Source organism: Cellulosimicrobium sp. CUA-896 (genome assembly GCF_001942335.1).
In the GTDB taxonomy this organism is placed as follows: Bacteria; Actinomycetota; Actinomycetes; order Actinomycetales; family Cellulomonadaceae; genus Cellulosimicrobium.
The window spans coordinates 57,672-173,014 of record NZ_MKKH01000022.1 but is presented as its reverse complement, the minus strand read 5'-3'; the positions used below and the strand labels follow the sequence as shown (position 1 = coordinate 173,014).

Genomic DNA, 115,343 nt, shown 5'->3' with positions numbered 1-115,343 from the left:
GAGTCCTCGGTCGTGGGACGATAGGCGACGATGAGACTCACCCTGCGCAAGAGCACGCCGCCCCCGCCCGGCCCCGACACGCTCGGGCCGGTGAAGGTCGACACGCGCACCAAGGCGCTGACCAAGCGCCTCCAGCCGGGGGACGTCGCGGTCATCGACCACGTCGACATCGACCGCGTGGCCGCCGACGCGCTCGTCGCCGCCCGGCCGGCCGCCGTGCTCAACGCCGCACGGTCGGTCTCGGGCCGCTACCCGAACCTGGGCCCGGAGATCCTCGTCGAGGCCGGCATCGTGCTCGTCGACGACCTCGGCCCGGGGATCATGGCGGTCCCGGACGGCAGCGTGCTGCGCCTGGAGGGCGGGGCGGTGCTCCTCGGCGACGACGTCGTCGCGGAGGGCGTCGTGCAGACCCCGGCGACCGTCGCGCGCAGCCTCGAGGAGGCGCGCGCCAACCTGTCGGTCGAGATCGAGTCCTTCGCCGAGAACACGATGGACTACCTGCGGCGCGAGCGCGACCTGCTGCTCGACGGTGTCGGCGTCCCGGACATCAGCACGCCCATCGAGGGCAAGCAGGTGCTCATCGTCGTGCGGGGCTACCACTACCGCGAGGACCTCGCGACGCTGCGCCCGTACATCACGGAGTACCGCCCGGTGCTCATCGGCGTCGACGGCGGCGCGGACGCCATCATCGACGCCGGCTGGAAGCCCGACATGATCGTCGGCGACATGGACTCCGTGTCGGACCGGGCGCTGAGCAGCGGCGCGGAGATCGTCGTGCACGCGTACCGCGACGGCAAGGCGCCGGGGCTGGAGCGGGTGCGTGAGCTCGGGGTGGACCCGGTGGTGTTCCCGGCGACGGGCACGAGCGAGGACATCGCCATGCTCCTCGCGGACGACAAGGGCGCGGAGGTGATCGTGGCGGTGGGCACGCACGCGACGCTCGTCGAGTTCCTCGACAAGGGCCGGGCCGGCATGGCGAGCACGTTCCTCACGCGGCTGCGGGTCGGCGGCAAGCTCGTCGACGCGAAGGGCGTCTCGCGCCTGTACCGGCAACGGATCTCCAACCTGCAGCTCGCGCTGCTGTCGCTCGCCGGGCTCTTCGCCGTCGTGATGGCCCTGTGGTCGACGTCCGCGGGTCAGACGTTCTTCGGCCTCGTCGGGGCGCGGGTGGACGACTTCACCTCCTGGGTCGGCGCCCTCTTCTCGGGCGGCTGAGCGCGCCGTCGGCCGGCCCCGTGGGCGCCCGCCGACGGCGACGCCGGCCCCCGGCACGCGAACGCCCGCCGCCCCTGTCGCGACGACCGTCGCCACGTCCGCACACCCGTCAGCAGCACACACCGAAGGACACCGCCGCACAGTGATCGACTTCAGGTACCACATCGTCTCGTTGATCTCGGTCTTCCTCGCGCTGGCCGTCGGGATCATCCTCGGCGCGGGACCGCTCCAGGGCGCGATCGGCGAGCAGCTCACCGGCCAGGTGGAGCAGCTGCGCACGGAGCGCAACGAGCTGCGCGACGAGCTGGACCGGGCGAACGTGACCGTCGAGGAGGCGACGCGGTACATCGACGCGGCCGGGCCGCAGCTCGTCGCGGACTCGCTGCCCGAGCGGCGCGTGGCCGTCGTGGACCTCGACGACGCCGCGGGGGAGCGCGACGAGGAGGTCGTCGCCCAGCTCGACGCGGCGGGCGCGAGCGTCGTCGCGCACGTCCGGCTCACCGACTCCTGGACGAGCGAGGGCGACGAGAGCGCGCGCACCACCATCGCGGACGGTCTCGGGGACAAGGTCGGCGACGTGCCGGAGGACGCGTCGGCGGACCAGCGCCTCGCCCGGGCGCTCGCGCTGTCCCTCACCGGAGCGTCGGCCGAGGACCCGCAGACGCGGAGCCCCGAGGCGGTCGAGCTGGAGACGCAGCTCGAGCGCTTCGCCCTGGTCGAGCTCGTGCAGGAGCAGGTCGCCCCGGCCGACGTCGTGCTGCTCCTGGCCGGTCCCGGACCGGAGCAGGCACCGCAGGAGGACGGCGGGACGGCGGAGGGCGAGGCGCCCTCCACGTACGTCGTCGACATCGAGGCGAACCTCGCCGTCGCCGCGCAGGACGTCGCCCAGGCCGCGCTGGTCGCCGGTCCCACCACGGTCCCCGGCGACCTCGTGTCGACGATCCGCGGCTCGGACGAGCTCGCGTCGACCGTCTCGACGGTGAGCGGGATCGAGGACGAGCGGGGCAGATCAACGTCCCCCTGGGCCTCGCCGCGCGCGTCGCCGACCAGGTCGGCCACTACGGGTTCGAGGAGAGCGCGACGGCCGTGCTGCCCCCCGCCGTCGAGCTGCCCCCGGTGGACCGCACGCCGGCCGGTGTCGGCGACGCCGAGGGCGTCGCCGACACCGGCGCGAGCGGCGACGCCGAGGGCGAGGGCTGACCGTGGGGCGGGCAGGGACGACCGTCCTCGCGGCGACGGTCTCCGCCGCGGCCACCGTGGCGGTGCGGCGCGGGCTCGGCGGCCGGCCGCCGGGCGGCGCGGCGCGGTGGACGAGGACGAACCACCGCGGGGAGCCGATCAGCCTGCTCGAGGGACCGGCCGTGGCCGCCGGGCTCGTCGCGGGGGCGCTCGCGGGCGGCGGCGGACGCCGCGCGCGGACGGCGACGGCGCTCGCCGCCGCCGGCGGCGGGGCGTTCGGGCTCGTCGACGACCTCGCGGAGGACACCACGACGCGCACCAAGGGCCTCCGGGGTCACCTGGGCGCGCTCGCGCGCGGCGAGCTCACCACGGGCGGGTTGAAGGTGCTGGGCATCGGCGCGACGTCGCTCGTCGCGGCCGCGCTCGCCCGCCCCCGCCGCGCGTCCCTCGCGGTCCACCTGATGGACGTCGCGGTCGACGGTGCGCTGGTCGCCGGGACCGCGAACCTGCTCAACCTGCTGGACCTGCGCCCCGGGCGCGCACTGAAGTCGGCTGCGGCGGTCTCCGCGCCGTTCCTCGCGTCCTCGGCGGCGCCGACGACGGGCAGCGTGCTCGGCGCGGCCGCGGCGGCGGCGCCGGGCGACCTCGGCGAGCGCGACATGCTCGGCGACTGCGGGGCGAACGCCCTGGGCGCCGTGCTCGGCAGCCAGGTCGCCCTCGCCGCGCCGCGTCCGGTGCGCTGGCTGGCGCTCGCCGGCGTGGTCGGGCTCACCCTCGCGAGCGAGAAGGTGAGCTTCTCGCGCGTCATCGAGGGCAATGACGTGCTGCGGCGCGTCGACGCGTGGGGGCGGCGCCCCGCGTGACCGCGCGCGCCGGTCGCCTGCGCGCGGCGACCCAGACGCTCGCCGGTGCGGCGGTGATGATCACGGTCGTGACCGTCGCGAGCCGGCTCGTCGGCTTCGCGCGCTCGCTCGTGCTCTCCTCGACCCTCGGCACCGTGGGCGTCGGCACCGCGTACACCTCGGCGAACATCCTGCCGAACGTGCTCTTCGAGGTCGCCGCCGGCGGTGCGCTCGCAGGTGCCGTCGTGCCGCTCCTGGCCGGGCCGATCGCGCGCCGCGCGCGCGAGGACGTCTCGCGCGTCGCCTCCGCGATCCTCGGGTGGACGCTGCTCGTGCTCGTCCCGCTCGGCGCGCTGCTCGCCCTCCTCGCGGGGCCGATCGCGTCGGTGCTCATGGTGCGGTACCCCGAGCTCGTCGACGTCACGGCCACGTTCGTCCGCGTCTTCGCGCTCCAGGTCCCGCTCTACGGCGTCGCGGTCGTGCTCGGCGGCATCCTGCAGGCGCACAAGCGCTTCTTCTGGCAGGCGCTCTCGCCGCTGCTGTCGAGCCTCGCCGTCATCGCGGTCTACCTCGTGTTCGTCGGCCTCGCGGACGGCAAACAGGCCGATGTCGCCGAGCTGTCCGGCCGGGCGATCGCGTGGCTCGGCTGGGGGACCACCGCCGGGGTCGCGGTCCTCGCGCTCCCGCTCGTCGGCCCGGTCCTGCGCACCGGGACCCGGCTGCGTCCGCGCCTGCGCTTCCCGCACGGCGAGGGCGTGCGCGCGCGCAACCTCGCGCTCGCCGGGATCGGGGCGCTCGTGGCGCAGCAGGTCTCGGTGCTCGCCGCGATGGGGGCGTCGCTGCAGTTCGGGCCGCAGGCGACGTTCCCCACGTACACGTTCGTGCAGCAGGTGTACCTGCTCCCGTACGCCGTGCTCGCGTTCCCGCTCGCGACGAGCGCGTTCCCGCGCCTCGCCGAGCACGTCGCGCACGCCAGGCTCGACACGTTCCGCAGCCTGCTCGCGGCGACGACGCGCGCCCTGCTGGTCGTCTCGGGGCTCGGCGTCGCCGCGCTCGTCGCGGCGTCGGAGGCCGTGGAGGTGGTGTTCGCGGTCGTCGCGCGCTCGTCCGTCGAGGGACTGGGCGCCGGGATCGCATGGATGGCGCCGGGGATCGTCGGCTACGCGCTGGTCCTGCACCTGTCGCGCGCGCTCTACACGATCGACCGCCAGCGGGCCGCGGTCGTGGCGACCGTCGCGGGCTGGGGCGTCGTGGCCGCCGCGGCCTTCGCGCTGCCGGCGGTCACCGGCGTGCGGGACCAGGCGGGCGTGCTGTCGATGCTCGGGCTCGCGACGACCCTGGGCATGACGGTCGCCGGCGCGGCCCTGCTCGTCGGCGTGCACCGGCTCGGGGGGTCCGACGCGACCCGGGAGGTCCCACGGACCCTGCTCGTCGTCGGGCTCGGGACGACGGCGGGCGCGGCGCTCGGCGCCGTGCTCACGCGCGCGCTCCTGCCCGACGACGCGGGCGTGCCGGTGGCCGTCGGCGTCGGCATGCTGGGCGCCGTGGTCGCGGGCGTGGTGGTCGTCGCCACCACGCTCCTGGGAGACCGCACCGCGCTCCTCGGCGTCGTCCGGCGCGGCCGGGCGCCTGCGGCGGCGGCGGCCGGGCGGCGACGGCGCCGGCGGCGCCCCCGACCCACCGCACGCCTGACGCCGGCGCCGAGGGAGACGCGCGGGGCGTTGAGGCGGCCCACCCCGCGAGCCCGGGTGCCTCGGCCGTGCCCGCTGTTAGGATGGAGTTCCGTGGCAGACCTCCTGAACCGGCCCTCCTCCCGCCTCAACGCCTCCGGCGCTCGTTCCGAGCACCGCACCGCGCACGTCTTCGTCACCGGCGGCGTCGCGTCCTCGCTCGGCAAGGGCCTGACCGCCTCGAGCCTCGGTCGTCTGCTCCGCTCGCGCGGCCTGCGCGTCACGATGCAGAAGCTCGACCCGTACCTCAACGTCGACCCCGGGACGATGAACCCGTTCCAGCACGGCGAGGTCTTCGTCACCGAGGACGGTGCCGAGACCGACCTCGACATCGGCCACTACGAGCGCTTCCTCGACGTGGACCTCGAGGCGTCCGCGAACGTCACGACCGGCCAGGTCTACTCGCAGGTCATCGCGCGCGAGCGCCGCGGGGAGTACCTCGGCGACACCGTCCAGGTGATCCCGCACATCACCGACGAGATCAAGACGCGCATGCGCGCCCAGGCCGGCGAGGACGTCGACGTCATCATCACCGAGGTCGGCGGCACGGTGGGCGACATCGAGTCCCAGCCGTTCCTCGAGGCCGCGCGCCAGGTGCGCCACGAGCTCGGCCGCGACGACGTGTTCTTCCTCCACGTCTCGCTCGTGCCCTACATCGGCCCGTCCGGAGAGCTGAAGACGAAGCCGACGCAGCACTCGGTGGCCGCCCTGCGCTCGATCGGCATCCAGCCGGACGCGATCGTGCTGCGCGCGGACCGCGTCGTGCCCGAGCCCGTGAAGCGCAAGATCGCGCTCATGTGCGACGTCGACAACGAGGCCGTCGTCAACGCGGTGGACGCGCCGAGCATCTACGACATCCCGCGCGTGCTGCACTCGGAGGGCCTCGACGCCTACGTCGTGCGCCGCCTGGGACTGCCGTTCCACGACGTCGAGTGGGACGGCTGGAGCCAGCTCTTGGAGCGCGTGCACGAGCCCGCCCACCAGGTCGAGGTCGCGCTCGTCGGCAAGTACATCGACCTGCCGGACGCCTACCTGTCGGTCACGGAGGCCCTGCGGGCCGGCGGCTTCGCCAACGACGCGAAGGTGTCGATCCGCTGGGTCACGTCCGACGACTGCCAGACGCCCGAGGGCGCCGAGGACGCGCTCGGCGGCGTCGACGCCGTGCTCGTGCCCGGCGGGTTCGGGGTCCGCGGCATCGAGGGCAAGCTCGGCGCGCTGCGCTGGGCGCGCGAGAAGCGGGTCCCGACGCTCGGCATCTGCCTCGGGCTGCAGTCCATGGTCATCGAGTACGCGCGCAACGTGCTCGGGATCGAGGACGCCTCGTCCACGGAGTTCCACCCGGACACGCAGAACCCGGTCATCGCGACGATGGAGGAGCAGCTCGAGATCGTCGGCGGCGAGGGCGACCTCGGCGGCACGATGCGCCTCGGGTCCTACCCGGCCGCGCTCGTCCCCGGGTCGGTCGTCGCGAAGACGTACGGGTCCGAGCACGTCACCGAGCGCCACCGTCACCGCTACGAGGTGAACAACCTCTTCCGGGAGCAGCTGGAGGCCTCCGGCCTCGTCGTCTCGGGCACGTCCCCCGACACCGCGCTCGTGGAGTTCGTCGAGCTGCCCGCGGACGTGCACCCGTACTACGTGAGCACGCAGGCGCACCCCGAGTTCAAGTCCCGTCCCACGCGCGCGCACCCGCTCTTCGCCGGCCTCGTGGCGGCGGCGCTCGAGATCCAGGCGGCCTGAGTGGGCGCCGCGACGGCGCCCGTGGTCGCGGACGTGCCGGCTCCTCGGCCGGTGCTGTCCACGGGGCTCGTGCACGAGGGCCGCGTCTTCGACCTCCGCGCCGACAAGGTCGACCTCGGCGAGGGCGGGCGCGTGACGCGGGAGTACCTCGACCACCCCGGTGCCGTCGCCGTGATCGCGCTGGACGACGACGAACGCGTCCTGCTCCTGCGCCAGTACCGCCACCCCGTGCGCCGCGAGCTGTGGGAGCCGCCCGCCGGCCTGCTCGACGTCGAGGGCGAGGACGCGCGCGACGCGGCGGCGCGCGAGCTGGCCGAGGAGGCCGACCTGCGCGCGGCGCGCTGGGACGTCCTCGTCGACTACTACACGTCGCCGGGCGGCTCGAACGAGGCGCTGCGCGTCTACCTGGCGCGCGACCTGTCGCCCGTGCCCGACGACGAACGGCACGTGCGGGAGGCCGAGGAGGCCGACATGGAGGTCCGCTGGGTGGCGCTGGACGACGCCGTCGCCGCGGTCCTCGCGGGCCGGGTCCACAACCCGTCGGCCGTCGTGGGCATCCTCGCCGCCGCGACGTCGCGCGCCGGCGGATGGGCGTCGCTGCGGCCGGCCGGCACGCCCTGGCCCGAGCGCCGCGGCGGCTGATCGCGGCAGGGCCCGCCGGCCGGGCGCCGGCCCGGTGCCAGGAGGGCGTCAGGCGGCGGGCGTCGTGGTCCTCGCGGGCAGGCCCGCGCGCGTGCGCGTGGTGAGGACGACGCGTGTCGTGCCGGCCACGAGCAGGGCCGAGCCGAGCATGTGCAGCCCGACGAGCAGCGCGGGCAGTCCCGTGAAGTACTGCACGTAGCCGATCGCGCCCTGGGCGAGCGTGATCGCGAGGAGCAGCCACGCGGCACGGCGCACGACGGCCGGCGCGCGCCGCACGCGCACGAGGTACGTGACGAGCGCGGCGACGAAGACCCACACGGCCCAGGCGTGGAGCTTGCTCATGAGCGCCGGGTCGACGGCGAGGCGGTAGCCGACCTCGTCGTCGCCGCTGTGCGGGCCGCGCCGGTGGTGACGACGCCGAGCGTCACGACGACCGCGGTGAGGGCGGCGAGCACCCACGCCGTCGCCCGCGTCGAGCCGTCCACGGTCGGCACGGGCGCTCCGTCGCCCTCGCCCGCGCGGTGCAGCAGCAGGAGCGACACGGCGACCAGCGACGCCGACACGAGGAAGTGGAGCGAGACCCAGCCCGGGTGGAGGTGCAGGAGGACGATGACGCCGCCGATGACCGCCTGCGCCGCGACACCGAGGAGCGGGACCACGCCGAGGAGGCGGTAGGACAGGACGCGCGAGCGGTCGGTCCACACGAGCACGAGCGTCAGGAGCGCCACGACACCGAGGATGCCGGTGAGCGTCCGGTTCCCGAACTCGACGAACTCGTGGTACGTCGTCGCCGGGTGGAACTCGGCCGTGAACTGGCCGGGGTGGCACTGCGGCCACGTCGAGCAGCCGAGGCCCGAGCCCGTGAGGCGGACGGCGCCGCCGGTGACGATGATGCCGATCTGCGCGACGAGGTTCGCGACGAGCACCGGACGCGTCCAGCGCCGCCCCGCCGCGAGGCGGTTCGGTCGCGGCGGGGGACCGCCGGGGGCGGTGGCGTCACCGGTCCGGTCCGCGCCGCCGGGAGGGATCGTCGGGCTCGTGCTCGTCACCCCACTACGGTATCCGTCCCCGTCGCGCCACCGGTCCGCTCCGGTGCACCGCGGGCGTGACGTGCGCGACGCCGGCCGAGGTCCGGACCGCGAGCGAGCGTGCGGGCGGCCGGTAGCGTTCGACGGATGGACGACGAACGCACCCGTCCCGGCGCGGGGACGCCCTACCCGCGCGAGCACGACCGGCCGCTGCACGGCGCCCACACCCCGGACGCTCGCGCGCGCGTCGCCTCGTGCGGCGCGTGACCGACCCGCCCCGGCGTGTCATGCGCGAGACGACGCGCCCCTCGCTCGCGCACCCCGCGCTGCTGCCGGGCATCGGGGTGGAGAGCACGGACAAGGACTTCCGGACCAACCGAGCGGTGTTCGTCGTGGCGGCGGCGCTCACGGGCGCGTTCATCGTGTGGGGCGTGGTCGCGACCGACTCGCTCACCGTCGCCTCCGCCGTCGCGCTCGGCTGGGTCTCGAGCTCGTTCGGGTGGATGTTCTCCGTGCTCACGCTCGTGGTCTTCGGCTACATGCTGTGGCTCGGGCTCGGGCCGTACGGGGCGATCCGGCTCGGCCGCGACGACGAGGAGCCCGAGTTCTCGCGCACGTCGTGGATCGCGATGCTCTTCGCGGCGGGCATGGGCATCGGCCTGCTGTTCTTCGGCCCGTACGAGCCGCTCACGTACTTCCTCGACCTCCCGCCGGCGTTCGAGGACCTGGCACCCGGCTCCAACCCGGCCATGCTCGCCGCGACGTCGCAGGCGATGTTCCACTGGGGCCCCATGGCGTGGTCGTACTACGCGCTCGTGGGCGGAGCCATCGCGTACGCCGCGTACCGCAAGGGCCGCAGCCCGCTCATGTCCTCGCTGCTGGAGCCGATCTTCGGCGCCCGCACGCACGGCTGGGCGGGTGCGGTGATCGACGTGGCCGCCATCGTCGTCACGCTCTTCGGCACGGCGGTCACGCTCGGCATCGGCGCGCTGCAGATCGGGCGCGGGCTCGAGCTCGTCGCCGGCATCGGTCCGCTCGGCAACGGGGCCGTCGTCGCGATCATCTGCGTGCTGACGATCGCCTTCATCGTGTCCGCGGTGTCGGGGATCAAGCGCGGCATCCGGGCCCTGTCGAACACCGCCATGGTGCTCACCGGGCTGCTCGGTCTCTTCGTGCTCGTCGTGGGCCCGACGGCGTTCGTCCTCGCGTTCGTCCCGAGCGCGCTCGCGTCGTTCGTCGGCGACACGTTCACCCTGGCCGCGCAGAGCGCCGCGACCAGCGACGACGCGTCGGCGTCATGAACGCGTGGACGACGTACTACTGGGCGTGGTGGGTCGCGTGGACGCCGTTCGTGGGCATCTTCGTCGCGAAGATCAGCCGGGGGCGGACGCTGCGCGAGTTCGTCACGACGGTCATCCTCGCGCCCAGCCTGGTCACGATGGTGTGGTTCGGCGTCGTGGGCGGCACGACGATGCGCCTCGAGCAGGGCGGCGCGGCGATCAGCGAGCGCGACTCCCCGCAGGACATGCTCTTCGGCCTCCTGGACGCGCTGCCGCTGAGCGGCGTCACCGCCGTGATCGCCATGGTGGCGATCGTCATCTACTTCGTGACGAGCGCGGACAGCGCGGCTCTCGTCATGGGCAGCCTGAGCCAGCGCGGGCGCCCGGAGCCGTCCTCCTGGGTGACGATCGTCTGGGGCGTGGCGCTGGCGGGGATCGCCGTCGTCATGCTCCTCGTGGGCGGCCGCCAGGCGCTGGACGGGCTGCAGTCCCTCGTGATCGTCACCGCGCTGCCGTTCGCGTTCGTGCTCGTGCTCGTCATGGTCGCGTGGTCGAGGGACCTCGCGCGCGACCCGCTGGTGCTGCGACGCCGCTACGCGCGCGAGGCGATCCGGCTCGGGGTCGCGCAGGCGATCGAGGACCACGGGGACGACTTCGTGTTCGCCGCGGGGGCCACGGAGCCGCACCAGCTCGGCCGGGGACTGGCTGGACACGGACGACCCCGCGCTCACGCAGTGGTACGCCGAGCACGACCAGGACGGTGCGCCGGTGGCGGGCACCGACGGCGCAGGAGCCGTCGCGGACGACGACGCCGTGCTAGTGCCAGCGGAAGAGCCGGCTCGCGCCCCAGCCGAGGGCCGCGGTCCAGCCGAGGAGGACGACGACGGAGAACGCCGGTAGCGACCCGTCGACCAGCGCCCCCCGCATCGCGGCGCCGAGCGCGCCGGACGGCAGGAGCAGCGCCACGTGCTGGAGCGGGCCCGGCAGCTGCTCGGCCGGGACGAGCACGCCGCCGCCGACGGCGAGCAGCACGAGGACGAGGTTCGCGACCGCGAGCACGCCCTCGGCGCGCAGCGTGCCCGCGAGGAGCATGGCGAGGGACGTGAACGCGGCCGTGCCGAGCAGCACGGCGAGCAGCGCGGCGGGGACCCCGGCGAGGTCGGGGTCCCAGCCGAGCGCCAGGGCGACTGCCGTGATCACGACGACCTGGACGACCTCGACCGCGAGCACGCCGAGCACCTTGCCCGCGAGGAGGCCTCCGCGGCCGAGCGGTGTCGTCGCCATGAGCCGCAGCACCCCGTTGCGGCGGTCGAACGCGGTCGCGATCGCCTGCGACGTGAACGCGGTCGACATGACGGCGAGGGCGAGCACGCCGGGCGTGACGAAGTCGACCCGGGACGCGCCGCCGGTGTCGAGCTCGACGAACGACGTCAGGACGAGGCTGAGCAGCAGGAGGACGGGCAGCACGACCGTGACGAGCAGCTGCTCGCCGTTGCGCAGGATCATGCGGGTCTCGAACGCGGTCTGGGACGCCACGCGGCGCCAGGCGGGCGCTGCGGCCGGGAGACCGGGCGTCGGCGTGGTCGGCGTCGTCGGTGCGGCCGCGCGGCGGCCGTGCTGCTCGGTCATCGCAGGTGCCGTCCCGTCAGGTCGAGGAAGACGTCCTCGAGCGTGCGCCGGCCGACGCTGACGCGCGTGGCGAGGACGTCGTGCGCGGCGAGCCACGTCGTGAGCGCGACGAGGGCGCCGGGGTCGGCCGGGCCGGTGAGCGAGTACGACCCGGGGCGGGCCTCGACGAGCGTCCAGGACCCGGGCAGCGACCCGCGCAGGTCCTCCAGGTCGAGCCCGGCCGCGGCCTCGAACCGGACGGTGCGGTCCACCGCGCCGTCCCCGGGTGCCGTGACGCCGTGCTCGGACTCGAGGAGGGCGCGCGTGGTGCCCGCCGCGATGACGCGCCCGTGGTCGACGACGTACACCTGGTCGGCGAGGTCCTCGGCCTCGTCCATGAGGTGGGTCGTGAGCACGATGCCGACCCCGTCGGCGCGCAGCTCGCGCACCAGCTCCCAGACCGCGTGCCGGCTCTGCGGGTCCATGCCGGCGCTGGGCTCGTCGAGGAACAGCACCTCGGGGCGCCCGACCACCGCGGCGGCGAGGGCCAGGCGCTGGCGCTGCCCGCCCGACAGGCGGCGCACCGTCGTGCGCGCGAACGCGCCGAGGCCCAGGCGCTCGGAGAGCTCGCCGACGTCGCGCGGCCGGGCGTACATCGACGCGACGTGCCGCAGCATCTCGAGCGCGCGCACGCCCGTGGGCAGCCCGCCGTCCTGGAGCATGACGCCGACGCGCGGGCGCAGCTCGTGCGCGTCGGCCACCGGGTCCAGGCCCAGCACGCGCACGTCGCCCGCGTCGGGCGACCGCAGGCCCTCGCAGCACTCGACCGTGGTCGTCTTGCCCGCGCCGTTCGGCCCGAGGACGGCCGTGATCGCGCCACGCTCGGCGACGAGGCCCACGCCGTCCACGACGGGGCGACCGTCGTAGCGCTTGACGAGGTCGCGCACGAGCACGGCGGGGGCGGGCACCCGGCCGATCCTAGTGCCCGCGGGCGCGGGGTCCGTCGGCCGGGCACGGGCTGTCGTGCGCGTCACAGCGACGTGCCGTGAGGCTGGCCTTGCTTGCGCGGGAACAATTAGGCAACAAGGATGTTGTCTATATCCGGGCCGCGCCGTGCCCGTGAGCGCCCGCACCAGGCGCCGTGCGCACGGCCCGTGGCACCGTCCGACGCCGGAGCTCCGCAGGAGGTGAAGCATGGCCGCAGGGACCGCCCAGCCGCACGCACCGCGCGCCGCCGCGCCCCGAGCCGGGACCACGCCCGCGCGTCCCTCCGCCGACGCCGACGGTCGCACGCGCGAGCGCGTCCTCGAGCTCGTCGCCACCGCAGGCCCCGTGAGCGCCGCCGACCTCGCCTCGACGCTCGGCCTCACCCCGGCCGCCGTCCGCCGCCACCTCGCGCTGCTCGAGGACGACGACCTCGTCGCCGTGCACGACGCCGGGCACGCCACCGGCATGCGCGGCCGGCCCGCGCGCCGCTACGTCGCGACCGCGACCGGCCAGGGAGAGCTCTCCGGCACCTACGCCGACCTCGCCACCGACGCGTTGCGGTTCCTGCGCGACGTCGCCGGCCCCGAGGCCGTGGAACGCTTCGCCCGCGACCGCCTCGGCGGGCTCGCCGAGCGGTACGCCTCCCGGCTCGACGCGGGCGACGTGGAGGGGCGCGCCTCCCAGCTCGCCCAGGCGCTCGCGGACGACGGCTACGCGGCGAGCGTGCGGCCGGTCGCCGGTGCGAGCGCCGTGCAGCTGTGCCAGGGCCACTGCCCGGTCCAGCACGTCGCCGAGGAGTTCCCGCAGCTGTGCGAGGCGGAGGCGCAGGTGTTCGCCCGGCTCCTCGGCTCGCACGTGCAGCGTCTCGCCACCCTCGCCGGGGGCGGGCACGCCTGCACGACCAACGTCCCGCTGCGGCCCCCGGCCCCGATACCCGACCGATGACCCCCCGACCGATACTGACCGCCCCCTCCGCATCGACGGACAGTGGAAGGACAACCATGAGCGCTCCCACCCAGGACGCCGCCGGCGTGGCACAGCCCGTCGACGACAAGCGCAGCGACGAGGAGATCATCGCCTCGATCGGTGCCTACGAGTACGGCTGGCACGACAGCGACGAGGCCGGCGCGATCGCGCAGCGCGGTCTGTCCGAGGACGTCGTGCGCAACATCTCGGCGCTCAAGAACGAGCCCGAGTGGATGCTCAAGGCGCGCCTGAAGGCGCTGCGCCTCTTCGACAAGAAGCCCATGCCGAGCTGGGGCTCGGACCTCACGGGCATCGACTTCGACAAGATCAAGTACTTCGTGCGCTCGACGGAGAAGCAGGCCACCAGCTGGGAGGACCTGCCGGAGGACATCCGCGCCACGTACGACAAGCTCGGCATCCCGGAGGCGGAGAAGCAGCGCCTCGTCGCGGGCGTCGCCGCCCAGTACGAGTCCGAGGTCGTCTACCACCAGATCCGCGAGGACCTCGAGGCGCAGGGCGTCATCTTCGTCGACACCGACACCGGTCTGCGCGAGCACCCGGAGCTCTTCCAGGAGTACTTCGGCACCGTCATCCCCGCGGGCGACAACAAGTTCGCGGCGCTCAACTCCGCCGTGTGGTCGGGCGGGTCGTTCGTCTACGTGCCGCCGGGCGTGCACGTCGAGATCCCGCTGCAGGCCTACTTCCGCATCAACACGGAGAACATGGGCCAGTTCGAGCGGACGCTGATCATCGCGGACGAGGGCTCGTACGTGCACTACGTCGAGGGCTGCACCGCGCCGATCTACTCGAGCGACTCGCTGCACTCCGCGGTCGTCGAGATCGTCGTCAAGAAGAACGCCCGCGTGCGCTACACGACCATCCAGAACTGGTCGAACAACGTGTACAACCTCGTCACCAAGCGGGCGACCGCGGCCGAGGGCGCGACGATGGAGTGGGTCGACGGCAACATCGGCTCCAAGGTCACCATGAAGTACCCGGCGATCTACCTCCTCGGCGAGCACGCGCGCGGCGAGACGCTCTCGATCGCGTTCGCGGGCGAGGGGCAGCACCAGGACGCCGGCGCCAAGATGGTGCACGCCGCGCCGCACACGTCGTCGTCGATCGTGTCGAAGTCGGTGGCACGCGGCGGCGGGCGCACGTCCTACCGCGGGCTCGTGCAGGTGCTCGAGGGCGCCTCGCACTCCGCCTCGACCGTGCTGTGCGACGCGCTGCTCGTCGACCAGGTCTCGCGCTCCGACACCTACCCGTACGTCGACGTCCGCGAGGACGACGTGTCCATGGGGCACGAGGCGACGGTCTCGCGCGTGAGCGAGGACCAGCTGTTCTACCTCATGTCCCGGGGCATGGAGGAGACCGAGGCGATGGCCATGATCGTGCGCGGGTTCGTCGAGCCCATCGCGCGCGAGCTGCCCATGGAGTACGCGCTCGAGCTCAACCGCCTCATCGAGCTGCAGATGGAAGGGTCCGTCGGCTGATATGACCACCCCAGTGACCACGGAAGAGTCCGCCGCGAACGCCGCGGCGGGCCTGAGCACCGACCACTCGCGCGCGACGGCCGACGGCGCGCACTCGCACGGCGTCGTCCCGCAGGGCTCGCGCGCGGAGCGCCTGACCTCGTTCGACCTCGCCGACATCCCCGTGCCCTCCGGGCGCGAGGAGGAGTGGCGCTTCTCGCCCGTCGCGCGCCTCGCGCCGCTGTTCGAGACCTCGCTCGTCGGGCAGTCCGGGGGCGGCGACGTGCGCGTCACCGTCGTCGAGGCCCCCGAGGTGCAGGTGTCGATCGTCGGCCGCGGCGACGAGCGCCTCGGCACCGCCGGCAGGCCCGGCGACCGCACCGCCGTCACCGCGTGGAACGAGTTCGAGCAGGCGACGGTCATCACCGTGCCGAAGGAGGCCGTCGCGTCCGACGTCACGTCGGTGCGCATCGAGGGCCACGGGCCCACGCCGACCGCGAGCCACGTCCTCGTGCACGCGGAGCGCCACTCCGAGGCCGTCGTCGTGCTCGACCACGTCGGTGCCGCGACGCTCACCGAGACGGTCGAGATCGTCGTCGAGGACGGCGCGCACCTGACGGTCGTGTCGGTCCAGGACTGGGCGGAGGGCGCCGTGCACGCGTCCTCGCACCGTGCCCGCATCGGCCGCGACGCGCGCCTCAAGCACGTCGTCGTGACGCTCGGGGGCGACGTCGTGCGCGTCACGCCCGACGCCGAGTTCACGGCCGAGGGCGGCGAGGTCGAGATGGTCGGCCTGTACTTCGCGGACGCGGACCAGCACCAGGAGCACCGGCTCTTCGTCGACCACGCGGTCCCGCGCTGCAAGTCCCGCGTCACGTACAAGGGCGCGCTGCAGGGCGAGGGCGCGCACGCGGTGTGGGTGGGCGACGTGCTCATCCGCGCCGAGGCCGAGGGCACCGACACGTACGAGCTCAACCGCAACCTGGTCCTCACCGACGGGGCGCGCGCGGACTCCGTGCCGAACCTCGAGATCGAGACCGGCGAGATCGAGGGCGCGGGCCACGCGTCGGCGACCGGCCGGTTCGACGACGAGCAGCTCTTCTACCTGCAGGCCCGCGGCATCCCCGAGGTCGACGCGCGCCGGCTCGTCGTGCGCGGCTTCTTCGCAGAGCTCATCGCCGAGATCGGCGTCGAGTCGGTCGAGGAGCGCCTGCTCGACGCCATCGAGCGCGAGCTGAGCAAGTCGATGAGCGTCATCGAGGGCACGGCCGGCGCCGAGGGCGTGGCGTGACCGCACAGCTGGCCTGCACCACGGGGGACCTCGGTCCCGAGGAGGCGCTGCGCGTCGAGCTCTCGGCCGCCGACGGCGCCACGGTGGAGGTCGCCGTCGTGCGCGACGGCGACGGCGCGTGGCACGCCATCTCGGACGTCTGCTCGCACGGGGCCGTGTCCCTGTCCGACGGCGAGGTGGAGGGCTGCTTCGTCGAGTGCTGGCTGCACGGCTCGCAGTTCGACGTGCGGACCGGTCAGCCGACCGCGCTGCCCGCGATGCGGCCCGTGCCCGTGTACCCGGTGACCGTCGACGGCGAGAAGGTGCTCGTCGACGTCGACCGGACGATCGGCTCCTCCTGACCGCCACGCGGTCACCCGACTGCTCGGCCGGCGCGACCGGCCACCCGAACCTCACGACCGAACTCCTGGGAGAACCACGAATGTCCACTCTCGAGATCCGCGACCTGCACGTCAGCGTCGAGACCAAGGAAGGGCCGAAGCCGATCCTGCGCGGCGTCGACCTGACGATCAACAGCGGCGAGGTCCACGCCATCATGGGCCCGAACGGCTCGGGCAAGTCCACGCTCGCGTACTCCATCGCCGGCCACCCCAAGTACCAGGTGACGAGCGGCTCCGTGACGCTCGACGGCGAGGACGTGCTCGAGATGAGCGTGGACGAGCGCGCCCGCGCCGGCATGTTCCTCGCGATGCAGTACCCCGTCGAGGTCCCGGGCGTCTCCGTCTCGAACTTCCTGCGCACCGCCAAGACCGCGATCGACGGCGAGGCCCCGGCGCTGCGCCACTGGGTCAAGGACGTCAAGGGCGCCATGGAGCGTCTGCGCATGGACGAGTCCTTCGCCGAGCGCTCGGTGAACGAGGGCTTCTCCGGCGGCGAGAAGAAGCGCCACGAGATCCTCCAGATGGAGCTGCTCAAGCCCAAGTTCGCCGTCCTCGACGAGACGGACTCCGGGCTCGACGTGGACGCGCTGCGCGTCGTGTCCGAGGGCGTGAACCGCGTCCACGGCTCGACCGACGCGGGCATCCTGCTCATCACGCACTACACGCGCATCCTGCGCTACATCAAGCCGGACTTCGTCCACGTCTTCGTCGACGGCAAGGTCGCGGAGGAGGGCGGCCCGGAGCTGGCCGACCGCCTCGAGGAGGAGGGCTACGACCGCTACCTCGGCGGGTCGGTCGAGTCCGCCTCGGCGGCCTCCGCCTGACACCGCACGACCGACCGACCACCGGACCGGCACCGGAGGAGATGACCATGACGACCACCGCGCCCCCCGCCCGCCCCGGGCCCGAGCAGCCCGGCCGCCTCAGCGCGGGCGAGCTCGCGGCCGTGCGCGCGGACTTCCCGCTGCTCGGGCGGACCGTGCGCGGTGGTCGTCCGCTCGTCTACCTCGACTCGGCGGCGACGTCGCAGAAGCCCCAGGTCGTCCTGGACACGGAGGTCGACTTCTACGAGCAGCGCAACGCGGCCGTGCACCGCGGCGCGCACCAGCTCGCGGAGGAGGCCACCGAGGCGTTCGAGGACGCGCGGGCGGACGTCGCCGCGCTCGTCGGCGCCGGCCGGGCGAGATCGTGTGGACGTCCGGCGCGACGTCCGCGATCAACCTCGTCGCGTACGGGATCTCGAACGCGACCCTCGGCCGCGGGGGCGAGGCGGCCCGCCGCTTCGCGCTGGCCCCGGGCGACGAGATCGTCGTCACCGAGGCCGAGCACCACGCCAACCTCGTGCCGTGGCAGGAGCTCGCGGCCCGCACGGGCGCCGTGCTGCGCTGGTTCGAGGTGGACGACGACGGCCGGGTCCGCGTCGAGGACGCCGCCTCGGTCATCACCGAGCGCACGCGCGTCGTCGCGTTCACGCACGTGTCGAACGTGACGGGCGCGATCACGCCGGTCGCGCCGATCGTGGCGCGGGCGCGCGAGGTGGGCGCCTGACCGTGCTCGACGCGTGCCAGTCGGTGCCGCACGTGCCGTCGACCTGCCGGCGCTCGGCGTCGACTTCGCCGCGTTCTCCGCGCACAAGATGCTCGGGCCCACGGGCGTCGGCGCGCTCTACGGGCGGCGCGAGCTGCTCGAGGCCCTGCCGCCGGTGACCACGGGCGGGTCGATGATCGAGCTCGTCACGATGGCGGGGTCGACCTACATGGCGCCGCCGCAGCGCTTCGAGGCCGGCACGCCGGCCGTCGCCCAGGTCGTCGGGTTCGGCGCCGCCGCGCGGTACCTGCACGAGCTCGGCATGGAGGCCGTCGGTGCGCACGAGCACGAGCTCGCGGCCGAGCTCCTGCGCGTCGGGGAGATCCCCGGTGTGCGGGTGGTCGGGCCGCGCGACCCGCGGGAGCGGATCGCGGTCGTGTCGTTCGTCGTCGACGGCGTGCACGCGCACGACGTCGGGCAGGTGCTCGACGACGCGGGCATCGCGGTGCGCGTGGGGCACCACTGCGCCCAGCCGCTGCACCGGCGGTTCGGCGTCGCGGCGACCGCGCGCGCGTCGGCGTCGGTGTACACCACGCGCGAGGACGTCGACGCGTTCCGGGAAGTCCTCGCGGGGGTCCGCGCGTTCTTCTCGGTGGACCGATGAGGGAGGCGCGATGAGCTCGCTCGAGCAGATGTACCAGCAGGTCATCCTCGACCACGCGAGGAGCCCGCACGGGCGAGGTCTGGTCGAGGCGGCCGACGGCGCGGCCCACGGCCAGTCCCACCAGGTCAACCCGACGTGCGGCGACGAGGTGACGTTGCGCGTGGAGATCGGGGGAGCGGCAGGCGCTGAGGCAGGCGGCCCCGCGGAGCCGACCGTCGGCCGCGTGAGCTGGGAGGGGCAGGGCTGCAGCATCTCGCAGGCGTCCCTGTCCGTGCTCACCGACCTCGTGACCGGCCGCCCGGTGACGGAGGCCGAGCACCTCGGCGAGGTGTTCCGGGAGCTGATGTCGTCGCGCGGCAAGGGCCTCGACGACGCCGCGGAGGACGAGCTCGGCGACGCCACGGCGTTCACCGGCGTCTCGCAGTACCCTGCCCGCATCAAGTGCGCCCTGCTCGGCTGGGCGGCGCTGCGGGACTCGCTCGTCACGTCGGGCGCCCTGGACGGGACGACCACGGACCAGACCGGCGCGGCGCGCGCCGCGCACGCAACGACGGAGGAGAACCGATGAGCACCGAGACCGGCGCGCCCGCCGAGGGCGTCGCGCCCAGCCCGCCCACCGTCGCCGACGTCGAGGAGGCGATGCGCGACGTCATCGACCCCGAGCTCGGCATCAACGTCGTCGACCTGGGCCTGGTGTACGGGGTGCAGATCGACCAGAACAACCACGCCGTCATCGACATGACGCTCACGTCCGCGGCGTGCCCCCTGACCGACGTCATCGAGGACCAGTCCGCCCAGGCGCTCGACGGTCTCGTCGACGGCTTCCGCGTCAACTGGGTCTGGATGCCGCCGTGGGGCCCGGAGAAGATCACCGACGACGGCAAGGACCAGCTGCGCGCGCTGGGCTTCAACGTCTGAGGAGAGCCACGGCTTGTCGACCGGCGCCGCGTCCCCTCGGGGGCGCGGCGTCGTGCTGTCCGGAGCCGTCCGGTCCGCGTCAGGGGCAGGCAGGGCGCATCGGCCTCCTGGCGTCGCGCCTCACGATCTGATTGCGATGCTTCGCGTGCGTTGACGAGGAGTGTCCTGACTGTTGGGATATGGGTGCTCGGACCACATATCGGAGGACGACGTGACTCAGCAGGACCAGACCGGCGCGGGCGGTGCGCCGCGGCAGGTGCGCTACCGCGGCAGGCACCTCCCGATGGTCGCGGTGATCGTCGCCGCGACGATCGCCACCGCACTGGCCTACAGCGGCATGGTGCTGTTCGGCCTCGAGGTCGCGCACATGTCGCCGCTCGAGGCGTACGGCCTGGCGGGCTTCCTCGAGGTGAGCCTCGTCGCGGTGGCCCTCATGGCGCGCAACGCGGCGCTCGAGGGGCGGCCGTACGGCGTCCTCCTCACGCTCACCTGGGTGCTCTCGGGCACCTCGGGCGTGTTCGCGGCGCTCCACGAGGTCGCCGTCCCGACCGAGAGCACCCCGTACATGGTGGTGTTCCGGTTCGTGCCGCCGCTGGTCGCCGCGCTCATGTGGCACCTGGCGCTCGTGGGGGAGCGGCACATGGTGACGGGCCACACCCTCGACGAGCGGCGTCGGGAGACGCGGGTCCACGCGTACGTCACCGCCCTGGAGCAGTGGCGCGACGCACGCGTCGACAGCTCGGGCTCGTCGGCGGACCTGCGCAAGGTCCGCGCCGCCCACCAGCGTCAGCGTGCCGCCCGTGACGGTGCCCTCAAGCTCCTGACGGTCGAGGACTTCGAGCGCCGCATGCAGGTCTGGGTCGACCGCCTGGAGGCCGCGGAACGCCACGGCACCCGGCTCGACCTCATCGGGGCGAGCTCCGTCAAGCGCGGCACCGCCCGCGGGCCGGTCGCGACCGCCGCCGTCGTGCCCGCCCGGGCCGCGGCGTCCGCCGAGGTGCGCGGCCCGGAGGCTCTCGTGCGCGAGCCGACGCGCGAGGGGCCGGTCGCCGGGGTCGAGACCGTACCGGTCGCCGCGCCGGTGCAGGACGGCCCGACCGTCGCAGCAGGGGGCGCCGCCGCCGTCCGGGAGCCGGACGAGGAGCCCTACGTGCCCGAGACCGCGTTCGAGGCGCTCCCCGACCTCGAGGCGCGCGTCAAGGACGTGTTCGCGGGTGCCCGACCGCTTCCCTGGGAGCAGCCCCTCCCGGAGACCGCCGACGCGCCGCAGGGCGTGGAGCCCCCGGCCGTGACGGGTCACACCCGGCGCGTCGAGGTCTTCGACCTGGCCCGTCCGAGCACCGGCGTCCAGGCTGCGGCGGCCGAGACCGGCGAGGGCGCCCTCGACGAGGACCCCACCGCCTCGCGCGACCGCCGCATCGTCGAGCTCGCCCGTCAGGGCCTGAACCAGCGGGAGATCGCCGACCAGGTCTCCGCGTCGCAGTCGACGGTCAGCCGCGTCGTGCGCCGCTACGAGGACCAGAAGCTCGTGGCGGACGACGACCGCGAGCTCGCGAACGCCTGAGACGAGACCGGCGCGCACGGCGCCGCCGGCTCTCCCGACCCGACCGGGCACGGCGCACCGTCGCCGGCGCCTCGCGCGGCACGTGGACGCGCTTTCACGCGATCTGGACGATGACCGCGGCACCGCCGCCGCGCGAGTGTCGAGTCTCGAGCCCCGCCACGTCGTGTCTCGCGGTGTGCGCGCGAGGCTCCCGCACGCTCGCGACGGCAGGTGGTGCCATGGACGTCGGGCTGAGCACGCAGCGGCCGACGACGACGGACGGACCGCGAAGGAGCGCGCCCGAGCGCGAGCACCGGCACCGCGGTCCGGCGAGGCCCGGTCGGACCTTCTCCGGTCCCGTGGTGGAGCGGCGTCGACTGGTGAGCGCCCTCGCGCGCGCCGTCGACGAGGCCGTCGTGACGCTCGTGTGCGCGCCGGCCGGTTCGGGCAAGACGGTCCTGGTGTCATGCTGGGCGGACGGCGCACGGGACCCCGTGGGATGGCTGACGGTGACGTCGCGCGACGACGATCCGCACGTCTTCTGGCGGCACGTCCGCTCGGCACTGTCCGACGCCGGTGCCCTGTCCGCTCGCCCGCGCAGCGAGCTCGTCCTCGGGGGCGACGACGTGGACCTGCTCGCGTGCCGTCTGCCGCGCACGGGCTCACCCGTGGTCCTCGTCCTCGACGCGGTGGAGCGGATCGGGCGGCAGGAGATCTTCGACGGGCTGGCGGCTCTGGTCGATCGCACCCACGGACTGCTCCGCCTCGTCCTGGCGACCCGGGAGGACCCGCCGCTGCCGCTGCACCGCTACCGCCTCGACGGCACGTTGGCCGAGCTCTCGCCCACGGAGCTGGCGCTCACGCCGGCCGAGCTCCACGCACTGCTGGAGGCGTACGGGGTGCGGCTCCCCGCGGGCTCCGTGGCGACGCTGGTCGATCGCACCGAGGGCTGGGTGGCCGGTGCACGGATGGCCGCGCTCGCCCTGCGACCGGGCGCCACGGGGACGACGCTCGAACGCTCGGCATCCGACTACCTCGCCGTGGAGGTGCTCGCCCCGCTCCCCGAGGCGGAGCGCGACCTCCTCCTGCGGGTGAGCATCCTCGACGAGGTCTCGCCCGGCTCGCGACGGCCCTGAGCGGGCGGAGCGACGCCGGACTGCGGTTGTGGGAGCTGGAACGGCGGAACGCGTTCGTGCGGGCGGTGCCCGGCAGGCTCGGGTCGTACCGCCTCCATCCGCTCCTCCGCGACGCTCTCCTCGCCCAGCGGGCGGTGCGCCCGGAGGGCTCCGAGCTCGAACGGTCTCGCCTCGCGTCGGACCGGTTCGGCACCGCGGGGCAGCTGATGCCGGCGGTCGAGCACGCGGTCGCGGCCGCCGACTGGGAGCGGGCCGCCGGGTGGACGGTCCGTCTCGGCGGCTCGTGGACCTCCTGGAGCCGGGTCCCGGTGGCCCCCGACTCGCCGACATGCTCCGGGGTGCACCGGCGCACGGGCACGCGGACGTCCGGCTCGTCCGGGCTGCGCTCGCCCTCGGGCGAGGGGTCCCCGAGGTGGCCGAGCGGCATCTCGCGTCGACGGGGGATGCCGGATCGTGGGCCGCGGACCGCGCCGCGGCGCCCGACGGTCGCTCTCTCGCGTGGGCGGCGGTCCTCGAGGTGCGGGCGCGCGAGCTGTCCGGAGACGTCGCGGGCACGCTGGACGTGGCCGCACGGGCCCGCGCGGCGCTCGCCGCTCTCGAGGCAACGGACGCGGCGCACGCGGCCGCGACGGCGCTCGTGCGCCGCTCCGAGGGCATGGCGTACCTCGGAGCCGGGAGCTGGACGTCGCGTGGGCGGCGCTCGTGGACGCCGTGTCGGTGGCCGTCGCGAGCGGGCGCGACGAGGTCGTGCTGGGCTGCCTGTCCGTCCTCGCGCTCGCCGAGGCGTGCCGGGGTCGTCTGACCCGGGCCCAGGAGGCCGTCGACTCCGCCGCGGGACTCGTCGTGGAAGCGGTCCCCCCGCCGCCGGCCCTCGGGCTGGCACGGGCGTGGGTCGCGCTCGACCGGCAGGACCTGTCTGGTGCGGGGTCCGCGCTCGCCGTCGCGGGGCGCTCGGCGGGGCCGCGCGACGCGCCCCTGCTGGGACAGGTCGCCCTCCTCCTTCGGGCGCGGCTCAAGCTGGACCACGGTGACGCGGCCGGAGCGCGACGGCTGCTGCGGCGGTCGGCGGCCCCCGCCGAGTGGTTGCGCGCACGGTTCGAGGACGACGTCGCGGCAGTCGGACTGCTCGCGTCCGCCGCGCAGCTCGACGGCCACCGACACGCGGGGCGCCGACCGCGCGCCGCCCCGCCGGCGGGCACCGCCACGGCGACGACGGTCCAGGCGTTGCTGGAGGACGCGCACCGCCACGGGATCCGCGGCGAGCACCGGGCGAGCCGGGAGGCCGTCGCGCGGGCGTTGACGCTCGCGGAGGGCGAAGGCCTGCGTCGTCCCTTCGCGCGCGCCGTCCCCGAGGTCCGGTCGATGATCCGCACCGACCCGGAGCTGCGTTCGCGGGCCGACTGGTTGCGCCCTGACCGTCGCCCGACGCGGCAGCACGAGCCGCGTCGGGCCGGGGACGCTCCTGTCGTCGAGCGGCTCTCGGAGCGTGAGCTCGAAGTCCTGCAGCACCTGTCGGCGCTGCTCACCACCGAGGAGATCGCCGCGGAGATGTTCATCTCGGCGAACACCGTCCGGACCCACGTGCGGCGAATCCTCGGCAAGCTCGTCGTCTCCCGCCGCCACGAGGCCGTCCGGCGGGCACGCGAGCTCCACCTGAGCTGACGACGACTCCCGACGGGAGGCCTCCATGATCTCGGACGCCGCGCTCCTGACCGCCGACCTCGCCGCTGCCGTCGACCCCGTGCCCTGGGCACGCGGGCAGATGGCGTTCACGCTGATGTTCCACATCGTCCTCGTCCCGCTCGGGATCTCGTGGGCGTTCATGACGCTGGTCGCCAACTACCGCGCCCTACGGCACGACGACAGGGCAGCGCTCGTGCTCGCGCAGCGCTGGTCGAAGTACATGGCGGTGACCTTCGCGGTCGGTGCGGTGACAGGCACCGTGCTGAGCTTCGAGTTCGGTCTGCTGTGGCCCCGCTTCATGGGCCTGTGGGGAGAGGCGTTCGGGGTGCCCTTCGCCTTCGAAGGCCTGTTCTTCTTCACCGAGGCGATCTTCGTCGCGGTGTACATCTTCGGCTGGCGCCGCCTGAGGCCGTGGACGCACTTCTGGACCGGGGTACCCATCGTGCTCGCCGGCATCGCCGGCTCGGTCTCCGTCGTCGCGGCGAACGCGTGGATGAACGCGCCGGCCGGCTTCACCCTCGACGACGCCGGCAACGTGGTCGACGTCGACCCGATCGGCGTCATCTTCAACGACTCGATGCCGCTCCAGGCGGCCCACATGCTCATCGCCGCCTACCTCGTCGGCGGGTTCCTGGTGGCGTCCGTCTATGCGACCGCGATGCTGCGCGGCCGTGACGACCGCTACCACCGGCTCGGCTTCCTCATCGCGTTCACCGTCGGGGCCGTCGCGACCCCCGTGCAGATGGGCGTCGGTGACGCCCTGGCGCGGTGGGTCTACGAGAACCAGCCGGTCAAGTTCGCCGCCATCGAGCTCGTCCCGACGACGAGCTCCGACGTTCCGGAGACGCTGCTGGGTCGTCTGAACGAGGACGGCACGGTGTCGGGCGGACTCCCGATCCCGGGCCTCGCGTCGTGGCTGTCCGACCCGAGCACGGGCCGGTCGACCGTCGTCGAGGGGCTCGACAGCGTCCCGCCCGACGAGCGCCCGACGGTCCGCGAGGTAAACATTGTGCACCTCGCCTGGGACGTCATGGTCGGGATCGGGACGCTGCTGTTCCTGCTGTCCGCCTGGTACGGCGCGACCTGGCTCTTCCGACGACGCATGCCGCGGAGCAGGGTGTTCCTGTGGCTCGCGGCGTCGTCGGGGGTGCTGTCCGTCGTCGCCATGGAGGCGGGCTGGATCGTCACCGAGGTGGGCCGGCAGCCGTGGATCGTCTACGGGCTCATGAAGGTCGAGGATGCCGCCACGGAGAACACGGGGGTGTGGCTGACGTTCGTCGTCATCGTCGTCCTCTACGCGGCACTGGGCACGACGACGGTCCTTGTGCTGCGCGCCATGAGCCGGCGGTTCCGTCGCGCCGGAGAGTTCATCGAGCTCGACACGCCGTACGGGCCCAGGGCAGCGCCGTCCTGCGCGCTGACGACGGGCCCGACCACCAGCCCGACCACACGCCGGGCCCTCAGCCCGCGCGCCCGCGGCAGCAGCGGTCCGAGCCGGAGACGCGGCCATGATCACCGCCGTCGCGATCATCCTGCTGCTGGCCGTCGTCGCGTACGCCGTGCTCGGGGGCGCGGACTTCGGCGCCGGCTTCTGGGACCTCACCGCCGGCGGCGCGCGGCGGGGCGAGCGTCCACGGGCGCTCGTCGAGCGGTCCATCGGGCCGGTGTGGGAGGCCAACCACGTGTGGCTCGTCTTCATCCTCGTCATCACCTGGTCGGGCTTCCCCGAGGCCTACCAGTCGATCGTGCTCACCATGTTCGTGCCGCTGACGATCGCCGCGCTCGGGATCGTGCTGCGCGGCGCGAGCTTCGCCTTCCGCAAGGCCGTCGCGTCGACCCGCTACCGGCGCGTCTTCGGTGGCGGGTTCGCCCTGTCGTCCGTGCTCGTGCCGTTCTGCATGGGCGCGATGGCCGGCGGTATCGCCTCCGGGGAGGTCCCGGCCGGGGGACGCGCCGGCGACCCGGTGCAGAGCTGGCTCAACCCCACGTCCCTGCTCACGGGTGCGCTCGCGGTCGTGCTCGCGGCGTACCTCGCCGCGGTCTACCTCGTCCGGGAGGCACGGCGCGCCGACGACCGCGGTCTCGTCGAGCACTTCCGCCGGCGTGCCGTGCTCGCTGCGGTCGTGGCGGCGGCGTTCGCCGTCGCCGGGGCGCTGGTCCTGCGCACCCGGGCGCCGCACGTCGGCGAGGGCCTGACCTCCCGGGCGCTCCCGCTGACGCTCCTCTCCGTCGTCTGCGGGGCGGCGGCGCTCGTCCTCCTCGGCCGGCGGCTCGTCCGAGCGACGCGCGTGCTCGCCGCGCTCGCCGTCGCGAGCATGGTCGTCGCCTGGGGCGTCGCCCAGTGGCCGTACATCCTCCCCGAGACGCTGACCTTCGCGGATGCCGCCGCCCCGAGCGGCACGCTCACGGCCCTGGCCGTCGCCACGGCCTGCGCCGTGCTCCTGGTGGTACCGGGCTTCGTCGTGCTGTACGTCCTGGACCAGCGAGGGCTCTTGCCCGACGAGGGCGTCGAGGACGAGGGAGCGCCTCACGGACCTCTCGGCGGCTCGACGACGACCGTCGAATCATCCGCGGCGGGGGAGGGCGCCCGCGGGACGACCGTCGATGGTGGAGGCCGAGAATCCTTTCTGGACGAAGCGAGCGAGGAGAACTCCACATGAGCGCGACGACGTCATCCTTCCCTCCGATCGCCGACTACGCGTTCCTGTCCGACTGCCACACCGGCGCGCTCGTCGCCCCTGACGGCTCCCTGGACTGGCTCTGTGTCCCGGCCTTCGACGCCCCCAGCTCCTTCGGCAACCTGCTCGACCGCGGCGCGGGCTCGTTCCGCTTCGGGCCGTACGGCATCAACGTGCCGAACGCGCGCTCCTACGTCCCCGGGACGAACGTCCTGACCACCACGTGGCACACGCCTGCCGGCTGGCTCGTCGTCCACGACGCGCTGACGATGGGACCGCGCAGGGGCCACGACACGGTGACGCCCCACACCAGGCCGCCGGCCGACGCCGACGCCGACCACCTGCTCGTGCGCACGGTCGAGTGCATCGAGGGGGCCGTCGAGGTGGAGCTCGTCTGCGAGCCGGCGTTCGACTACGGCCGCGAGCCCGCGCGGTGGACCGTCGTGGGCGACGACGACCACGTCGCCGACGCGTCCGGCGCAGGCCAGCGCCTGCGCCTCAGCACCGACATGCTCGTCGGCATCGAGGGCGGCGCGGCGCGCGCCCGGCACGTGCTCCGCAAGGGGGAGACCGCGTTCTGCGCGCTGTCGTGGGCCGACGGGCTCGTGTCGCCGGCTGACGCCGCGGACGCCACCGCGCGGATCGCGAGCACCGTCCAGTTCTGGCGGGAGTGGTTGTCGAGGGCCCGGATCCCCGACCACCCGCTCCGGCACTCGCTCGAACGGTCCGCCCTGACCATCAAGGGCCTGACTTACATGCCGACCGGGGCTACCGTCGCGGCCCTGACGACGTCGCTGCCCGAGACGCCCGGGGGCGAGCGCAACTGGGACTACCGCTACACGTGGATCCGCGACACGACGTTCACCCTCCAGGCGCTGCACTACCTCAACCTCGACTGGGAGGCGGACGAGTTCATGCAGTTCGTCGCCGACCTCGAGCCGAACGCCGACGGCGCGCTGCAGATCATGTACGGCATCGACGGGCGACGGGACCTCACCGAGACGACCCGCGACGACCTCGGCGGGTACGAGGGCGCCCGACCCGTGCGCGTGGGCAACGGCGCGTTCGACCAGCGCCAGAACGACGTGTTCGGGGCGGTGCTGGACTCGCTGCTGCTGCACACGACGCGGAGCAAGCACCTGCCGATGCGGCTGTGGCCGCTCGTCGAGTCCCAGGCCTCCTGCGCGACCGCCGTCTGGCGGCAGCCCGACCAGGGGATCTGGGAGGCTCGTGGCGAACCGCGGCACTACGTCTCGTCCAAGCTGATGGGCTGGGTGGCCCTCGACCGCGCCGCCAAGCTCGCCGCCATCCGGGACGAGGAGGAGCTGTCCGCGAAGTGGAGGGCGACCGCGGACGAGATCCGTGCGGACATCCTCGACCACGGGGTCAGCGACCGCGGCGTCCTGCGCCAGCACTACGACACGGATGCGCTCGACGCGTCGACGCTGCTGGCCCCGCTGTTCGGCTTCCTTCCGGCCACGGACGAGCGGATCCGCAACACGGTCGAGGCGATCGACAGCGAGCTCACCGAGAACGGCTTCGTCCTGCGCTACCGCACCGACGAGACCGACGACGGCATGTCGGGCAAGGAGGGGACGTTCCTCATCTGCTCGTTCTGGCTGGTCTCGGCGTTCGCCGCGATCGGCGAGATGGACCGGGCGCGCAACGTCATGGAGAGACTGCTCAAGATCGCGTCCCCGCTCGGCCTCTACGCCGAGGAGTTCGAGGTCGAGCGCGCCCGGCACCTCGGCAACTTCCCCCAGGCCTTCTCGCACCTGGCGCTCATCGAGGCCGCCGGCCGGATCGTCCTCGCCGACTTCCGCGAGGAGCTGTCGCTGTGACCGAGAGGCCGGGGAAGGCCGCCACGTGGTCGTCGTCGGCGGAGGGCTGGCCGGGGTCGCCTGCGCCCACCGGCTCGGCGACGAGGGCGTGCGCGTGACCCTGGTCGACCGCAACGACTACCACCAGTTCCAGCCCCTGCTCTACCAGGTCGCCACCTCCCAGCTGCCCGCGGAGGACATCGCGCGGCCCCACCGCGTCATCTTCCGCGACTTCCCGAGCGTGGAGGTCCGCACCGAGGAGGTCGTGTCGGTCGACGTCGACGTGCCGAGCGCGACTCTCGCCGGCGGTGAGACGATCACGGGGAGCCACCTGGTCCTCGCGGCGGGCGGCCGGGCGGAGTTCTTCGGCGTGCCGGGCGCCGCGGAGCACGCCTTCCCGCTCTACTCGGTCGCCGACGCGGAGAGCTCCGCCGGCACGTCCGGGCGCAGCTGGACGCGGCGTCCCGCGACGGCGAGGACACGGGCGCGCTCGACGTCGTCGTGGTCGCCGGCGGCCCACCGGTGTCGAGGTGGCCGGAGCGCTCGCGGAGCTCATGGCTGCCCTGGCCGGGACCGGTACGATCCCGCACGCCGGACGTGTGACCGTCGTCGACCGCGGCGGGGCGCTCCTCGGTGCCTTCTCCGAGGCGTCGCACGAGTACGCCCACGAGCGGCTCACCCGCCAGGGCGCCGTCCTGCGGCTCAGGACCGGGGTCGCAGCAGTGCGGGAGCACGGCGTGGATCTCGTCGACGGGACGACGCTGCCCACCCGCACCGTCGTCTGGGGCGGTGGCGAGTCCGCCGCGCCGGTCGTGCGGTCCAGCGGAGTCGGCACCGGCCGCGGCGGCAGGTGGAGGTCCGACCCGACCTCACCGTGCCCGGCCACCCCCAGGTGTACGCGGTCGGCGACGCCGCCGAGATCCCGGCGAAGGGTTCGGGCACGCTGCCGCAGCTCGGGTCGGTCGCCCAGCAGTCGGGCCGCTGGGCCGCGGACAACATCCTGCGGGAGCTGCACGGCCACGAGAAGACCGCGTTCCGGTACAAGGACAAGGGGATCATGGCGATGATCGGCCGCAATGCGGCAGTCGCGAGGTGGGACCGCACCGCCACCAGGTCGAGGGCCCGGTCGCCTTCGCCGCCTGGCTCGGCGTCCACGCCATGTTGCTCAGCGGCGCCCACAGCAGGACCGACGCGTTCCTGTCCTGGGCGTGGGACTACTTCGACCGCGACCACGCTGCCCTTGTCGAGGAGTCGTCAGCGCCCCGACGCATCGCCTGGGGCGACGACGCCGACGACGTCCCCACCATCTCGGTCGAGCCGAGCGGCCCGACATCCTGAGATCGACCCCAGGCCTCGACCCGGCGAAGGAGTGGCACCATGCCCGAGCACTACGACGTGATCATCGTCGGCTCTGGCGCGGGCGGCGGCACGCTCGCGTACCGCCTCGCGCCGTCCGGCAGACGGGTGCTCATCCTCGAGCGCGGCGACTGGCTGCCGCGCGAGCCGCAGAACTGGGACGCCACGGCCGTCTTCGTCGACAACCGCTACGTGTCGAGCGACCAGTGGTACGACGGTGACGGGAAGGCGTTCCAGCCGCAGGTGCACTACGTCGTCGGCGGAGCCACGAAGTTCTACGGAGCGGCGCTCTACCGGCTCCGCGAGGCCGACTTCGAGGAGCTGAGGCACCACGACGGCATCTCCCCGGCGTGGGCCGTCGGCTACGACGTCATGGAGCCGTACTACACGCAGGCCGAGGAGCTGTACCAGGTGCACGGCGCCCGAGGCGAGGACCCCACCGAGCCTCCTGCGACCGGGCCGTACCCCTACCCGCCCGTCTCGCACGAATCGCGTATCCAGAGGCTGTTCGACGACATGACGGCAGTGGGGCTGCATCCTTTCCATGCGCCGTGCGGGGTCATGCTCGACGAGAGCCGCCCGGAGCGCAGTGCCTGCATCCGCTGCGCGACGTGCGACGGGTTCCCGTGCCTCGTGCACGCCAAGTCGGACGCGGACGTCGTCGCGGTGCGCCCGGCGATCGAGCACGACAACGTCACCCTGGTCCGCAACGCCCGGGTGCGCAGGCTCGAGACCGACGGGTCCGGCCGCACGGTCACCTCGGTCGTCGCCGACGTCGACGGGGCGCAGGAGCGGTTCACCGCGGACGTCGTCGTCGTGTCGGCCGGCGCCGTCAACTCCGCGAAGATCCTCCTTGCGAGCGCGAACGACCACCACCCGAACGGTCTGGCCAACGGGTCGGACCAGGTCGGGCGCAACTACGTGTTCCACAACAGCCGGGCGTTCCTGGCGGTGTCGACCGAGCGGAACGACACCCGGTTCCAGAAGACGCTCGGGCTCAACGACTTCTACTTCGGGGACGCCGACTTCGGCTACCCGATGGGCAACCTCCAGATGGTCGGCAAGTCCTCGGCGCCGATGTACCGCGGTGAGAAGCCGCTCGAGGCGGCGTTCGCCCCGACCTTCGCCCTGCGCGACGTCGCCGAGCACGCCGTCGACTTCTGGCTGTCCGTCGAGGACCTGCCCGACCCCGACAACCGGGTGACGCTCGACCGGGACGGGAACGTCCACCTGCACTATGAGCCGAACAACCAGGTGCCCATGCAGCAGCTCTACCACCGGGTGAAGAAGCACCTGAGCCGGCTGGGCATGCACCCCCACCACCTGGTCCCGCGGGACGTCTACATGAAGAACGACGTGCCGGTCGCGGGCTGCGCCCACCAGGCGGGGACCGTGCGGTTCGGGACCGACCCCGCTACGTCGGTGCTCGACACCGACTGCAAGGCCCACGAGCTGGACAACCTGTACGTCGTCGACGCGAGCTTCTTCCCCAGCATCGGCGCGGTCAACCCGGCGCTCACCGTGATGGCGAACGCCCTACGCGTCGGGGACCACCTGCTCGCGCGGCTCTCCTGACGCCGGGTTCACGCGGTCCACGGGGTGCGCCATCCGCCGGAACCAGCGGTGACGACATCGGCCTCGGCAGGTCCCCAGCTCCCCGGGGCGTACGGGTGCACGGGTGGCGGCGCGTCGAGCAGGGGCTGCATGACGCGCCACGTCTCCTCGACGGCGTCCTGGCGCGTGAACCGGACGGTGTCTCCGTCGATCGCGGCCCGGAGCAGCACCTCGTACGGCGTGGGGCCCTCGCCGCCCTCGTCGGTGAACTCCATGTTGAGGGTGATCGGGGCGACCCTCGCCTGGTCCGCCCGGTGCGCGTCGACCTGGATGCGGATGCCCGTCGACGGGTCGAGCCGGACGACGAGCATGTTCGGCTCGAGGTCGGAGGCCGCACCGCCGAATCCGAGGCGTGGCGGGCGCCGGAAGACCAGCCTCACCTCGGTCTGGGTGACGGGCAGCCGCTTGCCGGTGCGGACGTAGAACGGCACCCCCGCCCACCGCCAGTTCTCGATGTCGAGGCGGAGGGCGGCGAAGGTCTCCGTCTGCGAGTCCGGCGCGACGCCGGCGATGTCGCGGTACCCCTCGTACTGCCCCCGCACGAAGTGCGCCGGGTCGGCCGGCTCGATCGCGCGGAACAGCGCGACCTGCGTCTCCTTGAGGGTCAGCGGGTCCCCCCGGGACGGGGGTTCGGCGGCGGTCGCGGCGACGACCTGCATGAGGTGGTTGACCACGACGTCACGCAGGGCGCCGACCGGGTCGTAGAAGTGTCCGCGGTCCTCCACCCCGAAGTCCTCGGCCATGGTGACCTGGACGCAGTCGACGTACTGCCGGCTCCAGATCGGCTCGAGGATCGCGTTGGCAAAGCGCAGCTGCAGGATCTCGCCGAGCCCCATCTTCCCGAGGTAGTGATCGATCCGGAACAGCTGCGACTCGTCGATGTACGTGTGCAGCTCGTCCGCGAGGGCCCGCGCGGACGCGCGATCGTGCCCGAAGGGCTTCTCCACGACGATCCGCGCCCCGTCGGTCAGTCCTGCCTCGGCCAGCCCCTGCACCACGCGCCCAAAGAGGAAGGGCGGGATCTCCAGGTAGAACACCGGCGTCGTCGCGCCGACGATCGCCTTGCCCACGGCGGCGTACGTGTCGGGGGAGGTGAAGTCGCCCTTGACATAGGACAAGCGCGACGCGAACCGGGCGAAGACCGGCTCGTCGAGGGGCTCGCCGCTGCCCACGATCGAGCTGCGCGCTCGTTCGACGAGCTGGTCGACGGTCCAGTCGTCCACCGCCACACCGACGACCGGGCACGCGAGCAGTCCGCGCCGCTCGAGCCGGTACAGCGACCTGAACGTCATGACACGGGCGAGGTCACCCGTGATGCCGAAGACCACGAGCACGTCGGCGTGCTTCTGCTCGGGGGAAGGTGTCGACGCCATCCGTCCCATCTCCTGTCGCGTGCCGGGGGCGCGCACTGTCCCGGCGCCCGCCTCGTGTCCTCCGACGATGTCCCACGCTCGGAACCGGTGCGTCATCCGTTCCGGATGATTCCACTCGGCGCCAAGCGGTCGAGAATCGAGGACGGGACGCGACGAGGGGGTCCGACGAGGGGACCCACCGTGACGACGGGGGAGCGGCATGGTCGAGCGGCCGACGGCTCGGGGCGAGGCTCCGGCGACGGGCACGACGGCGCCGCGGCGTGCGGGGCTCGTCCTCGCCGCGCTCATCGCGGTCGCCGCGGTCGCCAACCTCAACCTGTCCGTGGCGAACGTCGCGCTGCCGTCGATCGGGCAGGCTTTCGACTCGTCGCAGACCGCGCTCGACCTCGTCGCGGTCGGGTACTCGCTCGGCCTCGCGGCGTCCGTGCTCTACCTCGGCGCGGTGGGCGACCGTCACGGGCGCAAGCTCATGCTCGTCCTCGGCCTGCTGCTGTCGGTCCCCGCCTCGCTCCTCGCGGCGTACGCGCCCAGCGACGACGTCCTGTTCGCGGCACGGGTGCTGGGGGGCGTGTCGGCCGGCATGGCCTACCCGACGACGCTCGCGCTGATCACCGCCCTGTGGTCCGGGCCGCGACGGACCCGCTCGATCGCGCTGTGGTCGGCCGTCGGGGGCGGGATCGCGGCGCTGGGACCGCTCGTGGCGGGGTTCCTCCTGGAGCGGGCGTGGTGGGGCTCGGTCTTCCTCGTCACGCTCCCGCTGGTCGCGGTCGCTCTGCTCATGGCCGTCCTGCTCGTGCCCGCGCACGTGAACGAGACCTCGGACCGCGTGGACAACCTCGGCGGAGTCCTCTCGGTGGTGCTCGTCGGGGCGCTGATCCTGGCGATCAACTTCGCGCCCGTGCCGCAGCAGGGGGCGCTCGCCGCCGGGTTCGCCGTGGTCGCGGCGGCCGCGCTCGTCGCGTTCGTCGTCCGACAGCGCCGGGCCGACGTGCCGCTCTACGACCTGCACGTCGCGGGACGCCGCATCTTCTGGGTGGCGGCCTGCGCCGGGATCATCGTCTTCGGGTCCCTCATGGCGGCCGCGTTCGTCAGTCAGCAGTACCTGCAGAACGTCCTCGGGTACACGACCTTCGAGGCAGGAGCCGCTTTCCTGCCCGCGGTGGTCCTCATGGTCCTCGTGGCTCCACGGTCGGCGAAGCTCGTCGAGTCCAGAGGGTCGAGGTTCACCCTGCTGGCCGGCTACGTCTTCCTGCTCGCCGCGTTCGTCTGGATGCTGGTCCTGTGGACCGAGGACAGCGCCTACTGGCAGATCGCCCTCGCCTACGCGTTCATCGGGATCGGCGTCGGACTGGCCGGCACGCCGGCCTCGCACTCGCTGACCGGATCCGTGCCGGTGCAGCGCGCCGGGATGGCGTCCGGCACCGCCGACCTGCAGCGCGACCTGGGTGGCGCGATCATGCAGTCGGTCTTCGGCGCCCTGCTCACGGCCGGGTACGGCGCGGCGGTCGGGGCGACCATCGCGAGCTCGTCCCGCGCCGACGAGATCACGAGCAGCGTGCAGGGCCAGCTGACGAAGTCGTTCGCCGGCGCGGAGTCGGTCGCCGAGCGGTACCCGCAGTACGCGTCGGAGATCGTCGCCGGCGCGCGGGAGTCCTTCCTCTCGGGAGCCGACTGGGCGTACACGGCGGGGATCGCGGCGGTCGTCGTCGGCGCGGTGATCGTGCTCGGCCTCTTCCCTCGCCACGACGCAGAGCTCGAGCGGCTGGCGGACTACCACCAGGAGGACGCCGCATCGCCGAGCCCCGGCTCTGACGGCTCGGGCCGCTAGGTGCTCCCGCGGCCGCGGTGCACCACCCCGCCGGCCGATCGACGAGCGTGCCGCCCGCCGGCTGCGCATGACCAGGGCGCCGTCACGCGCCCTCCACGTGCACCGTCAGCAGCGCGACGTCGTCCTCCGCACCGTCGGGGACGAGGTCGGTCAGCAGCGCGTCGAGCAGGTGGCCCGGCCCCACGTCCGCCAGCGCGGACACCCGGTCGGGCAGCGCCGCGACGCTCTCGCGCAGCCGACGGTCGCGGCGCTCGACGAGCCCGTCCGTGTAGAGCAGGAGCGTGTCGCCGGGCGACAAGGCCACCTCGGTGTCGTGACGGTCGCCGCCGAGCCCGAGCCCCAGCGGCGGGTCCGGCCGGGCCGGGAGGAGGCGCGCGGACCCGTCGGCGGACAGCAGCACCGGCGGCGGGTGCCCGGCTCGGGACAGCCGCGCCGCCCGGGTGCCGTCCGGTCCCGCGGGGTCGAGGCACGCCGCGACCGCCGTGGCCGTGACGTCGAGCCCGAGGCCTGCCGCGGTCCGCTCCGCCTCGTCGAGCACCTGGGCGGGCGTGCCGCCCGTGCTCCAGCCGACGGCCCGGACGACGCCGCGCAGGTGCCCCATGCGGGCGGCCGCGGAGACGTCGTGCCCGGTGACGTCGCCCACCAGGGCGACCGTGCGGCCGTCGCGCTGGACGAACGCGTCGTACCAGTCGCCGCCGACGTGCACCTCGGGGACCGCCGGGCGGTACCGCGCGTCGATGCGCAGACCGGGCGGGGACGGCGGGGGCGTGAGGGTCGAGTCCTGGAGCTCGAGCGCGGCGCGGCGCTCGCGGACCAGGACGTCGGCGTAGCGCCGCACGGTCGAGCCGACGGCGAGGACGTGCCCGAGGACGGACGGGTCGAGCGCGGCCTCGGGCCGCGCGTCGGGGGAGGACGTCCCGCCGTTGGGCGCGTCGTCGCGGGCCCGGCGCCGTGCGTGGACGATGTCCGTCACGTCCTCGGCCCGGTGCACGAGCACGGACACGCGGCCCGCCGGGTCGAGGACGGGCACGTTGGTCATGACCCACCACCGCTCGATCCACCGGCCCTCGGCGTCGCGCATGTCGTAGCGCTGGGGGCCGATCATCTCCAGGCGGCCCGTGGCGAGCACCCGGTCGAACGACTCGGCGACCTGGCGGACCAGGGGACCGACGTCCTCGCGCGGCGCGAAGACGTCGAGGTAGTGCCGGCCGACGACGGCGGTCGCCGGCGCGTCGATGGTGCGCAGGAACGCGTCGTTCGCGTCGAGGATCATGAGCTCGGGCGACAGCACGATCTTCGGGGCCGTGAGCGCGGCGAACACGGCGTGGTAGTCGACCTCGCCCCTCGACCCCCTCGGCGCGCCCGGCCCGACGGGCGGTCGCCGGCCCGTCGCCCCGCCCCTGTGCGGCCTCCACCTCCACCAGCGTGCCCCTGTCCGCGCCGGGGCGCAGCAGGAACGGCCGTGGCGGCTCGGCCGCGAGGGAGGGCGTCCGGGCGCGCGGCGTCAGCCGACGGCGGTCACCGGCGACGCGAGCGGCGTGCCGGAGCCGTCGCGGCGCTGGTCGGGCTCGGGCAGGTCGACGGCCTGGCCGCCAGCGCCCGTCGCGCGCGCCGGGCCCTGGCCCACCCACGCGAGGATCAGCGCGTCCTCGCCCTTGAGGAAGCGGTGGGCCCGCACCCCGCCGGTCGCGCGACCCTTGCCCGGGTAGAGCTCGTACGGCGTGACCTTGGCCGAACCGGTCTGCGTCCCGGCCAGCACGTCCGACGAGCCGGAGACCGTGACGACGGTCGCGAGGTCGCGCACGTCGGCCGGGACGACCCCGAAGAACGCGACACGCTGCCCCTCGGCCAGGCGGACGCCCGCCATGCCGCCCGCGGGCCGGCCCTGCGGTCGCACGGCCGCGGCCTCGAAGTGCAGCAGGCTCGCGTCGGTGGTGACGAACACGACCTCGTCGGCGTCCGTCGCCGGCGCGGCGCCGACGACGACGTCGCCGTCCCGGAGGCCGATGACCTCCCAGTCGTCGCGGTTGCTCGGCGCGTCGCCCGGGGCGACGCGCTTGACCACGCCCTGCGCCGTGCCGAGGGCGAGCGGGGGGGCGTCGGCCTCCAGGGAGACGACCGTCACGGCCTCCTCGCCGGGCTCGAGCGCGACGACCTCGCTGAGCGGCACACCGCCGGACAGGCTCGGCGCGCCGTCGGTCGGGGGCAGGGCGGGCAGGTCGAGCACCGACAGGCGCACGACCCGGCCGCGGCTCGTCACGAGGCCGACGGTCCCGCGCGCGGTGGCGGGGACGCGGGCGCGCAGGACGTCGTGCGCCGACCGCGACCCGGTCCGGGCCGGCTCCGTCTCGTCGCTCGTGCGGGCGAGCAGGCCGGTCGCGGAGTACAGCACCCAGCACGGCGAGTCGGCGACCTCGAGCGGGACGGCCGCCGTCGTCGTGGGCGCCGCGCCCGCGGACTCGAGCAGGACCGTGCGCCGCGGAGTGCCGTAGGTCTTGGCCACGTCCGCCATCTCGGCGGAGACGACGGCGCGCAGCCGCGCGTCGTCGCCGAGGATCTCCTCGAGCTCGGCGATCTCGCGCCGCAGCTGCTCCTGCTCCTTCTCGAGCTCGATGCGCGAGAACTTCGTCAGGCGGCGCAGCTGGAGCTCGAGGATGTACTCGGCCTGCGGCTCGGAGAGGTCGAACACGGTGCGCAGCCGCTCGCGCGCCGTGCGGGCGTCGTCGGAGGACCGGACGACCTGGATGACCTCGTCGATGTCGACGATGGCGATGAGCAGGCCGTCGACGAGATGCAGGCGCTCGGAGCGCTTGCGCAGCCGGTACGCCGACCGGCGGCGCACGACGTCGATGCGGTGGTCGACCCACACGGCGAGGAGCTCGCGCAGCCCGAGCGTGCGCGGCTGGCCGCCGACGAGGGCGACGTTGTTGATGCCGAACGAGTCCTCGAGCGGCGTGAACTTGTACAGCTGCTCGAGCACGGCCTCGGGGTTGAAGCCCGTCTTGACCTCGACGACGATGCGCAGGCCGTGCTCGCGGTCGGTGAGGTCCGTCGCGGCGGTGACGCCCTGGATCTTCTTGGCCTTGACGCCCTCGGCGATCTTCTCGATCACCTTCTCCGGCCCGACGACGTACGGCAGCTCGGTGATGACGATGCCCTTGCGGCGCGGCGTGAGGTTCTCGACCCGCGCCGTCGCGCGCGTGCGGAACGACCCGCGCCCCGTGCGGTAGGCGTCGCGCACCCCGGCGAGCCCGACGATCTTGCCGCCCGACGGCAGGTCCGGCCCCGGGACGAAGCGCAGGAGCGCCTCGAGGTCGGCGTCCGGGTTCTTCACCAGGTGCCGCGCGGCCGCGACCACCTCGACGAGGTTGTGCGGCGGCATGTTCGTCGCCATGCCCACGGCGATGCCGGACGCCCCGTTGACGAGCAGGTTGGGGATCGCGGCGGGCAGGACGCCCGGCTGCGTGAGCTTGTTGTCGTAGTTCGGGACGAAGTCGACGACGTCCTCGTCGAGGTCCGTGGTCATCGCGAGCGCGGGCGGCGCGAGCCGGGCCTCGGTGTACCGGGACGCGGCCGGCCCGTCGTCGAGCGAGCCGAAGTTGCCGTGCCCGTCGACGAGCGGCAGCCGCAGCGAGAAGTCCTGCGCCAGGCGCACGAGCGCGTCGTAGATCGCGCCGTCGCCGTGCGGGTGCAGCTTGCCCATGACCTCGCCCACGACGCGCGCGGACTTCACGTGCGCGCGGTCGGGCCGCAGGCCCATGTCCGCCATCATGTACAGGATGCGCCGCTGGACCGGCTTGAGGCCGTCGCGCGCGTCGGGCAGCGCGCGGGAGTAGATGACGGAGTAGGCGTACTCGAGGAACGAGCCCTCCATCTCCGTCGCGACGTCGACGTCGACGATCGTCTCGTTCACCGCGCCCGCGTCGGGCGAGGGGGTCGAGGGCTTGCGCGCCATGGTCGTGCGGGCTCCTGGGGGTCGGTGCGTCGCGGGGACGCGCTGCTCGTCGGGCGGACCTGCCGTCGGGCGGACGGACCGGGGCGGACCGTCGTGCCGCCGCACGTGAGGGTAGCCCACGCCCACGACAGCACCGCCGCCGGCCGGCGGGCGCGCGCCCGGGACGATCATCCTCCCCGGGTCCGCGCCGCCGGCGCAGGCGCACCGGGGCCCGGGTGCATAGCCTGGGGGCGTGAGCGACGACGGCGCCGCCGGCACGGACCCGGTGGACACGTACCCGGTGGAGTGGGAGGCGGACGTCGTCCTGCGCGACGGGACGACCACGCACGTACGACCCATCCGGCCCGGGGACGCCGACGCGCTCCAGCGGTTCCACGTGGGCCAGTCCGAGCGGTCGACGTACCTGCGGTTCTTCGCGCCCCTGCAGCGCCTGCCCGAGCGCGACCTCGCCCGCTTCACGCACGTCGACCACCGGGACCGCGTCGCGCTCGTCGCGGTCCGCCGCCGCACCGACGCCTCCGACGCCACCGACGCCTCCGACGCCACCGACGCCGCCGTCGCCGAGCGCGCCGCGGACGAGACGGGCGGTACGAGCACGGCCGGCACGGACCACGACGCGTCGACATCATCGGCGTCGCCCGGTTCGACCGGACGCCGCGCACGAGGCGGAGGTCGCGTTCAACATCGCCGACGCCGCGCAGGGACGGGGCCTCGGCTCGGTCCTGCTCGAGCACCTCGCCGCCGCGGCGCGCGAGCGCGGCGTGCGGCGGTTCACGGCCGACGTGCTGCCCCAGAACGGCCGCATGCTCGCCGTCTTCCGCGAGGCCGGCTACGACGTGCAGCAGCAGATGGACGACGGCCTCGTGGTGGTCAGCGTCGACCTCGACCCGACGGAGCGCTCCCGGGCCGTCATGGCCGACCGCGAGCACCGCGCCGAGGCGCGGAGCATGCAGGGCCTGCTCGGCGCGACGAGCGTGGTCCTCGTGGGCCCCCCGGACCCGGCCGACGGAGGCACCCCCTCGCTCGAGGGGATCCTCGCGCACCGGCGCTCGCGGCGCTCGCGCGCGGCGAGCGGACCGCGGTCCACGTGGTCGGTCCGTCCCTGCCGTCGCGGGCGTCCTCGGACGCGCGGCTCGTCCCGCACGCGTCGCTCGCCGAGGTGCCGGGCCCGGTCGAGCTCGCCGTCCTGGCCCTGCGACCGCCCGAGGCGATCGAGGCCGTCCGCCGCCTCGACCGCCTCGGGGTGCGGGGCGTCGTCGTGCTCTCGGCCGGCTACGCCGAGACCGGCGAGGCGGGCCTCGCGCTGCGCCGGGAGCTGCTGCGCGCCGCGCACACCGCCGGGCTGCGCGTCGTCGGCCCGGCCAGCTACGGACTCGTCGCGACGGGGACGGGCGCCGACCGTCCCCGGCTCGCGGCCACGCTCGCGGAGGACCTGCCCGCGCCGGGCGTCGTCGGGCTGTTCTGCCAGTCGGCGCCGATGGCCGTGACCCTGCTCGCGACGACGGCGCGCCGCGGGCTCGGCGTCTCGACGTTCCTGTCGGCGGGCCACCGCGCCGACGTGTCCGGCAACGACCTCATGCAGTACTGGCAGGACGACCCGGCCACGCAGGTCGTGTGCCTGTACCTCGAGTCCATCGGCAACCCCCGCAAGTTCACGCGCATCGCGCGCCGCCTCGCCTCCGTCAAGCCGGTCGTCGTGGTCACCGCGGGCCGGTCCGGGCACGTCGTGCCGCCGGGGCACGCGGTGCGCTCGACCCGTGCACCGCGCCGCACCCTCGAGGAGATGCTGCGGCAGTCGGGCGTGATCCGGGCCGAGAACACGCACCACATGATCGACATCGCCCAGCTCCTCGCGCACCAGCCGCTGCCCGGCGGCCGGCGCGTCGGCGTCCTCGCGAGCTCGGCGTCGCTCGCGGCCCTGGTGGCCGAGGCCGCCGTCTCCGCCGGGCTCGTCTCCCACACCGACTTCCTGCCCAGGACGCCTCCGCCGAGCGGGTGGCCGAGGCGGTCGACGCCGTCTACGCCCCGAGGCGTGCGACGTCGTGGTCGCGGTGCAGGTGCCGACCGTGCGGCCGCGTCGCGCCGACGTCTCGCACGCGGTCGCGCACGCCGCGGCGCGCACGCGGCGCACGACGGTGGCCAGCATGCTCGGGCTGCACGGGCTGACGGACGAGCTGTCGGCGCCCGAGCCGCGCGCTCCCGCCCCCTCCGACGGCCCGTCCGCCGACGGCGAGCCGTGCCGCGTGCCGGCGTACTCCACGCCGGAGGACGCCGTCGCGGCGCTCGGCGCCGTCGTGCGCTACGCCGCGTGGCGCGAGACCGACCACGGCGCGCCCGTCCGGCCGGACGGGGTCGACACGGCGCGGGCGCGCGGGCTCGTCGACCGGGCGCTCGCCGGGACCACCGAGGCGGAGCTCGACCCGGCGACCGCCGAGGAGCTCCTCGCGTGCTACGGCGTGCGCGTGTGGCCCGCGCGGCGGGTGCGCACCGCCGACGAGGCCGTCGCGGCGGCGGACGAGATCGGCTGGCCGGTGGCCCTCAAGAGCACCGCGTCGGCGCTGCGCCACCGCGCCGACCTCGGAGGGGTGCGCCTGCGCATCGCGGACGAGGCGGAGCTGCGCGCCGACGTCGAGCAGATGCGGGCCGGGCTCGCGGCCGTCGTGCCGAGCGCGGCCGACGCCCCCTTCGAGGTGCAGGCCATGGCCGACGCGGGGGTGGCGTGCGTGGTCCGCTCCACCGAGGACCAGCTCTTCGGGCCGGTCGTCTCCTTCGGGCTGGCCGGGGACGCCGTCGACCTCCTCGGCGACGTGGCGTACGGCGTACCGCCGCTCACCGACGTGGACGTCGCGGCGATGGTCCGCTCGGTGCGCGCCGCGCCGCGCCTGTTCGGGTACATGGGGGCGCCGGCCGTCGCGACGGCCGCGCTCGAGGACGTCCTCGCGCGCGTGTCCGTGCTCGCCGACGACCTGCCGGAGGTGCGCAGCCTGGAGCTGCACCCCGTGGTGGTCTCCGAGCACGGCGCGGCGGTGCTGAGCGCGCGGGTGCGCCTGGGCGACGCCCAGCGCGCCGACACGCTGCGCCGCGCCCTGCCGGGCTGAGGGCGCGGGCGCCGTCCACGGCGCGTGTCGCGGGCTGGCCCGCGCGCGGCGGCAGGTGGGAGAATGCGCGGGTGCCCTCCACGACCTCCGACGCCTCCGCCGCCTGGACCGACCTGACCGACCAGCTCCACCGTGCCGGCTACTACCCGGAGCTGGTCGCGGACGTGCTCGACGTCGCGGTGGCGCGCGAGGAGATCGTGTCCCACCTCGTGCTGCCCGAGACGACGTTCGACGCCTCCGAGGTCCGGCGCCACCTCACGGTGCTCGTCCTCACCCCGACCCGGCTCGTCACGGCGCACGTGGACGACCACCCGGCGGACAGCGAGAACCCGTCGGCCTCGGCCGCCGCGACGACGGAGTCCGTCCCCCTCGCCGAGATCCGGTCCGTCTCGCTCACCCACGTGGTCGCGGACCCGCAGAAGCACCGCACCGGCACGCCGCCGCTCGAGGTGACGCTCGCCCTCGGCTGGGGCGCCGTCTCCCGCGTCGACCTCGCGCCCGCGGGCTGCGACGACCCGGCCTGCGAGGCCGACCACGGCATGACGGGGCAGATCCTCCCGGACGACGTCGTGGTCCGGGTCAGCGCCGAGGCCGAGGGCCGCGCCGCGGTCGCCGCCGCCGTCGACTTCGCCACGGCCCTGTCCCGGGCGACGGCGCAGCGTCTCCCGTGAGCGTGCCGCCGTCGGGGCCGGCGGCGGGCCCGGCCGTCGACCTGCCCGCGGACCTGCTCGCCCCCCGGCCGGGCACGGGCGGGCTCGCGGCCGTCCTCCCCGCCGCCCTCGACGCGCTCGGCGTCCCCGTGACCACGACCACGGGACTCGACGGCGGCGCGGCGCGCGCCGACCTGCGGCTGCCGGCGGCCGAGCGCGTGTGCGTCGTGCTCGTCGACGGCCTCGGCCACCTCAACCTCGCCGAGCGCGCCGGGCACGCCCCGTTCCTGCGCTCCCTCCTGCCCGACGCGCGCCCGCTCACGTCGACGTTCCCGAGCACCACGGCCGCCGCCGTGGGGGCCTTCGGGACGGGCACGGCGCCCGGGCGCACCGGCATGCTCGGGTACACCCAGCGCAACCCGGCGACCGGCGGCCTCGCGAACATGGTGTCGTGGGACGGTGCGCCGCCGCCGGACGAGGTCCAGCGGGAGCCGACGCTGCTGGGCGTGGCCGCCGACGCGGGGCTGACCGTCACCTCGACCGGGCCGGGACGGTTCGCGGGCTCCGGCATGACGCTCGCCGCGCTGCGCGGCGGGTCGTACGCGGCGGCCGAGCGTCTCGGCGACCGCGTGGACGCGGCCCTGCGCGCCCTGCGACGCCCGGGGCTCGTCTACGTCTACTGGGGCGAGGTCGACAAGACGGGGCACCACCACGGCTCCGGCTCGTGGCAGTGGGGCGACGAGCTCGAGGCGCTCGACCGCGAGCTCGCGCGCCTCGCGCGCTCGCTGCCCGCGGGCGCGCTCCTGCTCGTCACCGCCGACCACGGCATGGTGGACGTCGACCCGACCCTGCGGCGCGACGTCGCGCACGACCCGGTGCTCTCGCGCGGCGTCGCCCTCGTCGGCGGCGAGCCGCGGGCGGTGCACGTGTACGCCGAGCCCGGGCGGGCGGGCGAGGTCGCGGCCCGCTGGCGGGAGGCGCTCGGCGACGACGCCCTCGTGCTCGAGCGCGACGACGCGTTCGCCCGCGGCCTGCTCGGCCCGGACCCGCGCCCGGAGGCGGTGGCCGCCACCGGTGACGTCGTCGTCGCGATGCGCGGCCGCGCGACCGTGGTCGACTCGCGCACCCAGACGGCGGCCTCGCTCGCGCTCGTCGGCGTGCACGGCTCGCTCACCGAGCGCGAGATGCGCGTCCCCCTGCTCGTGACCGCCCGCTGACGCGGCCCCTCCCGCCGACCCCTCGACCCGCCGACGCGACGGACCGCGACCGACCGAGAAAGGGCCCGCATGGCCGAGCTCGTCTTCTTCTCCGGCACGATGGACTGCGGCAAGTCCACGCTCGCCCTCCAGCTGGACCACAACCACGCCGCCCGGGGGCGGCGCGGCCTGATCTTCTCCCGCGACGACCGGGCGGGGACGGACCGCCTCTCGTCCCGGCTCGGGCTCGAGGTGACCGCGCACGAGGTGCGCGACGACACCGACTTCTGGGCGTTCGTGACCGGCCAGCCGGACCCCGTGGACTACCTGGTGTGCGACGAGGCGCAGTTCTACTCCCCGGCGCAGGTCGAGCAGCTCGCCCGGCTCGTCGACGAGACCGAGGTCGACGTCTTCGCGTTCGGCATCACCGCCGACTTCCGCACGCGCCTGTTCCCGGGCTCGGCGCGGTTCATCGAGCTCGCCGACCGGGTCGAGGTGCTGCAGGTGCAGTCCCTGTGCTGGTGCGGGGCACGCGCGACGCACAACGCGCGCACCGTGGACGGGCGCATGGTCGTCGAGGGGGAGCAGGTCGTCGTCGGCGACGTCGGCACCGGGCCGGGCGAGGTGGCCTACGAGGTCCTGTGCCGGCGGCACCACATGCGGCGGATGACCACCGCCGCGGCACGCGCCCTGGCACCCGCCGACGGCCTCTCGTTCGACCTGCCCGGCTGAGCCCGCCACGACGGCTCGGCGCACCGGGTGCCCCGGTGCGCCCGATCGACCGGGCTCAGTGCTCGGGGCGTGCCCCGAAGACGATCTCGTCCCAGCTGGGGACCTTCGCCCGCGACCGGCCCCTGCCCTTGCGGGTCTCGCGCGACCCGGCGCGCGTCGCGGCCGGTGCGTCCGACGGGCCGCCGTCGGCCGGCTCCTCCGGCGCGGTCGCACGGCGGGTCGAGGCCGGCGCGCGCACCGTGCGCGACGGCACGTCCGCGTCCACGTCCTCGGCGCGGCGTGCCGCGAGGGACCGGTCCGCCCCGTCCCGCTCGGCGGGAGCGGGCGGGCGCGACGCGGGACGCACCGACGGGAGGCGGACGACGGTCGCGCCGCCCCCTGGGCCGCCGTCGTGGTCGTCCTCGTGGTCGCCGTCGCGGTCGTCGTCCTCATGGTCGTGGTCGTCGCGGTGGTCGTGGTGTTCGCGGTGGTCGTGGTCGTCGGCACCGTCGAGCATCGCCAGCGGGCCGAACCCCTCGAACGGCTCCTGCCCGTCGAGGTCCGGACCGGCCGGGGAGCGCGCGGGCTCGGACCGCGGGCGCACGCCGCGCCGCCGGCCGAGGTCGTCGAGCAGGTCGGCCGTGCCGTCGGCCTCGGCCGCGCGGCGCGGCGCGTGACGCCGGGGCGCGGCGGAGTCGACGTCGAACACGTCGGCGCCGACGGCCGCGGGCTGCGGGGCGGGCTCCGGCTGGGAGATCCAGCGCGCCTCGTCGTCGAGCGCGTGCAGCGCGCGCGACGACGCGTCGTAGGACCACCGCGCCGTGCTCCGGCCGGAGGCGACGGTGAACGCGACCGTGACGACCCACGGTGCACCGGGCTGGCGCGCCGCCGACCACTCGACCCCCGCGAGGTCGACGTCACGGGAGGCCAGGCGGCGCGCGGTCAGCTCCTCGACCGTCGGGGCGTCGTCCTCGTGCCCCGGCCGCGAGGCGCGCACGCGCTCGACGACGTACTCCTGCTCGGCGAGGACCGGGCCCGCGAAGCGGCGCACCTGCTCGACGGCGAGCCCGGCGGCCTCGGCGACCTCCTCCACGCCCTCGCCGGCGCGCAGCCGGGACTGGATCTCGCGCGGCGACAGGCGTCGCGAGTCCTCCGCGCGCAGGTGCTCGAGGTGAGGGCGGTCCCGACGGACCGCGGCCCGCAGCGCCTCGGAGATGGGCAGCACGAAGCGGGCACCGCCCTCGCCGCCGAGGACGAGGTGCTCCCCGTCCTCGTGCAGCCTCACCAGCTGGAGCTCGTCCATCGGTCCTCCCGTGTCGCCGTCGCTGTCTCGAGGGTGCCATCCTCCCGCCCGCGCCGGGTGCACCACGCCCGGTGTGCCGCGGACTGGACACGGGCGGGACCGGCTCCTGGGAGGATCGTGCCCGTGATCCTCGACCTCGTCCCCGGTGACGCCCTCGAGCTCGGCGGGGTCTTCTGCGCGGCGCTGTCCGGCGGCCTCGCCGCGGTCCGCAAGCGGTTCGACCTCGTGGGCGTGCTCGTGCTCGCGTGGGCGGCGGGCCTCGGCGGCGGCATGCTGCGCGACGTCCTCATCGGCGCCGTGCCGCCCGTGGGCATCTCGGACTGGCGCCTGGTCGCCGTCGCGGCCGCCGCCGGCGTCGTCACGTTCTTCTGGCACCCACGGCTCGAGCGGCTCCGGCGCAGCATCGTCGTGCTCGACGCCGGCGCGCTCGCCCTGTTCGTGCTGTCCGGCACCATGAAGGGCCTGGAGTACGACGTCGGGCCGCTCGCCGCGGTCTTCGTGGGCGTGCTCACGGGCGTCGGCGGCGGGATCCTGCGCGACGTGCTCACGAGCGAGGCGCCGCTGCTGTTCCAGGACCAGCAGCTGTACGCCGTGCCGGCGCTCGCGGGCGCCGTCCTGACGGCGGTGCTGTGGGAGGCGGGCGCGCTCGGGCCGCTCTCGCAGGCGGGCGTCCTCGCGCTCGTGCTCGGGTTCCGCCTGGTCTCGCTGCGCCTCGGGTGGTCCGCGCCCGGCCCGTGGGAAGGTCGTCGTCCCGGCCCGGGGTCGGGCAGGATGTGAGCCGTGCACGCGTTCATCGACGAGACCCACCTGCCCGACGACGTCACCGTAACCGCGCTGCGCGAGCTCGCCGAGCGCCTGGCGCGCTCCGCCGGCGAGCTCGTGCGCACCGGTCGCCCGGACCGGGTGGAGGTGGCGTCGACCAAGTCGACGGCGACGGACGTCGTGACGCGCATGGACGCGGACTCCGAGGCGCTGCTGCGCCGGGAGATCGCGGCGGCGCGCCCCGACGACGCCGTCCTCGGCGAGGAGGAGGGCTCCACCGGGGGCACGTCCGGGATCACGTGGGTGGTCGACCCGATCGACGGCACCGTCAACTACCTGTACGGGGTGGCGTCGTACGCGGTGTCGGTCGCGGCCGTGGTCGGCCCGCCGGACCCCGCGCGTTGGACCGTGCTCGCCGGGGCCGTGCACTCCGTCGTGGACGGACGCACCTGGACGGCCGGTGCCGGTGCCGGCGCGACGCTCGACGGCGTCGCGCTGCAGGTCTCCGAGCCCGCCGAGCTCGCGCAGTGCCTCGTGGGCACGGGGTTCGGCTACGACGCCGGGCGGCGCGGAGCCCAGGCCCGCGTGCTGGTCGAGGTGCTGCCGCGCGTGCGCGACATCCGCCGGCTCGGCTCCGCGGCGATCGACCTGTGCCTCGTGGCGAGCGGGGAGCTCGACCTGTACTACGAGCGCGGCCTCAACCCGTGGGACATGGCGGCCGGTGCGCTCGTCGCCCAGGAGGCGGGGGCCCGCGTGACCGGGCTGCACGGCCGGGCCGCCGGGCACGACATGACGGTCGCGGGGGGCTCGTCGCGCGTCGCCGAGCTCGTCGAGCTGCTCGAGGGGACCGGCGCCGACACCGACGACTGACGGTGTCCCGGCGCGTGCCGCAGGCCCGGCGGGACGCCCGCCGGGGGACCGCCGGCACGTCCGGTGGGGCCCGGCCGGAGGGGCACGGCCGGCACCCGTCCAGGCCGCGGACGGCCCTGCCGGGAGCGTGACGAAGGACACGCGCGGCGCGCCGTGCGCCACGAGGTGCATCCCTCAGGGAAATGGTGCAGAATCCGGGGGCCCGCCGGGAACAATTCCGGTGCGGCGTGCATTGATCAGCGTGCACGTGCCCCGAGATCCCGGGGCACGACACGTCACGGGACGTCCCCCGCGTCCCCGTACCCGTGCCGTCCGGCACCACCGGCACCGTCCGGCCCCTCGGCCGTGCACGGTCGCTATCGACGAGCTTTCGGAGAGTGACCCCACAGATGGCAACAGACTACGACGCGCCGCGCAAGAGCGAAGAGGAGCTCAGCGAGGACTCGATCCAGGAGCTGCAGGCTCGTCGCTCCGACAAGAGCTCGGGCGTCGTGGACGAGGACGAGACCGAGGCGGCGGAAGGGTTCGAGCTCCCGGGCGCGGACCTGTCCGGCGAGGAGCTCTCGGTCCGCGTGCTGCCGCGTCAGGCGGACGAGTTCACGTGCGCGAGCTGCTTCCTCGTGCACCACCGCAGCCAGCTCGCTTACGAGAAGAACGGCCAGCAGATCTGCACGGAGTGCGCCGCCTGACCCGCGTCCCGCACGCCCGCACGTCGCCGCCGCCCCGCCCAGGGCGGCGGCCGACGTCGTCCCGGGGGAGTGCAGCGCCCGGTCCGGCCGGCCCCCGGGTCAGCGTCCGGCGCGCAGGGCGTCGACGAGGTCGTGCGGCCGGCGCGTCGACACGAGCCAGTAGGGCGTGGGGTCCTGCGGGTCCTCGAGCGGCACGAGCACGCCCGTGCGCGCCCACGCGCGCAGGCACACGTAGGCGCGGGCGTCCAGGCGGGGGCCGAGCTCCCCGCGCATGGCCTCGGCATCGAGCGCCGTCGCCGCGCCCAGCAGCGGGACGGGCACGACGGCGCGCCCGGCGCGGAAGGTGCCGTCGTGGACCGCGACCACGGGCGACGTCCACCACAGCGCGGCCAGGCCCGCGGCGGCGGCCACGACGCCCACCGCGACGCCGACCGGGGGGCTCGCCGGCCAGACGGCGACGGCGAGCACCGCGGCGAAGGCGAGCGCGGCGAGCCAGCCGCCCGGGCCGGGCAGGACGCGCTCGGAGAACGAGGCGCCCGTGGGGTCGGTCGGGGCGCTCGGACGCGGGGACGGGTCGGCGGCGTCGGTCATGGCTCCATCATCCCAGCCCGCGCGGGACCGCTCGCCGGGGTGCGCCCGTCCGCGGTCGCCCGTCCGCGCCCGCCCGGCGCGGAGGCTGCTCGCTCCGGGTCGGGGCGCCGACTAGGCTCGACCGGTGCCCACCGACCAGCAGCCCCCGGCCGGGGACGTCGACGTCCTCATCACCCTCCTCGACGACGTGCCCCTCCCGGCGTACGCCCACCCCGGCGACGCCGGCGCCGACCTGGTGACCACCGTCGACGTCGAACTGGCCCCCGGGGAGCGCGCCGTCGTGCCGACGGGCGTCGCGATCGCGCTGCCGGACGGCTACGCCGCGTTCGTCCACCCGCGCTCGGGGCTCGCGGCGCGGCACGGCCTCACGGTCGTCAACGCCCCCGGCACCGTCGACGCGGGCTACCGGGGCGAGATCAAGGTGACGCTGCTCAACACGGACGCGACGCAGCCGGTGGCCCTGCGCCGCGGCGACCGCGTCGCGCAGCTCGTGGTGCAGAAGGTGGAGCGGGCGCGGTTCCTGCAGGCGGAGCGTCTGCCGGCTCCGGCCGCGGGGAGGGCGGGTTCGGGTCCAGCGGCGGCTGGTCCGCCGCACCCTGACGGGCGTGGTCGCGCCCGGCCGCCGGGCGCGCTGAGCACGTGGCGCTCGTCACGCCGCGCGGGGGCTAGTGTGGAAGGACGGGGCGAGCGCCCCGGCAGGAGTCCCGGGCAGCCGCTCGGGCAGGTGAAGGAGCTCTTTCGTGGGTCTGTTCCGTCGCTCCAGGTCGTCGCAGCCGGACGAGTCCTCGCCGCGCCCGACGCCGAGGGGACCACGACGCCCGAGGCGGCCGCGGCAGCGCAGGACGGCGCGTCCGGTGCTGCGCGGGGGCCGTACGACTCGTCGCAGGTCCCCGAGCGCGGTCCCCGTCTTGACCTCGGTGCCGTGTGGCTGCCCGGCGTCCCCGGGATGGAGCTGCGCATGGAGGTCGACAAGAAGACGCAGCGGATCACCGGTGTCGCGTGCGCCGTCGCGGGCTCGGGCCTGCAGGTGCAGGCCTTCGCCGCGCCGCGCACCGACGGCATCTGGGACGAGATCCGGGGCGAGATCGCGGCGTCCGTCACCAAGCAGGGCGGCACCGTGGACGACGTGCCGGGCACGTTCGGGCGCGAGCTCATCGCCCGCATCCCCGCGCAGGCGCCCGACGGCCGGACCGGCGTGCGCCCCGCGCGCTTCGTCGGGGTCGACGGACCGCGCTGGTTCCTGCGCGGCGTGCTGACCGGCAAGGCGGCCGTGGACCCGCAGGAGGCGCGCCTGCTCGAGTCGGTGTTCGCCAACATCGTCGTGGTGCGCGACCAGAGCCCCCGTCCGCCCCGCGACCTGCTCACGCTGCACCTGCCGGGCAAGGCACCGGCGCCGGCGGCCGCCGCGCCGACCGGCCCCGAGACACCGTCGTTCGACCCGCTCACCCGCGGGCCCGAGATCACGGAGATCCGCTGACGTGAGCCCTACCCTGCGCGACGCCTGGCACGCGGCGCTCGCGTCCCAGGACGAGGTCGCCGCCGTCGAGGAACGGACGGAGGCGGCCCGTCAGGCCGGCTGCCGTGCGGTCTCGGAGCTGCCGAACCGTCGCCGCGCCCGCGTGACGGGCGTGCTGCGCTCCGTGGTGCTGCGGCCGCGCGAGGGCGTCCCCACCGTCGAGGTGGAGCTGTTCGACGGCTCGGGCACGATCGACCTCGTGTGGCTGGGTCGCCGGCGCATCGCGGGCGTCGAGCCGGGGCGACGAGCCCTCGTCGAGGGCCTGGTGTGCGACGTGGACGGCCGGCGCACCATGTTCAACCCGCGCTACGAGCTGCTCCCGCGCCCCGGCGAGTGACGCGTCCGTCCCTGCGGGCGCCCCGGCGGCGGTGCCGCCGGGCCGCCCCTCGACCCGCTCCCTGACCCCTGCGAGGACACCGCACCATGACGAGCAGCACGACGCCCGGCACCGGCGACGGGGCGCACGGCGCGCCCCGTGACGGCGGCGCGCACGACGCGCGGCCCGAGGTCGAGGGCGTGGAGACGGCGGTCGACGACGTCGCGGCGCCCGAGAACGGCACCGCGCGGGGCGTGCGTGCGCTCGCCGGGGAGCAGTTCTCCGTCGCCGAGGCCGTGGGCGGTGTCCGCGGCCTGGTCGAGTCGGTGGCCCCGGGCCTGGTGTTCGTCGTCGCCTTCGTCGCGACGACCGACCTGACGTGGTCGCTCGTGGCGTCGGTCGCCGTCGCGCTCGTCGCGGTCGCGGCCCGTCTCGTGCAGCGCACCCCGCTCACCCAGGCGCTCGGCGGCCTGCTCGGCGTGGCGATCGGCGTCGTGTGGGCGTGGCGCTCGGGCGAGGCGCAGGACTACTTCGCGTGGGGCCTGTGGACCAACGCCGCCTACCTCGTCGCGCTGCTCGTCTCGCTCGCCGTGCGCTGGCCGCTCGTGGGCCTGGTCGTCGAGGGCCTGCGCAGCGGGTTCGGCGTCGGCACGGCGTCCTCCGAGGACGCGGCGGCACGGTCCCCGGAGCCGGGGGCGTTCGCGCGGTGGGCGCGCGCGTGGCGCTCCGACCGGACGCTCCTGCGCCGCTACGCCGCCGCGACCTGGCTGTGGGTGGGGCTGTTCGCCGCGCGCCTGGCCGTGCAGGTGCCCCTCTACCTCGAGGGGTCCGTGGGGTGGCTCGGCACCGCACGCCTCGTCATGGGCCTGCCGCTGTGGGCGCTCGTGCTGTGGCTCACGTGGGTGCTGGTGCGGCGCCGCCACGCCTGACCGTCAGCGCTCGTCCTCCTCCGGACCGTCGACGGCCTCGTCGAACGCGGGCGGCAGCGGGACACCGCCGTCGTCGGCGGGAGGCAGCACGGTCGCGACGCCGCGCGCGTCGACGTCGCCGTCCGGCGGCGTGACGAGCAGGCGCGCCAGCGCCTCCTCGTCGGCCTCGTTGCCCGTCACGAGCAGCAGCTCGTCGCCCGCCTCGAGCGTGTCGTCCCCGGTGGGCGCCATGGGTCGCGTGCCGCGCACGACGGCCGCCAGCACCGTGTCCGCCGGCCACTCCACCGCGCCGACGCGGCGCCCGACGAGGGGCGAGGACGCGGGCAGGGTGACCTCCAGGATGTCGGCACCCGACTGGTGGAACGTGAAGATCCGCACGAGGTCGCCGACGGCGACGGCCTCCTCGACCATCGCGGTCATGATCCGCGGGGTGGACACCGCGACGTCGACGCCCCACGACTCGTCGAACATCCACTCGTTCTTCGGGTTGTTCACCCGCGCCACCGTGCGCGGCACCCCGAACTCGGTCTTCGCGAGCAGCGAGACCACGAGGTTCACCTTGTCGTCGCCGGTCGCGGCGACGATGACGTCGCACTCGTCGACCTTCGCCTCCCCGAGCGAGGACAGCTCGCACGCGTCGGCGAGCAGCCAGTCGGCGTCGGCGACCTGCGCCACGCGCATGGCCGCGGGCTGCTTGTCGATGAGCATGACCTCGTGGTCGTGGCTGAGCAGCTCGCGCGCGATGGACCGGCCGACGGAGCCGGCCCCGGCGATGACGACCCGCATCAGTCCGCCTCCGTCCGGGCGCCCGCGTGAGGAGCCGCTCGACCGCGGGCGCCTCCTCGGACCCCATGAGCACGTGGAGCACGTCGTTCTCCTGCAGCACCGTGCGGTCCGTGACCAGCGTGCCGTCGCCGAACCGGCTGACGAACGCCACCCGGGCGCCGGTCGCCTGCTCGATCGCGCGCACCGTGCGCCCCACCCAGCCGGGGTGGAAGTCGACCTGGGCGAGACGGACCCGCCCGGACGGGTCCCGGTACTCGTCCGTCGCGCCGAGCGGCAGCATGCGGCGCAGCACCTGGTCCGCCGTCCAGCGCACCGTGGCGACGGTCGGGATGCCGAGCCGCTGGTAGATCTCCGCGCGCTGCGGGTCGTAGATGCGCGCCACCACCTTCTCGACCCCGTACGTCTCGCGCACCACGCGGGCGGAGAGGATGTTCGAGTTGTCGCCGTCCGACACCGCCGCGAACGCGTAGGCGTCCTCGATGCCGGCCTGCACGAGCGTGTCCCGGTCGAAGCCGACGCCGGTCACCTTCTTGCCCGTGAACTCCCCGGGCAGGCGCCGGAACGCGTCCGGGTTCTGGTCGACGACCGCCACCGAGTGGCCGCTGCCCTCGAGCGACTGGGCGAGCGTGGCCCCGACGCGGCCGCAGCCCATGATCACGAAGTGCACGCACCGAACGCTATACCGCATCCCGGCCTCCGCGCCGAAGGACCGCGCGCCCCGGCGCGGACGCGGCGCGGCGGGCATAGCATGAGGCCTCGTGTCGGAGATCGCGGATGCCGCCAAGCGGCTGCTCGTCGGGCGGCCGGTCCGCAGCGAACGTCTGGGGCACACGCTGCTGCCCAAGCGCCTCGCGCTGCCGGTGTTCGCCTCGGACGCGCTCTCGTCGGTCGCCTACGCCCCGGACGAGATCCTCCTCACCCTCGCGATCGCGGGCCTGACGGCGACGACGATCTCCCCGTGGGTGGGCCTCGCGGTCGTCGTCGTGCTGCTGACCGTCGTGGCGTCCTACCGGCAGAACGTCCGCGCGTACCCGTCGGGCGGGGGCGACTACGAGGTCGCGACGGTCAACCTCGGCCCGAGCGCGGGCGTGGGGGTGGCTTCCGCGCTGCTCGTCGACTACGTCCTCACCGTGGCCGTGTCGATCTCGTCCGGCGCCCAGTACGCGGCCAGCGCGATCCCGGCGCTGCGCGGGCACGAGGCGGCGTTCGCCATCGCCCTCGTCGTGCTGCTCACGCTCGTGAACCTGCGCGGGGTGAAGGAGTCCGGGACCTTCTTCGCGGTCCCCGTCTACCTGTTCATGCTCGCCATCGGCACGACGGCGGTCGTGGGCTTCTTCCGCTACCTCACCGGCACGCTGCCCCAGGCCGAGAGCGCCGACTTCGAGCTCGTCGCCCAGGACGGGTTCGACCAGGGGCTCATGGGCATCGCCGGCGCCTTCCTCGTCGCGCGGGCGTTCGCCTCGGGCTGCGCGGCGCTCACCGGCGTCGAGGCGATCAGCAACGGCGTCCCCGCCTTCCGCAAGCCGAAGTCGCGCAACGCGGCCACCACGCTCGCCCTGCTCGGCGGCATCTCCGCCGTGATGATCCTGTCGATCCTGCTGCTGGCGCGGGCCACCGGCGTGCACTACGCCGAGGACCCGCACCTGCAGCTGTCGTCCGGCGGCGAGCCGCTGCCCGAGGACTACGTGCAGCACCCCGTCATCGGCCAGCTCGCGGAGGCGGTGTTCAGCGGCTTCCCGCTCGCGTTCTACGTCGTCTCGGCCGTCACGGGCATCATCCTCGTGCTCGCGGCCAACACGGCGTTCAACGGCTTCCCGGTGCTCGGGTCGATCCTCGCCAAGGACGGCTACCTGCCGCGCCAGCTCCACACGCGCGGGGACCGGCTCGCGTTCTCCAACGGCATCCTCACGCTCGCGGTCGCGGCGATCGTCCTCATCTGGGCCTTCGACGCCGAGGTCACCCGCCTCATCCAGCTGTACATCGTCGGCGTGTTCGTCTCGTTCACGCTCTCGCAGCTGGGCATGGTGCGGCACTGGACGCGCGCGCTGCGCCGCGAGCACCAGCCCCGCGAACGGGCGCGCATGCGGCGCTCGCGCGTCGTCAACGCCGTCGGCCTCGCGATGACCGGATCGGTGCTCGTCATCGTCCTCGTCACGAAGTTCACGCACGGCGCCTGGATCGCGCTGCTCGCGATGGGCGTCGTCTTCGTGCTCATGCGTGCCGTGCGCACCCACTACGACACGGTGCGCGAGGAGCTCGCGCTCGGGGACGACGTCGCGCAGGCGCGCGCCCTGCCGAGCCGCGTGCACGCCGTGGTCCTCGTGTCGAAGATCCACAAGCCGACGCTGCGCGCCCTCGCCTACGCCCGCGCCTCGCGCCCGTCGGTCATCGAGGCCGTCACCGTCGGCGTCGACCCGGAGGACGTCACCGAGCTCATGCGCGAGTGGGAGGCCCTCGACCTGCCCGTCCCGCTGCGCGTCCTGGACTCGCCGTTCCGCGAGATCACGCGGCCCGTGCTGCAGTACGTGCGCTCCGTGCGCCGCGAGTCCCCGCGCGACCTCGTCGTCGTGTACATCCCCGAGTACGTCGTGGGCCACTGGTGGGAGCAGCTCCTGCACAACCAGAGCGCGCTGCGGCTCAAGGGGCGCCTGCTGTTCACGCCCGGCGTCGTCGTCGCCTCCGTGCCCTGGCAGCTCTCCTCGTCGCAGGGCCACACCGGGCTCGAGGGCGAGGGCTTCCGCCCGCGCTACCCCGGGACCTGACGGGCGGCGTGTCCGCGATACTGGGGACCATGCCCTCCACCCCGCAGGACCGGTCCGCCGCCCCCGCCCGCCGCGCCCCGCGGCCCGACGCCACGGACCACGCCGAGATCGAGCTCGAGGTCGGTCCCGTCGCCCACGGCGGGCACTGCGTCGCGCGGCACGAGGGGCGCGTCGTGTTCGTCCGGCACGCGCTCCCCGGCGAGCGCGTGCGCGCGCGCGTCACCGAGGGTGCGGAGGGCGCGAAGTTCTGGCGCGCCGACGCCGTCGAGGTGCTCGAGGCGTCCGCCGACCGGGTGCCGAGCGCGTGGCCCGCGGCCGGACCCGGGGGCGTCGGCGGGGGCGAGCTGGCGCACGTCGCGCTGCCCGCGCAGCGGACGTGGAAGCGCGACGTGCTCGCCGAGCAGCTGCGCCGCCTCGCCGGCGTCGACGTCGCGGGCGAGCCGGGCCTGCGGCTCGAGGTCGCCGGACTCGCCGGTGACGACGAGCGCGGCGGCCTCGGCTACCGCACGCGCATCGACCTCGTGGCCGACGACGCCGGCCGCGCCGGGATGCACCGGTACCGCTCGCACGACGTCGTGCCGCTCGACGCGATGCCGCTCGCGACCGACGACGTCGCCGCGCTGGCCGAGCGCGAGCGCGTCTGGACCCGGCGGTGGCGCGCGGGGACGCGCCTCGAGCTCGTGGCGCCGAGCGCGTCCGCGCCCCTGCTCCTCGTCGACGGCGAGCCGTGGCGCGGCGGATCGGTCGACCGCCGTCCCAACGCACGGCGCGGCGTCGCCGAGCGGGTCGAGGTCGCCGGCGCCGAGCACGCCTTCCGCGTCGCGGCGGCGGGCTTCTGGCAGGTGCACCGCGGCGCGCCGACGGCGCTCGCGGAGGCCGTCCTCGCCGCGGCCGGCGACCTCGACGGCGCCCGCGTGCTTGACCTGTACGCGGCGCGGGACTGTTCACGCTGCCGCTCGCCGCGGCGGTCGGGGGTTCCGGCCGCGTGGTCGCCGTCGAGGGCGACGAGCGCGCGGTGCGCGACGCGCGGCGCAACGCCCACGGGCTCGGGACCGTGGAGCTCCACCACGGCGCCGTGGAGCACGTCCTCGCCGGCCGCGGGGAGGGCGCCGCGGCGGTGGCGCGCGGGGGAGCGGACGTCGTCGTGCTCGACCCGCCCCGGGTGGGCGCCGGTCGCGCGGTGGTGGACGCGATCGCCGCCGCGTCGCCGGCCCGCGTCGTCTACGTGGCGTGCGACCCGGCGGCCCTCGCGCGCGACGTCGGCTACCTCGGCGGGCACGGGTACGCGCTGCGCGACGTCCGCGGGCTCGACCTCTTCCCGCACACGCACCACGTGGAGGCCGTCGCCGTCCTCGAGCGCTGACCGGAGCGCTGACCGGAGCGCTGGACGGGGCGCCGAGCGCGTGCGCCGCGCGGGGCCGGCGGCGACGATGGGGCGAGGGGCACGAGAGGGACGCGGAGCACGGTCCGGCGGCGAGGGGCGAGCGATGGACGAGCGGGCGCACGACGCGCCGGGGCCAGACGGGACGGCCGAGGTCGAGGACGTGCGGGACATCGTCGGCGTCAGCGTGCTCATGGCGAACGGGCGGCTCGCGCCCCGACGGTTCGCCTCGCGCGCGGAGGCCGAGGCGTGGGCACGCCCGGACGAGGGCGAGCGGGTGGTCGAGCTCAACCTGCTGTGCGACTGCGACATGTGACGGTCCGGCGCACCGGGGGTGGGACCCATATATCTTGACGTCAAGATATGTGGGGTATGCTGGGCGGCGGCGCTGGTCACGGCGGGCGCGCCCCGCGGCCCGCCGCCCGGGCCCGACCTCGTCGGCTCCCGCGCCTGCCCGGCGTACGCTGGGCGAAAGCCCCCTGAACCATGGCATCCGTGCCACCGTCTCGCCACGAAGGAGCCACGAGTGAGCAGCGTCGACACGTTCGGGTCGAAGGGAACGCTGGAGGTCGGCGGGAAGGCCTACGAGGTCTTCCGGCTGTCCGCCGTCGAGGGTGTCGAGCGCCTCCCGTACAGCCTGAAGATCCTCGCCGAGAACCTCCTGCGCACGGAGGACGGCGCCAACATCACCGCCGACCACGTCCGCGCGCTCGCGTCGTGGGACCCGCAGGCGCAGCCCGACACCGAGATCCAGTTCACGCCCGCGCGCGTGATCATGCAGGACTTCACCGGCGTCCCCTGCGTCGTGGACCTCGCGACGATGCGCGAGGCCGTCGCCGACCTCGGCGGCGACCCGTCCCGCATCAACCCGCTCGCGCCCGCCGAGATGGTCATCGACCACTCGGTGCAGATCGACGTCGCGGGCCGCCCCGACGCGTTCGAGCGCAACGTCGAGATCGAGTACGAGCGCAACCACGAGCGCTACCAGTTCCTGCGCTGGGGCCAGACGGCGTTCGACGACTTCAAGGTCGTCCCCCCGGGCACCGGCATCGTGCACCAGGTCAACATCGAGTACCTGGCGCGCACGATCATGACGCGCAGCGTGAGCACGGCGGACGGCGAGGTCCTGCGTGCGTACCCGGACACGTGCGTCGGCACCGACTCGCACACGACGATGGTCAACGGCCTCGGCGTGCTCGGCTGGGGCGTCGGCGGCATCGAGGCCGAGGCGGCCATGCTCGGCCAGCCCGTCTCGATGCTCATCCCGCGCGTCGTCGGCTTCAAGCTCTCGGGCTCGATCCCCGCCGGCGTGACCGCGACCGACGTCGTGCTCACGATCACCCAGATGCTGCGCCAGCACGGCGTCGTCGGGAAGTTCGTCGAGTTCTACGGCGAGGGCGTCGCGCAGGTGCCGCTCGCGAACCGCGCGACCATCGGCAACATGAGCCCCGAGTTCGGCTCGACCGCCGCGATCTTCCCGATCGACGGCGTGACGCTCGACTACCTGCGCCTGACCGGCCGCAGCGACGAGCAGCTCGCGCTCGTCGAGGCGTACGCCAAGGAGCAGGGCCTGTGGCTCGACCCGTCGGCCGACGGCTACGTCGAGCCGGTCTTCTCGGAGTACCTCGAGCTCGACCTGTCGACGGTCGTCCCGTCGATCGCCGGCCCGAAGCGCCCGCAGGACCGCATCGAGCTCGGCGAGGCGAAGGAGTCCTTCGCGTCCGCGATCCTCGACTACGTCGGCGCGGACGAGGCGGCCCCGTTCACCGGGCTCGACGAGTCGGTGGAGGAGACGTTCCCCGCGTCCGACCCGATCGCCGCGTCGTCCCACGACAACCCGTCGGACCAGCCGGTCGCCCCCGGGCACGGCGACGCCGCCAAGCGGCCCCACAAGGTCGTCTCGGTCACGCTGGCCGACGGCACGACGACCGAGCTCGACCACGGCCACGTCGTCATCGCGTCGATCACGTCGTGCACGAACACGTCGAACCCGTCGGTCATGCTCGCGGCGGCGCTGCTGGCGAAGAACGCGGTCGACCGCGGCCTGGCCTCCCAGCCGTGGGTCAAGACGTCGATGGCGCCGGGCTCGCAGGTCGTGACGAACTACTACGAGAAGGCCGGCCTGTGGCCGTACCTCGAGAAGCTCGGCTTCCACCTCGTGGGCTACGGCTGCGCGACGTGCATCGGCAACTCCGGCCCGCTCGCCGAGGAGATCTCCGCGTCGGTCAACGAGCACGACCTGTCGGTCGTCTCGGTGCTCTCGGCAACCGCAACTTCGAGGGCCGCATCAACCCCGACGTGAAGATGAACTACCTGGCGTCCCCGCCGCTGGTCATCGCCTACGCGCTCGCCGGGACGATGGACTTCGACTTCGACGCCCAGCCGCTCGGCACGGACCCCCACGGCGAGCCGGTGTTCCTCAAGGACATCTGGCCCTCGCCCGAGGACGTCCAGGCGACGATCGACGCCTCGATCGACCGTGACATGTTCACCAAGGACTACGCAGACGTCTTCACGGGCGACGACCGGTGGCGCTCGCTCGACACCCCCGAGGGCGACACGTTCGCCTGGGACGCCGAGTCGACGTACGTGCGCAAGCCCCCGTACTTCGAGGGCATGGGCGCGCAGCCGGAGCCGGTCCAGGACATCGCCGGGGCGCGCGTCCTCGCCAAGCTCGGCGACTCGGTGACGACCGACCACATCAGCCCCGCGGGTGCCATCAAGGCGGACTCGCCCGCCGGGAAGTACCTCGCGGAGCACGGCGTGACGCGTCGCGACTTCAACTCCTACGGCTCGCGCCGCGGGAACCACGAGGTCATGATCCGCGGCACGTTCGCGAACATCCGCCTGCGCAACCAGCTCCTCGACGGCGTCGAGGGCGGCTTCACGTACAACTTCGTGAAGGACGCCCAGGACACGATCTACGACGCCGCGCAGGACTACGCCGCGCAGGGCACGCCGCTCGTGATCCTCGGCGGCAAGGAGTACGGCTCCGGCTCCTCGCGCGACTGGGCCGCCAAGGGCACCGCGCTGCTGGGCGTCAAGGCGGTCATCACCGAGAGCTTCGAGCGCATCCACCGCTCGAACCTCATCGGCATGGGCGTGCTGCCGCTCCAGTTCTCGGCGGGGGAGAGCGCCGCGTCGCTCGGCCTCGACGGGACCGAGACGTTCGACGTCGCGGGCATCACCGCGCTGAACGACGGCTCGACCCCGCGCACCGTGCACGTCACCGCGACGAAGGGCGACGGCACCACGGTCGAGTTCGACGCGGTCGTGCGCATCGACACGCCCGGCGAGGCGGACTACTACCGCAACGGCGGCATCCTCCAGTACGTGCTGCGCTCGCTCGTCGCCTGACGCACGAGCACCGCGCGACGCGCGTCCACCCGCGACGGGTGGGCGCGCCGTCGTCGTCCCCGGTCATGTCCGCAGCGCCGGGCGCGGGCGAGGACGCCTGGCACACTGGAGGCATGGCGGGAGGCGCGAGGGCGAGCACGAGCAGGACCGAGCCGACGGGCGAGGACGTCGCGGCGTTCCTCGACGCCGTCGAGCACCCCGTGCGGCGGCGGGACGCCCACCGTCTCGTCGAGGTGCTGTCGCGCGTGACCGGGCAGCCGCCGCGGATGTGGGGGCCGTCGATCGTCGGCTTCGGCAGCTACCACTACCGCTACGACAGCGGCCGCGAGGGCGACATGTGCGCGGTCGGCTTCTCTCCCCGCAAGGCCGCCACGACCGTGTACCTCGTGGACGGCGTCGAGCGGTACCCGGAGCTGCTCGAGCGCCTGGGCCCGCACACGACCGGCAAGAGCTGCCTGTACGTCAAGGACCTCGAGGCCGTGGACCTGGACGTGCTGGAGGAGATGGTGCGGCGCTCGTACACCGCCGTCACCTCCTGACGGTCCCGCCGCGCGCCCTCACGTGCCCGCGAGCACCTGGTCGCGCGCGTGCTCGCCCATCGCGCGCAGGTGCGGTGCCTCGTCGGCCGAGTGGCGCAGCAGCATCGCCGCCAGGGCGACCGCCCAGGCGCGCGCCCGGTCCCACGTCGCGTCGTCGGTGCCGCACGCGGCCGTCACGCGACGGCGGAACACCGCACGCCCGGGCCCGTCGAACGTCAGCCACGCCGTCGCGAGGTCGGTCGCCGGGTCGCCCGCGGTGAGGTCGCCGAAGTCCACGACGGCCGCGAGGGTCGCCGGGCGGGCGTCGCCGCCGGTCGCGACGAGGTTCGCCGGGTGCAGGTCGCCGTGGAGCCAGACCGCGGGCCCGTCCCACGCCGGGGTCTCGACGAGGCGCGCCCACAGGGCGAGCAGGGCGGCGGCGCCCGGCACGTCGTCGCCGCGCAGCCGCGCGCGCACCGCCGCGTCGCGTTCGCCGAGCGCCACCCCGCGGAAGGGGTTCGCCGGCGCGTCGGCCGGTGCGGGCCGGTGGAGGGCCGCGACGAACCGGGCGAGCGACGCGACGAGGCCCGAGCGCGCGGCGGGCGGGACGGCCCACGCGGGGCGGCCGTCGAACCACGGCACGACGCTCCACGCCCACGGGTAGGCGGGCCCGCGCGAGCCGTCGCTCGGCCTCCCCGCGCGCAGCGGCGCGGGCACCGGCACCGGCAGGCGCGGTGCGAGCCGCGGCAGCCACTCCAGCTCGTGCCGGACGAGCTCGGCGGCCGCGGCGCGCCGGGGGAGGCGCAGCGCGAGGTCGTCCCCGAGGCGCAGCACCACGTTGTCCCAGCCGTGCGCGGCGACGACGAGGGGGCGCTCCGCGAGGTCGGGGTGCTGGGCGGCGAGCAGGCCGCGGGCGAGGTCGACCGTGACGTCGACCTCGGCGGGCGGGAGCGCGGGCACGCGCCGACGGTACCGGAGCGCCGGGCGGCGGGCGCTCAGACGGGCAGGTCGAGCGTGCGCGCCGCGTCCCACGGCTGCGTCCAGCCGAGGCGGTCGAGCACCGCGTCGAGCACGAGGCCGGTGAACCCCCACACGACGTGGTCGACGCCCTCCGCGCGGACGAGGAACGCCGGGGAACGGAACGTGCGCGGCCCGCGGCGCACGACGGCGGTCCGACGGTTCGCCGGGTCGAGCAGGTCGGCGACGGGCGCGCGGAAGACGTGCGCCGACTCGGCGTGGTCCACCACCGCGACGGGCGTCGGCCGCGCCCACCACCCGACCACCGGCGTGACGAGGTGCCCGCTGACGGGCAGCGGGAGGCGCGCGAGCGTGCCGAGGACCTCGACGCCGTCCGGGTCGAGACCGGTCTCCTCGCGCGCCTCGCGCAGCGCGGCGGCGACGGGACCGTCGTCGTCCGGGTCGACGCGCCCGCCCGGGAAGCCGACCTGCCCGGCGTGCGAGCGCAGCGTGGCCGCGCGCGCGAGCAGCAGCACGTCGAGGTCGCGCGGCGCGGCGGTCCCGGCGTGCTGCGCCGGGACGTGGTCGAGCACGCCGAAGAGCACGAGCACCGCCGCGGCACGGGCCGTGGCGGCGTCGAACGCGACCGGCCCGTGCCGCCACTCGGACGGCCAGGTCGGGTCGGCCGCCAGCGCGGCGAGCTGGGCGCGCGCGGTCGTGGCGCCGGAGGACGTCATGGCGGCGAGATCGCTGGGTTCGCCGGTCACCAGCTGACGTGCAGCGGGCGACCCTCCTCGTACCCGGCGGCCGACTGGATCCCGACGAGCGCGCGCTCGGCGAACTGCTCGAGGCTCGCCGCACCGGCGTACGTGCACGAGGACCGCAGGCCCGAGGTGATCTCGTCGAGCAGGTCCTCCACGCCGGGGCGCAGGGGGTCGAGGAACATGCGGCCGGAGCTGATGCCCTCCTCGTAGAGGCCCTTGCGCGCCCGGTCGAACGCGGAGCCGGAGCCCGCGGTGCGGGCCGCGACGGCGCGCGCCGACGCCATGCCGAAGCTCTCCTTGTAGAGGCGCCCCGTGCCGTCGTCGTGCAGGTCGCCGGGGGACTCGTAGGTGCCGGCGAACCACGAGCCGATCATCACCTGCGAGGCGCCCGCGGCGAGGGCGAGCGCGACGTCGCGCGGGTGGCGCACGCCGCCGTCGGCCCACACGTGCTTGCCGAGCTCGCGCGCGGCCGTCGCGCACTCGAGCACCGCGGAGAACTGCGGCCGTCCGACGGCGGTCATCATGCGCGTCGTGCACATCGCGCCGGGGCCCACCCCGACCTTGACGATGTCCGCGCCCGCCGCGACGAGGTCGCGCACGCCGTCGGCCGTCACGACGTTGCCCGCGACCACGGGCACGTCCGGGCCGACGGACCGGACGGCGTCGAGCGCCTGGAGCATCTTCGTCTGGTGGCCGTGCGCGGTGTCCACGACGAGGACGTCGACGCCCGCGGCGAGCAGGTCCTTGGCCTTGGCCGCGACGTCGCCGTTGATCCCGACGGCGGCCGCGACGCGCAGGCGGCCCCGGGCGTCCAGCGCGGGCTCGTACACCGACGAGCGCAGCGCGCCCTTGCGCGTGAGCACGCCCACGAGCTGCCCGTCGCGCGTCACGGGGGCGATCTTGAGACGTGCCGCGTGGAGCCGGTCGAACGCCGCCTCGAGGCCGCCGGGCCCCTCGAGCAGGGCCGCGTCGAGCACGAGCGGGTCCGGCGTCATGACGCCGAGGACCTGCGCGAAGCGGTCGACGTCGGCGCAGTCGGCCTCCGTGACGACGCCCACCGGCCGGCCGCCGTCGACGACGACCGCCGCCCCGTGCGCGCGCTTGCCCACGAGCGTCATCGCGCTGTGCACGGTGTCGTGCGGCGCGACGACCACGGGCGTCTCGATGACGGGGTCCTTCGACTTCACGTCGGCGACGACGTCGGCGACGACGTCGGCCGGGACGTCCTGCGGCAGCACCGTGATGCCGCCGCGGCGCGCGACGGTCTCCGCCATCCGTCGCCCGGCGACCGCGGTCATGTTCGCGACCACGACGGGGATGGTGGTGCCCGTGCGTCCGCGGAGGACAGGTCGACGTCGAAGCGCGAGGTGACCTCCGAGCGGGACGGGACGAGGAAGACGTCGCCGTAGGTGAGGTCGGTCGCGGGGGACTGGCCGGGCAGGAAGCGCATGCCTCCATCGTACGGCGGACCCTGCGGCGGGCGGCCTCGCCGCGGGGCGCGGCCACCGGGCGGCAGGGGCCCGTGCGCTCGGGCCCCGAGTGTGCGTCAATGGCGTGAAGGTCTCGTCGTCACGTGCAGCGACGCACGCGCCACCGGCGTGCAGCGCCTAGAGTTGACCGGCCGGTCGACGGGAACGGAACGGAGCACCGCATGAGCCTGCTGAGCACGATCACCTCGCCCGAGGACGTGCAACGGCTGACCCCCGCCCAGGCCCGCGACCTCGCCGTCGAGATCCGGGCGTTCCTCGTCGACTCCGTGTCGCGCACCGGGGGGCACCTCGGGCCCAACCTGGGCGTCGTCGAGACGACGCTCGCGCTGCACCGCGTCTTCGCGTCCCCGACCGACACGCTGGTGTTCGACACGGGCCACCAGTCCTACGTGCACAAACTGCTAACCGGCCGCCAGGACTTCTCCGCCCTGCGCAAGAAGGGCGGCCTGTCGGGGTACCCGTCGCGCGCGGAGTCGGAGCACGACGTCGTGGAGAACTCGCACGCGTCGACCGCCCTGTCGTGGGGCGACGGCATCGCGAAGGCGAACGTCGTGCGCGGCCTCACCGACCGGCACGTGGTGGCCGTCATCGGGGACGGGGCGCTGACCGGGGGCATGGCGTGGGAGGCGCTCAACAACATCGCCGAGTCCCAGGACCGGCGTCTCGTCGTCGTGGTGAACGACAACGGGCGCTCGTACTCGCCGACGATCGGCGGCCTGGCGCACCACCTGTCGACGCTGCGCACGACGCGCGGGTACGAGACCTTCCTCGACTGGGGCAAGCGCACCCTGAGCCGTTCCGGCGCGCCGGGGCGGTTCGCGTACGAGTGGCTGCACGGGCTGAAGAAGGGCCTCAAGGACGTCGTCGCGCCGCAGGGCATGTTCGAGGACCTCGGCATCAAGTACGTCGGCCCGGTCGACGGGCACGACATCGAGGCGATGGAGCACGCGCTGCGCCGCGCGAAGGCGTACGGGGCGCCGGTCATCGTGCACGCGATCACCGAGAAGGGCCGCGGGTACACGCCGGCGGAGCAGGACGTCGCGGACCGGTTCCACGCGGTCGGCAAGATCCACCCCGAGACGGGCCTGCCCGTCGCGCCGTCCCGGTTCGGCTGGACGTCGGTGTTCGCCGACGAGATCGTCCGGATCGGTCGCCGGCGCCCGACGTCGTGGCCATCACCGCGGCGATGCTCGAGCCCGTGGGGCTCAAGCCGTTCGCGCAGGCGTTCCCGGAGCGCACGTTCGACGTCGCATCGCCGAGCAGCACGCCGCGACGTCGGCCGCGGGCATGGCGTTCGCGGGGCTGCACCCCGTCTCGCGGTCTACGCGACGTTCCTCAACCGCGCGTTCGACCAGGTGCTCATGGACGTCGCGCTACACAAGGCGGGCGTGACGTTCGTGCTCGACCGCGCCGGGATCACCGGCGACGACGGCGCGAGCCACAACGGCATGTGGGACATGGCGATGCTGCGCATCGTGCCCGGGCTGCGGCTCGCCGCCCCCCGCGACGAAGCGACGATGCGCGCCGCGCTGCGCGAGGCCGTGGACGTCGACGACGCGCCGACCGTCGTGCGCTACCCCAAGGGCGCGCTCGGCGACGCGCTGCCGGCGGTCGACGAGGTCGACGGCGTGGACCTGCTCGCCGTGCCCGGCGACGCCGACGGCACGGCGGGCGCCGCGGGTCCGTCCTCCGGGGAGCGGCGGCGCGTCCTGCTCGTCGGCGTCGGGTCGAGGCGCCCGTGGCGCTCGGGGCGGCCGAGGCGCTCACCGCGCACGGCCTCGACGTGACGGTCGCGTCGCCCACGTGGGTGCTGCCGGTGCCGAGCGCGCTCGTCAAGCTCGCCGGCGAGCACGACCTCGTGGTGAGCGTGGAGGACGGCGTCGTCGACGGCGGCGTCGGCGCGATGCTCGGTCAGCGCGCGGCCGACCAGGGCGTGCGCACCCCCGTCCACGCCATCGGCCTGCCCGTCGCGTTCCTCGACCACGCGAGCCGCGACCAGGTCGTCGCCGAGAGGCGCCTGCGTCCGCGGACGTCACGCGCGACGTGCTCGACGCTCTCGCGAGCGCCCGGGCCGACGGGCCTCGCGCGGGCTGACCCGCCCGCGCGGACCGCCCGGTCCCCGTGCCGGACCGGGCGGAACCGTCGTCACGCGTGGGTCTCGACCACGGCGTGCTCGACGACCGCGCGCAGGTCGCCGCCCGCGTCGGCGAACCACGCCCGCTGGCGCGCCGCGCCGTTGCCGCGGGACCAGACGTGCCCGAGCAGCTCGGTGACGGCGTCGAGGTCGCCCGCGTCGGCGAGCGCGTCGCGCACGTGCGCCACGAGCTGGCCCACCACGTCGTGCGCGGGCGCGGGCCGCCACGTGAGCGGCGAGAGGAGCTCCCCGGCGAGGCCCGACCGGCCCGCGCGCCACGACGCGGTGCGCAGGATCTCCGGGCGCAGCTCGGGTGCCGCGCGCCCGTCCGCCGCCTCGCGCGCGGCCGTCTCCACGAGCCCGCGCGCGAGCGCGGCGACGAGCGTCGCGGTGTCCGGGTGCAGGCACACGTCGGCGATCCGGATCTCGACGGTGGGGTAGCGCGCGGACAGGCGGGCGTCGAAGTACACCATCGCCTCGTCGAGGATGGTCCCGGTGGCGACGAGCGACGCGACCGCGTCGTGGTACGCCTCGGGCGTGCCGAACGCGCGCGCCGGGCCGGAGGTGGGCCACCGCGACCAGACCTGCGAGCGGAAGCTCGCGTAGCCGCTGTCCTCGCCCTGCCAGAACGGCGAGTTCGTGCTGACGGCCAGGAGCGTCGCGAGCCACGGACCGATGCGGTCGAGGACGGCGACGCCTTCCGCGTCGTCCGCCACGGCCACGTGCACGTGGCACCCGCTCGTGAGCTGCTCGCGCGCCGTCAGGCCGAACTGCGCGCGCGCCTCCAGGTAGCGCAGCCGCGAGACCGTCGTGCCCTCGAACGGCAGGGGCGAGGTCGACAGCGCGGCGACGCGGGCGCCGACGCGGTCCGCGGCGTCCTGCGCGCGCGCCCGGCCGGCGCGGATCTCCTTCGCGAGGTCCTGCAGCTCGGTGCGCGGGTGCGTCGCGGTCTCGAGCTGCTCCTCCATGAACTCCGACTCCAGCGAGCCGGCTCCGCCGTCCTTGTCGGACGTCCCCGTCGCCTCCAGCGCCTCCTGCGCCTTGGCGACGGGCCGGCCGTCCGCGCCGACGAGCAGGAACTCTTCCTCCACACCTACGGTCCGTGTCACCCCGGAAGTGTCACACGTCCGGACCCGCCACGTCGGGTGAGGGCGAGCCGGTGCTCCCGACGTGAGGACGGAGGAGCGAGCCCCTAGCGTGGGCCCATGAGCACCCCCGACGAGACGCGCGAGCCCCTCGCCCCGCTGTCCGAGGACTGGTCGACGGCGCTCGCGGTCGTCGCGCACCCCGACGACATGGAGTTCGGTGCGGCGGCCGCGGTCGCGGTGGACCGGGCAGGGCAAACGCGTCGTGTACTGCATGGTGACGAGCGGCGAGGCGGGCATCGACGGCCTGGACCCCGACCGGGCGCGCGCGGTCCGTGAGGCCGAGCAGGTCGAGTCGGCGCGGCTCGTGGGCGTCGACGAGGTGGAGTTCCTCGGGCTGCCCGACGGCGTGCTCGAGTACGGCGTGCCGCTGCGCCGCGAGATCGCGCGCGTCGTGCGCCGGTACCGGCCCGACGTCGTCGTCACGGGCAACCACCGCGAGACGTTCCCCGGCGGCATGCCGAACCAGGCGGACCACGTGGCGACCGGACGGGCCGCGCTGGACGCGGTGCGCGACGCCGGCAACCGGTGGGTGTTCCGTGACCAGGTGGAGGACGAGGGCCTCGAGCCCTGGGGTGGCGTCCGCCAGGTGTGGGTCGCGGGGTCGCCGGTGCCCACGCACGCCGTCGACGTGAGCGAGACGTTCGACGACGGCGTCGCGTCCCTGCGCGCGCACCGGGCGTACCTCGACGGGCTGGGGTGGGAGGGCTTCGACCCCGCGGAGTTCCTGGCGTCGATGACCGGGCCGACGGGGTCGGCGCTCGGCGTGACGCACGCGGTCGCGTTCGAGGTGGTCCGGATGACGTGGGACTGATCCCGGCCGTCGCCCGGCGGGCGGACGACGGCCGGGGAGGTCAGGCGCGCCGCAGCGCGGCGGCGGGGACGTTCGCGACGCCGTCGGGCAGGAACCGGTGGCCCAGCACCTTCTCCGCGTAGCCGGTCCGGTCCAGGTACGGCGTGATGCCGCCGAGGTGGAAGCCCCACCCGGCACCGAGGATCATGCACAGGTCGATCTGCGACGGGTCCGCGACCACGCCCTCGTCGAGCATGAGCCCGATCTCTCGCGTGAGGGCGGTGAGCACCGCGTCGAGCACGCCGGCCTCGTCGAGGGGCGCGGAGCCGCCGCCCGCCTCCGCGGTTGCGGTGCCGAAGACGCGCTGGACCGCCGGGTCGACCGGCTTCGGCAGGCCCTTCGGCGCGTCGAGGACGACGGGGACCTGCTCGTCGACGATGCGCTGCAGGCCGGGCGACTCGGGGAAGCGGTCGCCGAGGTCCTCGCGCAGCGACGTGAGCACGTGCAGGCCGACGGCCGGGCCGACGAGGTCGAACAGCGCGAACGGCGGCATCGGCAGCCCGAGCGGCGCGACGGCGCGGTCCGCGACCTCGACGGGCGTGCCGTTCTCGACCGCCTCCACGATCTTCGCCATGAGCAGGATGAGGAGACGGTTGACGACGAAGCCCGGCCGGTCGGCGACGAGCACCGCGGTCTTGCGGAGCTTCTTCGTCATGGCGAACGCGGTGGCCAGCGCCGCGTCGTCCGTCTCCGCCGCCTGGATGATCTCGACGAGCGGCATCTGCGCGACGGGGTTGAAGAAGTGCATCCCGACGACCCGCTCCGGGCGGCGCAGGTCGGCCGCCATCTCCGTGACGGACAGCGCCGAGGTGTTCGTGAGGAACACGGTCTCCTCCCCGACGACGTCCTCGAGCTCGGCGAACACCTTCTTCTTGAGCGGCAGGATCTCGGTGACCGCCTCGATGACGACGTCGCAGCCGGCGAGGTCGCCGAGCTCGGTCGTGCCGTGCACGGACGCCACGATGCGGGCACGACGTCGCGCGCCATGCGACCCGAGCCCACGAGCTTCTCCACCGTCGAGCGGACGGAGGCGAGGCCCTTCTCGACGCGCTCGGTGTCGAGGTCGCGCATGACGACGGGCACCTGGAGCCGCTGGGCGAACAGCAGCGCGATCTGCGCCGCCATGAGCCCGGCGCCGACGATGCCGACGCGCGTCACCGGGCGGCCGAGCCTCGGGTCCGGCGCGCCCTGCGGCTTCTTGCCCTTCGACACGAGCTGGAACGCGTAGACGCTCGCCCGCATCTCGTCGCTCATGATGAGGTCGGCGAGCGCGACGTCCTCGGCGGCGAACGCCTCATCCTTCGTCGCGCTCCGCGCCGCGGCGACCAGGTCGAGCGCGCGGTACGGCGCGGGCCGCGAGCCGGCGACGACCGCGTCGAGCCGCTGTCGCGTCCCCTCGACGACCGCGTCCCACACCGGTTCGGGGTCGAGCTCGCGGCGCTCGACCACGACGTCGCCGCGCAGGACGGACTCGGCCCAGCGGATCGAGGACTCGAGGAAGTCGGGGGCGTCGAACAGGGCGTCGACCAGGCCGATGTCGAGCGCCTCGCGGGCCTTGAACGGCTTGTTCGCCGCCGGGCGCTCGAGGATGACCGTCATGGCCTTCTCGATGCCGAGCAGGCGCGGCACGAGGTACGCGCCACCCCAGCCGGGGACGAGGCCGAGACCGACCTCGGGCAGGGCGAGCGCCCCGGCGTCGGACGCGACCGTCCGGTAGTCGCAGTTGAGCGCGATCTCCAGCCCGCCGCCGAGGGCGACGCCGTTGACGAACGCGAACGTCGGCACGCCCGTCCTCTCGCGCAGGCCGCCGAGGATCGAGTACGCGGCGTGGCCGCCGCGGCCGAGCGCGAGGGCGTCGTCGTAGGCCTGCACGCCCGCCGCCATCGTGAGGTCGGCGCCCGCGGCGAGGAAGTACGGCTTGCCGGTCACGGCGACGGTGACGATCTCGCCGTCGGCGGCGCGCTGCTCGAGGCGCTGCAGGGCCGCGAGGAGCTCGGCGAGCCCCTGCGGGCCGAGCGTCGTCGGCTTGGTGTGGTCGAGCCCGTTGTCGAGCGTGAGCAGCGCGAGCGTGCCCGTACCGCCCGGCAGCGCGACGTCGCGCACGAGCGAGTGCGTGACGCGCTCGCCGCGGCCGGCGGTGCCGCCGTGCGGCGCGGCGGGGGGCTGCGGCGCGATGGTCTGGTCGCCGGCCGTCGTGCCGGGCCTGGTCGTCGTCTCGCTCATGGTCAGCGGTCTCCCTCGTGCTCGACGGTGGTCGCGGCGGCCGTGTGGCCCGAGTACTCGGCGTGGTGCGGGTTCTCCCAGATCACCGTGCCGCCCATCCCGAGACCGACGCACATGGTCGTCAGGCCGTAGCGCACCTCGGGGTGCTGCTCGAACTGGCGCGCGAGCTGCGTCATGAGGCGCACGCCCGACGACGCGAGCGGGTGGCCCATGGCGATGGCGCCGCCGTAGAGGTTGACGCGCTCGTCGTCGTCGGCGATGCCGAAGTGGTCGCAGAACGCGAGCACCTGGACGGCGAACGCCTCGTTGATCTCGAACAGGCCGATGTCGTCGATCGTCAGGCCGGCGGACGCGAGCGCGCGCTCGGTCGCGGGCACGGGGCCGATGCCCATGACCTCGGGATCGACGCCCGCGTACGCGTACGCCACGAGGCGCATGCGCGCGGGCAGGCCGAGCTCGTCGGCGACGTCGCCCGCGGCCAGCAGGCACGCCGTCGCGCCGTCGGTCAGCGGGGAGGCGTTCCCGGCGGTGACCTTCCCGCCCGGGCGGAACGGCGTCTTGAGGTCGCGGATCGCGTCGACCGTGGTGCCGGGCCGCGGCAGCTCGTCGGCGGTGGCCAGGCCCCAGCCGAGCTCGGTGGACCGGGTCGCGATCGGCGCGAGGCCGGGGGCGATGTCGCCGTTCGCGAGGGCCTTGGCGTACTTGGCCTGGCTCGCCACGGCGTAGGCGTCGGCGCGCTCCTTCGTCAGGTGCGGGTAGCGGTCGTGCAGGTTCTCCGCGGTCGCGCCCATGACGAGCGCCGAGGAGTCGACGAGCTTCTCCGCGACGAACCGCGGGTTCGGGTCGGACCCCTCGCCCATGGGGTGGTGCCCCATGTGCTCGACGCCGCCCGCGACGACGACGTCCTGCGCGCCGACGGCGACGTTCGCCGCGGTCGTCGTGACCGCCGTCATCGCGCCGGCGCACATGCGGTCGATCGCGAAGCCCGGCACCGACTTCGGCAGCCCGGCGAGCACGGCGACGCTGCGACCCAGGGTCAGGCCCTGGTCGCCCGTCTGCGTCGTCGCGGCGAGCGCGAGCTCGTCGACCCGCTCCACGGGCAGCTCGGGCCGCCGTCGCAGGAGCTCGCGGACCGTCTTCACCGCGAGGTCGTCCGCGCGCGTCTCGGCGTAGATGCCGTCGGGCCGCGCCTTGCCGAACGGGCTGCGCACGCCCTCGACGAAGACGACGTCGCGGACCGCGCGGCGGCGCGCGGCCTGCGTGCGGGCGTGGGGTGAGGCGGCGGGCGTCGCGCCCGCGGCGTCGTCGGCCACGGTCTCGGCCACGGTCATGGCATCTCCATCCGGTCGGGTGGTCCGGCCTCGTGGACCGGGCAGATGGTCGGGACGGCGGTGTCCGGAGCGACACCGCTCGGTGATACACGCTACCGCGGGTATCGGGAAAGTACGAGACCGATGCTACGGCATGACGAGACCCGGTATCGCGCGGTGCGATACCGGGTCTCGGTGCGTGGGGCCGGGCGCCGGGGGTCAGCGCGCGCCGCGCAGGCGCCGGACGACCTTCTTCGCCGTCGGCAGGCCCTTGTTCCACGCGGAGTACCACATCGAGAACGGCACGTCGATGCTGCCGACGAGCTCGTCCTCGTGGCCCGCGAACCCGCGCTTGAACGTCGAGATCCCGTCGTTGAGGAGGCCGTTGACGTCGTAGCGCACGACGCCGCGCTCGCGCATCGCCGTGATCGCGTGCCACTTGAGGCCGTAGTTCGCGCGCAGCCGCTGGCCCTCGTCGTCCATGCCCCCGTAGAGCTCGAACGACGTGCGCGCCGAGGCGGCGAACCACACGAACGCCACGGGGCGCTCGTGCGGGCCGTCCGGCGCGGAGCGCGCGAACGCGGCGAAGACGGGGGAGTGGTCGCCGAGCTCGGTGGCCACCAGGCGGTAGTAGTCGTCGTCGTGCAGCCCGAAGCCGGCGCGCTCGGCGGTGCGGCGGTAGATCGCGAGGCACGCGTCGAGCTCCGCCGCGGTCGTCACCGCGCGGTACTCCAGGTCCTCGCGCTGGGACTTGCGGATGTACTGGCGCGTCTTCTTCGCCATGGCACCCATGAGCGCGTCGTCGTCCTGGCGCAGGTCGAGGATCAGCGTGGTCGGGTAGAGCACGGGGTTGACGGCCGGCTGCGAGCCGGGGAGGTCGAGCGGCGTGCCCGCGTCCCAGTCCGGCTCGAGGGTCACGCCGACGCCGCCCACCTCCTCGCGGCACCACCCCACCACCGCGCGCGTCACCGCGGACCGCGTCGCGTCGTCGCTCGTGCCGTCCGCGTCGCCGACGACCACGGGCCCGCGCGGGACGTAGCTCAGCGCCTTGAACTGCGCGGCAGCCGGCGCTCGAGCACCTGGGCGAGCCCGACGACCGAGCCGTCCGGACCGGTGACACGCAGGCGGTGCGGGCGCCAGGCGCCCGCGCCTTGACCTCGCCCCAGCCCCACAGCTGGAGCGGGTGGCCGCCGAGCGCGTCCACCTCGCGTCCCAGGCCGTGCGGTCGGTGACTGTCCGGATCGTCAGGTTCGCGTCGAGCACGGCCCGACCCTACCCGCCCTGCGGCGCGGCGAACGCGGTCGCGAGAGGCTCCGCGAGCAGGCCGACCTGCCACTCGCGCGCCCCGCGGCCTCGCAGGAAGGCGGCGACGGACGCGGGGTCGAGCGGCTCCGGCGGGGTCCAGCACAGCCGGCGCAGCGCGTCCGGCTGGAGCAGGTTCTCGACGGGCACGGACAGGCGCTCGGACAGCTCCGTGACGACCGCCCGCGCCGCGATCAGCCGCGCCGCCGCGGCGGGGTCGCGGTCCGCCCAGGCGCGCGGGGGCGGCGGAGCGTCGCTGCGCGGTCCCCGGAGCGACGGGAGCGCCCCGGCGGGCAGCGCGAGCGCCTCGTCGATCGCGCGCTGCCAGTACGCGGCGCGGCGGCGCGTGCCCTTGCCGGCGAACGCGGGGACCTCGACGAGCTGGGCGACGGTGCGCGGGAGCGCCTCCGCGGCGGCGACGATCGCGCGGTCGGGCAGCACGCGTCCCGGGGCGACGTCGCGCCGTCGGGCGTTCGCGTCGCGCGCCTCCCACAGGCTGCGCACGACGGCGAGGCGGCGTGCGTCGCGCAGCGTGTGGGTGCCGGACGTGCGCCGCCACGGTCGACCCGGGGAGCGGGCGGCGGTGCGGTGCGCACCGCCTCGAACTCCTCCGCGGCCCAGCCGGCCTTGCCCGACTCCTCGAGCCGGGCGGCGAGCGCGTCACGCAGCGGCACGAGGACCTCCACGTCCAGCGCGGCGTAGCGCAGCCACTCGGGCGGCAGGGGTCGCGTCGACCAGTCGACGGCGGAGTGCTCCTTGGCGAGGCCGAGCCCGAGCACGTCCGCGACGACGGCGGCGAGGCCGACCCGTTCCATGCCGAGGAGCCGCGCCGCGAGCTCGGTGTCGAACACGCGGGCCGGCACGAGGCCGTGCTCCGCGAGGCCGGGCAGGTCCTGGGACGCGGCGTGCAGCACCCACTCGGCGTCGCCGACGGCGTCGCGCAGGGCGGACAGGTCGGGCAGCGCGACGGGGTCGATCAGTGCCGTCCCGGCGCCCTCGCGCCGGACCTGCACGAGGTAGGTGCGCTGGCCGTAGCGGTAGCCGGACGCGCGCTCGGCGTCGGCCGCGACGGGCCCCGTCCCGGCGGCAAAGGCCTCGACGACGCGGTCGAGGGCGGCGGGCGCGTCCACCACCGGGCGAGGCCGTCGGCCGGCTCCGTGAGGGGGACGACGGGCCGCGGCGTCGCGCTCGCCCCGGTCGGCTCCTCGGGGCCCGCGTCCGGGCGGTCGGCGGGACGGTCGGGGGGAGGGGCGAGGGGTGATGCGGCCGAGCTCATGGCACCACGGTATGGCGTGACGCGGGCAGCGGCGTGACGCCGTCCGTGCGGGGCGGCAGGCCGGCGGCCGTGCACAGCAGCTCGGCCCAGGCCTCGAGGTGCGCGCCGAGGTCGGGCGTCGCGGGGGTCCACGACGCCCGCAGCTCGAGCTCGACGTCGTCCGGGCGGCCCGCCAGGGCGCCGAAGCTCTGCGACAGCACGCGGGAGACGGTGCCGCTCTCGGTGTGCGCGGCGGCGCCGGTCTCCCGCAGGGCGTCCGTGAGCCACGTCCAGGCGACCTCGGCGAAGAGCGCGTCGGTCGCCATCTCGGGCTCGAGCGAGGCGCGCACGAGCGTCACGACGCGGAACCGGCCGCGCCACGTCTCCTGGCCGTCGGGGTCGTGCAGGACGACGAAGCGTCCGGACGCGAGCTCGGCGTCCTCGCCGCCGGGAGCGGCGACGTGGCCCGTGAGCGCGGCGGAGAACGGCGCGACGCGGCGCGGTGAGGGGACCTCGTGGAGGGCCACCTCCGGGCGCACGCGACGGGCGCCGATCGTCTCGAGCGCCGCGCGGAACTCTGCGGGGGCGTCGATCCCGTGAGGGGTGGTCACCTCAGCACCGTACGAGCCCGCCGCGGCGGGCGGTGCCGTGGCGCGCGGACGCATCGAATCGTGACCGCCGCCCGCATGCTGGCGCGGGCGGGGCGCGGCGCGGTCGGGGGACTAGGCTGTCCGCGTACCCGCCCCGTACCGGAGGCACCCGCGCGGAGGACCGTGCTCGGCACCGCGCGCGCTGCCGAGCGGCGCGCACCGCGCAGCGAGCCGGTACCGATCCCGAGGAGCAGCGAAGCAGATGGCAGCACGTGCACAGATCGGCGTGACCGGACTCGCGGTCATGGGCCGCAACCTGGCCCGCAACTTCGCCCGCCACGGCTACACGGTCGCGGTGCACAACCGCTCGTACGCCAAGACGCAGTCGCTGATCGCCGAGGCGGGCCACGAGGGCGACTTCGTGCCGTCGGAGTCGATGGCGGACTTCGTCGCCTCGCTGGAGCGGCCGCGCAAGGTCGTGATCATGGTCAAGGCCGGCCCGGCCACGGACGCGGTCATCGACGAGCTCCTGCCGCTCCTCGAGGAGGGCGACATCGTCGTCGACGCGGGCAACGCGCACTTCCCGGACACGATCCGCCGCGAGAACGCGCTGCGCGCCAAGGGCCTGCACTTCGTCGGCACCGGTGTGTCCGGCGGCGAGGAGGGCGCGCTCAACGGCCCGTCGATCATGCCCGGCGGCACGCGCGAGTCCTACGCGAGCCTCGGCCCGATCCTCGAGGACATCTCGGCGAAGGTCGACGGCGTCCCGTGCTGCACGTACGTCGGTCCCGAGGGCGCGGGCCACTTCGTCAAGATGGTGCACAACGGCATCGAGTACGCCGACATGCAGCTCATCGCCGAGGCGTACGACCTGCTCAAGCAGGGGCTCGGCGCCTCCGCCGCCGAGATCGGCAAGATCTTCGCCGAGTGGAACACGGGCGACCTCGAGTCGTTCCTCATCGAGATCACCGCCGACGTGCTCCAGCACGTCGACGCGGCTACCGGCCAGGCGTTCGTCGACGTCGTCCTCGACCAGGCCGAGCAGAAGGGCACCGGTCGCTGGACCGTGCAGAACGGCCTCGACCTCGGCGTGCCGATCACCGGCATCGCCGAGGCGACGTTCGCCCGCGCCCTGTCCGGCTCGGTGCCGCAGCGCGAGGCCGGCCGCGCGGCGCTGCCCGCGGACGCGGGGTCCTGGGAGATCACCGACCGCGACGCGTTCGTCGAGGACGTGCGCCTCGCGCTGTACGCGTCGAAGGTCGTCGCGTACTCGCAGGGCTTCGACCAGATCGCCGCGGCCTCCGCCGAGTACGGCTGGGACATCGACCGCGGCGCGATGGCCCGCATCTGGCGCGGCGGCTGCATCATCCGCGCGCGCTTCCTCAACCGGATCACCGAGGCGTACGAGCGCAACGTGCAGCTCCCGCTCCTCCTCGCCGACGAGTACTTCACCGGCGCGGTGGGCAACGGGCTCGCCGCGTGGCGCCGCGTCGTGGCGCAGGCCGCGCTCAACGGCGTGCCGACCCCCGCGTTCGCCTCGTCGCTGGCCTACTACGACGGCGTGCGCGCCGAGCGCCTCCCCGCGGCGCTCATCCAGGCCCAGCGCGACTTCTTCGGCGCCCACACCTACCGCCGCGTCGACCGGCCCGGCGTGTTCCACACGGAGTGGTCGCGCGACCGGAGCGAGACGCGCGAAGGCGACGCGTGAGCGGACGCGTCCTGCGCCCGGCGGTCGTCCACCCGGTCATCCTGGGTGGCGACGCCGGGGCCTACAGCCTCGCGCGCGCGTTCCACGAGGCGTACGGGGTGCGCAGCACCGTCGTGACGATCGTCGCGACGCGCAACGTGCGGTACTCGACCATCCTCACGAACGTCGTCGAGCCCCGGCTCGACGACCCGGAGGTCATGGTCGCGACGATCCGCGAGATCGCAGCGGGCGCGAAGGCCCCGGTCATGGTCGTGACGTGCACGGACTGGTACGTGCGCGCGCTCGCCGAGCACCGCGCGAAGATCGAGGACGTCGCCGTGGTGCCGTACACCACCACGGACCTGCTCGACCGCGTGATGGACAAGCAGCGGTTCTCCGAGCTGTGCGTCGAGCTCGGCGTGCCGCACCCGCGCACGGTGGTGCGGCACGGCGGCGAGCCGGTGGGCGACCTCGACCTGCGCTTCCCGATCATCGCCAAGCCGGGCGACAACGTCGCCTGGCACCACACGCAGTTCGCGGGCAAGCGCAAGGTGCACGAGCTCGGTGACCGCGGCCAGCTCGAGTGGCTGCTGCGCACCGCCGGGGAGGCGGGGTACCGCAAGCCGTTCGTGGTCCAGGAGTTCGTGCCGGGCAACGACTCCCAGATGCGGATCATGACGACGTTCTCCGGCGCCGACGGGCGGGTGCGCATGGCGCACGGCGGGCACGTGCTGATCGAGGAGCACACGCCCGGGACGCTGGGCAACCCGGCCGCGATCCTCACCGGGCCGCTGCCGCAGATCGAGGCGGACGCGCGCCGGCTCGTCGAGCACCTGGGGTGGATGGGCTTCGCGAACTTCGACGTCAAGGTCGACCCGCGCGACGGCCGCGGCTACTTCTTCGAGCTCAACCCGCGCACCGGGCGCTCCAACTACTACCTCACGGCGAGCGGGATCAACCCGGCCATGTACTGGGTGGGCGAGCACCTGCAGGGCGGTCGCGTGCCCGACCCGCGCCGCGTGCCCGTGCTCTACCGCATCGTGCCGGGGTTCCTGCTGCGCCGCTACGTGCGGGCGGCGGGGGACCGGGCCGTGGCGGCGCGGCTGCGCAAGGTCAAGCGGGTCGCGCACCCGCTGCGGTACCGCCGCGACCGTGCCTGGCGGCGGGACCTGTGGGTCCGGCTCTCCGAGCTGCGGCAGGTGCGCAAGTTCGCGCAGTTCTACCCGGTGTCGGCGTTCCGCGCCGCCGCGTACCGCGGCCCGGCCCCGGACGGCGGGCGTGGCTGACGCCGACGAGCGCCCGCCGGTCGGCGTGATCGGCGGCGTCGGGCCGCTGGCGACCGCCTACTTCCTGCAGCGCGTCGTCTCCCTCACCGACGCCGAGCGCGACCAGGACCACCTCGACATGGTCGTGCTCAACCACGCCACGATCCCGGACCGCACGGACTTCGTGCTCGGCCGCTCGGACGCCGACCCGGGGCCGGTGCTCGCGCGCGACGCGCAGCGCCTCGAGCCTTCGGCGTCTCGTTCCTCGTCATGCCCTGCAACACCGCGCACTACTTCACGCAGCAGGTGCTCGACGCGGTGCGCGTGCCGTTCGTGTCGATCATCGGCACGACGGTCGACGCCGCGCGCGAGCGCGTCGCCGGGCTGACGACGGTCGGGCTCCTCGCGACCGCCGGGACCGCCGCCTCGGGCGTCTACCAGGACGCGTTCGCGGCGCACGGCGTCGAGACGCTCGTGCCGGACGACGCGGACCAGGCGCTCGTGTCGCAGATCATCTACGAGCAGGTCAAGGCGGGCCGCCCGGTCGACCTCGACGCGGTGCGCGGCGTCACCGCGCGGCTCGTGGCGCGCGGTGCGTCGGTCGTCATCCTCGGGTGCACCGAGCTGTCCGTCGTCGCCGTCGACCACGGGCTGCTCGCCGATCCCGTCTACCTGGACTCGATGGACCAGCTCGCGCGCGCGACGATCCGCCGGTCCGAGCACCGCGTGCGCGACTGACGGGCACGCCGGACCGTCCCGCGCGGCCGGCCCCTGCGAGCGGGACTCAGCCGAGCTCGCTCGTGCCCGAGTACAGGTGCAGCACCGGCACGTGGAGCTCGTCGCGGGCGCGCGAGGCCCAGTCGGTGTGGAACGTGTCCTCGACGGCGTGGGGGTACGTCACGACGACGACCTCCCGGACGTCGCCGGAGGACACCGCCTTGCGCAGGGCCGGGAGCGGGTCGTCGTCGGTCACCGAGCCGTCGGCGTCCCGACCTGCGGCGCGCAGCTCCGCGATGCTGCTCTCGAGCTGCTCCGCCGCCGTCGCCGTGGCCTGGTCCCGGGTGGGCTCACGCCCGACCACCTCGTCCCACGCCTCCTTGAGCTCGCCGACGCTCAGGTGGTCGATGATCCCCGAGATGACGTTGCGCTCGGTGTCCGCGGGCACGAGGACGCGGTAGGCGAGCGCCTCGGCGGCGGGGTCCGCAGCGTGCAGGGCGAGGATGTGCTGGACGTCGGCCGGGTTCAGGGTGTCCTCGGTGAGGACGAGGATGGTGTCGGTCACGCCGGTCAGCCTATCGGCAGCGACCAGCGCGCGAGCGTCGTGCCGGCGGGGGAGTCGTCCCGGTCCTGCGGCGCGTGCAGCAGGTGCACGAGGCGGGCGTCCCGCGGGAGCACGGTGCCGGCGTGGTTCTCCGCCGCGGCGTCCGGCCGCGGCCCCGCGACGATGCGCCCCGGGCCGGGACCGACGACGCGCGGCGTCGTCGTCACGCACAGCTCGTCGACGAGGTCCGCGGCGAGGAGGTCGCCCAGCAGGGACGGGCCGCCCTCCGCGAGGACCCGCCGCAAACCGCGGCGTGCGAGCTCCGCGAGCCCCGCGACGAGGTCCAGGTCGCCGCCCGGGCCGACGACGACCACCCGCTCCGCCGGGACGGCCGCGCGGGCCGGCGCCGCGCCGTCGGACCCGGTCAGGACGAACGGGGGACGGTCGCCGACCCGCAGGCGCTCGGGAACCCGGCCCGAGCGCGTGACGACGGCCAGCTCGAGCGGCGCGGGGCGCAGGTGCTCGAGGCCCCGCGGACGGTCGAGCGCCCTGTACCCCTCGGCGCGCGCGGTCCCCGCGCCGACCAGCACGACGTCGGCCAGCGCGCGCAGGACGCGGAACACGCGCCAGTCGGCCGCGTCGTTGAGCGACCCCGACCGGCCGTCCGCACCCCACGCGGCGCCGTCGAGGCTCGCGACCATGTTCGCCCGCACCGTGCACGCCCCGCGGCGCGGCTCCTCGTCCGCGTAGAGCGCGGCGAGCGTCTCCTCGCGCGGGTCCGGCGGCAGGCGGCGCGCGACGGGCACGAGCTGGTCGAGCGGCGGGAGGGTGTCGGGCGTGGCGGTGCTCACAGCGGCCACGGTAGCCGCAGGCGTAGGCTGTTTCCTCGTGACTCCAGCGCCAGCACCCGGCGGCGCGACCGCCCGCGGCGTCCGCGCCCTCGCGGACGTGCGGCCGTCGGTCTCCCCGTCCCGCCTGCTCGCCGACCTCGTCCCACCCCGCACTTCGAGCACGCACGCTTCTCGACGTACCGGTCCGACGCCCGGTACCCGAGCCAGGCGAGCACCGTCGCCCGGCTCGAGGAGGTCGCCGCCGCGATCGTGCGGCCGCCGCGCCGGGGGCTGTTCGGCACGCGCCGGGCCGAGCCGCCGGCGGTGTACATGGACGGCGGGTTCGGCGTGGGCAAGACGCACCTGCTCACGTCCCTCGCGCACGCCGTCGGGCTCGACGCCAGCGCCTACGGCACGTTCGTCGAGTACACCAACCTCGTCGGCGCGCTCGGGTTCGCCCCGACCGTGGACGCGCTCGCGGCGAAGAAGCTCGTGTGCATCGACGAGTTCGAGCTCGACGACCCGGGCGACACCGTGCTCATGTCGCGGCTCCTGCGCGAGCTCGCCGACCGCGGGGTCGCGCTCGCCGCGACGTCGAACACCCTGCCCGAGGCGCTCGGCGAGGGGCGGTTCGCGGCGGAGGACTTCCTGCGGGAGATCCAGGCGCTCGCCGCCCGGTTCGAGGTCCTGCGCGTGGACGGCGAGGACTACCGGCACCGGTCGGTCGTCACCGACTCCGCGCCGCTGCCCGAGGACGCCGTCCGCGCGGTCGCGGCGGGACGTCCGGGCACGACGCTCGACACGTTCGACGCCCTCCTGGAGCACCTCGCGCAGGTGCACCCCAGCCGGTACGGCGCGATGCTCGACGGCGTCGAGGCCGTCGCCCTGACCGGCGTGCGCCCCGTCACGGAGCAGGCGGCGGCACTGCGCCTCGTCGTGCTCGTCGACCGCCTCTACGACCGCGACGTGCCGGTGCTGCTCGGCGGTGCGGGGGAGAGCGGCCTGTTCACCGACGAGATGCTCGCCGGCGGCTACCGCAAGAAGTACTACCGCGCGCTGTCCCGGCTCGGCGCGCTCGCGGAGGACGGGCGCTCGCTCGTCGCTCGCTAGTACACACCCGCGGCGACGCCGCCGGCGGTGTGGATCGCGGAGGTCGCGACGACACACACGGCAAGGACGAGCCAGCCGATGGCCGGGTGCGCCCGGTGGGCGGTCGAGAGCGGCCTGGCGCTGTCCTCAGCTCCCCACACGCTCGAGGACCCGACGACGACCCACCTCCCGCGCGGGCCCGAGACGACGAGCAACGACAGCCCGAAGCCACCTCCCGGGAGAGTGAGGACGCGACCGCGCGCTCGGGCGCACGGGACGGACCGACGGCCCAGCACCGTCGGCACGGTCAGGCCTCCCTTCTCGACTCGCACGAGCACCGCCGATCCCACGGGCAACAGCGTGAGAGGGGCGGTGAGCGCGGTCACGAACAGCACGACCATGGTGAGCGACGGGATCCCGTGCGCGGCGAACCCGGCGTCGTCGAACGGGCCGTCGGCCCAGGTGTCGCGCGTCGCGCGGCACACGACCACGAGGACGACCGACGCTGCGAGGAGCACGCGGCCGCACCACAACGCCGTGCGCGCGATCGCCGTGCGGACCCGGACCTTGGCGAGGTCCCCACCGACCTCGTCGACGGCGGCGTGCCTGCCCGCGCGTCGTCGTGCCGTGTTGGGGCCGCCCCCGTCGTCCACCTCAGGTCGCGGCAAGGCGACGCTTCTCCTCCTCGACGTCGAAGCCCGCCGCCGGCCACCCGAGGTCCAGGCGCCGCAGCGCGTCGAGCAGGAGCTCACTCACGGCGAGCCGCGCGAACCACTTGCGGTCGGCCGGCACGACGTGCCACGGCGCGGTGTCGGTGCTCGTGCGGTCGAGCATCACCTGGTAGGCGTCCTGGTACGCGGGCCACAGGGCGCGGGAGTCGACGTCGGACGGGTCGTACTTCCAGTGCTTGTCCGGGCGCTCGAGGCGTTCGGCGAGGCGTGCCCGCTGCTCCTCGTACGACACGACCAGCGCGACCTTGACGACGGTCGTGCCGGACGCGACGGCCTTGGCCTCGAAGCGGTTGATCTCGTCGTAGCGCCTGTCCAGCACCGCGGGCTCGACGAGCTCGCGGACGCGGGCCACGAGGACGTCCTCGTAGTGGGAGCGGTCGAACACCCCGATGTAGCCCGGGCGGGGCAGCTCGCGCCGCACCCGCCACAGGAAGTGGTGCCGCAGCTCCTGCGCCGTGGGCACGCCGAACGACCGGTGCGCGACGCCCTGCGGGTCGACCAGCCCGACGACGTGCCGCACGATGCCGCCCTTGCCCGCGGTGTCCATGCCCTGCAGCACGAGCAGCACGGACCGCGAGCCGCCGGTGCGGCCCTCGGCGAAGAGGCGCTCCTGGAGGTCGGACAGCTCGTCGGCGTGCTGCGCGACGAGGGCCCGGCCGGCCGCCTTGCCGCCGGAGAAGCCCGGGGTGGAGGAGCGGTCGAGCGACGCGAGGTCGAAGCCGTCGCGGGCGCGCAGCACCTCCGTCGGCGCAGCGTCCCAGCCGGCGGCGACCCGCGCCCCGTTCGTCGGCCGTGCCTTCGCTCTCGCCTTCTTCGCCGCTGCCATGGGGGCGAGGCTACTCACACCCAGGACAGGACGGCGACCGCGCGCGGCGGCAGGTGCACCAGCTGTCCCTCGACCGTCGTGGCCGGGTCCCAGGCCGCGAGGATCCGGGGGACGCCGCGCAGCGCGACCCGCACCGTGCGGGCCTCGCGCCCGAGGTTCACCGCGACCGCGACCGTCCGCCGGTCGACGACGAACGCCGGGCCGTCGTGCGGGCCGTGCCGGTCCTCCTCCCTGGACGCGTCGTCCGCGTCGCCGTCCGGGCCGTGGACGCGCACCGCGGACAGGTCGCCGGACCGGACGTCGTCGCGCGCGCGCAGGGCGATCAGGGTGCGGTACCAGTCCAGCAGCCGCGCGTGCTCCGGGCGGTGCGGCTCGGACCAGTCGAGCACGCTCGCGTCGCGCGTCGCCGGGTCCTGGGGGTCCGGGACCGCGGGCGCGTCGTCGTCCCAGCCGTGCCCGGAGAACTCCGCGGCACGGCCCTCGCGGATCGCCTGCGCGAGGGCGGGGTCGTCGTGGTCGGTGAAGTACTGCCACGGCGTCGTCGCCCCCCACTCCTCGCCCATGAAGAGCATCGGCGTGAAGGGCGAGGCGAGGACGAGCGCGGCGGCGACGGCGAGGCCGCCCGCGTCGAGGACGGCAGAGGGACGGTCGCCCTGCGCACGGTTGCCGACCTGGTCGTGGTTCTGGGCGAAGACGACGAACGCGTGCCCGTCGGTACCGGGCGGCACGGGGTGGCCCCAGGGCGTCCCGCGGAAGGTGGAGAACGTCCCGTCGTGGACGAAGACGCCCGTCAGCGCCTTGCGCAGCACCGCGAGCGGGCCGAAGTCGACGTAGTACCCCTGCCGCTCGCCGGTGAGCAGGGCGTGCACCGCGTGGTGCACGTCGTCGGCCCACTGCGCGTCCATGCCGCGGCCGCCTGGTCGGGGCCCGTGACCGTGAGCGGGTCGTTCTCGTCGGACTCCGCGATCAGGGTCAGCGGCCGTCCGAGCGTCTGGGAGACGCGCTCGACGCGGCGCGCGAGCTCGGTGAGCACGTGCGTGGGGGAGTCGTCGAGCAGGGCGTGCACGGCGTCGAGCCGCAGCCCGTCCACGTGGAACTCGACGAACCAGCGCTCGGCGTCGTCGACGATCCACTCGCGCACCTCGCGGCTGCCCGAGCGGTCGAGGTTCACCGCGGCGCCCCACGGCGTGTGGTGGGCGTCGGTGAAGTACGGGCCGAACTCGGGCAGGTAGTTGCCCGACGGCCCGAGGTGGTTGTAGACGACGTCGAGCACCACCGCGAGACCGCGCGCGTGCGCGGCGTCGACGAACCGCTGCAGCGCGCGCGGGCCGCCGTAGGGGTCGTGCACGGCGAACAGGTGCACGCCGTCGTACCCCCAGCCCCAGCGACCGCCGAACGCGGCGACCGGCATGAGCTCGACGGCACCCACGCCGAGGTCGACCAGGTGGTCGAGCCGGTCGATCGCGGCGTCGAGCGTGCCCTGCGGCGTGAACGTCCCGACGTGCAGCTCGTAGAGCACCTCGCCGCGCACGTCGCGACCGGTCCACGCGTCGTCGGTCCACGCGAACGCGGGGTCGAACGTGCGGCTCGGGCCGTGCACGCCGTACGGCTGCCACGGGCTGCGCGGGTCCGGGCGGCCCGGGCCGCCGTCGACGGCGAAGCCGTAGTCGGTGCCCCACGGCAGCTCGTGGTCGTGTCCCCACCAGCCCGGCACGTGCGCGCCGACGAGCCGCAGCGGCTCGCGACGGGCGCCGTCGAACGTCCCGGCACCCTGCTCGGGGAGGAGCAGCTCCACCTGGCGCGCCGCGGGCGCCCACACGAGGGGGCGTGCCCCGGGGACCGACAGCATCGGCGTGCCGCGGGGCGGGGGGACGGGGGTCATGCGTGGTCCTCCTCGACGAGCAGCGCGACGGGCAGGTCCTCGAGGAGCCCGTCCAGGGTCACCGTCCCCGGCGGGTCGTGGCGACCCGTGAGGAGGTCGCGCCAGCCCGCGGCCGCCTCCGGGAGCGTGACGACGTGGTCGCGCCACCCGCCGAGGCGCCGGACCGTGCCGTGCAGGCGCGTCGCGACGGTGACGACGCGCGCGCGCCCGCCGGCCGTCCGCGCGAACGCGAGCGCGCACGGGGTCGACGTCGCGAGCGGGGCGTACCCGGCGTCCGGGCCGACGAACGCCTCGGGGCGCTCGCGCCGCAGGCGCAGCGCGCGGGACGTGACGAGCAGCTTCTCGTCGCCGAGCGTACGGGGTACGCCGCCGTCGTCGAGGCGTGCGAGCCGCCGTCCGAGGTCGTCGACGTCGACGGGGCGCCGGTTGTCCGGGTCCACGAGCGTCGGCTCGTAGGACTCGCTGCCCTGGTAGACGTCCGCCACGCCGGGGGCGGTGAGCTGGACGAGCTTGATGCCGAGGCTCGCGGCGCGCAGCTCCTCGCGGTGGTCGTGCGACCAGCGCTCGAACGCACCCAGCACGAGCGGGTCCTCGAGCGCGTGCCGTGCGAGCTCCTCCACGGCCCGCTCGTACGCCTCGTCGGTGCCCGTCCACGAGGTGCGGACCTTCGCCTCCCGCAGCGCCTTGCGCAGGTAGTCGACGAGCCGGTCGGGGTCGATCGCCCCCGGGGCGCGGGCGGGAGCGCCACCGCCGTCGCCGTCGCCGTCGCCGTCGTTGTCGTTCGTGCCGGACGCGCCGGCCGCGACCGGGCGCCACGTGCCCGCGACGGTCTGCCAGAGCAGGTTCTCCGCGAGACCGTCGACCAGCACGCCGCGGTACGGCGCGCTGGCCGCGCGCACCTCGTCGACGAGCCGGGCCCAGCCCGCCGTGTCCTCCGACAGCACGCCGAGCGCTGCCCGCGTGTCCTCGCCGCGCTTCGTGTCGTGCGTCGACCCGGCGGTGAGCGCCAGGGGGGTCAGTGCGGCGAAGCGCTGCGCGAACGCGTGCCAGTCGTGCACGCCGACGCTGAAGCGGTCGGGCTCGCCGCCCACCTCGCACAGGCTCACGAGCTCGGTCCACCGGTAGAAGGCCGTGTCCTCCACGCCCTTCGCGGTGACCGCCCCGCAGACCTGCTGGAAGCGCACGACGAGCTCGTCGCGACGGGGCTCGCGGCGCCGGCCGGCGCTGCCCGCCTCGCGCCCCAGCACGAGGTCGACGACGACGTCGAGCGTCTCGGCGCGCTGCGGGTCCAGGTGCGTGCGCGCTCGCGCGGCCGCCTCCTCGACGGCGCGCACGGCCTCGTGCCGCGGCGTGGTCCCCGGCACGACGTACGCGCGGTACCGGTCGAACGCGACGAGCAGCTCGCGCAGGCACTGGTGCAGCCCGCGCCACGTGTGGTCGCGCAGGCGCGGGTCGTCGTGGCAGACCGCGGCCGCCAGGTCGGTCAGGCGGTGCACCTCGGCGTACAGGGGCCCCGCGACGACCTCGCGCTTGGCCTGCTCGACGACCGCCTCGAGGCCGCCGGGGGCCGCGCCCGTGAGCCGGGTCATCGTCGCGTCGAGGCCCGCCCGGCCGCCCGGGTCGACGAAGAGCTGCTGCAGCCGCCACGCGACGTCGTACCCGGTGGTGCCGACCGTGGCCCAGTCCGGCGGCACCTGCTCCTCGCCGGCGAGGATCTTCTCGACGACGACCCAGGCGCCGTCGGTGCGCTCGGCGAGCCGCTCGAGGTACTGCGCCGGGTCCGCCAGGCCGTCGGGGTGGTCGATGCGCAGCCCGTCGACGACGCCCGTGCGCACGAGGTCGAGCACGAGCGAGTGGGTCGCGTCGAACACGTCCTCGTCCTCGACGCGCACCGCCGCGAGCGTGCCGACGTCGAAGAACCGCCGGTAGTTGAGCTCCTCGTCACCGACGCGCCAGTACGCGAGCCGGTAGTGCTGGCGCTCGACGAGCTCGGCGAGCGGCAGGTCCTCGGTCCCGGCGCGGACGGGGAAGACGTGCTCGTAGTAGCGCAGGACGGTGGTGCGGGTCGCCGCGCCGCGCTCGTCCGGGACCTCGATCTCGTCGAGCGCCAGCTCGCCGCCGGCGAGCGCGTCGCCGAGCCGCACGCCGAGCACGGGCATGAGAACGGCGCCGTCGTCGGACGACCAGTCCACGTCGAACCACGACGCGTACGGCGACCGCGGGCCCTCCTGCAGCACCGACCACAGCGCGCGGTTGTGCCACGCGGGCGTGGGGACGGCCATGTGGTTCGGCACGACGTCGAGCACCATGCCCAGCCCCGCGCCGTGCGCCGCCTGCGCGAGCCGCTCGAGGCCCGCGCGCCCGCCGAGCTCCGCGCTGACCCGGGCGTGGTCGACCACGTCGTAGCCGTGCGTCGAGCCGGGCGCCGCCTGCAGCACCGGCGACAGGTACAGGTGCGTGACGCCGAGCGAGGCGAGGTACGGCACCTGGCGCGCGGCGTCGTCGAACGACAGGTCCGGCCCGAGCTGGAGCCGGTAGGTCGACACGGGCACGACGGGCACGACGGGCACGACGGGCTCGGCACGGGCGGCACCGTCGCCGGGCGCGCGCGGCCCGGGGGTCGCGGGGGCGGTCACGACGACGGCGGCCGGGTCAGGACGATGACGCTGCGCCCGGTCACGGGGACCGTGTCCCCGGGCCGCAGCGCGTCGCCCACGTCGAGCGTGCCGTCCGTGTCGAGCACGACGTCCCAGCTCTCCCCGTACCGCTCGGGCGGGACGGTGAACTCCAGCTCCTCGGAGTGCGCGTTGAGCAGGAGCAGGAACGAGTCGTCCACGATCGGCTCGCCCCGCCGGTCGGTCTCGGGGATGGCGTCGCCGTTGAGGAACACCATGACCGTGCGGGCGTAGCTGTGGTCCCAGTCCTCCTGGGTCATGCGCGCCCCGGTGATGTCGAGCCACTCGATGTCGGGGAGGTCGTCCGCGCCGGTGCCGCCGTCGCGCCCCACGAAGAAGCGCCGGCGGTGCAGCACGGGATGGTCGCGGCGCAGCCACACGAGGCGCCGGGCGAAGTCGAGCAGCGCCCGTCGCTCGTCCCGCTCGCTGCGTCCGCCGCGCCGACGCCCGCGTCGTCGCCGGAGCCGTCCCCGTCCTCGTCGGACAGGAAGTCCCAGTCCATCCAGGTGATCTCGTTGTCCTGGCAGTACCCGTTGTTGTTGCCGCCCTGCGTCCGGGCGATCTCGTCGCCGTGCGCGAGCATGGGTACGCCCTGGGAGAGCAGGAGCGTCGTGAGGAGGTTGCGGCGCTGGCGCGCCCGCAGCGCGAGGACCTCGGGGTCGTCCGCGGGGCCCTCGACGCCGCAGTTCCACGACCGGTTGTGGCTCTCGCCGTCGTTGTTGCCCTCGCCGTTCGCCTCGTTGTGCTTCTCGTTGTAGGACACGAGGTCGTTGAGCGTGAAGCCGTCGTGCGCCGTGACGAAGTTGATCGACGCGATGGGCTTGCGGCCGCTGTGCTCGTAGAGGTCCGAGGACCCGGTGAGGCGGCTCGCGAACTCGGGCAGGGTGGACGGCTCGCCCCGCCAGAAGTCGCGGACGGTGTCGCGGTAGCGGCCGTTCCACTCCGTCCACATGGGCGGGAAGCCGCCCACCTGGTAGCCGCCGTCGCCGAGGTCCCACGGCTCGGCGATGAGCTTGACCTGGGACACCACGGGGTCCTGCTGGACGATGTCGAAGAACGCCGACAGGCGGTCGACCTCGTGGAACTGGCGCGCGAGGGTGGCCGCGAGGTCGAAGCGGAAGCCGTCGACGTGCATCTCCGTCACCCAGTAGCGCAGCGAGTCCATGATGAGCTGGAGGACGTGCGGCGAGCGCATGAGCAGCGAGTTGCCCGTGCCCGTGGTGTCGAAGTAGTGCGCCTCGTCCCCGTCGACGAGCCGGTAGTAGGCCTTGTTGTCGATGCCGCGGAAGCTCAGCGTCGGCCCGAGGTGGTTGCCCTCCGCGGTGTGGTTGTAGACGACGTCGAGGATGACCTCGATGCCGGCCTCGTGCAGCGCCTTGACCATGGACTTGAACTCCATGACCTGCTCGCCCCGCGTGCCGAACGCGGAGTAGCCGTTGTGCGGCGCGAAGAAGCCGATGGTGTTGTAGCCCCAGTAGTTCGACAGGCCCTGGTCGACCAGGTGCGGGTCGTTGACGAACTGGTGGACGGGCATGAGCTCCACGGCCGTGACCCCGAGCGAGCTGAGGTGCTCGATCACGGCGGGGTGCGCCATGCCGGCGTACGTGCCGCGCAGCTCCTCCGGCACGTCCGGGTGGCGCATCGTCATGCCCTTGACGTGCGCCTCGTAGATGACGCTGTCGTGGTAGTCGCGGTTCGGCGGCCGGTCGTGGCCCCAGTCGAAGAAGGGGTTGACGACGACGGACACCATCGTGTGCGGCCCGGAGTCGTCGTCGTTGAGCGGGGGAGCGGGGGGCGGCGCCTGCTCGTCGTCGCCCGCTCCCTCGTCGTCGCCGTGACCGGCGTCCGCGTCCTGCGCGTCGGCGAACCGGTAGGAGTACAGCGACTCGTCGCCGTCGACCTGCCCCTCGATCGCCTTCGCGTACGGGTCGAGGAGCAGCTTCGCGGGGTTGCACCGGTGCCCGTTGGCGGGGTCGTACGGGCCGTGGACCCGGTAGCCGTAGCGCGTGCCGGGGGCGATGCCCGGCAGGTAGACGTGCCAGACGTGCGCGTCGACCTCCTCGACCTCGACGCGCTGCTCGGTGCCGTCGTCGTCGAGGATGCACAGCTCGACGCGGTCGGCGACCTCGGAGAAGAGGGCGAAGTTGGTGCCCGTGCCGTCGTAGGTCGCCCCGAGGGGGTAGGGATGGCCAGGCCAGGTCTGCATCCCCTGAGGATGTCATGCAGCGCGTCGCACCGCCCAGGAGACGACCGCTCGGAGGTGAGACGCACGTCACGTTCTGGCGCGCCGCGAAACCGGCGAGTAATAGTGTGCCAAGCGCGCCGATCCCGTGCGGGCGGTGCCGACGATCCCGTGCGGGCGGTGAGGGGACCTGGTAGACCCGGAACATGAGTTCCGACGCCCGTCACGAGGACGACCCGAACACGTCCGACATCGCCTCCGCCCGCCTCTCTCCGCCGCGGGAGGACGACGAGGAGCACGGCGACGTGCTGACCGGCGGCGACCCGACGAAGGCGCCGCACTCCCTGTCCGAGGCCGAGCGCCGTCCGATCGAGGGCGCGTCGTCCGGCACGTCCTGGGACGACCCGGACGAGCTCTAGGGCACGCCGGCTCAGTCGAGGCGCGGCAGCCGGTCCGCGTCGACGGGCAGGATGCGCGGCATGCCGGCGGGCGCGACCGCGCTGACCGCGAGGTAGCGCGCCTCGGCGCGGTGCAGCCGGATGTGCTCGTCCACCGTCCAGTCCGGTCCGTTCGTGAGCACCATGCCGCACGAGCACTCGATGGTCACGCGCCCGGACTCGTCCTCGACGACCTGCCCCGTCGTGACGTGCGCGGCGCGCGCGCCGCCTTCGCACGGCGCATCGACGCGCTGACGGGCTCGATGCGTGAGGTGACCCCGTGGTCGTCGGGGCCGAGGGGGCTGTCGGTCGCGGAGGTCGGGGGAGCGGGGTCCACGGACCGAGCCTAGACGCCTGCGGCCACCTCGTCGGCGTGCTCTGTGCCTGGTCGTCGGGCCCGCGCGCGGCCCTGGCCGTGGTCGCCCTCGAGGTCGCCGTGGTCGTGCGGCAGGCCGAGCGCGTGGGCGCGCTCGTGCGCCGCCTCCGCCGCCTCGCGGGCGGCGATGCGGGCGCGCACCTCCTCGCGGCGCAGGGGCGGGACGGTGGCCGGGGGCCGGCGACGCTCGGGCAGCTCGTCCAGCAGCCGCGCGACGACGGTCGCGACCTCCGCGACAGCGCGCTCGAACGGCTCCTCGGTCGCGTCGCTCGTGCGCTGGATGCCCGTCACCTTGCGGACGAACTGCCGCGCCGCCGCCTCCACCTCCTCCTCGGTCGCGGGAGGGACGAGGCCGCGCAGGGTCGTGATGTTCCGGCACATGGTCACGACGCTACGGGGATGTGGTGCAGGTCACAAGAGAGCCGCCACGGGGGCTGTCGGGACGTGCGGTGACGTGCCGCGACGACGAAGGCCGCCCCGGACGGTGTCCGGGGCGGCCTTCGTACTCGTGGGCGATACTGGGATCGAACCAGTGACCTCTTCCGTGTCAGGGAAGCGCGCTACCGCTGCGCCAATCGCCCGAGGGTGCTGCTGCGAGGTGGAGATGGGATTCGAACCCACGTATACGGCTTTGCAGGCCGCTGCCTCGCCTCTCGGCCACTCCACCGCGAGACTCGTCCTCCCGGACGCACCGGCGTCCGGAGAGTGGCCTCCGAGCGGATGACGGGACTCGAACCCGCGACCCTCACCTTGGCAAGGTGATGCTCTACCAACTGAGCCACATCCGCGCGGCCGGACCTTGCCCGGGGAACGACACGTCGGTGCCCGGGCCGGTGTTCCGGCGCGTCCCACATACTAGCCGACTTCCGCGACGATCCGTGCATCCCGCGACGGGCGTGGGCTCGCGGCGAGGTGCCGTGACGACGAAGGCCGCCCCGGACGGTGTCCGGGGCGGCCTTCGTGCTCGTGGGCGATACTGGGATCGAACCAGTGACCTCTTCCGTGTCAGGGAAGCGCGCTACCGCTGCGCCAATCGCCCGAGGGTGCTGCTGCGAGGTGGAGATGGGATTCGAACCCACGTATACGGCTTTGCAGGCCGCTGCCTCGCCTCTCGGCCACTCCACCGTGACTCGTCGCTCTCCGTCGCTCTCGCAAGAGCGGGTCGGGGAGTGGTCTCCGAGCGGATGACGGGACTCGAACCCGCGACCCTCACCTTGGCAAGGTGATGCTCTACCAACTGAGCCACATCCGCGCGGCCGGCATGTGCAGGGGGGAACGATCTCGTTGAGATGTTCCGCGACCTGGCGTTCCGGCGCGTCCCAGACACTAGTCGACCGGAGCGCTCGCCGTCCAACCGGCTCCCGGCGCGCTCCCGGCCGGCCGGCTGCCGCTCGGTACGGTGAGCCCGTGCCAGGACCAGGGAGGACGCCCCCGCGCGGCGGCGTGGCGCGTTTCGCGGGCCGGGCGGCGCGCGGGGCGCTCGAGTGCGTCGACGTGCTGCGCGCGCCCGAGCGGCTCCTGGAGGACGGGCCCTGGTTCGTCGTCGCGGACTTCGACGCCCCGGCGACCGGCGGTCGTGTCCGGGCGTGGCGGTTCGCGGAGCGGACGGACCCGGACGAGGTCGTGCGCGGCGGCCCGCACGACGGCCGTGGCGGCGGGTGGCAGGGCCCGGCGCCGTCGGCGTGGACGAGCTCGCTCGACCGGGCCGCGTACGAGTCGGCCGTCGCGCGCGTGCGCGCCGAGGTGCGCGAGGGGGAGGTCTACCAGGCCAACGTGTGCCGCGTGCTGAGCGCACCCCTCGCGCCCGGGGGCGGACGCGAGCCCGACGCCGAGGCGCTGGCCCGCCGCCTGGCCCACGCCAACCCCGCCCCTACGGGGGGGTGCTGCACGTGCCGGCGAGCAGCGGCGTCGACCCGGTGTGGGTCGTCAGCGCCTCGCCCGAGCTCTACCTCCGTCTCTGCGGCGGCGTGCTGACGTCGGGGCCGATCAAGGGCACCGCGCGGACGGCCGGCGGCCTCACCGCCAAGGACCGCGCCGAGAACGTGATGATCACCGACCTCGTCCGCAACGACCTGCAGCGCGTGTGCGACGCGGGAACGGTGGAGGTCACCGACCTGCTCGCCGTCGAGGAGCACCCGGGGCTGGTGCACCTCGTGAGTCGCGTCGCGGGGCGCGTGCGCGGCGACGTCCTCGCGGCACCGGACCGCTGGGCCCGGGTCCTCGGCGCGACGTTCCCGCCGGCGTCGGTGTCCGGAGCGCCCAAGTCGTCCGCCCTGCGGGTCATCGGCGAGCTCGAGCCCGTGGCGCGGGGCCCGTACTGCGGTGCCGTCGGCTGGGTCGACGGCGACGAGGCCGTCCTCGCCGTCGGGATCCGCACGTTCTGGTGGGCGGGAGGCGTCCTGCGGTTCGGCACCGGCGCCGGCATCACCTGGGGCAGCGACCCGGCGCGCGAGTGGGAGGAGACCGAGCTCAAGGCCCACCGCCTCGTCGGGCTCGCCTCCGGCACACTGGACGCATGACGCAGCCGCTGCGACCCCGGGCGCCCCCACCGCACCGCCCGAGAACCTCGTCGTCTGGGCGGACGGCCGCCTCGTCGGAGCCGGCGACCCCGCGCTGAGCGCGGTGGACCACGGGATCACGGTCGGTGACGGGGTCTTCGAGACCTGCGCCGTCTTCGGCGACGAGGCCTTCGCGCTCACGCGCCACCTGCGGCGCCTCGCGCGGTCCGCGGCAGGGCTCGGGCTGGACGCGCCGGACGAGGCGGTCGTGCGCGACGCCGTCGGGCACGTCCTCGCGGCGGCCCGGGACCGCGCGTCGGCCGGCGCAGGACCGGTGGGCCGCCTGCGCATCACCGTCACCGCGGGCGTCGGGCCCCTCGGCTCCGGACGCACGCCCGGCGCGCAGACGGTGGTGGTCGCGGCGGGGCCGGCGACGATCGTGGCGCGCGGACGAGCCGTGCGCTCGCCCTGGACGCGCAACGAGCGGTCGGCGGTCGCGGGGCTGAAGACGACGTCGTACGCGGAGAACGTCGTGGCGCTCGCCGACGCGGTCGCGAAGGGCGGCGACGAGGCGCTCCTCGCCAACACGGCGGGCGAGCTGTGCGAGGGCACGGGGGCGAACGTCTTCGTCGAGCGTGACGGCGAGCTGGTCACGCCGCCGCTGTCGTCGGGCTGCCTCGCGGGCATCACGCGCGAGCTGCTGCTCGAGTGGGCGGCCGACGACGGCCTGCCGGTGCGCGAGGCACGGCCGGGCGAGCTCGGGTTCGACGTGCTCGACGAGGTGAGCACCGGGCGTGCGGGGCTGCTGCTCACAGGGTCGGTGCGCAACGTCCAGCCGGTGACCTGGCTCGACGGCGTGGACGTGCAGGCCGGCACGGTCTCGCTCGCCGCGCGCGAGCTGTTCGAGCGGCGGCGCAAGGAGCGTCTCGACCCCTGACCCCGGCCCTCCGGCTCGCACGCCCGAGCCGGTTTTTCGATCCGGTCCGGTTCGCGCTAGTATCGTCCACGCACTCGGGCGATTGGCGCAGTGGTAGCGCGCTTCGTTCACACCGAAGAGGTCACTGGTTCGAACCCAGTATCGCCCACCGAGTCGTACCGGCCGAAGGCCCGTCCCCGCGAGCAGGGACGGGCCTTCGTCGTCGGCGCTGTCGTCGACCGCGCCCCGACGTGTTCCTCGCCACACCCGTGACCACGTCATCGCCGCCGCCCAGGCGCGTCCCCACTCATGGACGACCGTCCAGGAGTGAAGGAGTACGTGTGCCCCCCATCGACCGCCCCTCGCCGGGGAGCGCGCGCCCGGCCGTCCGACGCGCGCTCGCCGGCGCGGTCTCGGTGCTGCTCGCCCTCCTGGGCGTCACCGTCGTCCCCACGGCGGCGCACGCCGCCGAGCACGACGCGATCACCGGTCTCGAGATCACCCAGCCCACCGGCGGGATCCGGCACTGGGACGAGATCCGGTTCGACGCGACGTGGGCCGTGCCCGACGACGCGCTCCCGGGGGACACGTTCCGCCTGACGTTTCCCACCTCACCTCGCATCGCGGGATTCGCGCACGTGTTCGACCTCACCGACCTCTCGGGCGCCGTGGTCGGCACCTGCACCGTCGACGAGACGGGGATCGTCTGCACGCTCGGCGAGTTCGCGGCCACCCACACCGGCATCCGGGGGACGTTGTTCTTCTGGGCCCAGGCGACCGAGACGAGCAAGGCGGAGGAGCTCGTGTTCACCACGGGCAGCGGCGCCGAGGTCCGCGTCGAGCTGCCCGGACCGATCACCAAGGGCGAGGGCTGGGGGCCTCCGGCCTCCCCGGTGAAGAACGCCTGGTACGACATGACGGACGGTACCGTCCGGTGGCAGGTGAACATCCCCGGTCAGTACCTGACCGGCCCGGGCGGGAACCCCGTGGTGGTCACCGACACGTTCGACCCGCGGCTGAGCCTCGTCGCGGGCAGCATGGTCGTCGTCGCCGTGCCCGTCGACCGGTGGTACAACGGGGCCTTCTGGGGCCTGGGGTTCGAGCTGGACCCGTCGCAGTACGTGGTCGAGGCCGGTCCCGGGGCGAACCAGTTCCGGTTCAGCGTCCCCGGCGCCCACGGCTCCGACCACGTCTACGTGCTCGTCTACGCGACCGCCGTGCCGGACGACGCCCACGACGCGACCGGTACGAGAACACGGTCACCGGGCTGAGCACCGGCGACGTGGTGGCGTCGCTCGAGTACGCCGGCGGGGGCGGGACGGGCCAGGGCGACCCCCTGCGCTCGATCCGGCTCACGAAGCAGCTCGCCGGCGAGGCCGCCGAGGCCGTCACCGGCACGTTCACGTTCCGGCTCGACTGCGCCGACACGGCCGGGACGGCGGTCGACGGCTTCCCCCGTACGGCCGTCGTCGGCGCCGGGGGGACGACGACGTTCACGGGCGTGCCGGTCGGGTCGGTGTGCGAGCTCACCGAGACCGACGACGGCGGCGCGGACCGGGTGGCGTTCGCCCCCGCCGGTCCGATCGCCGTGACGGCGGGGTCGCCGGCGACGATCGACGTCGTCGCGACGAACACGTTCGACGCCGTCGACGTGGTGGCGCCGGGCGACGGCAGCACCGGCGCCGACCTCGATGCCGGCACGCCCCCGCGTGCCGAACCGCCGGACGAGGCCGTCCGCGTGGTGGCGCCCGGTGACGTGTCGAGCACGGCCGGCCCCCCACCGGTCGGGACGCCGGGCGCCGGGCTGGCGGCCACGGGCGCACGGTGCACGCGGCATCGGCGATCGCCGTCGCGCTCCTGGTGACCGGGGTGCTGGCCGTCCTGGTCCGACGCCGCTCCGGCGCCTGACCCGCGGCCGGTCCCTGCCCGGCCTGGCGAGGAGGTGTTCACGGCGGCGCGGCGGTGGCACCCTGGAAGCATCCGGCGCCCCGGCGGGACGCGCCGAACGGTCGCCGGCGGTCACGAAGGAGTGAGGCAGCGATGGTCACCATCCGACGCGGGTTCTCGAGCTTCTCGGCGGACGACCTGGACGCGGCGCGCGCGTTCTACGCGGACACGCTCGGGCTGAAGGTCACGGCGCTCGACGACGGGAACGGGCTGGTCCTGCATCTCGACGGCGGCGCGACGTCTTCGTCTATCCCAAGGAGAACCACCAGCCGGCGACCTTCACGGTCATGCACCTGACGGTGGACGACGTGGACCAGGTGGTCGACGAGCTCACCGCCCAGGGCGTGACGTTCGAGCGGTACGAGGGCTTCGAGCAGGACGAGAAGGGCATCGTCCGGGGGTTCATGGAGGGCGGGGACGGTGCCTGGTTCACCGACCCGGCGGGCAACATCATCGGCCTCGCGGACGGCCCGGCCATGGCACGGCTCGTCCAGGCCTAGATCAGGAGTGGCGCGGGGACACGCTCGGCGGCCCGCGCGCCGGGGTCGTCCTGCGGTCGGCCCGGGTCAGGAGGTCGCGCATGGCCGGTCGTCGTTCCGGGTTCGAGCGCGGGTACCGCGTCGCCTACCGGCTCGGGTTCGTGCCGTGGGAGGGCTACCGGGAGGCCGCAGCCGCCCAGGTGGACGCGCTGCTCGACCGTGAGGAGGCGGAGCGCGCCGCCCGTCCGCTCGGCCGGGCGCTGGACCTCGGCTGCGGCCGGGGCCAGTACACGCCCGAGCTCGCGCGACGAGGATGGGAGGCCGTCGGCGTCGACGTCGTGCCCGCGTCCGTCGCGGCGGCACGTCGTCGTGGCGGGGACGGCGCGCACTACGTCGTCGCCGACGTGACCGCCCTCGAGGACGCCGGGCTCGGCACGTTCGACCTCTTCCTCGACGTCGGCTGCTTCCAGGGGCTCGGCGCGGGTCAGAGAAGCGCGGAGGGCCGAGGCGTGACGGCGTCGGCCCGGCCCGGCGCGACCGTGCTCCTGCTCGCCTTCGGGCCCACGTGGTACCGGCGGCTCGTCGGGGGCGTCTCGCCGGGCGAGGTCGAGTCCGCCTTCCCCGGCTGGGACGTGACGTCGACGGAGGACGCCGACACGACCGGTCTCGGATGGCCGATGAACCGCACCGCGCCCCGGTGGTACCGCCTCCAGCGGGCAGCACCGTGAGGCGGGGCGCCGCGCCGGCCCGCGCCACCGGCCACCGCACCGGGCGTGCAGGGCGCGGGCGGTGCTCCTAGGGTCGGCGGCATGACCCGACCCGTGGCGCACGACACGCGAGCGAGTGCCGGATGACCCACCTCGAGCGGGAGCGCACGCTCAGCGCGCCCGCCGGCTGGAGCATGCCCGCGATCGACGTGACGGGAGCGCGCGGCGAGACGGGCGACCCGCTGCACCTCGACGCGCTCTACTACGACACCGCCGACCTGCGCCTGCTCGCGCGCGGCGTGACGCTGCGCCGCCGGACCGGAGGCGAGGACGCCGGATGGCACCTCAAGCTCCCCGCACCGGGCGACGCGCGCGAGGAGCTGCGGCGTCCGCTCGACGCGGACGCCGAGCCCCTGCCGCCGGTCCTCGGCGACCCGGGCGACGCTCCCGCGCCGCCCGCCGAGCTCGCCGGGCTCGTGCTCGGCCTCACCCGCGCCGCGCCGCTCGTCCCCGTCGGCCGGGTCCGCACCGAGCGCACGACGACGCTGCTGCGCGCGACCGACGACGACGCCCCGCTCGTCGAGGTCGCCGAGGACCGCGTGACCGCCGAGCGCATCCCGCCGCCGGGGGCGCGCGAGAGGCCCACGAACGCCGATCCCCACGCCGGAGGCGGGACCGACGCCTGGCGCGAGATCGAGGTCGAGCTCGCGCCCGCCGGTCTCGAGCAGGACGACCCCGAGGCCCTGCTCGCCGCGGTCGTCGACGCGCTCGTCACGGCGGGCGCCTCGGCCGAGCCGAGCCGTCCCAAGCTCGCCCGGGCCCTCGGCGTCGACTCGACGCCGGGCCCGTCGGCCGCCGCGGGCGACGCCGCGCCCGACCGTGCCGGCGCCACCACGGCGGGGGACGTCGTGACCGCGTACCTGGCCGAGCAGGTCGATGCCCTGGTCCGCTGGGACCCCGAGGTGCGCCGCGACACCCCCGACGCCGTGCACAAGGCCCGCGTCGCCGCCCGGCGGCTGCGCAGCGCCCTCGCGACCTTCCGCCCGCTGCTGGACCGCGAGCAGACCGACCCGGCGCGCGACGAGCTGCGCTGGTGGGGCCAGGTGCTCGGGGAGGCGCGCGACGCCGAGGTGGCGCGCGACCGCGTGCACGCCGTCCTCGACCGGCTCCCCGACGAGCTCGTCGTCGGGCCGGTGCGGGCGCGCGTCGTCGACGAGCTCGACGCGCGCTACCGGGAGGCGCACCGCACCGCCGTCGAGCAGATGTCCGGCCGCCGCTACCTCGACCTGCTCGAGTCCCTCGCGGCGCTCGCGGCCGCCCCGCCCCTGACCGGCCGGGCGGGCGACCCCGCGACCGATGTGCTGCCGGCGCTGGCGCGCAAGACCTGGAAGCGCACGCGGCGACGGGCCCGCGCGGCCGCCGGGGCGGAGGGGGCTCGGCGCGACGACCTGCTGCACGACGTCCGCAAGGCGGCCAAGCGCGCGCGCTACGCGGGGGAGTCGATGGCGGGGGCGGTCGGCAAGGACGCCGCGCGGTTCGCCCGTCGCCTCGAGGACGTGCAGGACGCGCTCGGGGACCACCACGACGCCGTCGCGCTGGCCCACGCGCTGCGCGGGCTGGGCATGCAGGCGAACCTCTCCGGCGAGAACGGGTTCAGCTACGGGCTCCTCGTCGGGATCGAGCGCGAGCGCGCGGACGAGGCGCTCGCGGAGTACGACGACGCGTGGTCGCGAGCGCGGCGCCGGCGCCACCGGCGCTGGACGCGCACCTAGCGCGACCCGCTGCGCGTCCGCCGGCCGGGAGCAGCGTGCCCGGTTCGTCCTGAGGGAGCGGGTCGGTACGATCGAGGGGCGCCGTCGACGACGGTGCCCCTCCGAGCGCCCGCGGCACCGTCCGCAGGCCCGGGGACCGCTCATCCGAGGACGCCACGACGGCGCCCTCCCACCCGCAAGGAGCAGCACGTGTCGGACGTCGTCCAGCCGCCAGTCACCACCGTCCCCGAGGCCGGGACCGTCACGGTGGAGACGGCCACGACGGGCACGGAGCTCTTCGCCGGTCGTCGCGAGGTCGTCGTCGTGCGGGTCAACGGGGTGCTCAAGGACCTCGACACCGCGCTCGCCCCGGGCGACGAGGTCGAGCCGGTGAGCATCGACTCGCCCGACGGCCTCGCCGTGCTGCGCCACTCGGCCGCGCACGTGCTCGCGCAGGCGGTCCAGCAGGTGAACCCGGACGCGAAGCTCGGCATCGGCCCGCCGATCACCGACGGCTTCTACTACGACTCGACGTCGAGACGCCGTTCACCCCCGAAGACCTCAAGGCGCTCGACAAGGCGATGTCGCGCATCGTCAAGGAGGGCCAGACCTTCCGCCGCCGCGTGGTCACCGAGGACGAGGCCCGCGCCGAGCTCGCCGGCGAGCCGTACAAGCTGGAGCTCATCGGCCTCAAGGGGTCGTCCGAGACGGCGGCCGAGGGAGCGAGCGTCGAGGTCGGCGCCGGCGAGCTGACGATCTACGACAACGTGCGCGGCGCCGGGCGCGAGACCGAGACCGTGGTGTGGAAGGACCTGTGCCGCGGCCCGCACCTGCCCACCACGCGCCATATCGGCAACGGCTTCCAGCTCATGCGTTCCGCCGCGGCCTACTGGCGCGGCAGCGAGAAGAACCCGCAGCTGCAGCGCGTCTACGGCACGGCGTGGCCCACCAAGGACGAGCTCAAGGCGTACCTCGAGCGGCTCGCCGAGGCCGAGCGCCGCGACCACCGCCGGCTCGGCAGCGAGCTCGACCTGTTCTCGTTCCCCGACGAGATCGGCTCCGGGCTCGCGGTGTTCCACCCCAAGGGCGGCATCATCCGCTCCGAGATGGAGGAGTACTCGCGCAAGCGCCACGTCGAGGCGGGGTACTCGTTCGTCAACAGCCCGCACATCACCAAGGCGAAGCTGTTCCAGGTGTCGGGCCACCTCGACTGGTACGCGGACGGCATGTACCCGCCCATGCACCTCGACGAGGAGCTCGACGACGACGGCACCGTGCGCCGCGCCGGGCAGGACTACTACCTCAAGCCCATGAACTGCCCGATGCACAACCTCATCTTCGACGCGCGCGGGCGCTCCTACCGGGAGCTGCCGCTGCGCCTGTTCGAGTTCGGGACGGTGTACCGGTACGAGAAGTCCGGCGTCGTGCACGGCCTGACCCGCGCGCGCGGCTTCACGCAGGACGACGCGCACATCTACTGCACGCGCGAGCAGATGCGCGACGAGCTCACGTCGCTGCTCACGTTCGTGCTCGACCTGCTCAAGGACTACGGCCTCGACGACTTCTACCTCGAGCTGTCCACGCGCGACCCGGAGAAGTCCGTCGGCGACGACGCGACCTGGGAGGAGGCGACCCGCACGCTCGAGGAGGTCGCCACGGCGTCCGGCCTCGAGCTCGTCCCGGACCCGGGCGGCGCGGCGTTCTACGGCCCCAAGATCTCGGTGCAGGCCAAGGACGCCATCGGCCGCACGTGGCAGATGTCGACCATCCAGCTCGACTTCAACCTGCCCGAGAAGTTCGACCTGCAGTACACGGCCGCCGACGGCTCGCGCCAGCGCCCGGTGATGATCCACCGCGCGCTGTTCGGGTCGATCGAGCGCTTCTTCGCGGTGCTGCTCGAGCACTACGCGGGCGCTTTCCCGGCCTGGCTCGCCCCGGTCCAGGTCGTCGCGGTGCCCGTCGCCGAGCCGTTCAACGACTACCTGGCCGACGTCGTCGCGCAGCTGCGCGCCCAGGGCATCCGCGCCGAGGTCGACTACTCCGACGACCGCTTCGGCAAAAAGATCCGCAACGCCAGCACGCAGAAGGTGCCGTTCGTCCTCATCGCGGGCGGCGAGGACGCCGAGGCCGGCGCCGTGTCGTTCCGCTACCGCGACGGGCGCCAGGACAACGGCGTGCCCGTCGCCGAGGCGATCGACCGCATCGTCACGGCGGTCCGCGACCGCGTGCAGGTCTGACGACGCGGTGAGCGACGAGCGCACGGACGCCGTGCCCGGTCCCGTCGTCGAGCCCCGGGGCGAGCGCCCCGGGGACGACGACGGCCTCGACCGGCTGTGGACGCCGCACCGGATGGTGTACATCGGCGGGCAGGACAAGCCCGCCGACGACTCCGCGGGCCAGTGCCCGTTCTGCCGGATCCCGGGGCTGCCCGACGCGGACGGGCTCGTCGTCGCGCGCGGCGTCACGGCGTACGTCGTGCTCAACCTGTACCCGTACAACCCCGGGCACCTCATGGTCGTCCCGTACCGCCACGTCTCGGACTACACCGACCTCACCGAGACCGAGACCGTCGAGGTGGCGCACCTGACGCAGACCGCGATGCGCGTCGTGCGCGCCGTCTCGGCGCCCGACGGTTTCAACCTCGGCATGAACCAGGGGGCGGTCGCCGGAGCCGGCATCGCCGCGCACCTGCACCAGCACGTCGTCCCGCGCTGGGCCGGCGACGCGAACTTCCTGCCGATCGTCGCGCAGACCAAGGCCGTGCCCGAGCTGCTCGCCGACACGCGCGCGAAGCTCGCCGCCGCCTGGCCCGGCGCGGGGGAGGGCGACGTCTGATGTTCGGCAAGCTGCGCGCGATCACCACGCGCCTGTTCACCCCGCTCGCCGTCGTGCTGCTGCGCCTCGGCGTCAGCCCCGACGCCGTCACCCTCGCCGGGACGGTCGGCGTGGTCGCGGGCGCGTTGTGGCTCTTCCCGACCGGGCACCTCTTCGCCGGGACGATGGTCGTCATGGTGTTCGCGTTCTCGGACGTGCTCGACGGTGTCATGGCCCGCCGGGCCGGTCGGTCCGGTCCGTGGGGCGCGTTCCTCGACTCGACGCTCGACCGGCTCGCGGACGCCGCCCTGTTCATCGGGCTCACGCTGTGGTTCGTGCGGGCCGACGACGCGCGGCTCACCCCCGACCTGGCGGCCTGGGGCACGGGCGTGGGCCTCGCGTGCCTCGCCCTCGGCGCCGTCGTGCCCTACGCCCGCGCCCGGGCCGAGAGCGTCGGCATGACGGCGCAGGTCGGCATCGCCGAGCGCGCGACCGGCTCGTCGCGGCGCTCGTCGCCGCCGGTCTCGTCGGGCTCGGCCTCCCGCCGGTCGTGCTCGTCGTCGTCCTCGGGCTGCTGGCCGTGGCGAGCGCCGTGACCGTCGTGCAGCGCGTGACGGCCGTGCGCCGGCAGGCGCTCGCGCTCGGCGCCGGACCCGCCGACCACCCCCGACCGACCGGAGGGACCCGCTGACGATGGCGATCGACACCGGCAGGGCGTTCACGTTCGCCTGGCGCCACGCCCACCAGGTCCCCGAGCCGCTGCTGCGCGGGGTGTTCACCGCCGTCGCCGACGTCGCGTGGCTCCTGCGCGGCGGCGGCGTGCGCCAGCTCGAGAAGAACCTCGCCCGCGTGCGCCCGGGGCTGACGCCGCGCGCCCTGCGCCGGCTGTCGCGCGCCGGCATGCGCTCGTACATGCGCTACTACCGCGAGGCGTTCACCCTGCCGGCGTGGACGCCCGAGCAGGTGCGCGCCCGCGTGCGGCTCGTCGGCTACGACAACCTCACCGCCCACCTCGACGGCGACCGCAGCCCGGTGCTGGCCCTGTCGCACCAGGGCAACTGGGACCTCGCCGGCGCGTACGCGACACCGAACATCGCGCCGGTGCTCACCGTCGCCGAGCGGCTCGAGCCCGAGGAGCTGTTCCAGGAGTTCCTGTCCTTCCGCACGTCCATCGGCATCGAGATCCTCGCGCTCGGGGACGGCGACGTCTTCCGCGACCTCGTGCGCGGCGCGCGCCGGCCCGGGCGGATCATCCCGCTGCTCGCCGACCGCGACCTGACGGCCCGCGGGGTCGAGGTCGAGATGTTCGGGCGACGTGCCCGGGTCGCCGCCGGGCCGGCGGCGCTCGCGGTGAGCACCGGGACACCGCTGATCCCCGCGGGCATCTACTACGAGCGCCTGCGTGGCGCCCGGCGCCGCGCGGCCGGCACGCCCTGGGGCCTCGTGATCCGGTTCTTCCCGCGCGTGCAGCCGCCCGCCGACGTGCCGCGGTCCGAGCAGGTCGCCGCGATGACGCAGGGCTGGGTCGACGCGCTGAGCGTCGCGATCCGCGAGCACGCCGAGGACTGGCACATGCTCCAGAAGGTGTTCGTCGAGGACCTCGACCCGGAGCGGTACGCCCGCACCCGCGCCGCCGCCGGCGAGATCCCGGCCGGTGTCCCCGGCCCGCAGGAGGACGACCCGGGAGGCGCCGCATGAGCCTGCGCGTCGGGATCGTCTGCCCGTACTCGTTCGACGCGCCCGGCGGCGTGCAGTTCCACATCCGTGACCTCGCCGAGGCGCTCCTCGCCCAGGGGCACGACGTGTCCGTGCTCGCGCCCGCCGACGACGACACCCCGGTCCCGGACTACCTCACGCCCGCCGGGGGGGCCGTGCCCGTGCGCTACAACGGCTCCGTCGCGCGGCTCACCTTCGGACCCCGGACCGCGCACCGCGTGCGTCGATGGCTCGACGCGGGACGCTTCGACGTCCTGCACCTGCACGAGCCGGTCACCCCTTCGCTGTCGATGCTCGCCCTGTGGATCGCGCAGGGGCCGATCGTCGCCACGTTCCACTCCTCCCTCGTGCGCTCGCGCGCGCTGCAGGTCGCGTACCCGCTCGTGCGCCAGAGCCTGGAGAAGATCGACGCCCGCATCGCGGTGTCCGAGGACGCGCGCCGCACGCTCGTCGACCACCTCGGCGGCGACGCCGTCGTCATCCCCAACGGCGTCTACGTCGACACGTTCGCCGAGGCCGCCCCCGCGCCGCGGTGGCAGGGGACGCCCGACGCCCCGACGATCGCGTTCCTCGGACGCCTCGACGAGCCGCGCAAGGGTCTCCCCGTCCTCACCGACGCGATCCCGCGGGTCCTCGACCAGGTCCCCGGCGCGCGGTTCCTCGTCGCGGGACGCGGTGACGACGGGCGCGACCAGGCCGTCGCAGCGCTCGGGGAGCACGCGTCGTCGGTCGAGTTCCTGGGCGGCGTGAGCGACGAGGAGAAGGCCGCGCTGCTGTCCTCGGTCGACCTGTACGTCGCGCCCCAGACCGGCGGCGAAAGCTTCGGCATCGTCCTCGTCGAGGCGATGAGCGCCGGGGCGTGCGTCGTCGCGAGCGACCTCGGCGCGTTCCGCCGCGTGCTCGACGGCGGTGAGGCGGGCGCCTGTTCCCCGTCGGCGACGGGCCCGCGCTCGCCCGCACGATCCTCGACGTCCTCGCCGACCCGGCGCGCGCCGAGGCCTACCGGTCGCGCGCGCGCGAGTTCGTGCGGCGCTTCGACTGGTCGACGGTCACCGCCGAGGTGCTGGCCGTCTACGACATGGTGCTCGCCGCGTCGTCGGCCGTCATCCCCGTGCACGAGGACCCGCGGTCCGTGCGCGGAGGACGGCTGCTCGGACGGGGGCGTGCCGAGCGCGTGCCCGGGAGGGACGCATGACCTGGTCGGAGACCGTCGTCCTGGTCGTCGCCGTCGTGCTGCTCGTCGGCTGGTCGATGTGGGTCGCCGCGTCCCGTCTCGACCGCCTCCACCGCAAGGTCATGGCGTCGCGGCTGGCGCTCGACGCCCAGCTGGTGCGGCGCGCGTCGGCGGCCGTCGACCTCGCCGCCTCCGGTGAGCTCGACCCCGCCACGTCGGTGCTCCTCGCAGAGGCGGCGCACGCGGTGCTCGACGACGACGCGGACTCGCGCCGGCTCGTCGAGAGCGTCCCCGGGCTCGGCGAGGAGGGCGGTGCCCGTCCGCGGCGGCTGCTCGGCGGGATGGCGCCCTCGCGCGCGCTGGCCGAGTCGGACCTCTCGGCCACCCTCCGCTCGGCCTTCGAGAGCCCGGAGGACGTCGCGGACCTGCGGGCCGACCCGGCGGGCGACGAGCTGCTCGCGAACCTCGCGGCCGCCTGGTACCGGGCCCAGCTCGCGAGGCGGTTCCACAACGAGGCGGTCGCGCAGGCGCAGCGCGTGCGGCACAAGTGGTGGGTGCGGCTCACGCGGCTGGCCGGGCACGCGCCGATGCCCGTGACCGTGGACCTCGACGACACGTGGCCACCGGGCCTCGGGCGTCCCGTGGAGCTGGCCTCCGGGGCCTCCTGAGCGGCAGTACGATGGGCGCGAGCGGAGGGTCCGAGCCCGCCGCCCCGCGCGCCTGCCCGCCGGCCTCGGCCCGGGCACGGCCGCGACGCTCCCGCGAGACGAAGGTGTGAGATACCGGTGACCCACGTGACCGACCCCGACGCCCCCGCCCAGGCCGCCCCGACGGGGTCCGCGAACGCCGCCGGCACCGCGGTCGGCACCGCCAAGGTCAAGCGCGGCATGGCGGAGATGCTCAAGGGCGGCGTCATCATGGACGTCGTGACGCCCGAGCAGGCGAAGATCGCCGAGGACGCCGGGGCCGTCGCCGTCATGGCGCTCGAGCGCGTCCCGGCCGACATCCGGGCGCAGGGCGGCGTGTCGCGCATGTCCGACCCGGACATGGTCGACGGCATCATCGAGGCCGTGTCGATCCCGGTCATGGCCAAGGCCCGGATCGGGCACTTCGTCGAGGCCCAGGTCCTGCAGTCGCTCGGCGTGGACTACGTCGACGAGTCCGAGGTGCTCACGCCCGCGGACTACGCGAACCACATCGACAAGTGGCAGTTCACCGTGCCGTTCGTGTGCGGCGCGACGAACCTCGGAGAGGCCCTGCGCCGCATCACCGAGGGCGCGGCGATGATCCGCTCCAAGGGCGAGGCGGGGACGGGCGACGTCTCCAACGCCACGACGCACATGCGCACCATCCGCGCCGAGATCCGCCGGCTCACGTCGCTGCCCGAGGACGAGCTGTTCGTCGCGGCCAAGGAGCTGCAGGCGCCGTACGAGCTCGTGCGCGAGGTCGCGGCCACGGGCACGCTGCCCGTCGTGATGTTCACCGCCGGGGGCATCGCCACGCCGGCGGACGCCGCGATGATGATGCAGCTCGGCGCCGAGGGCGTCTTCGTGGGCTCCGGCATCTTCAAGTCCGGCAACCCGGAGCAGCGCGCGTCCGCGATCGTCAAGGCCACCACCTTCTTCGACGACCCCGACGTCGTCGCCAAGGTGTCGCGCGGCCTCGGCGAGGCGATGGTCGGCATCAACGTCGACGACATCCCCGTGCCGCACCGCCTGGCCGAGCGCGGCTGGTGACCCGCACCCCCGAGCGCCCTGTCGGGTGACCCCGTGACGCGCGACGACCGTGCGCCGTCGTCCCTGGGCCCCGACTGGGTGCTCGGGGGCGACGGGCTCTACTTCCGCCGCGGCGCGCGCGTCGTCCTGCTCGACGACGCCGACCGCGTGCTGCTCGTGCGCGGTCACGACGTCGACCAGCCGGAGCGGTCGTGGTGGTTCACCGTCGGGGGCGGGATCGACGACGGCGAGAGCGACCTCGACGCCGCGGTCCGCGAGGTCCGCGAGGAGACCGGCATCGTCCTCGACCCCGCCGCGCTGGTCGGCCCCGTCTGCACCCGCAGCGCGATCTTCGACTTCTACCGCCAGCACTGCCGCCAGGACGAGGTCTTCTACCTCGCCCGGCTGCACGGTCCCGTGCTCGCCGGCCACGAGCTGAGCCGCGACGGCTGGACCGACGTCGAGGCCGACGTCGTCGACGAGCTGCGGTGGTGGTCCCTCGACGACCTCGCCCGCGTCGACATCGAGGTCTTCCCCGAGGGGCTCGCGGACCTCGTGCGCCCCCTCCTGGCCGGCTGGGACGGCGTCACCCGGCACCTCGGGCTCGCCCACGAGCACTGAGCTCTCGCGCCTGCGGCGTCGGCGGCACCCGCCGCCCGACGTATCATCACCCCTCGTGACCATCACGATCGGAGTCCTCGCCCTCCAGGGGGACGTGCGCGAGCACCTCGCCGCGCTCGAGAGCGCCGGGGCGCGGGCCGTGACCGTGCGCCGCCCCGAGGAGCTCGCCCGCGTCGACGGGCTCGTGCTCCCGGGCGGGGAGTCGACGACCATCGACAAGCTGCTGCGCGTCTTCGAGCTGCACGACCCGCTGCGCGAGCGCATCGCCGCGGGGCTGCCCGTCTACGGCTCGTGCGCCGGCATGATCCTCCTCGCGGACCGGATCCTCGCCGGCACGGCCGACCAGCGGACCGTCGGCGGGCTCGACGTGACCGTGCGCCGCAACGCCTTCGGCCGCAGGTCGACTCCTTCGAGACCGACCTGCCGTTCTCCGGCCTGCCCGGGGACGACCCGGCGGTGCACGCCGTGTTCATCCGCGCGCCGTGGGTCGAGGAGGCCGGGCCGGGGGTCGAGGTGCTCGCCCGCATCCCCGACGCGGGCAGGCCCGGCATCCCGGCGGCCGCCGCCGGTAGGATCGTCGCAGTCCAGCAGGGATCGCTGCTCGCCACCTCGTTCCACCCGGAGATCTCCGGGGACACGCGCGTGCACGAGCTGTTCGTCGAGATCGCGAAGGGGTAAGTACGCATGTCCGGGCACTCCAAGTGGGCCACGACCAAGCACAAGAAGGCCGCGATCGACGCCAAGCGCGGCAAGCTCTTCGCGAAGCTCATTAAGAACATCGAGGTGGCCGCCCGCACCGGCGGCGGCGACCCCACGGGCAACCCGACGCTCTTCGACGCCATCCAGAAGGCGAAGAAGTCGTCGGTGCCCAACGACAACATCGACCGCGCCGTCAAGCGCGGCTCCGGCGAGGGCGCCGACGCCGTCGACTACCAGACGATCATGTACGAGGGCTACGGGACCAACGGCATCGCCGTGCTCGTCGAGTGCCTCACCGACAACAAGAACCGCGCCGCGGCCGAGGTCCGCACCGCGTTCTCCCGCAACGGCGGCAGCCTCGCCGACCCGGGCTCGGTGTCCTACCTGTTCTCGCGCAAGGGCCTCGTCGTCGTGCCGAAGTCCGACGGCGTCACCGAGGACGACGTCATGCTGGCCGCGCTCGACGCGGGCGCGAGGAGGTGTCCGACGCGGGCGAGGTCATCGAGGTGCTGTGCGAGGCGACCGACCTCGTCGCCGTGCGCACCGCCATCCAGGACGCCGGCCTCGAGTACGACTCCGCCGACTCCGTGTGGCACCCGTCCATGCAGGTCGAGGTCGACGCCGACGGCGCGCGCAAGATCCTGCGGCTCATCGACGCGCTCGAGGACAGCGACGACGTGCAGAACGTCTACGCGAACTTCGACGCGTCGGACGAGGTGATGGCGGAGCTCGAGAACGACGACTGACGTCTCGCTCGACCGGTACCTGGCTCGACCCACGTCGTGGTCGGTAGGCCGGACGGGCGGGGTGCGCGCGGTCTACCATCCGCGCCCTCGTTCCTCGGGCGCTCCCGCCAGGCCCGCCACGACCGCGCGCACCCCGCCCGCCCGTCCCCGCGTCCGGCGGGCGGTCGGCCCGGAGCCGCGTCGTCTCGTCGGTCCCGCCGCGTGCCTCGACGGATGTGGCGGCAGGTCGTGAAAGGCTGACCGCGTGCGCGTGCTCGGAGTGGACCCTGGACTGACCCGGTGCGGGGTGGGTGTCGTGGACTCCCTGCCGGGGCGGCGGGCCGAGATGGTGGCCGTCGGGGTGCTGCGGTCCGACCCCGAGACGAGCGTGGACCTGCGCCTGCTGCGCATCGCCGAGAGGCTCGACGCGTGGCTCGACGAGCACGTGCCGGACGTCGTCGCCGTCGAGCGGGTGTTCGCGCAGCACAACGTCGGGACCGTCATGGGGACGGCGCAGGTCGCCGGGCTCGCGATGGTCGGCGCCGCGCGTCGCGGGGTCCCCGTGGCCCTGCACACGCCGTCCGAGGTGAAGGCTGCCGTGACCGGCAGCGGGCGCGCGGGCAAGGAGCAGGTGCAGCGCATGGTCGCCGGCATCCTCGGGCTCGGCGAGCTGCCCCGCCCCGCCGACGCCGCCGACGCCCTCGCGCTCGCGATCTGCCACCTGTGGCGTCCGGCGGGCGCGCTGCAGGGCGGCGAGCGGCACGAGCTGACGCCCGCGCAGCGCGCGTGGGCGGCCGCCGAGCGCACCGCCCGCACGCGCACCCGCGCGCCGCGGTAGACCTGGTCCCTGCCGGGGTCGCCGTGAGCGGCGCGCGGGTGTCGGTCGGTCGCGGTGTCCGGGCGCGTTGCTAGAGTGGCGCCCCGTCGTACGGGTGTTCGAGCCTGAGCAGGAGGAACCGGAGTGATCGCCTCGTTGAGCGGGACCGTGTCGAGCGTGCGCCTCGACCGGGCGGTGCTCGAGGTCGGGGGAGTCGGGTACCTCGTGCACGCCACCCCGGCGACGCTCGCCACCCTGCGCGTCGGGGAGGACGCGCGGCTCGCGACGAGCATGGTCGTGCGCGAGGACTCCCTGACGCTCTACGGGTTCGCCGACGACGACGAGCGCTCGGTCTTCGAGACCGTCCAGACCGTCAGCGGCGTCGGGCCGCGCCTTGCGCTGGCGATGCTCGCCGTGCACACGCCCGACGCCCTGCGGCGCGCCGTCGCCGGCCCGGACATCCCCGCCCTGGTGCGCGTGCCCGGCATCGGGACCAAGGGCGCGCAGCGCATCGCCCTCGAGCTCGGCGACAAGCTGGGCGCGCCCACGGTCGCCGACCCTGCCGCGGACGCGGCCGCGCCGGCGGCGCACCCGGCCGACGACAAGCGCGACCAGGTGGTCGAGGCGCTCGTCGGGCTCGGCTGGAACGTCAAGGCCGCCGACGACGCCGTCGCGACCGTGCTGGCGCAGGCCGGCGTCGACGTCGTGGAGGCGGCCGACGTCGCCGGCGCACTGCGAGCGGCGCTGCGCGTGCTCGGCGGGCAGCGGGGCTGACGATGGCGACCTTCGACCGTGTCGGCCTGGGCGACGGCGACCCCGGGGACGACGGCTTCACCTCCGAACGGATCGTCGCCGCGGGCGCGGACGACCTCGAGCGCGCCGCCGAGGCCGCGCTGCGCCCGCGCCGGCTCGAGGAGTTCGTGGGCCAGCGCGTCGTGCGCGACCAGCTCTCGCTCGTGCTCCAGGCCGCGCTCGCCCGCGGCGCGGCACCCGACCACGTGCTGCTGTCCGGGCCGCCCGGGCTCGGCAAGACGACGCTCGCGATGATCATCGCCGCCGAGCTGGGGACGTCGCTGCGCGTCACGTCCGGGCCGGCCATCCAGCACGCGGGCGACCTCGCCGCGGTGCTGTCCTCCCTGGAGGAGGGCGAGGTGCTGTTCATCGACGAGATCCACCGCCTCGCGCGCCCCGCCGAGGAGCTGCTGTACATGGCGATGGAGGACTTCCGGGTCGACGTCGTCGTCGGCAAGGGGGCCGGCGCCAGCGCGATCCCGCTGAGCCTGCCGCCCTTCACCGCGGTGGGCGCGACGACACGCGCGGGCCTGCTGCCCGCCCCGCTGCGCGACCGGTTCGGCTTCACCGGGCACCTCGACTTCTACTCCGGCGACGAGCTCGAGAGCGTGCTCGTGCGCTCGGCCGGTCTGCTCGGGGTCGCGCTCGACGTCGACGCCGCGCACGAGATCGCCGGACGGTCGCGCGGCACGCCGCGCATCGCGAACCGCCTCCTGCGCCGGGTCCGCGACTGGGCCCAGGTCCGCGGCGACGGGAGCCTCGACCTGCGCGCCGCGCGCGCGGCCCTCGAGGTGTACGAGGTGGACCCCATCGGCCTCGACCGCCTCGACCGCGCCGTCCTCACCGCACTGTGCACGCGCTTCAACGGCGGTCCCGTCGGGCTCACGACGCTGGCGGTCACCGTCGGCGAGGAGGCCGAGACGGTCGAGACGGTGGCCGAGCCGTACCTCGTGCGCGAGGGGCTCGTGGGGCGCACGCCGCGGGGCCGCGTCGCGACGCCGGCCGCCTGGGCGCACCTGGGCCTGACGCCGCCGCGCGAGGGCGGCACGCTGTTCGACGCCTGACGCCCGAGATCGGTCCGCATCGTGACCGCGGTCACAGCGGGTGGGGCGAGGGGCCTAGACTGGTCGGATCGGCGCGGGGAACTCCACGGACGGACGGCTCGTTGGTGAACCGTGCGCGCGCGCCTAGACTGCCGCGCAGACCCCGACGAACAGGACACGTGAGACCCCGTCATGGATATCAGCTTCATCCTCATCCTCGCCCTCGCGGCGGGGGCGATGTTCCTCATGACCAGCCGCACCCGCAAGCAGCAGCGCGAGGCCCAGAGCTTCCGGTCCAACCTGCGCCGGGCCAGGAGGTCATGACGGGCTCCGGCCTCTTCGGCACCATCGTCGACGTCGACGAGGAGAAGGACATCATCACGATCGAGTCCACGCCGGGCAGCCGCACCCGCTGGCTGCGCGCGGCCATCGCCAAGCGCGTGGACGAGCCGGTCGAGGAGACCACGGCGGAGGACGACGGGGTGGACGCCGAGGACACGGCGACGGCGGGGACGAGCGCCGCGTACGGCACGGCTCCCGGCGCCGCGGCCCCCGCCCCGTCGACGCGCGACGGCGACGACCTCGTCGTCCCGGACGACCTGTCCGGCCTGGAGGCCGACAAGGAGCGGGACCGCCGCGACGAGGGCACCGACAGCAAGTGACCATCCACCGGTCGCCGCGGCGACCGGTCTGACGCGGTGGGCCCGCGCGGGCCCACCGCACGCGCACGGGAAGAGACGGACAGTTGGCCACCAGCAGCACACGAGCGAGGCCCGTGCGGTCCCTCGTCATCCTGGGCGTCCTCGTGATCGCCCTCTTCGGCAGCCTCTTCGCAGGGACGAAGCTCGCCCCGCAGACGGAGGAGAACCCCGGCGGGGCCAGCCTCACGCCGGGTCTCGCGCTCGACCTCGAGGGCGGTACGCAGATCATCCTCGAGCCCGTCACGACCGACGGGTCGGAGGTGACGACGGAGTCGATCGGCGAGGCGATCAACGTGATCCGCCAGCGCATCGACGCGCAGGGCGTCTCCGAGGCCGAGATCACGCGCCAGGGTGACCGCAACATCGTCGTCGGCATCCCGGGCGAGCCCAGCCAGGAGACGATCGACCTCGTCAGCCGTTCCGCGCAGATGCGGTTCCGGCCGGTCCTCGCGGTGGCGGCGCCGACGCCGACCGCGACCGAGGACGCCGCCGCGGAGGGCGAGACCCCGGAGGCCGACGCCTCGGCCCAGGGTGACGCCGCCGCCGAGGGGGACCCCTCGGCCGAGGCTCCCGCCGAGGGCGAGGCGCCCGCGGACGAGGCGACGGACGCGCCGGGCGACGGCGAGGCGACCGACGGCGAGGCGACCACCCGACCGGAGAACCCGAGCGACCTGTCGCAGATCACGCCGGAGCTGCAGGCGCAGTTCGACGCGCTCGACTGCACGGCGCCCGAGAACCTCGTGGGCGGCCAGAGCGGCCCGACGGACAGCGCGTTCGTCGCGTGCTCCGCGGACGGGCTGGCGAAGTACATCCTCGGCCCGGTCGAGGTCGAGGGCACGGACATCGCGAACGCGAGCTCGGGCCTCGGCGTGAGCCAGTCCGGCGCCGTGACGAACGAGTGGGTCGTCAACCTCGAGTTCGACGGCGAGGGCACCGACGCCTTCCGCGAGGTGACGACCCGCCTGACGTCGCTGCCGTCGCCGCAGAACCAGTTCGCGATGGTGCTCGACGGCCTCGTCATCTCCGCGCCGGTCTCGCAGGTGCCGATCCCCAACGGCCAGGCGGAGATCTCCGGCACGTTCACGCGCGACAGCGCCGCGACGCTCGCCAACCAGCTGAACTTCGGCTCGTTGCCCCTCACCTTCGAGGTGCAGAGCCAGGAGCAGATCTCCGCGACGCTCGGCTCGGAGCAGCTCCAGAAGGGACTGCTCGCCGGCGCCATCGGCATGCTGCTCGTGGTGGTCTACTCGCTGCTGCAGTACCGCGTGCTCGGTCTCGTCACCGTCGCGTCCCTCGGCATCGCGGCCGTGCTCGCGTACGGCGTCATCACCGTGCTGTCGTGGACGATCGGCTACCGCCTGTCGCTGGCCGGCGTCGCGGGCCTCATCGTCGCGATCGGCATCACCGCGGACTCGTTCATCGTGTACTTCGAGCGCGTGCGTGACGAGCTGCGCGACGGCCGCACGCTGAACTCCGCGGTCGAGAAGGGCTGGCAGCGCGCACGGCGCACCATCCTCGCGTCCGACGCGGTCAACTTCTGCGCCGCGATCGTGCTCTACTTCCTCGCCGTCGGCGGGGTGCGCGGATTCGCCTTCACCCTCGGGCTCACGACGCTCATCGACGTCCTCGTCGTGTTCCTGTTCACGCACCCGCTGCTCCAGCTGCTGGCCCGGACGCGCTTCTTCGCGAACGCACCCGTGGTCGGGTCTCGACCCGCGCCGGCTCGGCGCGCGCAGCCTCCGGTACGCCGGGCGCGGGCGCGTCGTCGCGCCGGGCGACGCCGCGTCCGGGCCCGGCCCGGACGAGGAGCCCGGAGCGCCGGCCGACCGCGACGAGCCCGCCCCGGAGCGCGAGCGCGTGAGCGCCGGCGTGGGGGCCGGGACCGGCGACGGCCCGCGCATGACGATCGCGGAGCGGCGCGCGGCCCAGCGGCGGGCCGCGGCGACCGCCGCCGACGACCAGCCGTCCGGCGCCTCGGCGACCGACGGCGAGAACGAGGAGAAGCACTGATGGCCACGGGTTTCGCCCAGTGGGGCAACGACCTCTACACGGGGCGCCGGTCGTACGCGATCGTCGGTCGTCGCAAGCGCTACTTCGTGGCGGCGGTCGTCGCCGTCGTCCTCTCGCTCGCCATCGTCGGCGTGCGCGTCGCGGGCGGCGGTCTCAACCTCGGCATCGAGTTCCGCGGCGGCTCCGAGCTGACCGTCTCGAGCGTCGCCGACACGTCGCAGGAGCCGGCTGCCGCGGCGGTGCAGGCGATCGCCCCCGACGAGGTGCCGCGCATCTCGTCCGTGGGCGACGACACGGTCCGCGTCCAGACCTCCCAGCTGACCAACGACCAGGTCCAGGACCTGCGGCTGGAGCTCGCGGACGCGTACGGCGTCGACGCGGGCGAGGTGACGAGCGCGTTCATCGGCCCGGCGTGGGGGCAGGACGTCACCCAGAAGGCGCTGATCGGGCTCGTCGTGTTCCTCCTGCTCGTCAGCCTGGTCATGACGGTGTACTTCCGGAACTGGCGCATGGCACTGGCGGCGATCATCGCCCTGTTCCACGACCTGATCGTGACGATCGGCATCTACGCGCTCGTCGGGTGGGAGATCACCCCGGCCACCGTCATCGGCGTGCTGACGATCCTCGCGTACTCGATCTACGACACGGTCGTGGTGTTCGACAAGGTCCGGGAGAACACCACCGGGATCCTCGACCAGACGCGCAGCACGTACGCGGAGCGGGCGAACCTCGCCGTCAACCAGACGATGGTGCGCTCGATCAACACGTCGGTCGTCGCGCTGCTGCCCGTGGCCGCGATCCTGTTCATCGGGGCGTTCCTCTTCGGGGCCGGGACGCTGCGCGACATCGCGCTGGCACTGTTCGTCGGCATGGCGGTCGGCGCGTACTCGTCGATCTTCCTCGCGACGCCGCTCGAGGTCACGCTCCGCGAGCGCGAGCCCGCGATCGCGGAGCACACCCGCACGGTGCTCGACCAGCGCGCGGACCGCGTCGCCGACCTCGGCGAGGCAGGCTCGGACGACGCCGTCCTCGCCGCGGCCGGGGTCGAGGGGCACCGGCAGCTCCAGCCCGGTTCGCACCTGGGCAACAAGGCGCAGCCGCGCCGTCGGCGCCCTCGATGACGGCTGCCGAGCGCCCCCACCTCGAGGCCGACGGCGTGCGCGCCGTCGGCCTCGACGGGCTCGGGCCGCAGCGCGCGGCCAGGATCCTCTCGCTCGTGCGGTCGGTCCCGGACTACCCGGAGCCCGGGGTCCTGTTCCGCGACATCACGGGTCTGCTGGCCGACGGCGACGCCTTCCGTCACGTCGTCGAGTCCCTCGGCGACGTAGCGCGCGCTCTCGACGGCGTCGACGTCGTCGCGGGCCTCGAGGCGCGGGGCTTCCTGCTCGGCGCCCCGCTCGCGACGCATCTCGGGGTCGGCTTCGTCCCGCTGCGCAAGGCGGGCAAGCTGCCCCCGCCGACCGACACCGTCACGTACGACCTCGAGTACGGCACGGCGACGATCGAGCTCCGCTCGGGAACACTGGAGCCCGGTTCGCGCGTTCTGCTGGTCGACGACGTGCTCGCCACCGGTGGGACGGCGGCCGCGGGAGCGGCGCTGGTCGAGCGGAGCGGTGGTGTCGTCGTCGGGACGGCGTTCCTGCTCGAGCTCGGCGGGCTCGGCGGGCGCGAGCGCCTCGCGGGACGCGAGGTGACCGCGCTCCTGCACGTGGGGTCGTAGGATTGCCACTCCGCGGGAACGGCCCACGGCACGAAGAGGGAGGCGCGCATGAGCGAGGAGACCCGCACGGCGCGCGCGCCCGCAGGCCCGGCGCCGACGGGCAGCGGCGGCGGTGCCCCCACCGGTAGCCGGGGCGTGCGGTCCCGGCTCGTCCGGTTCGGCACCCGGACGGGCGGCGGCGGGAGCCCCGCGCTCGAGCCGCTGCTCCAGGCGGTGCGGACCAACCACCCGCGGTCCGACCTGTCGGTCGTCGAGCGCGCCTACGGCACCGCCGAGCGCGCGCACCGGGGCCAGCTCCGCAAGAGCGGGGACCCGTACATCACGCACCCCGTGGCCGTCGCGACGATCCTCGCCGAGCTCGGGTTCGACGCCTCGACCCTCGCGGCGGCGCTGCTGCACGACACGGTCGAGGACACCGCCTACTCCCTGGACCAGCTGCGCACCGAGTACGGCGACGAGATCGCCATGCTCGTGGACGGCGTCACCAAGCTCGACAAGGTGACGTACGGGGACGCCGCCCAGGCGGAGACCGTGCGCAAGATGGTGGTCGCGATGGCGCGCGACATCCGCGTGCTGGTCATCAAGCTCGCCGACCGCCTGCACAACGCCCGCACGTGGAAGTACGTGTCGTCGTCGTCCGCCGAGCGCAAGGCCCGCGAGACGCTCGAGATCTACGCGCCCCTCGCGCACCGGCTCGGCATGAACACGATCAAGTGGGAGCTCGAGGACCTGTCGTTCCAGGCCCTGTACCCCAAGGTGTACGACGAGATCGTGCACCTCGTCGCCGAGCGCGCGCCCGCGCGCGAGGAGTACCTCGCGGTCGTGCGCGAGCAGGTGACGGCCGACCTGCGCAGCGCCAAGATCCGCGCGACGGTGACGGGCCGGCCGAAGCACTACTACTCGATCTACCAGAAGATGATCGTGCGCGGTCACGACTTCGCGGAGATCTACGACCTCGTCGGTGCGCGCGTCCTCGTGGACAGCGTCCGGGACTGCTACGCGGCTCTCGGCGCCCTGCACGCGCGGTGGAACCCTGTGCCCGGGCGGTTCAAGGACTACATCGCGATGCCGAAGTTCAACATGTACCAGTCGTTGCACACGACGGTGATCGGTCCCGGCGGCAAGCCGTCGAGATCCAGATCCGCACGCACGACATGCACCGGCGGGCGGAGTACGGCGTCGCGGCGCACTGGAAGTACAAGGAGACCGCGAAGTCCGGCGGCAGGACCGACAAGGGCGACGCCGCGGCCAACGACATGCGGTGGCTGCGCCAGCTCGTCGACTGGCAGCGCGAGACGGCCGACCCGTCGGAGTTCCTCGACTCGCTGCGGTTCGAGATCG

General features: G+C 74.6%; 90 protein-coding genes, 7 tRNA genes and 22 pseudogenes (2 of these 119 cut by a window edge). 81 read left to right on the top strand and 38 right to left on the bottom strand.

Annotated elements, in window-relative coordinates; all coding sequences use genetic code 11:
• The 7 genes and pseudogenes from BJF88_RS23405 to BJF88_RS09075 form a co-directional block, all read left to right on the top strand.
• On the top strand, window positions 1–24 hold the 3' portion of the coding sequence (locus BJF88_RS23405; RefSeq protein ID WP_369824540.1) for a hypothetical protein. Its footprint begins 111 nt before the window's first position; the window shows 24 of its 135 coding nt (coding positions 112–135); its start codon lies off the left edge, out of view; the stop codon is at window positions 22–24.
• Window positions 25–30: 6 nt separating this feature from the next.
• Window positions 31–1,215 (top strand): putative cytokinetic ring protein SteA, encoded by a 1,185-nt coding sequence (gene steA / locus BJF88_RS09100; protein WP_075828552.1) that lies wholly within the window; start codon window positions 31–33, stop codon window positions 1,213–1,215.
• Between the two features lie 142 nt (window positions 1,216–1,357).
• Window positions 1,358–2,188, top strand: a pseudogene (locus tag BJF88_RS23400) (copper transporter); the annotation flags it as partial.
• A 229-nt stretch (window positions 2,189–2,417) separates the two neighbouring features.
• A complete protein-coding gene (locus tag BJF88_RS09090) occupies window positions 2,418–3,257 on the top strand; it encodes a hypothetical protein (RefSeq protein WP_075828551.1) in 840 nt (279 codons plus the stop codon).
• 56 nt (window positions 3,258–3,313) lie between these two features.
• Window positions 3,314–4,609, top strand: a pseudogene (gene murJ / locus BJF88_RS21895) (murein biosynthesis integral membrane protein MurJ); the annotation flags it as partial.
• Window positions 4,610–5,032: 423 nt separating this feature from the next.
• Window positions 5,033–6,706, top strand: a complete 1,674-nt coding sequence (locus tag BJF88_RS21890; RefSeq protein ID WP_255371910.1) for a CTP synthase — start codon at window positions 5,033–5,035, stop codon at window positions 6,704–6,706.
• A complete protein-coding gene (locus tag BJF88_RS09075; protein ID WP_075828550.1) occupies window positions 6,707–7,348 on the top strand; it encodes an NUDIX hydrolase in 642 nt (213 codons plus the stop codon).
• Between the two features lie 48 nt (window positions 7,349–7,396).
• Here the strand turns inward: BJF88_RS09075 and BJF88_RS23395 are convergent, their stop codons facing one another.
• Together BJF88_RS23395 and BJF88_RS09070 are read right to left on the bottom strand one after the other, a co-directional pair.
• The gene (locus BJF88_RS23395) at window positions 7,397–7,690 is read right to left on the bottom strand and encodes a hypothetical protein (protein WP_369824539.1); all 294 of its coding nucleotides are present in this window, start codon (window positions 7,688–7,690) and stop codon (window positions 7,397–7,399) included.
• Window positions 7,687–8,397 (bottom strand): heme A synthase, encoded by a 711-nt coding sequence (locus BJF88_RS09070; RefSeq protein ID WP_369824538.1) that lies wholly within the window; start codon window positions 8,395–8,397, stop codon window positions 7,687–7,689. The genes BJF88_RS23395 and BJF88_RS09070 overlap by 4 nt, the downstream gene beginning before the upstream one ends.
• Before the next feature lie 242 nt (window positions 8,398–8,639).
• Here BJF88_RS09070 and BJF88_RS21885 point away from each other — a divergent pair, with 242 nt between their 5' ends.
• Both BJF88_RS21885 and BJF88_RS21880 read left to right on the top strand, forming a co-directional pair.
• Window positions 8,640–9,677 carry a BCCT family transporter gene (locus BJF88_RS21885; RefSeq protein WP_255371906.1) on the top strand — a complete coding sequence of 346 codons (1,038 nt, stop codon included), beginning with the start codon at window positions 8,640–8,642 and terminating at the stop codon, window positions 9,675–9,677.
• Window positions 9,674–10,165 (top strand): annotated as a pseudogene (locus BJF88_RS21880) (BCCT family transporter); the annotation flags it as partial. The gene BJF88_RS21885 and the pseudogene BJF88_RS21880, both read left to right, overlap by 4 nt.
• Before the next feature lie 307 nt (window positions 10,166–10,472).
• Here the strand turns inward: BJF88_RS21880 and BJF88_RS09055 are convergent.
• Both BJF88_RS09055 and BJF88_RS09050 read right to left on the bottom strand, forming a co-directional pair.
• Complete coding sequence (locus BJF88_RS09055) at window positions 10,473–11,285, bottom strand: ABC transporter permease (protein ID WP_075828547.1); 813 nt, start codon at window positions 11,283–11,285, stop codon at window positions 10,473–10,475.
• The gene (locus tag BJF88_RS09050) at window positions 11,282–12,232 is read right to left on the bottom strand and encodes an ABC transporter ATP-binding protein (RefSeq protein ID WP_075828546.1); all 951 of its coding nucleotides are present in this window, start codon (window positions 12,230–12,232) and stop codon (window positions 11,282–11,284) included. Before BJF88_RS09050 ends, BJF88_RS09055 begins: the two co-directional genes overlap by 4 nt.
• A 226-nt stretch (window positions 12,233–12,458) precedes the next feature.
• Here BJF88_RS09050 and BJF88_RS09045 point away from each other — a divergent pair, with 226 nt between their 5' ends.
• The 12 genes and pseudogenes from BJF88_RS09045 to BJF88_RS23390 all read left to right on the top strand — a co-directional run.
• Window positions 12,459–13,196 carry a metalloregulator ArsR/SmtB family transcription factor gene (locus BJF88_RS09045; RefSeq protein WP_075828545.1) on the top strand — a complete coding sequence of 246 codons (738 nt, stop codon included), beginning with the start codon at window positions 12,459–12,461 and terminating at the stop codon, window positions 13,194–13,196.
• Window positions 13,193–14,713 carry a Fe-S cluster assembly protein SufB gene (gene sufB / locus BJF88_RS09040; protein ID WP_369824537.1) on the top strand — a complete coding sequence of 507 codons (1,521 nt, stop codon included), beginning with the start codon at window positions 13,193–13,195 and terminating at the stop codon, window positions 14,711–14,713. Before BJF88_RS09045 ends, sufB begins: the two co-directional genes overlap by 4 nt.
• A gap of 1 nt (window position 14,714) precedes the next feature.
• Complete coding sequence (gene sufD / locus BJF88_RS09035; protein WP_075828543.1) at window positions 14,715–15,983, top strand: Fe-S cluster assembly protein SufD; 1,269 nt, start codon at window positions 14,715–14,717, stop codon at window positions 15,981–15,983.
• Window positions 15,980–16,324, top strand: coding sequence for a non-heme iron oxygenase ferredoxin subunit (locus BJF88_RS09030; protein WP_075828542.1), 345 nt, complete (start codon window positions 15,980–15,982; stop codon window positions 16,322–16,324). The genes sufD and BJF88_RS09030 overlap by 4 nt, the downstream gene beginning before the upstream one ends.
• A gap of 80 nt (window positions 16,325–16,404) precedes the next feature.
• Window positions 16,405–17,187: a Fe-S cluster assembly ATPase SufC gene (gene sufC, locus BJF88_RS09025; RefSeq protein ID WP_075828541.1), complete on the top strand. Its 783-nt coding sequence runs from the start codon at window positions 16,405–16,407 to the stop codon at window positions 17,185–17,187.
• A gap of 41 nt (window positions 17,188–17,228) precedes the next feature.
• Window positions 17,229–18,554 (top strand): annotated as a pseudogene (locus BJF88_RS09020) (cysteine desulfurase).
• A 10-nt stretch (window positions 18,555–18,564) separates the two neighbouring features.
• Window positions 18,565–19,122: a Fe-S cluster assembly sulfur transfer protein SufU gene (gene sufU, locus BJF88_RS09015; RefSeq protein ID WP_075828540.1), complete on the top strand. Its 558-nt coding sequence runs from the start codon at window positions 18,565–18,567 to the stop codon at window positions 19,120–19,122.
• Entirely contained in the window at window positions 19,119–19,472 is a 354-nt protein-coding gene (locus tag BJF88_RS09010; protein ID WP_075828539.1) for a metal-sulfur cluster assembly factor, read from the top strand. Before sufU ends, BJF88_RS09010 begins: the two co-directional genes overlap by 4 nt.
• 211 nt (window positions 19,473–19,683) lie before the next feature.
• Entirely contained in the window at window positions 19,684–21,036 is a 1,353-nt protein-coding gene (locus BJF88_RS09005; protein ID WP_075828538.1) for a winged helix-turn-helix domain-containing protein, read from the top strand.
• 218 nt (window positions 21,037–21,254) lie between these two features.
• Window positions 21,255–22,151 (top strand): hypothetical protein, encoded by an 897-nt coding sequence (locus BJF88_RS09000; RefSeq protein ID WP_075828537.1) that lies wholly within the window; start codon window positions 21,255–21,257, stop codon window positions 22,149–22,151.
• Window positions 22,152–22,853: 702 nt separating this feature from the next.
• The gene (locus BJF88_RS08990) at window positions 22,854–23,813 is read left to right on the top strand and encodes a LuxR C-terminal-related transcriptional regulator (protein ID WP_075828535.1); all 960 of its coding nucleotides are present in this window, start codon (window positions 22,854–22,856) and stop codon (window positions 23,811–23,813) included.
• 25 nt (window positions 23,814–23,838) lie between these two features.
• Window positions 23,839–25,119, top strand: a pseudogene (locus BJF88_RS23390) (cytochrome ubiquinol oxidase subunit I); the annotation flags it as partial.
• An 8-nt stretch (window positions 25,120–25,127) separates the two neighbouring features.
• Here BJF88_RS23390 and BJF88_RS21865 read toward each other — a convergent pair.
• Complete coding sequence (locus tag BJF88_RS21865) at window positions 25,128–25,271, bottom strand: hypothetical protein (protein WP_255371903.1); 144 nt, start codon at window positions 25,269–25,271, stop codon at window positions 25,128–25,130.
• 71 nt (window positions 25,272–25,342) lie between these two features.
• Here BJF88_RS21865 and BJF88_RS21860 point away from each other — a divergent pair, with 71 nt between their 5' ends.
• The 6 genes and pseudogenes from BJF88_RS21860 to BJF88_RS08965 all read left to right on the top strand — a co-directional run bounded on the left by BJF88_RS21860 (window position 25,343) and on the right by BJF88_RS08965 (window position 31,263).
• Window positions 25,343–26,494: a cytochrome d ubiquinol oxidase subunit II gene (locus BJF88_RS21860; protein ID WP_083649005.1), complete on the top strand. Its 1,152-nt coding sequence runs from the start codon at window positions 25,343–25,345 to the stop codon at window positions 26,492–26,494.
• A complete protein-coding gene (locus BJF88_RS21855; RefSeq protein ID WP_075828574.1) occupies window positions 26,491–28,353 on the top strand; it encodes a glycoside hydrolase family 15 protein in 1,863 nt (620 codons plus the stop codon). The genes BJF88_RS21860 and BJF88_RS21855 overlap by 4 nt, the downstream gene beginning before the upstream one ends.
• Before the next feature lie 25 nt (window positions 28,354–28,378).
• Window positions 28,379–28,738 (top strand): annotated as a pseudogene (locus BJF88_RS23385) (FAD-dependent oxidoreductase); the annotation flags it as partial.
• On the top strand, window positions 28,641–29,399 hold the full coding sequence (locus BJF88_RS23380; protein ID WP_369824544.1) for an FAD-dependent oxidoreductase: 759 nt from the start codon (window positions 28,641–28,643) through the stop codon (window positions 29,397–29,399). The pseudogene BJF88_RS23385 and the gene BJF88_RS23380, both read left to right, overlap by 98 nt.
• A gap of 25 nt (window positions 29,400–29,424) precedes the next feature.
• Window positions 29,425–29,670, top strand: coding sequence for a hypothetical protein (locus tag BJF88_RS20385; RefSeq protein ID WP_222843964.1), 246 nt, complete (start codon window positions 29,425–29,427; stop codon window positions 29,668–29,670).
• Between the two features lie 39 nt (window positions 29,671–29,709).
• Window positions 29,710–31,263, top strand: coding sequence for a GMC family oxidoreductase (locus tag BJF88_RS08965; protein ID WP_075828534.1), 1,554 nt, complete (start codon window positions 29,710–29,712; stop codon window positions 31,261–31,263).
• An 8-nt stretch (window positions 31,264–31,271) separates the two neighbouring features.
• On the opposite strand, the gene zwf is transcribed toward BJF88_RS08965, so the two are convergent.
• Window positions 31,272–32,675 (bottom strand): glucose-6-phosphate dehydrogenase, encoded by a 1,404-nt coding sequence (gene zwf, locus BJF88_RS08960; RefSeq protein WP_075828573.1) that lies wholly within the window; start codon window positions 32,673–32,675, stop codon window positions 31,272–31,274.
• Window positions 32,676–32,874: 199 nt separating this feature from the next.
• Between zwf and BJF88_RS08955 the strand changes: the two genes are divergently transcribed.
• The gene (locus BJF88_RS08955; protein WP_075828533.1) at window positions 32,875–34,503 is read left to right on the top strand and encodes an MFS transporter; all 1,629 of its coding nucleotides are present in this window, start codon (window positions 32,875–32,877) and stop codon (window positions 34,501–34,503) included.
• Between the two features lie 82 nt (window positions 34,504–34,585).
• On the opposite strand, the gene BJF88_RS08950 is transcribed toward BJF88_RS08955, so the two are convergent.
• Entirely contained in the window at window positions 34,586–35,824 is a 1,239-nt protein-coding gene (locus BJF88_RS08950; protein ID WP_075828532.1) for a PP2C family protein-serine/threonine phosphatase, read from the bottom strand.
• 183 nt (window positions 35,825–36,007) lie between these two features.
• Window positions 36,008–38,458, bottom strand: a complete 2,451-nt coding sequence (locus tag BJF88_RS08945) for a DNA topoisomerase (ATP-hydrolyzing) subunit A (protein WP_075828572.1) — start codon at window positions 38,456–38,458, stop codon at window positions 36,008–36,010.
• A gap of 683 nt (window positions 38,459–39,141) precedes the next feature.
• Here BJF88_RS08945 and BJF88_RS23375 point away from each other — a divergent pair.
• The 6 genes and pseudogenes from BJF88_RS23375 to BJF88_RS08915 all read left to right on the top strand — a co-directional run.
• A pseudogene (locus BJF88_RS23375) lies at window positions 39,142–39,231 on the top strand (GNAT family N-acetyltransferase); the annotation flags it as partial.
• A gap of 314 nt (window positions 39,232–39,545) precedes the next feature.
• Window positions 39,546–40,250, top strand: a pseudogene (locus BJF88_RS23370) (CoA-binding protein); the annotation flags it as partial.
• A 250-nt stretch (window positions 40,251–40,500) separates the two neighbouring features.
• Complete coding sequence (locus tag BJF88_RS20375; RefSeq protein ID WP_075828530.1) at window positions 40,501–41,556, top strand: acetate--CoA ligase family protein; 1,056 nt, start codon at window positions 40,501–40,503, stop codon at window positions 41,554–41,556.
• A gap of 71 nt (window positions 41,557–41,627) precedes the next feature.
• Window positions 41,628–42,227 carry a DUF5998 family protein gene (locus tag BJF88_RS18280; RefSeq protein ID WP_083648997.1) on the top strand — a complete coding sequence of 200 codons (600 nt, stop codon included), beginning with the start codon at window positions 41,628–41,630 and terminating at the stop codon, window positions 42,225–42,227.
• Complete coding sequence (locus BJF88_RS08920; protein ID WP_075828528.1) at window positions 42,224–43,423, top strand: alkaline phosphatase family protein; 1,200 nt, start codon at window positions 42,224–42,226, stop codon at window positions 43,421–43,423. Before BJF88_RS18280 ends, BJF88_RS08920 begins: the two co-directional genes overlap by 4 nt.
• Window positions 43,424–43,492: 69 nt before the next feature.
• Window positions 43,493–44,134, top strand: a complete 642-nt coding sequence (locus BJF88_RS08915) for a thymidine kinase (protein ID WP_075828527.1) — start codon at window positions 43,493–43,495, stop codon at window positions 44,132–44,134.
• Between the two features lie 55 nt (window positions 44,135–44,189).
• Here BJF88_RS08915 and sepH read toward each other — a convergent pair whose 3' ends face one another.
• Entirely contained in the window at window positions 44,190–45,416 is a 1,227-nt protein-coding gene (sepH, locus tag BJF88_RS08910; RefSeq protein WP_075828526.1) for a septation protein SepH, read from the bottom strand.
• A gap of 123 nt (window positions 45,417–45,539) precedes the next feature.
• Between sepH and BJF88_RS08905 the strand changes: the two genes are divergently transcribed.
• The 3 genes from BJF88_RS08905 to BJF88_RS08895 all read left to right on the top strand — a co-directional run bounded on the left by BJF88_RS08905 (window position 45,540) and on the right by BJF88_RS08895 (window position 47,737).
• Entirely contained in the window at window positions 45,540–46,193 is a 654-nt protein-coding gene (locus tag BJF88_RS08905; RefSeq protein WP_083649003.1) for a trimeric intracellular cation channel family protein, read from the top strand.
• Between the two features lie 3 nt (window positions 46,194–46,196).
• Window positions 46,197–47,048, top strand: coding sequence for an inositol monophosphatase family protein (locus BJF88_RS08900; RefSeq protein WP_255371902.1), 852 nt, complete (start codon window positions 46,197–46,199; stop codon window positions 47,046–47,048).
• A 389-nt stretch (window positions 47,049–47,437) separates the two neighbouring features.
• Window positions 47,438–47,737 (top strand): DUF4193 domain-containing protein, encoded by a 300-nt coding sequence (locus BJF88_RS08895; RefSeq protein WP_069387839.1) that lies wholly within the window; start codon window positions 47,438–47,440, stop codon window positions 47,735–47,737.
• A gap of 99 nt (window positions 47,738–47,836) precedes the next feature.
• Here BJF88_RS08895 and BJF88_RS08890 read toward each other — a convergent pair whose 3' ends face one another.
• Window positions 47,837–48,328, bottom strand: a complete 492-nt coding sequence (locus tag BJF88_RS08890; protein ID WP_075828524.1) for a DUF3093 domain-containing protein — start codon at window positions 48,326–48,328, stop codon at window positions 47,837–47,839.
• A gap of 124 nt (window positions 48,329–48,452) precedes the next feature.
• On the opposite strand from BJF88_RS08890, the pseudogene dut reads away from it, so the two are divergent.
• The 4 genes and pseudogenes from dut (at window position 48,453) to BJF88_RS08870 (ending at window position 51,089) form a co-directional block, all read left to right on the top strand.
• Window positions 48,453–48,928 (top strand): annotated as a pseudogene (dut, locus tag BJF88_RS08885) (dUTP diphosphatase).
• A gap of 70 nt (window positions 48,929–48,998) precedes the next feature.
• On the top strand, window positions 48,999–49,805 hold the full coding sequence (locus BJF88_RS08880; protein WP_369824536.1) for a DUF3710 domain-containing protein: 807 nt from the start codon (window positions 48,999–49,001) through the stop codon (window positions 49,803–49,805).
• 1 nt (window position 49,806) lies between these two features.
• On the top strand, window positions 49,807–50,181 hold the full coding sequence (locus BJF88_RS08875) for an OB-fold nucleic acid binding domain-containing protein (RefSeq protein ID WP_075828523.1): 375 nt from the start codon (window positions 49,807–49,809) through the stop codon (window positions 50,179–50,181).
• Window positions 50,182–50,267: 86 nt separating this feature from the next.
• Window positions 50,268–51,089 (top strand): DUF3159 domain-containing protein, encoded by an 822-nt coding sequence (locus BJF88_RS08870; RefSeq protein ID WP_139315980.1) that lies wholly within the window; start codon window positions 50,268–50,270, stop codon window positions 51,087–51,089.
• A 3-nt stretch (window positions 51,090–51,092) separates the two neighbouring features.
• Here the strand turns inward: BJF88_RS08870 and BJF88_RS08865 are convergent, their stop codons facing one another.
• Window positions 51,093–51,875, bottom strand: a complete 783-nt coding sequence (locus tag BJF88_RS08865) for a TrkA family potassium uptake protein (RefSeq protein ID WP_083648996.1) — start codon at window positions 51,873–51,875, stop codon at window positions 51,093–51,095.
• Between the two features lie 16 nt (window positions 51,876–51,891).
• Window positions 51,892–52,527: pseudogene (locus tag BJF88_RS08860) on the bottom strand (TrkA family potassium uptake protein); the annotation flags it as partial.
• A gap of 106 nt (window positions 52,528–52,633) precedes the next feature.
• On the opposite strand from BJF88_RS08860, the gene BJF88_RS08855 reads away from it, so the two are divergent.
• From BJF88_RS08855 to BJF88_RS08835, 5 genes and pseudogenes are all read left to right on the top strand, one after another.
• Entirely contained in the window at window positions 52,634–54,637 is a 2,004-nt protein-coding gene (locus tag BJF88_RS08855) for an APC family permease (RefSeq protein ID WP_075828522.1), read from the top strand.
• 29 nt (window positions 54,638–54,666) lie between these two features.
• Window positions 54,667–56,000: pseudogene (locus BJF88_RS08850) on the top strand (class I SAM-dependent RNA methyltransferase).
• Window positions 56,001–56,181: 181 nt separating this feature from the next.
• Entirely contained in the window at window positions 56,182–56,334 is a 153-nt protein-coding gene (locus BJF88_RS19575) for a hypothetical protein (protein ID WP_158068912.1), read from the top strand.
• Window positions 56,335–56,544: 210 nt separating this feature from the next.
• A pseudogene (locus BJF88_RS08840) lies at window positions 56,545–59,375 on the top strand (aconitate hydratase).
• Window positions 59,376–59,488: 113 nt separating this feature from the next.
• Window positions 59,489–59,914: a DUF1801 domain-containing protein gene (locus BJF88_RS08835; RefSeq protein ID WP_075828520.1), complete on the top strand. Its 426-nt coding sequence runs from the start codon at window positions 59,489–59,491 to the stop codon at window positions 59,912–59,914.
• A gap of 18 nt (window positions 59,915–59,932) precedes the next feature.
• On the opposite strand, the gene BJF88_RS08830 is transcribed toward BJF88_RS08835, so the two are convergent.
• The 3 genes and pseudogenes from BJF88_RS08830 to BJF88_RS08820 all read right to left on the bottom strand — a co-directional run bounded on the left by BJF88_RS08830 (window position 59,933) and on the right by BJF88_RS08820 (window position 63,064).
• A complete protein-coding gene (locus BJF88_RS08830; RefSeq protein ID WP_075828569.1) occupies window positions 59,933–60,853 on the bottom strand; it encodes an aminoglycoside phosphotransferase family protein in 921 nt (306 codons plus the stop codon).
• 35 nt (window positions 60,854–60,888) lie between these two features.
• Window positions 60,889–61,587, bottom strand: coding sequence for a CoA pyrophosphatase (locus BJF88_RS08825; RefSeq protein ID WP_075828568.1), 699 nt, complete (start codon window positions 61,585–61,587; stop codon window positions 60,889–60,891).
• A 26-nt stretch (window positions 61,588–61,613) separates the two neighbouring features.
• Window positions 61,614–63,064: pseudogene (locus BJF88_RS08820) on the bottom strand (GuaB1 family IMP dehydrogenase-related protein).
• Window positions 63,065–63,265: 201 nt separating this feature from the next.
• Here BJF88_RS08820 and dxs point away from each other — a divergent pair.
• Window positions 63,266–65,198: pseudogene (gene dxs / locus BJF88_RS08815) on the top strand (1-deoxy-D-xylulose-5-phosphate synthase).
• A gap of 51 nt (window positions 65,199–65,249) precedes the next feature.
• Here dxs and BJF88_RS08810 read toward each other — a convergent pair.
• On the bottom strand, window positions 65,250–66,347 hold the full coding sequence (locus tag BJF88_RS08810; RefSeq protein ID WP_075828519.1) for a glutamate--cysteine ligase: 1,098 nt from the start codon (window positions 66,345–66,347) through the stop codon (window positions 65,250–65,252).
• Window positions 66,348–66,600: 253 nt separating this feature from the next.
• Between BJF88_RS08810 and BJF88_RS08805 the strand changes: the two genes are divergently transcribed.
• Window positions 66,601–67,197 (top strand): PIG-L deacetylase family protein, encoded by a 597-nt coding sequence (locus BJF88_RS08805; protein WP_255371901.1) that lies wholly within the window; start codon window positions 66,601–66,603, stop codon window positions 67,195–67,197.
• Between the two features lie 40 nt (window positions 67,198–67,237).
• Here BJF88_RS08805 and BJF88_RS08800 read toward each other — a convergent pair.
• The 5 genes and pseudogenes from BJF88_RS08800 to BJF88_RS08780 all read right to left on the bottom strand — a co-directional run bounded on the left by BJF88_RS08800 (window position 67,238) and on the right by BJF88_RS08780 (window position 73,937).
• A pseudogene (locus BJF88_RS08800) lies at window positions 67,238–69,459 on the bottom strand (3-hydroxyacyl-CoA dehydrogenase NAD-binding domain-containing protein).
• A gap of 2 nt (window positions 69,460–69,461) precedes the next feature.
• Window positions 69,462–70,790 (bottom strand): thiolase family protein, encoded by a 1,329-nt coding sequence (locus BJF88_RS08795; protein ID WP_075828518.1) that lies wholly within the window; start codon window positions 70,788–70,790, stop codon window positions 69,462–69,464.
• A 198-nt stretch (window positions 70,791–70,988) separates the two neighbouring features.
• Window positions 70,989–71,789, bottom strand: coding sequence for a peptidoglycan bridge formation glycyltransferase FemA/FemB family protein (locus tag BJF88_RS08790; protein ID WP_255371900.1), 801 nt, complete (start codon window positions 71,787–71,789; stop codon window positions 70,989–70,991).
• 252 nt (window positions 71,790–72,041) lie between these two features.
• A pseudogene (locus tag BJF88_RS08785) lies at window positions 72,042–73,347 on the bottom strand (HRDC domain-containing protein).
• On the bottom strand, window positions 73,344–73,937 hold the full coding sequence (locus BJF88_RS08780) for a DUF3000 domain-containing protein (RefSeq protein WP_075828567.1): 594 nt from the start codon (window positions 73,935–73,937) through the stop codon (window positions 73,344–73,346). The pseudogene BJF88_RS08785 and the gene BJF88_RS08780 overlap by 4 nt, the downstream one beginning before the upstream one ends.
• A 241-nt stretch (window positions 73,938–74,178) precedes the next feature.
• Between BJF88_RS08780 and gndA the strand changes: the two genes are divergently transcribed.
• The 3 genes and pseudogenes from gndA to BJF88_RS08765 all read left to right on the top strand — a co-directional run bounded on the left by gndA (window position 74,179) and on the right by BJF88_RS08765 (window position 77,606).
• A complete protein-coding gene (gndA, locus tag BJF88_RS08775; protein WP_075828517.1) occupies window positions 74,179–75,624 on the top strand; it encodes an NADP-dependent phosphogluconate dehydrogenase in 1,446 nt (481 codons plus the stop codon).
• Window positions 75,621–76,889 carry a carboxylate--amine ligase gene (locus tag BJF88_RS08770; RefSeq protein ID WP_255371899.1) on the top strand — a complete coding sequence of 423 codons (1,269 nt, stop codon included), beginning with the start codon at window positions 75,621–75,623 and terminating at the stop codon, window positions 76,887–76,889. The genes gndA and BJF88_RS08770 overlap by 4 nt, the downstream gene beginning before the upstream one ends.
• A pseudogene (locus BJF88_RS08765) lies at window positions 76,882–77,606 on the top strand (aspartate/glutamate racemase family protein). The gene BJF88_RS08770 and the pseudogene BJF88_RS08765 overlap by 8 nt, the downstream one beginning before the upstream one ends.
• A gap of 46 nt (window positions 77,607–77,652) precedes the next feature.
• Here BJF88_RS08765 and BJF88_RS08760 read toward each other — a convergent pair.
• Complete coding sequence (locus BJF88_RS08760) at window positions 77,653–78,150, bottom strand: hypothetical protein (protein ID WP_075828516.1); 498 nt, start codon at window positions 78,148–78,150, stop codon at window positions 77,653–77,655.
• 5 nt (window positions 78,151–78,155) lie between these two features.
• Window positions 78,156–78,980, bottom strand: a complete 825-nt coding sequence (locus tag BJF88_RS08755; protein WP_075828515.1) for a dihydrofolate reductase family protein — start codon at window positions 78,978–78,980, stop codon at window positions 78,156–78,158.
• Between the two features lie 37 nt (window positions 78,981–79,017).
• Here BJF88_RS08755 and zapE point away from each other — a divergent pair.
• Window positions 79,018–80,069 (top strand): annotated as a pseudogene (zapE, locus tag BJF88_RS08750) (cell division protein ZapE).
• Here the strand turns inward: zapE and BJF88_RS08745 are convergent.
• From BJF88_RS08745 to glgX, 7 genes are read right to left on the bottom strand one after another with little or no spacing between them, the layout of a single operon-like run.
• Complete coding sequence (locus BJF88_RS08745) at window positions 80,066–80,716, bottom strand: hypothetical protein (protein WP_139315979.1); 651 nt, start codon at window positions 80,714–80,716, stop codon at window positions 80,066–80,068. The pseudogene zapE and the gene BJF88_RS08745 overlap by 4 nt on opposite strands.
• Complete coding sequence (locus BJF88_RS08740; protein ID WP_083648993.1) at window positions 80,703–81,605, bottom strand: PPK2 family polyphosphate kinase; 903 nt, start codon at window positions 81,603–81,605, stop codon at window positions 80,703–80,705. Before BJF88_RS08740 ends, BJF88_RS08745 begins: the two co-directional genes overlap by 14 nt.
• 14 nt (window positions 81,606–81,619) lie before the next feature.
• On the bottom strand, window positions 81,620–82,510 hold the full coding sequence (locus tag BJF88_RS23365) for a DUF3459 domain-containing protein (protein ID WP_369824535.1): 891 nt from the start codon (window positions 82,508–82,510) through the stop codon (window positions 81,620–81,622).
• Window positions 82,396–83,487, bottom strand: a complete 1,092-nt coding sequence (locus BJF88_RS23360) for an alpha-amylase family glycosyl hydrolase (RefSeq protein WP_369824534.1) — start codon at window positions 83,485–83,487, stop codon at window positions 82,396–82,398. Before BJF88_RS23360 ends, BJF88_RS23365 begins: the two co-directional genes overlap by 115 nt.
• Complete coding sequence (gene treY / locus BJF88_RS08730) at window positions 83,484–86,123, bottom strand: malto-oligosyltrehalose synthase (RefSeq protein ID WP_369824533.1); 2,640 nt, start codon at window positions 86,121–86,123, stop codon at window positions 83,484–83,486. The genes BJF88_RS23360 and treY overlap by 4 nt, the downstream gene beginning before the upstream one ends.
• Window positions 86,120–86,422 carry a hypothetical protein gene (locus BJF88_RS23355; protein ID WP_369824532.1) on the bottom strand — a complete coding sequence of 101 codons (303 nt, stop codon included), beginning with the start codon at window positions 86,420–86,422 and terminating at the stop codon, window positions 86,120–86,122. Before BJF88_RS23355 ends, treY begins: the two co-directional genes overlap by 4 nt.
• Window positions 86,419–88,368 carry a glycogen debranching protein GlgX gene (gene glgX / locus BJF88_RS08725; protein ID WP_369824531.1) on the bottom strand — a complete coding sequence of 650 codons (1,950 nt, stop codon included), beginning with the start codon at window positions 88,366–88,368 and terminating at the stop codon, window positions 86,419–86,421. Before glgX ends, BJF88_RS23355 begins: the two co-directional genes overlap by 4 nt.
• 182 nt (window positions 88,369–88,550) lie before the next feature.
• On the opposite strand from glgX, the gene BJF88_RS08720 reads away from it, so the two are divergent.
• On the top strand, window positions 88,551–88,763 hold the full coding sequence (locus BJF88_RS08720; RefSeq protein ID WP_075828513.1) for a hypothetical protein: 213 nt from the start codon (window positions 88,551–88,553) through the stop codon (window positions 88,761–88,763).
• 11 nt (window positions 88,764–88,774) lie between these two features.
• Here BJF88_RS08720 and BJF88_RS08715 read toward each other — a convergent pair whose 3' ends face one another.
• The 8 genes from BJF88_RS08715 to BJF88_RS08680 form a co-directional block, all read right to left on the bottom strand.
• Window positions 88,775–88,951 carry a hypothetical protein gene (locus tag BJF88_RS08715; protein WP_255371898.1) on the bottom strand — a complete coding sequence of 59 codons (177 nt, stop codon included), beginning with the start codon at window positions 88,949–88,951 and terminating at the stop codon, window positions 88,775–88,777.
• A gap of 176 nt (window positions 88,952–89,127) precedes the next feature.
• Window positions 89,128–89,538 (bottom strand): DUF2277 domain-containing protein, encoded by a 411-nt coding sequence (locus BJF88_RS08710; RefSeq protein WP_083648992.1) that lies wholly within the window; start codon window positions 89,536–89,538, stop codon window positions 89,128–89,130.
• A gap of 128 nt (window positions 89,539–89,666) precedes the next feature.
• A tRNA-Val gene (locus BJF88_RS08705) sits at window positions 89,667–89,738 on the bottom strand.
• 15 nt (window positions 89,739–89,753) lie between these two features.
• Window positions 89,754–89,824: transfer RNA gene (locus BJF88_RS08700), tRNA-Cys, on the bottom strand.
• 48 nt (window positions 89,825–89,872) lie between these two features.
• Window positions 89,873–89,945, bottom strand: a tRNA-Gly gene (locus tag BJF88_RS08695).
• 179 nt (window positions 89,946–90,124) lie between these two features.
• Window positions 90,125–90,196 (bottom strand) — tRNA-Val (locus BJF88_RS08690).
• 15 nt (window positions 90,197–90,211) lie between these two features.
• Window positions 90,212–90,282: transfer RNA gene (locus tag BJF88_RS08685), tRNA-Cys, on the bottom strand.
• A gap of 54 nt (window positions 90,283–90,336) precedes the next feature.
• Window positions 90,337–90,409 (bottom strand) — tRNA-Gly (locus BJF88_RS08680).
• A 155-nt stretch (window positions 90,410–90,564) separates the two neighbouring features.
• On the opposite strand from BJF88_RS08680, the gene BJF88_RS23350 reads away from it, so the two are divergent.
• From BJF88_RS23350 to BJF88_RS08550, 28 genes and pseudogenes are all read left to right on the top strand, one after another.
• Window positions 90,565–91,131: a hypothetical protein gene (locus tag BJF88_RS23350; RefSeq protein ID WP_369824530.1), complete on the top strand. Its 567-nt coding sequence runs from the start codon at window positions 90,565–90,567 to the stop codon at window positions 91,129–91,131.
• Entirely contained in the window at window positions 91,047–91,676 is a 630-nt protein-coding gene (locus tag BJF88_RS23345) for a chorismate-binding protein (protein ID WP_369824529.1), read from the top strand. The genes BJF88_RS23350 and BJF88_RS23345 overlap by 85 nt, the downstream gene beginning before the upstream one ends.
• Window positions 91,677–91,770: 94 nt before the next feature.
• Window positions 91,771–92,592, top strand: a complete 822-nt coding sequence (locus tag BJF88_RS08670) for an aminotransferase class IV (protein ID WP_075828563.1) — start codon at window positions 91,771–91,773, stop codon at window positions 92,590–92,592.
• 76 nt (window positions 92,593–92,668) lie between these two features.
• Window positions 92,669–92,740, top strand: a tRNA-Val gene (locus BJF88_RS08665).
• A 172-nt stretch (window positions 92,741–92,912) separates the two neighbouring features.
• Window positions 92,913–93,842: an Ig-like domain-containing protein gene (locus BJF88_RS08660; RefSeq protein ID WP_075828512.1), complete on the top strand. Its 930-nt coding sequence runs from the start codon at window positions 92,913–92,915 to the stop codon at window positions 93,840–93,842.
• An 11-nt stretch (window positions 93,843–93,853) separates the two neighbouring features.
• Complete coding sequence (locus BJF88_RS08655; protein WP_139315978.1) at window positions 93,854–94,435, top strand: DUF5979 domain-containing protein; 582 nt, start codon at window positions 93,854–93,856, stop codon at window positions 94,433–94,435.
• A 176-nt stretch (window positions 94,436–94,611) separates the two neighbouring features.
• Complete coding sequence (locus BJF88_RS23340; RefSeq protein ID WP_369824528.1) at window positions 94,612–94,815, top strand: hypothetical protein; 204 nt, start codon at window positions 94,612–94,614, stop codon at window positions 94,813–94,815.
• Entirely contained in the window at window positions 94,806–95,018 is a 213-nt protein-coding gene (locus tag BJF88_RS23335; protein WP_369824527.1) for a hypothetical protein, read from the top strand. Before BJF88_RS23340 ends, BJF88_RS23335 begins: the two co-directional genes overlap by 10 nt.
• Window positions 95,019–95,098: 80 nt before the next feature.
• Entirely contained in the window at window positions 95,099–95,725 is a 627-nt protein-coding gene (locus tag BJF88_RS08645) for a class I SAM-dependent methyltransferase (protein WP_075828510.1), read from the top strand.
• A gap of 122 nt (window positions 95,726–95,847) precedes the next feature.
• A complete protein-coding gene (locus tag BJF88_RS08640) occupies window positions 95,848–97,476 on the top strand; it encodes a CYTH and CHAD domain-containing protein (RefSeq protein ID WP_075828509.1) in 1,629 nt (542 codons plus the stop codon).
• 246 nt (window positions 97,477–97,722) lie between these two features.
• Window positions 97,723–99,692 (top strand): annotated as a pseudogene (gene thrS, locus BJF88_RS08635) (threonine--tRNA ligase).
• A gap of 7 nt (window positions 99,693–99,699) precedes the next feature.
• Entirely contained in the window at window positions 99,700–100,290 is a 591-nt protein-coding gene (locus BJF88_RS08630; RefSeq protein ID WP_369824526.1) for an HIT domain-containing protein, read from the top strand.
• Window positions 100,290–100,865 carry a phosphatidylinositol phosphate synthase gene (pgsA, locus tag BJF88_RS08625; protein ID WP_369824525.1) on the top strand — a complete coding sequence of 192 codons (576 nt, stop codon included), beginning with the start codon at window positions 100,290–100,292 and terminating at the stop codon, window positions 100,863–100,865. The genes BJF88_RS08630 and pgsA overlap by 1 nt, the downstream gene beginning before the upstream one ends.
• A 97-nt stretch (window positions 100,866–100,962) precedes the next feature.
• A complete protein-coding gene (locus BJF88_RS08620) occupies window positions 100,963–101,967 on the top strand; it encodes a phosphatidylinositol mannoside acyltransferase (RefSeq protein WP_075828508.1) in 1,005 nt (334 codons plus the stop codon).
• Entirely contained in the window at window positions 101,964–103,358 is a 1,395-nt protein-coding gene (locus BJF88_RS08615; protein WP_369824524.1) for a glycosyltransferase, read from the top strand. Before BJF88_RS08620 ends, BJF88_RS08615 begins: the two co-directional genes overlap by 4 nt.
• The gene (locus BJF88_RS08610) at window positions 103,282–103,827 is read left to right on the top strand and encodes a hypothetical protein (RefSeq protein ID WP_369824523.1); all 546 of its coding nucleotides are present in this window, start codon (window positions 103,282–103,284) and stop codon (window positions 103,825–103,827) included. Before BJF88_RS08615 ends, BJF88_RS08610 begins: the two co-directional genes overlap by 77 nt.
• A 126-nt stretch (window positions 103,828–103,953) precedes the next feature.
• Window positions 103,954–104,895 carry a pyridoxal 5'-phosphate synthase lyase subunit PdxS gene (gene pdxS, locus BJF88_RS08605; protein WP_075828561.1) on the top strand — a complete coding sequence of 314 codons (942 nt, stop codon included), beginning with the start codon at window positions 103,954–103,956 and terminating at the stop codon, window positions 104,893–104,895.
• 33 nt (window positions 104,896–104,928) lie between these two features.
• On the top strand, window positions 104,929–105,495 hold the full coding sequence (locus BJF88_RS08600; protein WP_187346209.1) for an NUDIX hydrolase: 567 nt from the start codon (window positions 104,929–104,931) through the stop codon (window positions 105,493–105,495).
• Window positions 105,496–105,550: 55 nt separating this feature from the next.
• Window positions 105,551–106,173 (top strand): annotated as a pseudogene (pdxT, locus tag BJF88_RS08595) (pyridoxal 5'-phosphate synthase glutaminase subunit PdxT).
• 6 nt (window positions 106,174–106,179) lie between these two features.
• Window positions 106,180–106,940 (top strand): annotated as a pseudogene (locus BJF88_RS08590) (YebC/PmpR family DNA-binding transcriptional regulator).
• Window positions 106,941–107,184: 244 nt separating this feature from the next.
• Window positions 107,185–107,757 carry a crossover junction endodeoxyribonuclease RuvC gene (gene ruvC, locus BJF88_RS08585; RefSeq protein WP_075828505.1) on the top strand — a complete coding sequence of 191 codons (573 nt, stop codon included), beginning with the start codon at window positions 107,185–107,187 and terminating at the stop codon, window positions 107,755–107,757.
• A 123-nt stretch (window positions 107,758–107,880) separates the two neighbouring features.
• Complete coding sequence (gene ruvA / locus BJF88_RS08580; RefSeq protein ID WP_075828504.1) at window positions 107,881–108,510, top strand: Holliday junction branch migration protein RuvA; 630 nt, start codon at window positions 107,881–107,883, stop codon at window positions 108,508–108,510.
• A gap of 2 nt (window positions 108,511–108,512) precedes the next feature.
• Complete coding sequence (gene ruvB, locus BJF88_RS08575) at window positions 108,513–109,592, top strand: Holliday junction branch migration DNA helicase RuvB (protein ID WP_075828503.1); 1,080 nt, start codon at window positions 108,513–108,515, stop codon at window positions 109,590–109,592.
• A 171-nt stretch (window positions 109,593–109,763) separates the two neighbouring features.
• Window positions 109,764–109,895, top strand: a complete 132-nt coding sequence (locus BJF88_RS21840) for a preprotein translocase subunit YajC (RefSeq protein WP_255371896.1) — start codon at window positions 109,764–109,766, stop codon at window positions 109,893–109,895.
• Window positions 109,892–110,233 (top strand): preprotein translocase subunit YajC, encoded by a 342-nt coding sequence (gene yajC, locus BJF88_RS08570; RefSeq protein WP_075828502.1) that lies wholly within the window; start codon window positions 109,892–109,894, stop codon window positions 110,231–110,233. The genes BJF88_RS21840 and yajC overlap by 4 nt, the downstream gene beginning before the upstream one ends.
• A gap of 113 nt (window positions 110,234–110,346) precedes the next feature.
• Window positions 110,347–113,403 carry a protein translocase subunit SecD gene (secD, locus tag BJF88_RS21835; RefSeq protein ID WP_255371895.1) on the top strand — a complete coding sequence of 1,019 codons (3,057 nt, stop codon included), beginning with the start codon at window positions 110,347–110,349 and terminating at the stop codon, window positions 113,401–113,403.
• Complete coding sequence (locus tag BJF88_RS08555; RefSeq protein ID WP_075828500.1) at window positions 113,400–114,002, top strand: adenine phosphoribosyltransferase; 603 nt, start codon at window positions 113,400–113,402, stop codon at window positions 114,000–114,002. Before secD ends, BJF88_RS08555 begins: the two co-directional genes overlap by 4 nt.
• A gap of 48 nt (window positions 114,003–114,050) precedes the next feature.
• Window positions 114,051–115,343, top strand: a pseudogene (locus BJF88_RS08550) (bifunctional (p)ppGpp synthetase/guanosine-3',5'-bis(diphosphate) 3'-pyrophosphohydrolase) (it continues 1,053 nt past the right edge of the window).

Excerpts from the sequence above, each read along its gene's own strand:
- steA (WP_075828552.1), top strand. The coding sequence starts at position 31 with ATGAGACTCACCCTGCGCAAGAGCACGCCGCCCCCGCCCGGCCCCGAC.
- BJF88_RS23395 (WP_369824539.1), bottom strand. The coding sequence starts at position 7,690 with ATGAGCAAGCTCCACGCCTGGGCCGTGTGGGTCTTCGTCGCCGCGCTC.
- BJF88_RS09055 (WP_075828547.1), bottom strand. The coding sequence starts at position 11,285 with ATGACCGAGCAGCACGGCCGCCGCGCGGCCGCACCGACGACGCCGACC.
- BJF88_RS09045 (WP_075828545.1), top strand. The coding sequence starts at position 12,459 with ATGGCCGCAGGGACCGCCCAGCCGCACGCACCGCGCGCCGCCGCGCCC.
- sufB (WP_369824537.1), top strand. The coding sequence starts at position 13,193 with ATGACCCCCCGACCGATACTGACCGCCCCCTCCGCATCGACGGACAGT.
- sufD (WP_075828543.1), top strand. The coding sequence starts at position 14,715 with ATGACCACCCCAGTGACCACGGAAGAGTCCGCCGCGAACGCCGCGGCG.
- sufC (WP_075828541.1), top strand. The coding sequence starts at position 16,405 with ATGTCCACTCTCGAGATCCGCGACCTGCACGTCAGCGTCGAGACCAAG.
- sufU (WP_075828540.1), top strand. The coding sequence starts at position 18,565 with ATGAGCTCGCTCGAGCAGATGTACCAGCAGGTCATCCTCGACCACGCG.
- BJF88_RS09010 (WP_075828539.1), top strand. The coding sequence starts at position 19,119 with ATGAGCACCGAGACCGGCGCGCCCGCCGAGGGCGTCGCGCCCAGCCCG.
- BJF88_RS09000 (WP_075828537.1), top strand. The coding sequence starts at position 21,255 with ATGGACGTCGGGCTGAGCACGCAGCGGCCGACGACGACGGACGGACCG.
- BJF88_RS21860 (WP_083649005.1), top strand. The coding sequence starts at position 25,343 with ATGATCACCGCCGTCGCGATCATCCTGCTGCTGGCCGTCGTCGCGTAC.
- BJF88_RS21855 (WP_075828574.1), top strand. The coding sequence starts at position 26,491 with ATGAGCGCGACGACGTCATCCTTCCCTCCGATCGCCGACTACGCGTTC.
- BJF88_RS08965 (WP_075828534.1), top strand. The coding sequence starts at position 29,710 with ATGCCCGAGCACTACGACGTGATCATCGTCGGCTCTGGCGCGGGCGGC.
- zwf (WP_075828573.1), bottom strand. The coding sequence starts at position 32,675 with ATGGCGTCGACACCTTCCCCCGAGCAGAAGCACGCCGACGTGCTCGTG.
- BJF88_RS08955 (WP_075828533.1), top strand. The coding sequence starts at position 32,875 with ATGGTCGAGCGGCCGACGGCTCGGGGCGAGGCTCCGGCGACGGGCACG.
- BJF88_RS08945 (WP_075828572.1), bottom strand. The coding sequence starts at position 38,458 with ATGGCGCGCAAGCCCTCGACCCCCTCGCCCGACGCGGGCGCGGTGAAC.
- BJF88_RS08915 (WP_075828527.1), top strand. The coding sequence starts at position 43,493 with ATGGCCGAGCTCGTCTTCTTCTCCGGCACGATGGACTGCGGCAAGTCC.
- sepH (WP_075828526.1), bottom strand. The coding sequence starts at position 45,416 with ATGGACGAGCTCCAGCTGGTGAGGCTGCACGAGGACGGGGAGCACCTC.
- BJF88_RS08895 (WP_069387839.1), top strand. The coding sequence starts at position 47,438 with ATGGCAACAGACTACGACGCGCCGCGCAAGAGCGAAGAGGAGCTCAGC.
- BJF88_RS08890 (WP_075828524.1), bottom strand. The coding sequence starts at position 48,328 with ATGACCGACGCCGCCGACCCGTCCCCGCGTCCGAGCGCCCCGACCGAC.
- BJF88_RS08870 (WP_139315980.1), top strand. The coding sequence starts at position 50,268 with ATGACGAGCAGCACGACGCCCGGCACCGGCGACGGGGCGCACGGCGCG.
- BJF88_RS08865 (WP_083648996.1), bottom strand. The coding sequence starts at position 51,875 with ATGCGGGTCGTCATCGCCGGGGCCGGCTCCGTCGGCCGGTCCATCGCG.
- BJF88_RS08835 (WP_075828520.1), top strand. The coding sequence starts at position 59,489 with ATGGCGGGAGGCGCGAGGGCGAGCACGAGCAGGACCGAGCCGACGGGC.
- BJF88_RS08825 (WP_075828568.1), bottom strand. The coding sequence starts at position 61,587 with ATGACGTCCTCCGGCGCCACGACCGCGCGCGCCCAGCTCGCCGCGCTG.
- BJF88_RS08795 (WP_075828518.1), bottom strand. The coding sequence starts at position 70,790 with ATGACCGTGGCCGAGACCGTGGCCGACGACGCCGCGGGCGCGACGCCC.
- gndA (WP_075828517.1), top strand. The coding sequence starts at position 74,179 with ATGGCAGCACGTGCACAGATCGGCGTGACCGGACTCGCGGTCATGGGC.
- BJF88_RS08740 (WP_083648993.1), bottom strand. The coding sequence starts at position 81,605 with ATGGCAGCGGCGAAGAAGGCGAGAGCGAAGGCACGGCCGACGAACGGG.
- BJF88_RS23365 (WP_369824535.1), bottom strand. The coding sequence starts at position 82,510 with ATGGACGCGCAGTGGGCCGACGACGTGCACCACGCGGTGCACGCCCTG.
- BJF88_RS23360 (WP_369824534.1), bottom strand. The coding sequence starts at position 83,487 with ATGACCCCCGTCCCCCCGCCCCGCGGCACGCCGATGCTGTCGGTCCCC.
- BJF88_RS23355 (WP_369824532.1), bottom strand. The coding sequence starts at position 86,422 with ATGACCCAGGAGGACTGGGACCACAGCTACGCCCGCACGGTCATGGTG.
- glgX (WP_369824531.1), bottom strand. The coding sequence starts at position 88,368 with ATGCAGACCTGGCCTGGCCATCCCTACCCCCTCGGGGCGACCTACGAC.
- BJF88_RS08720 (WP_075828513.1), top strand. The coding sequence starts at position 88,551 with ATGAGTTCCGACGCCCGTCACGAGGACGACCCGAACACGTCCGACATC.
- BJF88_RS08710 (WP_083648992.1), bottom strand. The coding sequence starts at position 89,538 with ATGTGCCGGAACATCACGACCCTGCGCGGCCTCGTCCCTCCCGCGACC.
- BJF88_RS23340 (WP_369824528.1), top strand. The coding sequence starts at position 94,612 with ATGGTCACCATCCGACGCGGGTTCTCGAGCTTCTCGGCGGACGACCTG.
- BJF88_RS23335 (WP_369824527.1), top strand. The coding sequence starts at position 94,806 with ATGCACCTGACGGTGGACGACGTGGACCAGGTGGTCGACGAGCTCACC.
- BJF88_RS08645 (WP_075828510.1), top strand. The coding sequence starts at position 95,099 with ATGGCCGGTCGTCGTTCCGGGTTCGAGCGCGGGTACCGCGTCGCCTAC.
- BJF88_RS08640 (WP_075828509.1), top strand. The coding sequence starts at position 95,848 with ATGACCCACCTCGAGCGGGAGCGCACGCTCAGCGCGCCCGCCGGCTGG.
- pgsA (WP_369824525.1), top strand. The coding sequence starts at position 100,290 with ATGTTCGGCAAGCTGCGCGCGATCACCACGCGCCTGTTCACCCCGCTC.
- BJF88_RS08620 (WP_075828508.1), top strand. The coding sequence starts at position 100,963 with ATGGCGATCGACACCGGCAGGGCGTTCACGTTCGCCTGGCGCCACGCC.
- BJF88_RS08615 (WP_369824524.1), top strand. The coding sequence starts at position 101,964 with ATGAGCCTGCGCGTCGGGATCGTCTGCCCGTACTCGTTCGACGCGCCC.
- BJF88_RS08610 (WP_369824523.1), top strand. The coding sequence starts at position 103,282 with ATGGCGTCGCGGCTGGCGCTCGACGCCCAGCTGGTGCGGCGCGCGTCG.
- ruvB (WP_075828503.1), top strand. The coding sequence starts at position 108,513 with ATGGCGACCTTCGACCGTGTCGGCCTGGGCGACGGCGACCCCGGGGAC.
- BJF88_RS21840 (WP_255371896.1), top strand. The coding sequence starts at position 109,764 with ATGGATATCAGCTTCATCCTCATCCTCGCCCTCGCGGCGGGGGCGATG.
- yajC (WP_075828502.1), top strand. The coding sequence starts at position 109,892 with ATGACGGGCTCCGGCCTCTTCGGCACCATCGTCGACGTCGACGAGGAG.
- BJF88_RS08555 (WP_075828500.1), top strand. The coding sequence starts at position 113,400 with ATGACGGCTGCCGAGCGCCCCCACCTCGAGGCCGACGGCGTGCGCGCC.